Origin of the sequence: Shinella yambaruensis (assembly GCF_022899355.1) — a bacterium.
GTDB classification, from domain to species: domain Bacteria; phylum Pseudomonadota; class Alphaproteobacteria; order Rhizobiales; family Rhizobiaceae; genus Shinella; species Shinella yambaruensis.
Genome location: NZ_JALJCK010000007.1, coordinates 111,796 through 223,522, shown reverse-complemented (window position 1 = coordinate 223,522; position 111,727 = coordinate 111,796). Strand labels below are relative to the sequence as shown.

At 65.3% G+C, this 111,727-nt stretch carries 108 protein-coding genes and 3 pseudogenes (2 of these 111 running past the window's edge); 20 read left to right on the top strand and 91 right to left on the bottom strand.

Going from position 1 to position 111,727, the window contains the following annotated elements; all coding sequences use genetic code 11:
- From lpdA to MUU56_RS18240, 7 genes are all read right to left on the bottom strand, one after another.
- Positions 1–515, bottom strand: partial view of a dihydrolipoyl dehydrogenase gene (lpdA, locus tag MUU56_RS18270; protein WP_244768709.1) — the 5' portion only. The gene continues 874 nt to the left of window position 1, outside the view; 515 of the gene's 1,389 nt are visible here — the first part of the coding sequence; the start codon lies at positions 513–515; the stop codon falls past the left edge of the window.
- A 4-nt stretch (positions 516–519) separates the two neighbouring features.
- Positions 520–1,851, bottom strand: coding sequence for a dihydrolipoamide acetyltransferase family protein (locus tag MUU56_RS18265; RefSeq protein ID WP_244768708.1), 1,332 nt, complete (start codon positions 1,849–1,851; stop codon positions 520–522).
- 3 nt (positions 1,852–1,854) lie between these two features.
- The gene (locus MUU56_RS18260; RefSeq protein ID WP_244768707.1) at positions 1,855–2,868 is read right to left on the bottom strand and encodes an alpha-ketoacid dehydrogenase subunit beta; all 1,014 of its coding nucleotides are present in this window, start codon (positions 2,866–2,868) and stop codon (positions 1,855–1,857) included.
- A gap of 1 nt (position 2,869) precedes the next feature.
- Positions 2,870–4,102 (bottom strand): 3-methyl-2-oxobutanoate dehydrogenase (2-methylpropanoyl-transferring) subunit alpha, encoded by a 1,233-nt coding sequence (locus MUU56_RS18255; protein WP_244768706.1) that lies wholly within the window; start codon positions 4,100–4,102, stop codon positions 2,870–2,872.
- Positions 4,103–4,166: 64 nt separating this feature from the next.
- Entirely contained in the window at positions 4,167–5,294 is a 1,128-nt protein-coding gene (locus MUU56_RS18250; RefSeq protein WP_244768705.1) for an acyl-CoA dehydrogenase family protein, read from the bottom strand.
- A gap of 23 nt (positions 5,295–5,317) precedes the next feature.
- Positions 5,318–6,505, bottom strand: a complete 1,188-nt coding sequence (locus tag MUU56_RS18245; RefSeq protein WP_244768704.1) for an acetyl-CoA C-acyltransferase — start codon at positions 6,503–6,505, stop codon at positions 5,318–5,320.
- A 19-nt stretch (positions 6,506–6,524) separates the two neighbouring features.
- Positions 6,525–7,292, bottom strand: a complete 768-nt coding sequence (locus MUU56_RS18240; RefSeq protein ID WP_244768703.1) for a 3-hydroxyacyl-CoA dehydrogenase — start codon at positions 7,290–7,292, stop codon at positions 6,525–6,527.
- Positions 7,293–7,454: 162 nt separating this feature from the next.
- Here MUU56_RS18240 and MUU56_RS18235 point away from each other — a divergent pair, with 162 nt between their 5' ends.
- Positions 7,455–8,462, top strand: a complete 1,008-nt coding sequence (locus tag MUU56_RS18235) for an AraC family transcriptional regulator (protein WP_244768702.1) — start codon at positions 7,455–7,457, stop codon at positions 8,460–8,462.
- Positions 8,463–8,574: 112 nt separating this feature from the next.
- Here the strand turns inward: MUU56_RS18235 and MUU56_RS18230 are convergent, their stop codons facing one another.
- The 13 genes from MUU56_RS18230 to MUU56_RS18175 all read right to left on the bottom strand — a co-directional run bounded on the left by MUU56_RS18230 (position 8,575) and on the right by MUU56_RS18175 (position 22,056).
- Positions 8,575–10,422 (bottom strand): methyl-accepting chemotaxis protein, encoded by a 1,848-nt coding sequence (locus MUU56_RS18230; RefSeq protein WP_244768701.1) that lies wholly within the window; start codon positions 10,420–10,422, stop codon positions 8,575–8,577.
- A 160-nt stretch (positions 10,423–10,582) separates the two neighbouring features.
- Entirely contained in the window at positions 10,583–10,867 is a 285-nt protein-coding gene (locus MUU56_RS18225) for a DUF2218 domain-containing protein (RefSeq protein ID WP_244768700.1), read from the bottom strand.
- A gap of 59 nt (positions 10,868–10,926) precedes the next feature.
- The gene (locus MUU56_RS18220; RefSeq protein WP_244768699.1) at positions 10,927–11,877 is read right to left on the bottom strand and encodes a FecR family protein; all 951 of its coding nucleotides are present in this window, start codon (positions 11,875–11,877) and stop codon (positions 10,927–10,929) included.
- Positions 11,878–11,938: 61 nt separating this feature from the next.
- Positions 11,939–12,487, bottom strand: coding sequence for an RNA polymerase sigma factor (locus MUU56_RS18215; RefSeq protein ID WP_244768698.1), 549 nt, complete (start codon positions 12,485–12,487; stop codon positions 11,939–11,941).
- 268 nt (positions 12,488–12,755) lie between these two features.
- Positions 12,756–13,532: an ABC transporter ATP-binding protein gene (locus tag MUU56_RS18210; protein ID WP_244768697.1), complete on the bottom strand. Its 777-nt coding sequence runs from the start codon at positions 13,530–13,532 to the stop codon at positions 12,756–12,758.
- Positions 13,533–13,539: 7 nt separating this feature from the next.
- On the bottom strand, positions 13,540–14,526 hold the full coding sequence (locus tag MUU56_RS18205) for a FecCD family ABC transporter permease (protein ID WP_244768696.1): 987 nt from the start codon (positions 14,524–14,526) through the stop codon (positions 13,540–13,542).
- Complete coding sequence (locus MUU56_RS18200) at positions 14,523–15,551, bottom strand: FecCD family ABC transporter permease (protein ID WP_398431979.1); 1,029 nt, start codon at positions 15,549–15,551, stop codon at positions 14,523–14,525. The genes MUU56_RS18205 and MUU56_RS18200 overlap by 4 nt, the downstream gene beginning before the upstream one ends.
- A gap of 14 nt (positions 15,552–15,565) precedes the next feature.
- A complete protein-coding gene (locus tag MUU56_RS18195) occupies positions 15,566–16,501 on the bottom strand; it encodes an iron-siderophore ABC transporter substrate-binding protein (RefSeq protein ID WP_244768694.1) in 936 nt (311 codons plus the stop codon).
- 53 nt (positions 16,502–16,554) lie between these two features.
- Complete coding sequence (locus tag MUU56_RS18190; RefSeq protein ID WP_244768693.1) at positions 16,555–18,975, bottom strand: TonB-dependent receptor; 2,421 nt, start codon at positions 18,973–18,975, stop codon at positions 16,555–16,557.
- Positions 18,976–19,086: 111 nt separating this feature from the next.
- Positions 19,087–19,218: a hypothetical protein gene (locus MUU56_RS32710; RefSeq protein WP_263194133.1), complete on the bottom strand. Its 132-nt coding sequence runs from the start codon at positions 19,216–19,218 to the stop codon at positions 19,087–19,089.
- A gap of 5 nt (positions 19,219–19,223) precedes the next feature.
- On the bottom strand, positions 19,224–19,667 hold the full coding sequence (gene dtd / locus MUU56_RS18185) for a D-aminoacyl-tRNA deacylase (RefSeq protein ID WP_244768692.1): 444 nt from the start codon (positions 19,665–19,667) through the stop codon (positions 19,224–19,226).
- Positions 19,664–20,851 (bottom strand): amidohydrolase, encoded by a 1,188-nt coding sequence (locus MUU56_RS18180; RefSeq protein ID WP_244768691.1) that lies wholly within the window; start codon positions 20,849–20,851, stop codon positions 19,664–19,666. Before MUU56_RS18180 ends, dtd begins: the two co-directional genes overlap by 4 nt.
- Positions 20,848–22,056 carry a diaminopropionate ammonia-lyase gene (locus MUU56_RS18175; RefSeq protein ID WP_244768690.1) on the bottom strand — a complete coding sequence of 403 codons (1,209 nt, stop codon included), beginning with the start codon at positions 22,054–22,056 and terminating at the stop codon, positions 20,848–20,850. Before MUU56_RS18175 ends, MUU56_RS18180 begins: the two co-directional genes overlap by 4 nt.
- A 115-nt stretch (positions 22,057–22,171) precedes the next feature.
- On the opposite strand from MUU56_RS18175, the gene MUU56_RS18170 reads away from it, so the two are divergent.
- Positions 22,172–22,633 (top strand): Lrp/AsnC family transcriptional regulator, encoded by a 462-nt coding sequence (locus tag MUU56_RS18170; protein WP_244768689.1) that lies wholly within the window; start codon positions 22,172–22,174, stop codon positions 22,631–22,633.
- A gap of 152 nt (positions 22,634–22,785) precedes the next feature.
- On the opposite strand, the gene MUU56_RS18165 is transcribed toward MUU56_RS18170, so the two are convergent.
- Genes MUU56_RS18165 through MUU56_RS18150 form a run of 4 tightly spaced genes read right to left on the bottom strand, consistent with a single transcriptional unit; the run spans position 22,786 to position 26,425 of the window.
- Complete coding sequence (locus tag MUU56_RS18165) at positions 22,786–23,562, bottom strand: molybdate ABC transporter substrate-binding protein (RefSeq protein WP_263194147.1); 777 nt, start codon at positions 23,560–23,562, stop codon at positions 22,786–22,788.
- Positions 23,555–24,346, bottom strand: coding sequence for an ABC transporter ATP-binding protein (locus tag MUU56_RS18160; protein ID WP_244768687.1), 792 nt, complete (start codon positions 24,344–24,346; stop codon positions 23,555–23,557). The genes MUU56_RS18165 and MUU56_RS18160 overlap by 8 nt, the downstream gene beginning before the upstream one ends.
- Complete coding sequence (locus MUU56_RS18155) at positions 24,336–25,370, bottom strand: FecCD family ABC transporter permease (RefSeq protein ID WP_244768686.1); 1,035 nt, start codon at positions 25,368–25,370, stop codon at positions 24,336–24,338. The genes MUU56_RS18160 and MUU56_RS18155 overlap by 11 nt, the downstream gene beginning before the upstream one ends.
- Positions 25,367–26,425, bottom strand: a complete 1,059-nt coding sequence (locus MUU56_RS18150) for an ABC transporter substrate-binding protein (RefSeq protein ID WP_244768685.1) — start codon at positions 26,423–26,425, stop codon at positions 25,367–25,369. The genes MUU56_RS18155 and MUU56_RS18150 overlap by 4 nt, the downstream gene beginning before the upstream one ends.
- Before the next feature lie 221 nt (positions 26,426–26,646).
- On the opposite strand from MUU56_RS18150, the gene MUU56_RS18145 reads away from it, so the two are divergent.
- A complete protein-coding gene (locus tag MUU56_RS18145; protein WP_064330418.1) occupies positions 26,647–26,856 on the top strand; it encodes a TOBE domain-containing protein in 210 nt (69 codons plus the stop codon).
- Between the two features lie 53 nt (positions 26,857–26,909).
- Here MUU56_RS18145 and MUU56_RS18140 read toward each other — a convergent pair whose 3' ends face one another.
- The 4 genes and pseudogenes from MUU56_RS18140 to MUU56_RS18125 form a co-directional block, all read right to left on the bottom strand.
- Complete coding sequence (locus MUU56_RS18140; protein WP_244768684.1) at positions 26,910–27,926, bottom strand: FecCD family ABC transporter permease; 1,017 nt, start codon at positions 27,924–27,926, stop codon at positions 26,910–26,912.
- Positions 27,927–28,958: an iron ABC transporter substrate-binding protein gene (locus MUU56_RS18135; protein WP_244768683.1), complete on the bottom strand. Its 1,032-nt coding sequence runs from the start codon at positions 28,956–28,958 to the stop codon at positions 27,927–27,929.
- A 103-nt stretch (positions 28,959–29,061) separates the two neighbouring features.
- Complete coding sequence (locus MUU56_RS18130) at positions 29,062–30,273, bottom strand: molybdopterin molybdotransferase MoeA (protein WP_244768682.1); 1,212 nt, start codon at positions 30,271–30,273, stop codon at positions 29,062–29,064.
- A 322-nt stretch (positions 30,274–30,595) separates the two neighbouring features.
- A pseudogene (locus MUU56_RS18125) lies at positions 30,596–31,413 on the bottom strand (DctP family TRAP transporter solute-binding subunit).
- A gap of 77 nt (positions 31,414–31,490) precedes the next feature.
- Here MUU56_RS18125 and MUU56_RS18120 point away from each other — a divergent pair.
- The 3 genes and pseudogenes from MUU56_RS18120 to MUU56_RS18110 all read left to right on the top strand — a co-directional run.
- Positions 31,491–31,775, top strand: a pseudogene (locus tag MUU56_RS18120) (substrate-binding domain-containing protein); the annotation flags it as partial.
- Between the two features lie 180 nt (positions 31,776–31,955).
- Entirely contained in the window at positions 31,956–32,510 is a 555-nt protein-coding gene (locus MUU56_RS18115; RefSeq protein ID WP_244768852.1) for a gluconokinase, read from the top strand.
- A gap of 4 nt (positions 32,511–32,514) precedes the next feature.
- Complete coding sequence (locus tag MUU56_RS18110) at positions 32,515–32,847, top strand: YciI family protein (RefSeq protein ID WP_244768681.1); 333 nt, start codon at positions 32,515–32,517, stop codon at positions 32,845–32,847.
- A 144-nt stretch (positions 32,848–32,991) separates the two neighbouring features.
- Here MUU56_RS18110 and MUU56_RS18105 read toward each other — a convergent pair whose 3' ends face one another.
- From MUU56_RS18105 to MUU56_RS18015, 19 genes are all read right to left on the bottom strand, one after another.
- The gene (locus MUU56_RS18105; protein ID WP_244768680.1) at positions 32,992–33,660 is read right to left on the bottom strand and encodes a nucleoside triphosphate hydrolase; all 669 of its coding nucleotides are present in this window, start codon (positions 33,658–33,660) and stop codon (positions 32,992–32,994) included.
- Positions 33,661–33,779: 119 nt separating this feature from the next.
- A complete protein-coding gene (locus MUU56_RS18100) occupies positions 33,780–34,649 on the bottom strand; it encodes a D-psicose 3-epimerase (protein ID WP_244768679.1) in 870 nt (289 codons plus the stop codon).
- A 119-nt stretch (positions 34,650–34,768) separates the two neighbouring features.
- Positions 34,769–35,539, bottom strand: coding sequence for an SDR family NAD(P)-dependent oxidoreductase (locus MUU56_RS18095; RefSeq protein ID WP_244768678.1), 771 nt, complete (start codon positions 35,537–35,539; stop codon positions 34,769–34,771).
- A 28-nt stretch (positions 35,540–35,567) separates the two neighbouring features.
- Positions 35,568–36,686, bottom strand: coding sequence for an ABC transporter ATP-binding protein (locus MUU56_RS18090; RefSeq protein WP_244768677.1), 1,119 nt, complete (start codon positions 36,684–36,686; stop codon positions 35,568–35,570).
- Positions 36,687–36,744: 58 nt separating this feature from the next.
- Complete coding sequence (locus MUU56_RS18085; protein WP_244768676.1) at positions 36,745–37,509, bottom strand: SDR family NAD(P)-dependent oxidoreductase; 765 nt, start codon at positions 37,507–37,509, stop codon at positions 36,745–36,747.
- Between the two features lie 27 nt (positions 37,510–37,536).
- Positions 37,537–38,361 (bottom strand): carbohydrate ABC transporter permease, encoded by an 825-nt coding sequence (locus MUU56_RS18080; protein ID WP_244768675.1) that lies wholly within the window; start codon positions 38,359–38,361, stop codon positions 37,537–37,539.
- Positions 38,354–39,286 (bottom strand): carbohydrate ABC transporter permease, encoded by a 933-nt coding sequence (locus MUU56_RS18075; protein WP_244768674.1) that lies wholly within the window; start codon positions 39,284–39,286, stop codon positions 38,354–38,356. Before MUU56_RS18075 ends, MUU56_RS18080 begins: the two co-directional genes overlap by 8 nt.
- A 61-nt stretch (positions 39,287–39,347) precedes the next feature.
- Complete coding sequence (locus MUU56_RS18070; protein ID WP_244768673.1) at positions 39,348–40,682, bottom strand: extracellular solute-binding protein; 1,335 nt, start codon at positions 40,680–40,682, stop codon at positions 39,348–39,350.
- Between the two features lie 142 nt (positions 40,683–40,824).
- Positions 40,825–41,850 carry a LacI family DNA-binding transcriptional regulator gene (locus MUU56_RS18065; protein WP_244768672.1) on the bottom strand — a complete coding sequence of 342 codons (1,026 nt, stop codon included), beginning with the start codon at positions 41,848–41,850 and terminating at the stop codon, positions 40,825–40,827.
- A gap of 230 nt (positions 41,851–42,080) precedes the next feature.
- Positions 42,081–42,842 (bottom strand): ABC transporter ATP-binding protein, encoded by a 762-nt coding sequence (locus tag MUU56_RS18060; protein ID WP_244768671.1) that lies wholly within the window; start codon positions 42,840–42,842, stop codon positions 42,081–42,083.
- Entirely contained in the window at positions 42,839–43,879 is a 1,041-nt protein-coding gene (locus MUU56_RS18055; protein WP_398431953.1) for a FecCD family ABC transporter permease, read from the bottom strand. Before MUU56_RS18055 ends, MUU56_RS18060 begins: the two co-directional genes overlap by 4 nt.
- Positions 43,876–44,898, bottom strand: coding sequence for an ABC transporter substrate-binding protein (locus MUU56_RS18050; RefSeq protein ID WP_398431951.1), 1,023 nt, complete (start codon positions 44,896–44,898; stop codon positions 43,876–43,878). The genes MUU56_RS18055 and MUU56_RS18050 overlap by 4 nt, the downstream gene beginning before the upstream one ends.
- A 254-nt stretch (positions 44,899–45,152) precedes the next feature.
- Positions 45,153–45,803, bottom strand: coding sequence for a GntR family transcriptional regulator (locus MUU56_RS18045; protein ID WP_244768670.1), 651 nt, complete (start codon positions 45,801–45,803; stop codon positions 45,153–45,155).
- A gap of 295 nt (positions 45,804–46,098) precedes the next feature.
- Entirely contained in the window at positions 46,099–47,001 is a 903-nt protein-coding gene (locus MUU56_RS18040; RefSeq protein ID WP_244768669.1) for a DMT family transporter, read from the bottom strand.
- An 8-nt stretch (positions 47,002–47,009) separates the two neighbouring features.
- Positions 47,010–47,447 (bottom strand): VOC family protein, encoded by a 438-nt coding sequence (locus MUU56_RS18035; RefSeq protein WP_244768668.1) that lies wholly within the window; start codon positions 47,445–47,447, stop codon positions 47,010–47,012.
- Between the two features lie 110 nt (positions 47,448–47,557).
- Positions 47,558–48,316, bottom strand: a complete 759-nt coding sequence (locus MUU56_RS18030; protein WP_244768667.1) for an amino acid ABC transporter ATP-binding protein — start codon at positions 48,314–48,316, stop codon at positions 47,558–47,560.
- Positions 48,313–49,161, bottom strand: coding sequence for an amino acid ABC transporter permease (locus MUU56_RS18025; RefSeq protein ID WP_244768666.1), 849 nt, complete (start codon positions 49,159–49,161; stop codon positions 48,313–48,315). Before MUU56_RS18025 ends, MUU56_RS18030 begins: the two co-directional genes overlap by 4 nt.
- Positions 49,162–49,176: 15 nt before the next feature.
- Complete coding sequence (locus tag MUU56_RS18020) at positions 49,177–50,043, bottom strand: ABC transporter substrate-binding protein (RefSeq protein WP_244768665.1); 867 nt, start codon at positions 50,041–50,043, stop codon at positions 49,177–49,179.
- 81 nt (positions 50,044–50,124) lie between these two features.
- The gene (locus MUU56_RS18015) at positions 50,125–50,625 is read right to left on the bottom strand and encodes a gamma-glutamylcyclotransferase family protein (protein ID WP_244768664.1); all 501 of its coding nucleotides are present in this window, start codon (positions 50,623–50,625) and stop codon (positions 50,125–50,127) included.
- 156 nt (positions 50,626–50,781) lie between these two features.
- Here MUU56_RS18015 and MUU56_RS18010 point away from each other — a divergent pair, with 156 nt between their 5' ends.
- A complete protein-coding gene (locus MUU56_RS18010; RefSeq protein ID WP_244768663.1) occupies positions 50,782–51,048 on the top strand; it encodes a hypothetical protein in 267 nt (88 codons plus the stop codon).
- A gap of 7 nt (positions 51,049–51,055) precedes the next feature.
- Here the strand turns inward: MUU56_RS18010 and MUU56_RS18005 are convergent, their stop codons facing one another.
- From MUU56_RS18005 to MUU56_RS17985, 5 genes are read right to left on the bottom strand one after another with little or no spacing between them, the layout of a single operon-like run.
- The gene (locus MUU56_RS18005) at positions 51,056–51,892 is read right to left on the bottom strand and encodes an ABC transporter permease (protein WP_244768662.1); all 837 of its coding nucleotides are present in this window, start codon (positions 51,890–51,892) and stop codon (positions 51,056–51,058) included.
- Positions 51,882–52,922 carry an ABC transporter permease gene (locus MUU56_RS18000; protein ID WP_244768661.1) on the bottom strand — a complete coding sequence of 347 codons (1,041 nt, stop codon included), beginning with the start codon at positions 52,920–52,922 and terminating at the stop codon, positions 51,882–51,884. Before MUU56_RS18000 ends, MUU56_RS18005 begins: the two co-directional genes overlap by 11 nt.
- Positions 52,915–54,036: an ABC transporter substrate-binding protein gene (locus MUU56_RS17995; protein WP_244768660.1), complete on the bottom strand. Its 1,122-nt coding sequence runs from the start codon at positions 54,034–54,036 to the stop codon at positions 52,915–52,917. Before MUU56_RS17995 ends, MUU56_RS18000 begins: the two co-directional genes overlap by 8 nt.
- A gap of 36 nt (positions 54,037–54,072) precedes the next feature.
- A complete protein-coding gene (locus MUU56_RS17990) occupies positions 54,073–54,462 on the bottom strand; it encodes a cupin domain-containing protein (RefSeq protein ID WP_244768659.1) in 390 nt (129 codons plus the stop codon).
- 50 nt (positions 54,463–54,512) lie between these two features.
- Positions 54,513–55,562, bottom strand: a complete 1,050-nt coding sequence (locus MUU56_RS17985) for an ABC transporter ATP-binding protein (protein WP_244768658.1) — start codon at positions 55,560–55,562, stop codon at positions 54,513–54,515.
- A 118-nt stretch (positions 55,563–55,680) separates the two neighbouring features.
- Here MUU56_RS17985 and MUU56_RS17980 point away from each other — a divergent pair, with 118 nt between their 5' ends.
- Entirely contained in the window at positions 55,681–56,349 is a 669-nt protein-coding gene (locus MUU56_RS17980) for a GntR family transcriptional regulator (RefSeq protein ID WP_244768657.1), read from the top strand.
- A gap of 3 nt (positions 56,350–56,352) precedes the next feature.
- On the opposite strand, the pseudogene MUU56_RS17975 reads toward MUU56_RS17980, so the two are convergent.
- The 6 genes and pseudogenes from MUU56_RS17975 to MUU56_RS17950 form a co-directional block, all read right to left on the bottom strand.
- Positions 56,353–57,072: pseudogene (locus MUU56_RS17975) on the bottom strand (MBL fold metallo-hydrolase).
- Positions 57,073–57,155: 83 nt separating this feature from the next.
- The gene (locus MUU56_RS17970) at positions 57,156–58,715 is read right to left on the bottom strand and encodes an ABC transporter substrate-binding protein (protein WP_244768656.1); all 1,560 of its coding nucleotides are present in this window, start codon (positions 58,713–58,715) and stop codon (positions 57,156–57,158) included.
- Between the two features lie 27 nt (positions 58,716–58,742).
- Complete coding sequence (locus MUU56_RS17965; protein WP_244768655.1) at positions 58,743–59,600, bottom strand: 2OG-Fe(II) oxygenase; 858 nt, start codon at positions 59,598–59,600, stop codon at positions 58,743–58,745.
- A 24-nt stretch (positions 59,601–59,624) separates the two neighbouring features.
- Positions 59,625–61,436 (bottom strand): ABC transporter ATP-binding protein, encoded by a 1,812-nt coding sequence (locus MUU56_RS17960; protein ID WP_244768654.1) that lies wholly within the window; start codon positions 61,434–61,436, stop codon positions 59,625–59,627.
- Positions 61,436–62,338: an ABC transporter permease gene (locus MUU56_RS17955; RefSeq protein WP_244768653.1), complete on the bottom strand. Its 903-nt coding sequence runs from the start codon at positions 62,336–62,338 to the stop codon at positions 61,436–61,438. The genes MUU56_RS17960 and MUU56_RS17955 overlap by 1 nt, the downstream gene beginning before the upstream one ends.
- Positions 62,335–63,291 (bottom strand): ABC transporter permease, encoded by a 957-nt coding sequence (locus tag MUU56_RS17950; protein WP_244768652.1) that lies wholly within the window; start codon positions 63,289–63,291, stop codon positions 62,335–62,337. The genes MUU56_RS17955 and MUU56_RS17950 overlap by 4 nt, the downstream gene beginning before the upstream one ends.
- Positions 63,292–63,809: 518 nt before the next feature.
- Between MUU56_RS17950 and MUU56_RS17945 the strand changes: the two genes are divergently transcribed.
- Positions 63,810–64,868, top strand: a complete 1,059-nt coding sequence (locus MUU56_RS17945) for a LacI family DNA-binding transcriptional regulator (protein ID WP_244768651.1) — start codon at positions 63,810–63,812, stop codon at positions 64,866–64,868.
- A gap of 47 nt (positions 64,869–64,915) precedes the next feature.
- Here MUU56_RS17945 and MUU56_RS17940 read toward each other — a convergent pair whose 3' ends face one another.
- From MUU56_RS17940 to MUU56_RS17845, 20 genes are all read right to left on the bottom strand, one after another.
- Positions 64,916–65,680: an SDR family NAD(P)-dependent oxidoreductase gene (locus MUU56_RS17940; protein ID WP_244768650.1), complete on the bottom strand. Its 765-nt coding sequence runs from the start codon at positions 65,678–65,680 to the stop codon at positions 64,916–64,918.
- Between the two features lie 28 nt (positions 65,681–65,708).
- The gene (locus tag MUU56_RS17935; RefSeq protein WP_244768649.1) at positions 65,709–66,293 is read right to left on the bottom strand and encodes a helix-turn-helix domain-containing protein; all 585 of its coding nucleotides are present in this window, start codon (positions 66,291–66,293) and stop codon (positions 65,709–65,711) included.
- A gap of 114 nt (positions 66,294–66,407) precedes the next feature.
- Positions 66,408–67,175, bottom strand: a complete 768-nt coding sequence (locus MUU56_RS17930) for an SDR family NAD(P)-dependent oxidoreductase (protein ID WP_244768648.1) — start codon at positions 67,173–67,175, stop codon at positions 66,408–66,410.
- Between the two features lie 20 nt (positions 67,176–67,195).
- Positions 67,196–67,897 (bottom strand): ABC transporter ATP-binding protein, encoded by a 702-nt coding sequence (locus tag MUU56_RS17925; protein ID WP_244768647.1) that lies wholly within the window; start codon positions 67,895–67,897, stop codon positions 67,196–67,198.
- The gene (locus tag MUU56_RS17920) at positions 67,836–68,660 is read right to left on the bottom strand and encodes an ABC transporter ATP-binding protein (RefSeq protein ID WP_244768646.1); all 825 of its coding nucleotides are present in this window, start codon (positions 68,658–68,660) and stop codon (positions 67,836–67,838) included. Before MUU56_RS17920 ends, MUU56_RS17925 begins: the two co-directional genes overlap by 62 nt.
- A complete protein-coding gene (locus MUU56_RS17915) occupies positions 68,636–69,631 on the bottom strand; it encodes a branched-chain amino acid ABC transporter permease (RefSeq protein WP_244768645.1) in 996 nt (331 codons plus the stop codon). The genes MUU56_RS17920 and MUU56_RS17915 overlap by 25 nt, the downstream gene beginning before the upstream one ends.
- Positions 69,632–69,634: 3 nt before the next feature.
- Complete coding sequence (locus MUU56_RS17910; RefSeq protein ID WP_244768644.1) at positions 69,635–70,585, bottom strand: branched-chain amino acid ABC transporter permease; 951 nt, start codon at positions 70,583–70,585, stop codon at positions 69,635–69,637.
- Positions 70,586–70,650: 65 nt separating this feature from the next.
- The gene (locus MUU56_RS17905) at positions 70,651–71,766 is read right to left on the bottom strand and encodes a branched-chain amino acid ABC transporter substrate-binding protein (protein ID WP_244768643.1); all 1,116 of its coding nucleotides are present in this window, start codon (positions 71,764–71,766) and stop codon (positions 70,651–70,653) included.
- Positions 71,767–71,899: 133 nt separating this feature from the next.
- On the bottom strand, positions 71,900–72,688 hold the full coding sequence (locus tag MUU56_RS17900; RefSeq protein ID WP_244768642.1) for an SDR family NAD(P)-dependent oxidoreductase: 789 nt from the start codon (positions 72,686–72,688) through the stop codon (positions 71,900–71,902).
- Positions 72,689–72,714: 26 nt separating this feature from the next.
- Positions 72,715–73,410 carry an acetoacetate decarboxylase family protein gene (locus MUU56_RS17895; protein WP_244768641.1) on the bottom strand — a complete coding sequence of 232 codons (696 nt, stop codon included), beginning with the start codon at positions 73,408–73,410 and terminating at the stop codon, positions 72,715–72,717.
- Between the two features lie 87 nt (positions 73,411–73,497).
- On the bottom strand, positions 73,498–74,931 hold the full coding sequence (locus MUU56_RS17890; protein WP_244768640.1) for an NAD-dependent succinate-semialdehyde dehydrogenase: 1,434 nt from the start codon (positions 74,929–74,931) through the stop codon (positions 73,498–73,500).
- 24 nt (positions 74,932–74,955) lie between these two features.
- Positions 74,956–76,059 carry a Zn-dependent alcohol dehydrogenase gene (locus tag MUU56_RS17885; protein WP_244768639.1) on the bottom strand — a complete coding sequence of 368 codons (1,104 nt, stop codon included), beginning with the start codon at positions 76,057–76,059 and terminating at the stop codon, positions 74,956–74,958.
- On the bottom strand, positions 76,056–77,600 hold the full coding sequence (locus MUU56_RS17880) for an AMP-binding protein (protein WP_244768638.1): 1,545 nt from the start codon (positions 77,598–77,600) through the stop codon (positions 76,056–76,058). Before MUU56_RS17880 ends, MUU56_RS17885 begins: the two co-directional genes overlap by 4 nt.
- A 43-nt stretch (positions 77,601–77,643) precedes the next feature.
- Positions 77,644–78,417 (bottom strand): enoyl-CoA hydratase/isomerase family protein, encoded by a 774-nt coding sequence (locus tag MUU56_RS17875; RefSeq protein WP_244768637.1) that lies wholly within the window; start codon positions 78,415–78,417, stop codon positions 77,644–77,646.
- Positions 78,418–78,549: 132 nt separating this feature from the next.
- Positions 78,550–79,347 carry an IclR family transcriptional regulator gene (locus MUU56_RS17870; protein WP_244768636.1) on the bottom strand — a complete coding sequence of 266 codons (798 nt, stop codon included), beginning with the start codon at positions 79,345–79,347 and terminating at the stop codon, positions 78,550–78,552.
- 85 nt (positions 79,348–79,432) lie between these two features.
- Positions 79,433–80,128 carry a GntR family transcriptional regulator gene (locus MUU56_RS17865; protein WP_244768635.1) on the bottom strand — a complete coding sequence of 232 codons (696 nt, stop codon included), beginning with the start codon at positions 80,126–80,128 and terminating at the stop codon, positions 79,433–79,435.
- 50 nt (positions 80,129–80,178) lie between these two features.
- Positions 80,179–80,928, bottom strand: a complete 750-nt coding sequence (locus MUU56_RS17860) for an amino acid ABC transporter ATP-binding protein (protein WP_244768634.1) — start codon at positions 80,926–80,928, stop codon at positions 80,179–80,181.
- Position 80,929: 1 nt separating this feature from the next.
- A complete protein-coding gene (locus tag MUU56_RS17855) occupies positions 80,930–82,036 on the bottom strand; it encodes an amino acid ABC transporter permease (protein ID WP_244768633.1) in 1,107 nt (368 codons plus the stop codon).
- Positions 82,033–82,890, bottom strand: coding sequence for an ABC transporter substrate-binding protein (locus MUU56_RS17850; RefSeq protein WP_244768632.1), 858 nt, complete (start codon positions 82,888–82,890; stop codon positions 82,033–82,035). The genes MUU56_RS17855 and MUU56_RS17850 overlap by 4 nt, the downstream gene beginning before the upstream one ends.
- 80 nt (positions 82,891–82,970) lie before the next feature.
- Positions 82,971–83,711, bottom strand: a complete 741-nt coding sequence (locus tag MUU56_RS17845; RefSeq protein ID WP_244768631.1) for an acetoacetate decarboxylase family protein — start codon at positions 83,709–83,711, stop codon at positions 82,971–82,973.
- A gap of 276 nt (positions 83,712–83,987) precedes the next feature.
- Between MUU56_RS17845 and MUU56_RS17840 the strand changes: the two genes are divergently transcribed.
- Both MUU56_RS17840 and proC read left to right on the top strand, forming a co-directional pair.
- The gene (locus MUU56_RS17840) at positions 83,988–84,752 is read left to right on the top strand and encodes an acetoacetate decarboxylase family protein (protein WP_244768630.1); all 765 of its coding nucleotides are present in this window, start codon (positions 83,988–83,990) and stop codon (positions 84,750–84,752) included.
- Between the two features lie 16 nt (positions 84,753–84,768).
- Positions 84,769–85,590, top strand: a complete 822-nt coding sequence (gene proC, locus MUU56_RS17835; protein WP_244768849.1) for a pyrroline-5-carboxylate reductase — start codon at positions 84,769–84,771, stop codon at positions 85,588–85,590.
- A gap of 50 nt (positions 85,591–85,640) precedes the next feature.
- Here the strand turns inward: proC and MUU56_RS17830 are convergent, their stop codons facing one another.
- The 3 genes from MUU56_RS17830 to MUU56_RS17820 all read right to left on the bottom strand — a co-directional run bounded on the left by MUU56_RS17830 (position 85,641) and on the right by MUU56_RS17820 (position 88,893).
- Entirely contained in the window at positions 85,641–86,669 is a 1,029-nt protein-coding gene (locus MUU56_RS17830; RefSeq protein WP_398431937.1) for an amino acid ABC transporter substrate-binding protein, read from the bottom strand.
- Between the two features lie 190 nt (positions 86,670–86,859).
- Positions 86,860–87,648 carry an IclR family transcriptional regulator gene (locus MUU56_RS17825; protein WP_244768629.1) on the bottom strand — a complete coding sequence of 263 codons (789 nt, stop codon included), beginning with the start codon at positions 87,646–87,648 and terminating at the stop codon, positions 86,860–86,862.
- Positions 87,649–87,744: 96 nt separating this feature from the next.
- Positions 87,745–88,893 carry an alpha-hydroxy acid oxidase gene (locus MUU56_RS17820; protein ID WP_244768628.1) on the bottom strand — a complete coding sequence of 383 codons (1,149 nt, stop codon included), beginning with the start codon at positions 88,891–88,893 and terminating at the stop codon, positions 87,745–87,747.
- A 222-nt stretch (positions 88,894–89,115) separates the two neighbouring features.
- Between MUU56_RS17820 and MUU56_RS17815 the strand changes: the two genes are divergently transcribed.
- From MUU56_RS17815 to hemC, 7 genes are all read left to right on the top strand, one after another.
- Positions 89,116–90,546: an FAD-binding oxidoreductase gene (locus MUU56_RS17815; RefSeq protein ID WP_244768627.1), complete on the top strand. Its 1,431-nt coding sequence runs from the start codon at positions 89,116–89,118 to the stop codon at positions 90,544–90,546.
- Positions 90,547–90,617: 71 nt separating this feature from the next.
- Positions 90,618–91,700 (top strand): ABC transporter substrate-binding protein, encoded by a 1,083-nt coding sequence (locus tag MUU56_RS17810; protein WP_244768626.1) that lies wholly within the window; start codon positions 90,618–90,620, stop codon positions 91,698–91,700.
- Positions 91,701–91,774: 74 nt separating this feature from the next.
- Positions 91,775–92,875 (top strand): ABC transporter ATP-binding protein, encoded by a 1,101-nt coding sequence (locus MUU56_RS17805; RefSeq protein WP_244768625.1) that lies wholly within the window; start codon positions 91,775–91,777, stop codon positions 92,873–92,875.
- Positions 92,876–92,879: 4 nt separating this feature from the next.
- Positions 92,880–94,649: an ABC transporter permease subunit gene (locus MUU56_RS17800; RefSeq protein ID WP_244768624.1), complete on the top strand. Its 1,770-nt coding sequence runs from the start codon at positions 92,880–92,882 to the stop codon at positions 94,647–94,649.
- Positions 94,650–94,717: 68 nt separating this feature from the next.
- Positions 94,718–95,623, top strand: coding sequence for a 4-hydroxy-tetrahydrodipicolinate synthase (gene dapA / locus MUU56_RS17795; RefSeq protein ID WP_244768623.1), 906 nt, complete (start codon positions 94,718–94,720; stop codon positions 95,621–95,623).
- A gap of 95 nt (positions 95,624–95,718) precedes the next feature.
- Complete coding sequence (locus tag MUU56_RS17790; RefSeq protein ID WP_244768622.1) at positions 95,719–96,558, top strand: IclR family transcriptional regulator; 840 nt, start codon at positions 95,719–95,721, stop codon at positions 96,556–96,558.
- A 117-nt stretch (positions 96,559–96,675) separates the two neighbouring features.
- Positions 96,676–97,608 (top strand): hydroxymethylbilane synthase, encoded by a 933-nt coding sequence (gene hemC, locus MUU56_RS17785; RefSeq protein ID WP_244768621.1) that lies wholly within the window; start codon positions 96,676–96,678, stop codon positions 97,606–97,608.
- Positions 97,609–97,666: 58 nt separating this feature from the next.
- Here hemC and MUU56_RS17780 read toward each other — a convergent pair whose 3' ends face one another.
- The 10 genes from MUU56_RS17780 to acnA all read right to left on the bottom strand — a co-directional run bounded on the left by MUU56_RS17780 (position 97,667) and on the right by acnA (position 110,102).
- A complete protein-coding gene (locus MUU56_RS17780; protein ID WP_244768620.1) occupies positions 97,667–98,956 on the bottom strand; it encodes an aspartate aminotransferase family protein in 1,290 nt (429 codons plus the stop codon).
- 82 nt (positions 98,957–99,038) lie between these two features.
- The gene (locus tag MUU56_RS17775) at positions 99,039–99,809 is read right to left on the bottom strand and encodes an ABC transporter permease (protein WP_244768619.1); all 771 of its coding nucleotides are present in this window, start codon (positions 99,807–99,809) and stop codon (positions 99,039–99,041) included.
- Positions 99,810–99,821: 12 nt separating this feature from the next.
- Positions 99,822–100,598: an ABC transporter ATP-binding protein gene (locus tag MUU56_RS17770; RefSeq protein ID WP_244768618.1), complete on the bottom strand. Its 777-nt coding sequence runs from the start codon at positions 100,596–100,598 to the stop codon at positions 99,822–99,824.
- Between the two features lie 31 nt (positions 100,599–100,629).
- Complete coding sequence (locus tag MUU56_RS17765) at positions 100,630–101,685, bottom strand: ABC transporter substrate-binding protein (protein WP_244768617.1); 1,056 nt, start codon at positions 101,683–101,685, stop codon at positions 100,630–100,632.
- A gap of 81 nt (positions 101,686–101,766) precedes the next feature.
- The gene (locus MUU56_RS17760; protein ID WP_244768616.1) at positions 101,767–102,501 is read right to left on the bottom strand and encodes a maleate cis-trans isomerase family protein; all 735 of its coding nucleotides are present in this window, start codon (positions 102,499–102,501) and stop codon (positions 101,767–101,769) included.
- 22 nt (positions 102,502–102,523) lie between these two features.
- On the bottom strand, positions 102,524–103,687 hold the full coding sequence (locus MUU56_RS17755) for an FAD-dependent oxidoreductase (protein WP_244768615.1): 1,164 nt from the start codon (positions 103,685–103,687) through the stop codon (positions 102,524–102,526).
- Positions 103,688–103,708: 21 nt separating this feature from the next.
- The gene (locus tag MUU56_RS17750; RefSeq protein WP_244768847.1) at positions 103,709–105,172 is read right to left on the bottom strand and encodes an aldehyde dehydrogenase; all 1,464 of its coding nucleotides are present in this window, start codon (positions 105,170–105,172) and stop codon (positions 103,709–103,711) included.
- Between the two features lie 123 nt (positions 105,173–105,295).
- Positions 105,296–106,018, bottom strand: a complete 723-nt coding sequence (locus MUU56_RS17745) for an isochorismatase family protein (protein ID WP_244768614.1) — start codon at positions 106,016–106,018, stop codon at positions 105,296–105,298.
- A gap of 26 nt (positions 106,019–106,044) precedes the next feature.
- Positions 106,045–107,418, bottom strand: a complete 1,374-nt coding sequence (locus tag MUU56_RS17740; RefSeq protein ID WP_244768613.1) for a dihydroorotase — start codon at positions 107,416–107,418, stop codon at positions 106,045–106,047.
- Positions 107,418–110,102, bottom strand: coding sequence for an aconitate hydratase AcnA (gene acnA / locus MUU56_RS17735; protein WP_244768612.1), 2,685 nt, complete (start codon positions 110,100–110,102; stop codon positions 107,418–107,420). Before acnA ends, MUU56_RS17740 begins: the two co-directional genes overlap by 1 nt.
- Positions 110,103–110,303: 201 nt before the next feature.
- On the opposite strand from acnA, the gene MUU56_RS17730 reads away from it, so the two are divergent.
- Both MUU56_RS17730 and MUU56_RS17725 read left to right on the top strand, forming a co-directional pair.
- Positions 110,304–111,005, top strand: coding sequence for a GntR family transcriptional regulator (locus MUU56_RS17730; protein ID WP_244768611.1), 702 nt, complete (start codon positions 110,304–110,306; stop codon positions 111,003–111,005).
- Positions 111,006–111,034: 29 nt separating this feature from the next.
- On the top strand, positions 111,035–111,727 hold the 5' portion of the coding sequence (locus tag MUU56_RS17725) for an isocitrate lyase/PEP mutase family protein (protein ID WP_244768610.1). It continues 219 nt past the right edge of the window; 693 of the gene's 912 nt are visible here — the first part of the coding sequence; it begins with the start codon at positions 111,035–111,037; its stop codon lies beyond the right edge, outside the window.

Sequence of the window (111,727 nt, the reverse complement as noted above, 5' to 3'; positions counted from 1 at the left end):
TGCAGCGACAGCGCCTCGGTGGAGGAGAGGATCGCGCCGCCGAAGGGCAGCGCCGGCAGCTCTACCGGCTCCGAGCCGGTGGCGATCACCACCGTCTCAGCTCGGATGAGCTGGGTACCCGTCTCGGTCTCCACCTCGACGGTCTTGCCGTCGCGGAACCGCGCCTCGCCGTGCACGATCTTCACCTTGGCCTTGCGCAAGAGGCCGAGCACGCCGCTGTTCAGCCGGCCGACGATGCCATCCTTCCAACGCACGGTCTGGGCAAGGTCCAGCTTCGGCGCCTCGACCGTGATGCCGAGCGTGTTGGGACCTGTCATGTGGCGCACCGTGTCGAACTCCTCCGCCGCATGGATCAGCGCCTTGGAGGGAATGCAGCCGACATTGAGGCAGGTGCCGCCGGCCTTCGCCTTCTCGACGATCACCGTATCGACGCCGAGTTGGCCGGCGCGGATGGCGCATATGTACCCGCCCGGGCCGGCGCCGATGACGAGGAGCTTGCAGACGATCTCTTTCATGTCATCAGCCTTCGATGAAGATCAGGGCGGGGGTTTCGAGCAAAGCCTTGATGCGCTGGACGAAAACCGCCGCATCCCAGCCGTCGACGATCCGGTGGTCGAAGCTCGACGACAGGTTCATCATCTTGCGCGGGATGAACTGGCTGCCGTCCCAGACCGGCCGCGTCACGATCTTGTTGACGCCGACGATCGCCACTTCCGGATGATTGATGATCGGCGTCGTGACGATGCCGCCGAGCGCGCCGAGCGAGGTGATGGTGATGGTGGAGCCGGAAAGCTCCTCGCGCGCGGCGGTGCCGTTGCGGGCGGCGTCGGCAAGGCGCGTCAGCTCGGCGGCGCTGTCCCAGATCGACCGCGCCTCGGCGTGGCGCACGACCGGCACCGTCAGGCCGGCCGGCGTCTGCGTGGCGATGCCGATATGGACGGCGCTGTGGCGGGTGATGATACCGGCATCGTCGTCGAAGGTGGCGTTGACGCCGGGCTGCTCGCCCAGCGTCTTGACCAGCGCCCGCATCAGGAAGGGCAGGATGGTCAGCTTCGGCTGGTCGGGCTTGCGGCCGGCGTTCATCGTCGCGCGCAGGTCTTCGAGGTCGGTGACGTCCACCTCCTCGACATAGGTGATGTGGGGGATGCGGGCGCTGGCGAGACGCATCTTCTCCGCGATCCGGCGGCGCAGGCCCGTGACCTTGATCTCCTGCGTGCCGGTCTTGCGAGCAAGGCCGGCCGCAACGGCGACGGGCTGCGCGCCGCGCGCGACAAACTGGTCGAGATCGTCATGGGTGATGCGGCCGGCGGGGCCGGTGCCCGACACCTGCCTGAGGTCGACGCCGGCCTCCTGCGCACGCAGCCGCACGGCGGGCGAAGCGAGCGGTCTTGTCTCTGCCGTCGAGGCTTTCCCCTTCTCCCCAGCGGGGAGAAGGTGGCCCGAAGGGTCGGATGAGGGGGATGGCTCCTTCGGTGCAGACGGCTCATTCGGAGAGGGTAGAGACACCCCCTCATCCGCCCTTCGGGCACCTTCTCCCCGGTGGGGAGAAGGGAGAGGCTGCCGCTCCTCCTCCTTCACGCTTTCCGCCACGCTCTCACTTTCGCCCTCCCCGTCGACGGCGATGCGCAGCAATGGCGCTTTCACAGCCACCGTGTCGCCGATCTCGGCGCCGAGCCAGAGCACGGTGCCGTTGACCGGCGAGGGGATTTCCACCGTCGCCTTGTCGGTCATCACGGCGGCGAGGACCATGTCCTCGCGCACCGGATCGCCCGGCTTGACATGCCATTCGACCAGCTCGGCCTCGGCCACCCCCTCGCCCACATCGGGCATCTTGATGACGAACTCGCCCATCCCTCAGCCCTCCATCACTTCTTTCAGTGCCCTGCCGACGCGGGCCGGTCCCGGGAAATAGTCCCATTCCTGCGCGTGCGGATAGGGCGTGTCCCAGCCCGTGACGCGCACCACCGGCGCCTCCAGGCTGTAGAAGCAGTGCTCCTGAACCAGCGACACGACCTCCGCGCCGAAGCCGGAGGTCAGCGTCGCCTCGTGCACGACGACACAGCGGCCGGTCTTCTTCACCGATTGCACGATGGTGTCGAGATCGAGCGGCAGGAGGCTGCGCAGGTCGATCACCTCGGCGTCGATCCCCGTCTCCTCGGCCGCGGCGAGCGCCACATGCACCATCGTGCCATAGGCGACGACAGTGACGGCGCCGCCCGACCGGCGGATCTCGGCCTTGCCGATGGGGATGGTGTAATGCCCCTCGGGCACCTCGCCGAGGTCGTGCCTCGACCAGGGCGTGACAGGCTTTTCGTGATGGCCGTCGAAGGGGCCGTTGTAGAGGCGCTTCGGTTCGAGGAACATCACCGGGTCCGGGTCCTCGATGGCGGCGATCAGGAGGCCCTTGGCGTCATAGGGATTGGAAGGGACCACCACCTTCAGCCCGCAGACATGGGTGAACAGCGCCTCCGGGCTCTGGCTGTGCGTCTGCCCGCCGAAAATGCCGCCGCCGGTCGGCATGCGCACGACGATGGGGCAGGTGAAATCGCCGTTGGAGCGATAGCGGATGCGCGCCGCCTCCTGGGTGATCTGGTCGTAGGCGGGATACATGTAATCGGCGAACTGGATCTCGACACAGGGCTTCAGGCCATGGGCCGCCATGCCGATGGCGGTGCCGAGAATGCCGGATTCGTTGATCGGCGCGTCGAAGCAGCGCGTCTTGCCGTATTTCGCCTGCAACCCTTGCGTCGCGCGGAAAACGCCGCCGAAATAGCCGACATCCTCGCCGAACACGACCACATCCTCGTCGCGCCCCATCGAGACGTCCATGGCGCTGCGCACGGCCTCGATCATCGTCATTCTTGCCATGTCAGTATCCTGCCTTCTGCCGCTGGCGGCGGATATGGGCGGGCATTTCCGCATAGACGCCCTCGAAGATGTCGCGCACCGAGGGTTTTCCGCCGGCATGCAGCGTGCCGTGGCTCTCGGCCTGCTTCTGCGCCTGAATCACCTCGTCGAGGATTTCCGCCTCCGCCTGCGTATGGCGCTCCTCCGACCAGACGCCGCGCACGATCAGATGCTTCTTCAGCCGGAGCACGGGATCGCCGAGCGGCCAGGCTTCCGATTCGGTCTTCGGGCGGTAGGCGCTCGGATCGTCCGAGGTGGAATGGGCGCCGACGCGGTAGGTGACATATTCGATCAGCGTCGGGCCGAGATTGCGCCGCGCCCGCTCGGCCGCCCACTTCGCGACGGCGTAGACGGCGAGGTAATCGTTGCCGTCGACGCGCAGCGCCGGGATGCCGAAGCCGAGGCCGCGGGCGGCAAACGTGCCGGAGCCGCCGCGGGCGATGCCCTGGAAGGTCGAGATAGCCCACTGGTTGTTGACGATGTTGAGGATGACCGGGGCCTTGTAGGTGGAGGCAAAGACGAGGGCGGAGTGGAAATCGGATTCGGCCGTCGAGCCGTCGCCGATCCAGGCGGCCGCGATCTTCGTGTCCTTCTTGATGGCCGACGCCATGGCCCATCCGACGGCCTGCACATATTGCGTGGCGAGGTTGCCGGAGATGGTGAAGAAACCATGCGCCTTGGAGGAATACATGATCGGCAATTGCCGGCCGCGCAGCGGGTCCGCCTCGTTCGAGTAGATCTGGTTCATCATCTCGACCATCGGGTAATCGTCGGCGATGAGGAGGCCCGCCTGCCGGTAGGTCGGGAAGTTCATGTCGCCCTTTTGCAGCGCCTTGCGGAAGGCGGAGGCGACCGCCTCCTCCCCGAGATGCTGCATGTAGAAGGAGGTTTTCCCCTGCCGCTGCGCCATCAGCATGCGGGCGTCGAAGGCGCGCAGCTTCATCATGCTGCGCAGGCCCGTCAGCAGCTCCTCGTCGGAAAGCAGCCCGGCCCAGGGACCGACCGCCTCGCCGTCGCGGTTGAGCACGCGGATGATGGAATAGGCGAGATCGCGGATATCCTCCGGCGCCGCGTCGACCGGCGGACGCGGCACCGACCCGGCCTTGGCGATCTTGACGTTGGAGAAATCCGGCTCGCCGCCGGGCCGGACTGCCGGCTCGGGGACGTGCAGGCTCAGATGCGGAACCTCGGTCATGCCCTGTCATACCTCCCTATCGGCCACGCCCACCGCTCTCCCCGCGACGGGCATAGCCCAAACACTATAGATTGCGCGCAATGACGATGCGCTGGACGTCGCTCGTTCCCTCGTAGATCTGGCAGATGCGGACATCGCGGTAGATGCGCTCGACCGGGTAATCCGCCATGTAGCCGTAGCCGCCATGGATCTGGATCGCGTCGGAACAGACCTTCTCCGCCATTTCCGACGCGAACAGCTTTGCCATCGAGGCTTCCGTGAGGCAGGGCAGGCCCTCCTCCTTCAACTCAGCGGCGTGCAGCACCATCTGGCGCGCCACCTCGATCCGCGTCGCCATGTCGGCGAGGCGGAAGGCGACGGCCTGATGCTCGATGATCGGCGCGCCGAAGGCCGTGCGTTCGCGGGCATAGTCGCGCGCCGCCTCGAAAGCCGCCCGCGCCATGCCGACGGACTGCGATGCAATGCCGATGCGCCCGCCTTCGAGGTTGGAGAGCGCGATGCGGTAGCCCTCGCCCTCTCCGCCGAGCCTGTTCTCCACCGGGATGCGCATGGCGGAAAAGGCGATCTGGCAGGTGTCGGAGGAATGCAGGCCCAGCTTCTCCTCGACGCGCACGACCTCGTAGCCGGGCGTATCGGTCGGCACGAGGAAGGCGGAAATGCCCTTCTTGCCGGCATCGGGATCGGTGACGGCGAAAACGATGATGAGGTTGCCGTTCTTGCCCGAGGTGATGAACTGCTTGGCACCGTCGATGACGTAGTGATCGCCGTCGCGGCGGGCGCGGGATTTCAGGTTCGAGGCGTCGGAGCCGGCCTGCGGCTCGGTCAGGGCAAAGCCGCCGATCCATTCGCCGGAAGCCAATTTCGGCAGGAAGCGTTCTTTCTGCTCCTCCGTGCCGTATTTCAGGATGGGCACGCAGCCGACGGAGCTGTGCACGCTCATGATGGTCGAGCAGGGGCCGTCACCCGCGGCGATTTCTTCGAGCGCCACGGCATAGGCGACCGCGCCCGTCTCCGAGCCGCCATAGGCTTCCGGCACCAGCATGCCGAGGAAGCCGAGTTCGCCCATTTCCTTCAGTTCCTCGCGGGGAAAACGGCTTTCCTTGTCCCGCTCGGCCGCGCCCGGCGCCAGCCGCTCGCGGGCAAAATCGCGCGCCATGTCGCGGATCTGGGTCTGCTGTTCCGTCAGGATCATGTCCGGTCTCCTCCCCGAAACCGTCAGTGCCGCTCGATGGCCACCGCCGTCGCCTCGCCGCCGCCGATGCAGAGCGTCGCCATGCCGCGCCGCATGCCGTAGCGCTCCAGCGCGGAAAGCAATGTGACGAGCACGCGCGCGCCGGAAGCGCCGATGGGGTGGCCGAGCGCGCAGGCGCCGCCGTGGACATTCACCTTGTCGTGCGGCAGGTCGAGGTCGTGCATCGCCGCCATGGCGACGACGGCGAAGGCCTCGTTGACCTCGAACAGATCGACATCGCCGAGCTTCCAGCCGGTGCGTTCGCCGAGTTTCCGAAGTGCGCCGATCGGCGCGGTCGCGAAGAGATTGGGCGCCTGCGCATGCGTGGCATGGCCGACGATGGTGGCGAGCGGCTGGATGCCCTCGCGTTCCGCCTGCGAGCGCCGCATCAGCACCAGCGCCGCCGCGCCGTCCGAGATGGAGGAAGCATTCGCCGCCGTCACCGTACCGCCCTCGCGGAAAGCCGGCTTCAGCGTCGGTATCTTTTCAAGTTTCGCCTTGCCGGGCTGCTCGTCGCGGCCGACGACCGTTTCCGACCGTCCTGCCTTCACGGTCACCGGAACGATCTCGGCGTCGAAGGCGCCGCTCTCGATGGCATTTCGGGCGCGGGTGAGCGAGGTGACGGCGTAATCGTCCTGGGCGGGGCGGGTGAACTGGTAGGCCTCGGCGCAATCCTCGGCAAAGGTGCCCATCAGGCGGCCCTTGTCATAGGCGTCTTCCAGCCCGTCGAGGAACATGTGGTCGATGACCCGGCCATGGCCGAGCCGGTAGCCGCCGCGCGCCCGGTCGAGCAGGTAAGGCGCATTGGTCATGCTCTCCATGCCGCCGGCGACGGCGACCGAGGCGCTGCCGGCGGCGATGAGGTCGTGCGCCAGCATGACGGCCTTCATGCCCGAGCCGCACATCTTGTTGACGGTGGTGGCCCCGGCGGCAAACGGCAGGCCCGCGCCGATAGCCGCCTGCCGGGCGGGCGCCTGCCCCTGGCCGGCCGGCAGCACGCAGCCGAACACCGTCTCCTCGACGGCCTCGGGGCTGACACCACTGCGCTCGAGCGCCGCACGGATCGCGGCCGCGCCGAGTTGCGGCGCGGTGGCATCCTTGAGATCGCCCTGGAAGCCGCCCATCGGGGTACGGGCCGAGCCGACGATGACGATGGGATCCTGCAACATCATAAACCTCCCGAAACGAACTTCAGCGCGGCGCCATGCGCAGCGCGCCGTCGAGGCGGACGACCTCGCCATTCAGCATGACGTTCTCCAAGATGTGGCGCACCAAGGCCGCAAATTCCACCGGCTTGCCGAGGCGCGGCGGAAAGGGCACGCTGCGCCCCAGCGAATCCTGCACCTCCTGCGGCATGCCGGCCATCATCGGCGTCTCGAAGATGCCCGGCGCGACGGAGACCACCCGAATGCCGGAGCGGGCAAGCTCCCGGGCGATCGGCAAGGTCATGGCCGCAACGCCGCCCTTGGAGGCCGCATAGGCCGCCTGCCCGACCTGCCCGTCGAAGGCGGCGACCGAGGCCGTGTTGACGATGACGCCGCGCTCGCCGTCCGCCTCCGGCTCCTGTCGCGCGATGGCGGCGGCGGCGAGCCGGATCATGTTGAACGTGCCGATGAGATTGATGCCGACGGTGCGGGCAAAGCTGTCGAGCCGGTGCGGCCCGTCGCGGCCGATCACCTTCTCGCCGGGCGCGACGCCCGCGCAATTGACCAGCCCGTGCAGATGGCCGAAACGCTCCAGCGCGAGATCTATGGCGGCCTGACCGTCCTTCTCCTGCGTCACGTCCGTCCGGATGGAGGCTGCGGCGGTTCCAAGTTCGTGGGCGATAGCAGCACCGGCCTCGGCATTGACGTCAGCGATCACGACATGCGCGCCCTCGCCCGCCAGCATGCGCGCCACGGCCGCGCCAAGACCCGAACCGCCACCGGTGACGACAAAGGTCTTTCCGCTGATCAACATGGCTGCTCTCCTCCAGCGCATTCGATTTCCGTAAGGCCGGCGCCAAGCGCATTCCCCGCCAGGGACTGTCTTGCCTCACTCTACGATGGCGCGGTATTGCATGCGATGACCAAAGCGTCTCGAACTTTCGGCCAGTTTTACCACATCCCGCAGGGCATGACGATGACGGAAACCGGACGGCGGATGATATCACCCTTCTTCGTGGAAGAGGCGATAGACTGCCTGATACGACAGGGAAAAGCGCCCGGGCCAGTGTTGGCGGCCGTCGGCCTGCCCGGCCGGATCGACGCGCCGATCTCCGCCGAAAGCTACGGCGCCCTGTGGCTGGCGATCGCGGCCGAGATGGACGACGAGTTCTTCGGCATGGGCGGCAGGCCGATGCACAGCGGCAGCTTCACGCTGCTCTGCCATTGCATCCTGCATGCCAGGACCCTCGACCAGGCGCTGCGGCGCGCGTTGCGCTTCCTCAACGTCATGCTGGGGGACCCGCAAGGGCATCTCGAAATTTCCGACGGGCTGGCCAAGATCGTGCTCAAGGACCTGGCGGAGGCCCGCTCCGCCTTCGCCTACCGGACCTACTGGATCCTCCTGCACGGCATCACCTGCTGGCTCGTCGGGCGGCGCATTCCGCTGCGCATGGTCGATTTCCGCTGCGCCGAGCCGGACCACGGCGCAGACTACAGGCATTTCTTCGGCGCGCCCGTGCGCTTCCTGCAGCCGGTCAGCCGCCTCGCCTTCGATGCTTCGGTGCTGAAACTGCCCGTCGCGCGCAGCGAGCAGGCGCTCAAGCAATTCCTGCGCAACGCACCCGCCAACATCCTCGTGCGCTACCGTTATGATGCCGGCCTTGCCGCCAGCGTCCGCAAGCGCCTGCGGCAGGTTCCCCCCGCCTCGTGGAGCGCCTTCGACGACCTCGCCGCGCAGATGCGCATGTCGCCCTCCACCCTGAGGCATCGCCTGCATGCGGAAGGCCAGAACTACGCGACCATCCGCGACGAAATCCGCCGCGACCTCGCCATCGAGATGCTGCAGACGACGACGCTGGGTGTCGGCGAGATCGCCACGCGCCTCGGCTTTTCAGAACCCAGCGCGTTCCACCGCGCCTTCCGGAAATGGACGGCGAAGAGCCCGGCGGCCTTTCGCCGGGAGACGATGGCGAAAAGCCGGTAATCACGACAGCGTTTCTGTCGTTCATTCCCCATCGTCACGTCCATTGCCGTCCCTGCACGACCTCACGCTTGCCTGCCAGTGGACGCAGCCGCAGCCGAACCCTTGAACCGGCTCAAGCGGCGCGCGATGCGCGGGCCACGGAGCCACGTTCCTCCGCCTGGAAGCGGAACTGGGCGATGAGCGCCATGAGCTCGTCGGCCTGGCCTGCAAGATGCCGGCTGGCGCTCGTCGTCAGTTCCACCATGGAGGCATTCTGCTGGGTCATCTGGTCCATCTGATTGACGGAACTGTTGACCTCCTGCAGCGCCGCCGACTGATCGCGGCTCGCGGTCGCGATCAGCGCGACATGATCGCTGATCCCGACGATCTGCCGGCTGATCGAAGCGAGAACCGCCCCGGTTTCCTGCACGAGACGTGCCCCCGTGCTGACCTCCTGCGTCGACTTGTCGATCAACCCCTTGATCTCCTTGGCGGCATCCGCCGAACGTTGGGCCAGTTCGCGCACCTCCTGCGCGACGACCGCAAAGCCCTTGCCGGCGTCTCCGGCCCGTGCGGCCTCGATACCGGCGTTGAGCGCGAGCAGGTTGGTCTGGAAAGCGATGTCGTCGATCACCTCGATGATCTGCTCGATCTTGCGCGACGCGTCCTCGATCCGCTCCATCGCCTCGATGGCGCTGGTGACGACAGCACTGGAATTGTCGGCGCTTGCCTTGGTCTCGGCGACCCGGTTGTTGGCCTCCTGGGCGCGCTCGGCCGAGGAGCGGACGGTGACGGTGATCTCATCGACCGCGGCCGCCGTTTCCTCGAGGGAGGCGGCCTGCGATTCCGTCCGCCGCGACAGGTCGTCGGCGGAACGGCGCATGTCGGCGCCGCTCGACTGGATCGCCGTCGCATTCGCCCGGATGCTGCCCAGCGTATCTCGCAACCGCGACAAGGATGCGTTGAAGTCCTGGCGAAGCTGTTCGAGGCGACCGGAGAACGGTACGTCGATGGCTTGGGAGAGATTGCCCTGTGCAAGGCGGCCGAGGCCGGCCGCAAGCTGGTTGACGGCAAGTTCGATCTGCCGGTCGGTTTCACGCTTCTCCGCGTCCGTCAGCTCGCGCTCGGCCGCAGCCTCCTCGTTCTGGCGTTGCGCAATCCCCTCCATCTCGATTCTCCGCTGCGCATTCTCGCGGAAGACCTCCAGCGCGCGGGCGATCTGGCCGAATTCGTTGGCCTTCGCCCGGCAGGGGATGTCCGTGTCCAAACGCCCTTCCGCGATGGCGCCGACGGCGCCGATCAGGGAACGCAGCGGCTTCGTCGCCCGACGTACGGCGAAATAGGCAAGACAGCCGAAGAGCAGCATGGAAACGACACCGGCAACGATGGCGTGGAACTGCAGGTCGTGGATCTTCTGGAAGTAGACCTCCATCGGAATCCCGATGAACAGCAGTCCGATATTGGCGCCGGCCGTATTCTTCACCGGGAAATAACCGGTCATGAAATCGCGGCCGAAGAGCTTGGCCGGGCCGAAATAGGGCTCGCCTCTGGCAAGCACGGCCTGCGCGGGATGATCGGCGGCGAGTTTCGTGCCGACAGCGCGTGTTCCATCCTCTTTCTTTACATTGGTGGAGATGCGAACGTATTCAGGGCCCTGTTTGGCAAAGATCGTCGCCACGCCGGCAATCGAGCTGGCCGTGCGATCGACGAGATCGTGGCTCGCCAGCTCCGGCATCGTTTCGCCACGCACCGCGGCAAGGGCGCCATCCTTCAGCTCCATCGTGGCGTTCTCGATGGCGGCATCATAAAGCACGGCCATGGTGCGGGTGGCATCCCGGGCGTCGTTCGCCGCATCCCCAAGCACATAGCGCCCCAGATTATAGTACATGACGCCAACGATGACGGCAGCGCTGAGGAAAATGAAGGCGAAAGTCATCGCCGCATACTGATAGGCGATGGAAGATCGGAATACCTTGCTCATTGTCGGACTCCCCTGATCCGCCAATGGTAAGAATCAAATATATAAGAAAAACTGAAAATTCGTTGCAATATCCTGTGAAGTCAGGCCCTCGAATTCACAGCCTCCACCAGGTATCTTGCTCCTGGAACCTCATGGTTCCGCCGCTTCCGTGACGAATGCCTCAGCGCTGCCAGACAAGGCCTTCGAGATTTTCTCGGAAGGCGAAGCGCACCAGATGGCTTTCGATGGCTGCCTGGGCCCATGCGACGGCCTCCTCGGTCTGAGCCTTCACGACCAGACGCAGGCCCTCCGCATTTGCGTCAAAGGTGGCGATACCACCGTCAAAACGGCATTCGCCATGGGTATCCGTATATTCGACGTCCACCTTGTGGGCGAAGTGCTTGCACATCTGGACCAGATACTTGGCCGCGAATTCGGTCTTCACCAACGCGGTCGTTTCGATCATGCGATTGCTCCTGTCATTGGTTGCTGCGCCCTCGCAAAGGCCTGCTGCCTTGATCGGCATTAGCGGATGACGATCAGCGGGCCGATCCGTGTCACCTTCACACCGAGCGCCTGACGGATGAAGGAAAGAGCGGCAGTGGTGTCCGAAACGGTGATGGTGCCGCTCACCCGGCGATTGGCGAGCCCGCTGCCGGCAAGAACGATCCGGCCGGAGAAATGACGGCCGACCTCCTCGATGACATAGGACAGCGGCGCGTTTTCCACGGCGAGCTGGCCGCGCTGCCAGGCAAGCGCCACGATGCCGTCGACTGGCTGGACATCCGTCTTTCCGCTGGCCCGGTCATAGCTCGCCTGCTCGCCCTGCGAGACGCGCATGGACGACGAACCTGCGCCCCCCGGCTCGAGCAGAACGGTGTGCTCGGTGACCGTTACCTCCGTGTCGAGAGCGCCATAACGAACATCGAATGCGGTGCCGAGCGCCGTCACCCGCGTGTCCCCGGCCTCGACGGTGAAGGGCCGTTCGGGGACGGAGGCAACCCGGAAGAAGGCCTGTCCGCGCAGCAGGCGGATCGTGCGGCGCTCTTCATCGAAATCGACGGCGATCGCAGACGACGCATTCATCTGCACGACGGAACCGTCTTCCAGTGTGAGAACCGGCATTTCGCCTACGCCCGAGAGGGCATCGGCCTTGAGGCGCATGGGGCCGTCGAGGGCGAGAAACGTCGCCGTGGCGCAGGCCAGAAGCACAATGGCAGACAGAACCGGCTTGGCGCGACTGCGTGGCTCGGTCCTGATGTTGCGCAGCACCGGATCGGATTGGATGGCCGAACGGGCGTCACCCATCAGCGTCTCGGCGATCCGGTACGTTCTACAGTTTTCCGGATCGCTCAACCAATCTTCGAAATGCGCCTTCTCTTCCGCAGTTTGCGCAGGATCACGGTTGCGCAGAAGCCAGTCCGTCGCTTCCCTGTTGCGCTTTCGCTGGATTTGATTGGCACGGTTGCCCCGCATCGACTTCTCCCGGAGCCTCGGTCCTGCCTTGTAGACGATTGGCATCGCCCGTTCGGGACTCTTACTCGATCCGAAGAAGACGGTCGAGGCAATGCGCGAACGCCCGGCGCAGGTGTCGGTCGACCATGTTGCGGGAAATCTTGAGTTTTATGGAAATTTCGTCCGGCGAAAGATGGTTCAGCCGGTGAAGGATGAATACCATCCGGCGCCGCTCCGGCAGTTCCGCAATGGCCTCGCGGAGAATGGCGATGCGCGCCTCGATCTCAAGCGCCAGATCGGGTGCGGGCCCAGCGCTGGCAACGGCCAGCGCTTCCTTTTCCGTGCCGGAGAAAAGGTGCGCTTCCCTGTTTTCACGCCGCAACCGGTCGATACCCAGATTGATGGCGGAGCGGCAAAGGAAGGCCTTGATGGAGCGCTTTTTGCGCAGGACATCGGGCTGGGCCGCCAGCTTGATATAAAGGTCGTGGACGACATCCCTGGCGGTGGAAAGCGGATGCCCCTTGCGCCGCACGGCCCTCGTCATGTCGGCATAGTGAGCCTCCATGGCACGATTGAGCAAATCGTTGCTATTGAGGGCATCCCAACCGAGCGGAGAGGAGGAGTTAGACATCAGCACCCTGTTCCCAGTCGCATGACGAAAGCCTGCGTCGGCCACGCAAAGCACATTCCGGACCTTCAGAGAGAAGGGCTACCGATTCCGTAAAATGCCTGCAAGTGCAATAGGTTAGAATTCGGAAAGCTATCCGGTTAAATCAAGACAAAAAAACTCATCTTTATCCCTGATTTCGTTACCAGAATCCTTTTGCCCGTCGAACCGCCGGCTTTCGGCGCCTGCCCGGAAAACCGAGCACCGTGACATTCCCGCAACACCTCCAAGCCTATAACGGGATGCAAAGGGGCGTTCCAGCGACGGGATCGCGAATGACTATAGACCGCACTCCGAACACATCGGCGATCGCCTCTTGCGAAATCACATCCGATGGACGGCCCGCCGCACTGATCGTTCCACCTTTAAGCAGAACGATGTGTTCGGCATAGCGCGCCGCCTGATTGAGGTCGTGCAGGACGGCAACGACGGTCTTGCGGTGATCGCGCACGAGAACGGTGATCAGGTCCATCAGCTCGACTTGATGCGCGAGGTCGAGATAGGTCGTTGGCTCGTCAAGCAGCAAGACTTCGCCTTGCTGTGCCAATGTCATCGCAATCCACGCCCGCTGCCGCTGGCCACCGGAGAGCGTATCGAGAGGGGTGTCGGCCAAAGTCGTCATGCCGGTCAGCATCAGGGCTTCGTCACAGGCCGCCTGATCGGCCTCGGACCAGCGCCCGAAGAGAGAGCGATGCGGATAGCGGCCCTGCTGGACGAGATCGCGCACCGTCAACCCCTCCGGCGCCACCGGCCCCTGAAGAAGCACGCCGACGCGTCTTGCCATCTCCCGCGTGCCGAGCGTCGCGATACTCCTGCCATCCAGAAAGATCGAGCCGCAAGAGGGCGCCATGAGCCCGGCAAAGGTGCGCAGGATGGTGGATTTGCCGCTGCCGTTTGGCCCGACGAGCGCCGTGAAGCGGCGCTCCGGCACAAGAAGATCAAGGTTCTCGACGATCCGGCGGTCACCATAGGCGATGGAGACGTCCTGCCCGGCAAGTTTCGCGGACATGTGGCTTTCATCCCCGGACATGGCGGCGCTTCCATAAAAGAGAGGCGAAGAAGGGGGCCCCGATCAGCCCCGTCACAATCCCGGCCGGAAGCTGGATCGGCGCAATGATCAGGCGGCCGACGAGGTCGGCGGCCACCACGAGGATCGCCCCGCACAGGACGGCAACGGGAAGGATCCTTGCATGGGACGGGCCAACCAGGCGGCTTGCGACATGGGGAGCGACCAGTCCAACGAAGCCGATCAGCCCCGCTGCGGCGACGGCGGCTCCGCAGATGAGCGTGCAGAGCACGATCATCAGGCCGCGGATCCGATCCACCGGCTGACCGAAGCTTCTCGCCGCATCGTCTCCGAAACGGATCAAATCCAGCTCCCGGGACGCCATCCAGGCCAGGGCCAGTGGAATGATCAGCCAGAGGAACAGGAAGCGCACCTTGGAGATGTCGGCGTCATAGACGCTGCCTGCCAGCCAGATCATCGCGCGCTGGACATTGCCGATCTCGCCGAAAGCCGAAAGGAAGGTCGTCGCGGCGCTGGCCAGCGAACCAAGGCCGATCCCGATCAGGATGATGCGCAGCGACGAGGTCCCGGCGCGCCACGACAGGAGGAAGACGGCCGCCGCCATCGCCGAAGCGCCCAGGAAACCGGCGGCGGGGAGCAGGAGGACCGGTGGATCCCGCATGAGCACGATGACGGCGACCACCGCGGCCGCAGCGCCACTGTTGATGCCCAGAACACCCGGTTCGGCGAGAGGGTTGCGCATGACGGCGAGCGTGATCGTTCCGGCCGTCGCCAGCGCCGCACCGACGAGAACGGCAAGCAGAACGCGCGGCAGGCGCAGATCGAAGACGATCACGGCGTTCTGCGGGCTCACGTCCTGTGATCCGACGAGCGTTTCCCAAAGATCCCGCCATGACAGGGCGATGTCCCCCAAGGCAAGGCTGGCCATCACCATCCCGACGAGGAGGATGGCGAGAAGAACGAGCCAGCGCGTCATGTCGCGCTCCCTGCCCGGCTGCGCGCCAGCCAGAGGAAGAACGGTGCGCCGATCAAGGCGGTCGTCACGCCCACGGGAAAATCCTGGCTGCCGAAGATCATGCGCCCGGCGAGATCGGCGACGACGACAAGCAGGGCGCCCCCGACCGCGCTGAAGGGCACGATCCAGCGATAATCGACGCCGATCGTCAGCCGCGCGATATGGGGAACGACCAGCCCGACAAAACCGATGGGACCGGCGAGAGACACGGCGCTGCCGGCCAGCAGGATGACGACGCCGATGGAGATCGCCCGCCAGACCGCCGGGTTCTGCCCCAGCGAGCGCGCCGCCTCCGCCCCCAGGCTCAAGGTGACAAGATGCCGCCCGAGGAGAAGACCGACGGCAAGCCCCGCCACAATATAGGGCGCTACTCCGGCGTTTTGCGCCATCGTGCGGCCGGAGACGGACCCTGCTGTCCAAAGGCGAACGGCGTCCAGCGTGTTCTGGTCGAAGATGAGCACGGCACTCGTGAGTGCCGTCAGGAAGGTTGCGACGACGGCGCCGGCGATGACGAGCCCAATTGTCGAATGACCTGCCGGCCCGAAGGACCCCATTGCATAGACGAGCAGCGCGGCCGCGCCGGCACCGGCGAAGGCGAACCACATGTAGATGTCCCCGACGCCTGCTCCAAAGAGCGTCATGACCAGCACGACGGCAAAGGCCGCGCCGGCATTGATGCCGAGCAATCCCGGCGAGGCGAGAGGATTGTTCGTCACCGCCTGCATGATGGCCCCGGAGACGGCAAGCGCGCTGCCCGCGAGCACGGCCGCAAGCACGCGCGGCAGACGGATCGTCATGACCAGCAGGTGTTCGCGCGATCCATCGAGGTCGACAACCGCTGCCCATATCGTCGGGAGCGGGATGCGTGTCGCGCCCATCGCGACCGACCACGATGCAGCCGCGACAAGCAGACAGAGAAGCAGGAACAGGCCCAGAAGCCTGCTTCCGTCATGCGCCACGCGACCACGATGCCGAGCGATATCCATGCCGGCGCGGCGATTCATCGATCCGCCAGGATGTAGCGCTCGACGTCGTCAAGAATGCGGTGTGCGGAGGCGATGCCATGAAAGCTCTGCCAGGCTGCCCGGTCGACCCGGTGGGCCCGGCCGTTCCGCACAGCGGGCAGGAGCTGCCAGAGCGGGTTGCCGGTCACCTCCTTCTCGAGCGCATCGTCCGGACCGCTTTCAAAGCCGCTGGCGGATACATAGAGAAGAACGTCGCCGTCGAGATTGGCGAGTTCCTCCCAATCCGGCCGCTTGACGATCGTCCCGTCCGTCACCGTTTCATAGGCCGTCCGCTTCACGCCTGCCTCGTGCAGGACCGCGAAGGGCGCGTAGGCGGCAGGACCATCGAGGAAAACGACAAACCGGCCCGGCGCGAAGCGGACGGCGGACACGGTGATATCCCTGTCCTTCATGCGCTCGCGGATCGCGGCAACCCGCTTTTCATAGCCCGCAAGCGCCTCGTCAGCCATCCTTTCGCGGCCGGTGATTTCCGCGACGCGCTGGCGATATTGCTTCCAGTCCGTATGATCGAGGAGCACCGTCGGCGCGATCTTCGACACCGTCCCGTAAATCGCGGCATGCCCCTCCGTGCTGCCGATGATGAGGTCGGGTTTGAGGGCCGCGACACGCTCTAGGCTGGGCTCGCGCGGATTGCCCAGGTCCACCATGTTTGCCTGCTTGACGACATCCAGCACCTGCTCGTCCTGGATGGCCATGTAAGGGGTGGCGACAACGGGCGCCTTGAGCTCGATGAGAAGGCCGAGCGTCAGCAGCGGATCGAGCGTCACGATCCGCTTTGCTTCCAGCGGAACACAGAGCGGCGGATTGTAGACGCCTTCCGTTATTTCCCTTCCCTGGCAGGCGGCGCTTGCCAGAGAGAGGGAGGCGAGAAGAAACATGACGGTCAGGCAGAAGCGCAAGACGAACACCATTTCAGACGAATGCGGGCGGTGAGATCGCGGGGCTTACGCCCCGCAACCGGATTTCAGAACTTGGCGCGGAGATTCAGCCCGAACGACCGGCGCGCGCCGGCCTGGCCAAAGGCCAAAGCGGCATCCGGATCGACGATGGTGAAGTATTTCTCGTCGGTGAGGTTTTCCGCAAAGGCGGTGATCTCCCAGTTGTCCTTCTTGAACCCGGCCTGCGCGTTCACGAGGAAACGAGAATCGATCTTGTACATGCCTTTCGTGCCGAACCGGGAATTGTAGTCCGTGGTGTATTTGGCATCCGCTCCGACATAGACGCCGTTCTCGAACTCATATCGGCCACCGAAACCCACGGTCCATTCCGGCGCTTCGGGGAAGGCCTTTCCAGCCTGATCCCCGACACCGGCGTGGTTCCATTCCAGGAACTTGGTGTTGAGATAGCCGATCGACGCGAAGGCCGAGAACTGGTCGGTGACCTGATAGCTCGGCTCGATCTCGAAACCCCAGGCGCGGGAGGATGCGGCGTTTTCCGTCACGCGGTAGCCGGGCACGTCCGACCGCGGCCGGATTTCAACCTGCTGATCCGTGTACTTCGTGTAGAAGAGGTTGGCATTCAGCGTGAGCCGGTCATCCAGCAGCATCCCCTTGTAGGACAGCTCATAGCTCTGCGAATATTCCGGATCGTAGGTATCGATCGTGTAGACCGGGGCCTGGCTGCGGTTGACATAGGAACCGCCCGAGCGGAAGCCCTGCGAATAGGTGACGCCAACCTTGTGATTGTCGCCGAACTCTTTCACCAGGCCGAGTTTCGGCACGAAATTGATTTCGGTGAAGGACGACGTGCCATTCGGCGGCGACCACACCGGGTCCATGCCGTAGAGGACCATCGAGTTCAGCTCCGTGTTCTTTTCCCTGAGGTAATCCAGGCGTCCGCCGGCAGTCGCAAACCATGTGGGTGCGAACTCATAGGTCGCTTCGCCAAACACCGCGAGGTTCGTGGTGGTACGCCGCTGATCGTCATCGACCTGATAAATCGTGCCCGGCATGAAATCGGGATAAGGCTCGGCGATGAAGCGCGACGAGCCGTCGAAGACCTGATGGCTCCCGAAGACGCCGGCAACCCATTTCCAGCGGCCCTCCTCGTAGTTCAGGCGGAATTCCTGGGTGGCGATCCAATCGTTATCCGTGCCCCAGATGCCGGTTACATAACCGGGCGTGTCGCCGTCCACAGAGCGCCGGTTGTTGATGCCGTACTGGTAGCCGGTCTGCGAGGTGAAACGAAGCGCATCGGAAAAGTCGTGCGTCACTTCAAGGCCGAGATTGTGGACCTCGGTCCAGCGATATTCCGTATAAGTATCGGGATTGTTGTTGAAGTCGCCGCGCCCATTGTAGAGGCCAACCAGGCGATCGTTCGGGCGATCCTTCGAGTAGGAATAGGTCACGACCGCACGGGTCTCCGGCATCTCGGACGGCGTGATGAGCACCTTGGCCCGTATGGTGCCGCTGATATCCGTGGTCAGATCGTCATAGCCGGCATAGTGCTTGAAATTCGAATAGCTGACATCGGACCGCGAGCGTTCGAACGCACCGGCGATGCGCAACGCAATCTGATCCTCCACCAGCGGCGTGTTCATGACGAAGGCGCCCCCAACGAGATCGTTGCTGCCGACCGTGCTGGAAAGCTCCACTTCCTTGTCGAAAGTCGGGTCCTTCGACTTGATATAGACCGCTCCCGACATGGCGGCGCGGCCGGAAAGCGTTGACTGCGGGCCGCGATACACCTCGACCTGCTCGACGTCCCAGAGGTTTCTTGCGCCGAAGCGCGCATTGTAGCGGGTCTGGAGAATGCCATCCACGTAAAGCGAGCCGACAGGCGCGCCGCCTGGAACGAAGCCTTCCGAGCTCATGCCGCGGATGACGAAGCCGGAATTGACCGTTGCGCTGTCCAGCACGTTGGCAAGGCGGCGATAGACATCCTGCGTGTGCCGGATCTGGCCATCCCGGATTGCCTCGGCATTGACGATGCCGACGCTTGCGGTCGTGTCGTTGAGCGCCGTTGCCTCGCGCGCGCCGTAAAGCGTGATTGCTTCCAGAAGCGTCGCGCCCTCCTCCACCGCACCCGTCGTGACGTCGGTTCCCGCCGGGTCCAAGCTCAGCGTCACCTGGTTGCTTCCGGCAAACCGGGCGTCCAACCCCGTGCCGGCCAGCATCGCGGTCAGCGCCTGCTCCGGCGTCAGGTTGCCGCGCGCCCCGCCCGTCGATTTTCCGTTTGCCAGGGATGCGTCGTAGAAAATCTGGAGGCCGGTCTGCGCGGCAAGGCTGTTCAGCGCCGGCGTGAGCAGGCCCGCCGGCACGCTGATGGATCGCGCTGCGGAGTGCGATTGCGCCGGTGCCTGCGCATTTGCCGGCGCCGGCGCGCCGAGCACGAGCGCGGCAGCCCCGGCCGAGAGCATCGCCCTGACGGAAAAACTCATATTCATGAAACCCCCAATCCATACGGCGTTCAAGGCGCCGCAGTCCATCACAGGAGCGGAACACACCCGCTCATTGGCTTTGACGATCGGGTTTGTCGATTTGGGACTCTCGGGCGCTCAATGTTTTTTGAAGGCAATCAATTCCGGTCCGGCGCGGAACCAGTCGCAAGACCGGCCATTCCCGGCGCCGGGTGAAAACGCCATATGCTGAAATTCGTCGCGCCCCTCCGGATGATCGATGATCCGCACATCCATCATCCGGACGCCATGTCCAGCCAGATCGTCACGGGACCGTCATTGGCCAGCTCAACCCGCATGTCCGCGCCGAAGACGCCATTCGCAACGGCAACACCAAGGGCCGCAACCTTGGCGGAGAAGTCCTCATAGAGACGTTTTCCCTCGTCCGGCGGCGCGGCCGTGGAAAAGCCGGGCCGGTTGCCTTTCGTCTCGGCGGCGAGCGTGAACTGGCTGACGATGAGAGCGGAACCGCCCACATCGACAACCGAACGGTTCATGCGATCCGCATCGTCCCTGAAGATGCGAAGGTTGACGATCTTGCGCGCCAGCCATTCGCTTTCCTTCTCCGTGTCGCCCTTCATCGCGCACACGAAGACCAGCAGGCCATTGCCGATTTCCCCCGCTATCGTACCGTCGACGATGACACGGGCGGACGAAACCCGCTGGATGAGTGCTCTCATGGGAATGGTTTCCTGCTCTTATCGGCTCCGAGACGGTCGCGGACAAGCTCTACCCAAAACCGCGCACCGAGAGATAGGAGAGCATCGTTGAAATCGTAGTCGGACGCATGAAGCGGCCGGCCGTGCGCACCCGTTTCTCCATTTCCGAGAAGAAGAAAGCAACCGGGTACGGCCGCGCAAAAGTGGGCGAAGTCCTCCGAGAAACTCATCGGCGGCCGATCGGGGACGACCTCCAGTCCAACCGCCCTGCCGGCGCGGACGACAGCTTCGACGGGCTCCGGCGCATTGATCGTCTCGATGAATTCCGTCTTGCATGTCAAGGATGCCGAGACCTTGTGCGTGGCGGCGACGCCATCGACGATCTGCTGCATGAAGCCGACCGCGGCCTGCCTGTCCTCGGGCGTACGCGCCCGCATGTCCCCTTTCAACGTCGCATGACCGGGAAGCACGTTTCGCTGACCGTCTGTCAGGAACTCCGTGACAGAAACAACAACGCCGGCTCCGGGCGGAAGCTTTCGCGCCACGATGGTTTGCAGGGCAAGCACCATTTCCGAGCCAACCGTAATGGTATCGACGCCGACATGCGGCATCGACGCGTGACCGCCCTGGCCATCGATTTTGATTTCGAACAGGGTCTCGCTCGTGCAGATCTGCCCGATACGCGTGGAAAGCTGACCGACCGGAGCGCCGGGAAGATTGTGGATACCGTAGACCTCCTCGATCGAAAAACGCGACAGCACGCCCTCGTCGATCATCGCCTGCGCACCGAGGCCATGCTCTTCATTCGGCTGGAAGAGGAAGACGACCGTGCCGACGAAATCGGGGTTGCGGGCAAGGATCTCGGCCGCGGCCAACAACATGGTGGTGTGGCCGTCATGGCCGCAGGCATGCATGACGCCGACAGTCGTCGACAGGTGGTCGTGGCTGCCGGTTTCCTGGATCGGAAGCGCGTCCATGTCGGCGCGCAGGCCGATCACCCGGCCGCCGGTTCCAGCTTTCAGCACGCCGACCACACCGGCGCCCTCGTGAACCTCAATGCCGAGATCGCGCAGGAACGCGGCGACCGTTGCCTTCGTGCGGTGCTCCTGGAAACCGAGCTCGGGATGACGATGCAGGTCATGGCGAAGCGCCACCATGCGCCGGGTGAGATCGTGCATGTGGGCAGCATCGATTGCCATGGTCATGCCGCGTTCTCCTTCAGCACCGTCTCCGGGTCCTTGCCGACGATCTCCCGGTAAAGCGCAGGGTCCGTCGCGCCTTCGGTGTTGATCACCAGGGCTCGTGCCTCGGGGCCAAGCCCGATAGCGGCGGCCGCACCAGGGTCCTTCAGGACGGTAAGGAGGCCGGCGAGACCGGCGCCGCCGCTTTCGCCCGCGACCACCGCGGGATCGCCAGCCAGGGGATTGGCAAGCCGGCGCATGACCTCAACGGCGATATCCTCGTCCACCGTCATGAAGCCGTCTGCCACGCGTTCGAGGATGCGGAAGGCCACCAGCGACGGCTCGTAGCATTCGAGCATGGCCATGACCGTCGATTGCGATTCATCGACCTTCACGGGCCTGCCCTGCTTGGCGCTTTCATAGAGGCAGGCTGCGCGGGCAGGCTCAACCACCGTCACATGCGGCCGCCGGTCGCCCAGCACCATCGCCAGGTGGCCTGCGACCGCGGCGGCGAAGCCACCGACGCCGGCCTGGAGGAAGACGTGGGTCGGCGGTTCTTCCAGTACGGCGAGGATCTCGCGGACCATGGCGGTGTAGCCCTGTGCCACGAGGCCCGGAATATGCTCGTAGCCGGGCCAGGACGTATCGGAAAGAACCGTCCAGCCGCGCTCGGTGGAAACACGCGCGGCCTCGGCGACGGAATCGTCATAGTTTCCGGTGACGCGGACCATCTCCGCGCCAAACCGTGCGATCGCCTCTATCCGCCCCTCGCTGACGCCGGCATGGACGAAGATGACGGCGCGCGCGCCCATCAGTTGCGCGCCCTGCGCCACGGAGCGGCCGTGGTTGCCGTCGGTGGCACAGGCGAAGGTCATGCTTTCGGCGACCGCGCGCACCTCGGCAGACAACAGCTCCTCCACCTTGACGGCGCGGCCCAGGCGGCGGCTCGCCTCCTCCTGCACGAGGATCATCAGGGCATAGGCGCCACCAAGCGCCTTGAAGCTGCCGAGCCCGAGCCGGAACCCTTCATCCTTGAGGTGAAGCGACGTCAGTCCCAGTTCGCCGGCGAGCCCCGGCAGCGCGCGCAGCGGCGTCGCCGCGCTGTTTTCGCGCAGCGCCAGGACCTTCGCGACGCGGTCGGCGGCCTCGGGAGAAAGCGTCCCGGCATCCTGCGAGGTGAGAGGCTGGCCGTGCGTTTCAAGCGTGTTCGGGAGATAAGGGTTGGTCATCGCGTTACGCTCCAGATTGGCATTCACGCAAAGCTAGTGCAAAAGACATGAAAGTTCGGCTGTATTTTCGGCCTCGTTATGCAAGTATCTTTCATCTCGCACCGGTAAACAGGCCATGGCGCCCCTCGACAGCTTCGACCTCGCCATCCTGCGCATCCTGCAGAAGGACAACCGGACGCCGCAGCGCGAGATCGGCGAGGCGGTGAACCTGTCCGCCCCCTCGGTCCAGCGCCGCATCCGGCGCATGGAGGCGGATGGCGTCATCCGGGCGCAGGTCGCTCAGATCGCCCCGGAGGCCGTCGGCCTGCCGCTGACGATCATCGTCCAGGTCGAGCTGGTCAGCGAAACGCCCGATGCGATCGATGCCGCCAAGCAGCGCTTCCGCGACGCTCCGGAAGTCCAGCAATGCCACTATGTCACGGGCGAGGCGGATTTCATCCTGGTGGTCATCGTCGCCAGCATGTCGGCCTACGAGGATTTCACGCGCCGCATGTTCTTCGAAGGTGCCAATGTCAGGAAGTTCCGCACCATGGTCTCGATGGGCGAGGTCAAGACCGGCACGATGCTGAACATCTGACGCCCGCTCAAGGAGACGCACGGTTTTCGCCTGGAGCCATTTCTTGAAGACGCTCGGCCAAGCTGCCGCCGAGGCCGCAAAGGTCCATGCGGCACTTTGGATCCGGGTGACGGAAAACAAGCCGGACGCGGAGGTACGGCTGACGTCGGTGCCTACGAGCGCATGGGCTGATGATGGGCGCCATCATTGCCGATGGCAAGCGGGTCGCCGCTTTCTGGAAGAAAGCCGTTGGCGACCAGGATTGACGCCGCACGCTCCGTCAGCAGAAAGTCCTTGAGCAGCGTGGCGCTCTGCCCGGCAGCGGTCCGGACCGCGACGCCATATGAAATGCTCGGGGAAAGGCGGGCCGGCAGTTGCACAACGGTGAGCGCCGGGTCTTTCGCGTGCAGGCGCGCATTGGAGGCGTAGCTCAGGAAAAGATCGACGACGCCATCTGCGATCAGGCCGCTCGCGCTAAGCCCGGGTTGAGAATTGCGCCCGCCGACCAGTTGCAGGGCGCGGGATTTCAGGGCGTTGCCGAGCCCGGGGCGATCGGCCTCCAGGCGATCGAACATCTCAAACGCATAGTCTCCGGACGGATCGTCGCCCGGCGTCGAGGTGCCGATGCGGATCGAAGGGTTCGACAGCACGTCGGCGACATTCTCCGTCGTCAGCCCGAGATCGGCGCGCGCGATGATGGCGAGGCTGTTTCGGGCAAAGCAGAGGGCGTCCTTCGCCAATCCGATCGAAACGAGGCGCTGCGGATGGGCCATGTTGGCGGAGGCGAAAAGATCGAACGGCTCACCGGCCTCGATCCGCTCGCGCAGCAGCCCGGCCGGGCCAAGCGAGATGGAAACCGCGGCCCCGCCGGCTTTCTCGAAGGCGGCAGCGATTTCGGGCAAGGCGTGCCGCAGGCTGCCGGCGGCGAGGACACGGACCCTATCACGCATGGGGATCTCCCTCGCGCATCCGTCGGCGGAACAGCGGCACGAAGGCGCTCTCCTGTCCGGCGGCGCCATCCAGACGCACAGCGCGAACCGGAACGCCATAGAGCGCTTCAAGGCTCGATTCCATCATCACGGCCCCCGTCGGGCCGAACAAGGTCTGCGTATCGGGAAGCATCAGGAGAACCTTGTCCGCAATCGCCGAGGCATGGTTCGGCTGGTGCGTGGTGAAGGCGATCGCCAGTTTCTGGCTGTCGGCCAGCCTGCCGAGCAGGGAGAGCACGATGTCCTGGTTCTTCAGGTCGAGCGCGGAAGCCGGCTCGTCCAGCAGCAAGACGTCGTTCTCGCCGGCAAGCGCCCGGGCGATCAGCACCAGCTGGCGCTCGCCGCCGGAGAGAGAGCCGATGCTGCGTGCGGCATAGTCGGCCATGCCGGTGGCCTCCAGCGCCGCCATCGCCTTCTCGACGTCGATCACGCCCGGCGTGCCGAACAGCGCGATGTGCCGTGCCCGGCCCATCAGCACGATATCCAGCACGGAATAGGGAAAGGAGCCGGAAAATTCCTGCGGCACGAAACCGGTTCGCGGATTGCTTTCGACGACACCGGAGGCCGGCTTCAACAGACCGGCGAGCACGCGCAGCAGGGTGGATTTGCCGCGGCCGTTCGGGCCGAGGATGGCGGTGATCTCGCCGGCGCCGAGATCGAGATCGAGCGCGCGGAACTGCCAGCGTTCGCCGTCATAGGAATGGCCCGCCTTGCTAAGGCGGAGCCTGATGCGATCAGAAGCCATTCGTGCCTCGCTGGGTCTGCCGCAAGACCAACGCGAAGACCGGTGTGCCGATCAGCGCCGTGAGAATGCCGAGCGGTATCTCCGTTGACGTCGCCGTGCGGGCGACCGTGTCGATGACCAGCAGGTAGAGCGCGCCGATGATCAGCGAGGCCGGCATCATCACGCGATGATCCGGCCCGACCAGCAGACGCGCCATATGCGGCACGACGAGCCCGACCCAGCCGACGATCCCGCTGACCGCGACTTGCGCGGCGACGATGCACGAAACGAGCACGAGCACCAGCCAGCGTAGCGGCTCGACACGAACGCCGAGAGTCCGGGCGTCTTCGTCGCCCATCGACAGAAGGTTGATGCGCCAGCGCAGGCCAATGAGCAGCAGGCTGCCGGCAAGCACCGGCGCGGCGACGAGAACGAACTTGTCCCAGTTCCCGGTGGCGAAGCTGCCGAGCAGCCAGAACACCATGGCGGGAAGCTTGTCTTCGGTGTCGGCGAGATATTGCAGGAGGCTCACCAGCGCCCCGAAGAAGCCGGTGACGACGACCCCGGCGAGGACCAGCGCAAGTATGTTGCGGCGTGCGACGATGCCGTTCAGGGCATAGACAAGCACGAGGGCCGACAATCCGAACGCGAAGGCGGACGCAAGAAGCCCATAGCGCGGAAGGCTGAGCAGGATGGCGAGCGTGCCGCCGAAGGCCGCACCCGAGGAGACGCCGACCACCTGCGGCCCGACCAGCGGATTGCGGAACACACCCTGCAGCGCCGCCCCGGACAGGGCGAGCCCTGCCCCCGCCAGCACGGCCAGAAGAATGCGCGGCAGCCGCACCGTGAAGACGACATTCGCCTCCATCGGCGTGACCGCAATCTCCGGCGGACTGACGGGCGCCAGCAGAATGGCGATCACACGCGCAAAAGGAATGTCGTAGCGGCCGATACCGAGCGCGGCGATGGCGGTAACCGCCAGCGCGATCGTGAGGAGGGCCACCGTCGCCCGGGCCGGCCGCTGCGCGGCATCCTCACCGCTCATTGCCCGGCGCGGTAGTCGGTGCGGTAGAATTCCTTGTAGTAGGAATCCGCCTCCTTCTGCATGTCGATATCCGCAAAACGCTCGGGATAAAGCTCCTTCGCCATCCAGAGTTCGCCGAGCGCCATGGCTTCCGGCATCGGATAGCCCCAGGCCTTGGCATATTCCGGCATCAGGGAGATGCGGCCGTTCCTCACGGCATCGATCGTCTGCCAGGATGCCGTCGTCCTGATCTCGTCGACCACGGCCGGATAACGCTCCTGCACGAAGATGATGGAGGGGTTCCATTTGAGGACGTCCTCCATCGTCACCTGCTTGAAGCCGGCGATCTCGTTGGCGACGTTGCGGGCACCGGCACGCTCCATCATCAAGCCGGTATATTTGCCGCGGCCATAGGTCGAGAGATCAGGATTGGCCATGTAGACGGGAACGCGCTTGTCCTCGGGAATGTCGGCAAGGCGCTCGGCAACGAGTGCGCGGCTCTTCTTGGTGACAGCGATCATCGCTTCCCCCTGATCCTTGCGATCGAGGATGTCGGCGATCAGCCGCACGCCGGCCGCAAATCCGGCATCGATCGCCGCCGGCTCATCCTTGACGGCCGGATTCATCTTGACGGCCTCTTCCGGCGGCACGTCGAGCAGCGAGATGGCGACGACCGCAAGCCCGGCATCCTCGATCTGCTTGACCATGTCGGCCGGCGCATAGTTGGTGACGAACACCACGTCCGGCTTCAGCGTCAACAGCTCCTCGATGTTCACCCTGGTCAGGCCGCCGGGCATGGCGAGTTCCGGGAGCTTCGGGGCCAGTCGCACATATTTCGCGCCGAGCTGCTTCTTCCATTCGTCGAGCACGCCGACCACCTTGTCCATGGCATCGAGCTGCACGGCGATGTTGAGCGTCTGATGCTGCAGGATGACGACGCGGTTCACCTGGTCGGGCACATGGACCTCGCGGCCGATCTGGTCGGTTATCGTCCGGTCCGCCCAGGCGGGCGTGGCGAGCAGCAGGCCGGCTATGGCGAGCGCGGTCTTCGAGGCGGAGGCAAGGCGTGCGAGCATGGATGGGTTCTCCCTTTACGGTTCAGGGATAGCAGGTATCCCCGGCTGGCAACAACGTTATATTTAAAAGAATATTACGCCATATGGCGCGATGATAGGCTGCTCGGGCTTGCCGAACATGCCTTCGAAGCCGGAACTGTTCTCCCGGTTCGAACGGTAGTCGCCAGGCGGGCTGATGTGCTATGGCGGTGCCTTTGCATAGGCCAATACGGGAGAGTTCCATGAAGATCAGCGCGCGCAATCGTCTCAAGGGCAAGATCGTCGAAGTGACCAAGGGCGCGACCACCGCGCATGTCCGCATCGAAGTCGCCGGCGGCGCCATCGTCACCGCATCGATCACAAATGAATCCGTGGACGAACTGGGCCTTGCCGTCGGCGGCGAAGCCTATGCAGTCGTCAAGGCATCCGACGTGATGGTCGCGGTCGACTGAGACCCATCCCTTGGATCCCGCTTGCCGCGACATGGAGCGCGGGAAGGGTCGCGTCACGACCAGCCTCGCTTTCCGGCGATCAGCAGCCACAGGAAGAAGGGCGCGCCGACCGTGGCGGTGAGGATGCCGAGCGGCACTTCGATGTCGGCGATGGAGCGCGCCAGCATGTCGACGACGATGAGATAGGCCGCGCCCAGCATCATGGCGGCGGGCAGCAGGCGGCGGAAATCCGGGCCGACGAGCATCCGAGCGATATGGGGAATGACAAGGCCGATCCAGCCGACGATACCCGTCACGGAAACGGTCGCCGCCGTCACCAGCGTCGCGCCGGCGATCAGCACGATGCGAGTCTTCAGCGTATCGACGCCCAGCGTCTTCGCCTCCTCGTCACCAAGCGTCAGGATGTTCATGCGCCAGCGCAGAAGCACAAGCGGCACGAGACCGAGTATGACGGCCGGCAGGATGGAGAGCACGTCGAAGCGGGTGATCGCCGTCATGCTGCCGAGCAGCCAGTAGGTGATGGCGGGCAGCTGATCATAGGGATCGGCAAGCACCTTGATCAGCGAGATGCCCGCGCCAATCAGCGCCTGGATGGCGATGCCGGCAAGCACCAGCGTCAACACGGGATCGCGCTCGCGCACCAGCGCGCCGATGATCGTGACGACCAGCACCGCGAGAAGCCCGCCGGCAAAGGCGGCGAGCTGGATGGCGAACACCGGCAGCGAAAGAAAGATGCCGAGCACCGCCCCGAGGCTGGCGCCGACCGACACGCCGAGCAGGTCGGGCGAGACGAGCGGATTGCGGAACAAGCCCTGGTAGGTCGCCCCCGCCGCCGCAAGCCCTGCCCCGACGACGATGGCGGCGAGGACGCGCGGCAGGCGCACGTTCCATAGCACGGTGGCGAGCAGCGGGTCCGTCGTCTCACCCGTCACCAGCTGCCGCAGGGCGATCAGCAGCGGCTGCAACCCGCCGCCATATTTGCCGACCATCATGGAGGCGAGGGCCAGCATGCCAAGCCCCAGAAGGCCGACTGCGGCGAGCCGACCGGTCAGGGCGGCGGATGGCCGCATCTACTTCGCCGCGCCCTTGCCGAGCAGGGTTGCAAGCTGCGCGTCGCTGAGCTCGACCTGGTAGAACAGCTTGAAGAAAGTCCGGACCTCTTCATCGAGCGCAGTCGGCACCGTTTCCGGATAGAGCGTGTGCTCCAGCCAGGAAACGCCGACCAGGCGGTTGATGCCGGGCGGAGAATCGATCCAGCCGAACGGCAGGCTCGGCGTGACATGGACGCGGCCTGCCTTGACGGCATCGAGTTGCGCCCAGAGCGGATCATCCTTCACCGCCTCGGCGAATTTCGGCGAGGCGGCAAGGATGGTATCCGGCTTCCAGGACAGGATCTGTTCGAGCGAGACCTGCGTCAGGCCGCCCTTGCCCGCCGCGGCCGCGACGTTCCGCGCGCCGACCGCTTCGAGCAGCTCCATGTTGATCGAGCCGGCAAGGCCCGTTTCCAAACCTTCTCCGCCGCGGCCATAATAAACCGAGGGCCGCTTTTCCGTGGGAATATTGGCAAGGCCTTTTTCCAACGCAGCGAATTTCTCGTCAGCATAGGCGGCAAGCGTTTCGGCCCGCGCCTCGACGCCGAGCATGGCGCCGGTTTCACGCAGCATCGCGCCGCTCCTGGCAAAGGCACCATCGACGAGCACATAGGGAATGCCGGTCTGTGCCTGCACCTTGTCGGCCAGCGAGGCATAGGTGGGATTTACCGTGCCGACATCGATGATGATGTCGGGCTTTGCGGCCAGCACCGCCTCGATATTGGCCGTGCCGCCCTTGCCGGTCAGCTGGCCGAAGACCGGCAGGTCGCGGACGGACGGCAGCAGGAAAGCCTTTTCCTCCGGCTTCGGCTCGCGCACCCAGCCGGCAAGCTTGTCCGGCGCCAGCACATAGACGAGAACAGAGGCCGGCGGCCCGGCAGCGAGCACCCGCTCCACCTTGTCCGGAATCTCGACCATGCGCCCGGCGGCATCCGTGATCGTCCGCGCCATAGCGGGGAGGAACGACGCCAGCAGGGCAATGATGACCAGAACACAACGAAAAACCGGCATGTTTCTCTCCCACGATATATTGTAGCAAACATATCGCTGGTTTGCGACGGCATGGCAACATTCGCGCCATTCCCGTGTCCGCTGCTATGGAAGGATGCCGGCGTCAAACCGGCAGGACGTCGACAAGCTCGCCGGCCGCGATATTCCCTTGCTCTGGGGAAAGGACAAGCATGACATCCGCGAACGCGAGAGCACGAAGGCTGGCCGAGCCCTCATACGGCAGCGGTTCGACCGCCGTTGCATGGCCCGGCTCATGGCAAAGCCGCCCCGGAAGAACCTGCGTCCCGCTGCCCGATCTGGAGACCGGCCGGCTGACGGGAAGCCGCCAGGTGTTCCTCCCGGGTGCCTTTCCTTCCAGGCAGGCGATAATCGCGCGGCCGATAAGGTTGCATCCGACAGCGGCGGCAAACGGGCTTCCCGGAAGAAGCAGGATCGGGCAATCGTCGATATCGCCAAACCCGATCGGCTTGCCCGGCCGCAGGTCGAGCTTCCAGAATTCGAGGAAGCCGCGACGGGAAACGATCTGCGTCAGATGATCGGCGGAGCCGACGGAGGCGCCGCCGGACGAGATGAGGAGATCGTGACCGCTCGCGGCCTCGACGAGCCGCGCGAGGATCGCTTCGGGATCGTCCCCGGCAATGCCGAGATCCGTGACCTCCGCGCCGGCCGCCTGGAGCATCCGGGACAGCATCGGCCGGTTCGTATCGTATATCTGGCCGTTCTCCAGAAATCCGGGGCTGGCGACAAGCTCGTTGCCGGTGGAAAGCAGCGCCACCTTCGGCCGCGGCACGACCAGCACGGAGCCAAGGCCGAGCGCCGTCAGGAGCGCAAGCTGGCCCGGGCCGATGCGTGTCCCGGCCTTCAGCAGGACATCACCCATCGAGACGTCTTCGCCGACGCGGCGGATATGCGGTTTTCCCCCGGCCTGTGCCCGCAGGTGAACGGCATCGCCCTCCACCTGCGTCGCCTCCTGCACGACAACCCGGTCGGCGCCGGGCGGTACAAGCGCGCCGGTCATGATGCGCGCCGCCTCGCCCGGATGCAGCGCATGCACGATCCTTTCGCCGGCCGTGATCGTCTGCCCGATCCTGAGGTTTGCCGTTCCGTCCGGCCGGATGTCGCCGGAACAAACGGCAAAGCCATCCATCGCGGCATTGTCGAAGCGCGGCAGGGGGACCGGCGCGACGATATCTTCCGCCAGCACATGGCCGAACGCTGCAGACAGGGCCATCCGAACCGGCGGGATGGAGGTTTCGATATAGGCCTCGATGAACGCCAGGGCGTCCCGGAGCGATTTCGGCGTTCTTTTTTCCATGCGTCTTTTCCCGGGCGAAGCGGTGCCCATGCGGCACAGGCCCGTGCACGAAATCTATCACATGGACCTTGCCAGCAAAGCGGTGCGCGACGGCTGCGGCTCCTCCTCCAAACCGAATGACCGAGAATACCGAGCCGGCTACGACAATCCGCCAGCCATGCCTTCGTCTCGCCAGGCATTCCCGGCTGCCTTGGTTCAACGAAGACCACCAGGAAGGTGGATCGACTGGGGGCGAGAGCGACGTCCCCGACCACCGCAGGAAATTCGACGCGTTCGCCACGGCCCGGCCGCATTCGCGCTCTCGCGAATGCGGCCGTTTCCTTTACTTACCGCGCAGCTTGGCGAGTTCGGCCTGGGCTTCGTCCCAGAGGGGCTGGCCGATGCTGTCGATCACAGCTTTGGTGGCGGGCGCGGCGATCTCGCGCAACTTGGCGAGTTCGGCCTCGGGAAGCTCGCTGACCGTCATGCCCTTCGCCTTGAGCGCCTTCTGCGACTGCTCGCGCGTGTCCTTGCGCTCGAAATCACGGGAAGCGATGGCCGCGTCGGTCATGATCTTCTGCTCGTCGGCCGAAAGACCGTCCCACCACTTCTTGCTCACCAGCAGGATCCAGGGGCTGTAGACGTGGTTGGAGACGGTCAGGTACTTCTGCACCTCGTAGAATTTCGACGACAGGATCGTGGTGTAGGGATTCTCCTGCCCGTCGACGGCGCCCGTTTCCATGGCCGTGAAGAGTTCCGAGAAGGGCAGCGGCACGGCGTTGGCGCCGGCGTCGTTGAACATCTGGAGATAGACGGGGTTCTGCATGACGCGCAGCTTGACGCCCTTCAGGTCGTCGGCCTTCTCGATGGGAAGGCGGCTGTTCGTGAGGTTGCGGAAACCGTTTCCCAGTAGACCAGACCGACGAGACCTTGCGCCTGCAAGCTGTCGATCAGCTTTTGCCCGACCGGCCCGTCAAGCACGGCGTCAGCCTCCTGCGCGCTTGCGAAGAGGAAGGGCGCATCCCACAGGGCAAATTCCTTGACGGTGCCGACCAGTGTCGCGGTGGAGCCGACCATCATTTCCTGGGCACCGCCGACGAGCGCGTTCTGCATCTGCACGTCCGGGCCGAGCGATGCGTCGCCGAACCCGCGCACCTTCATCTTGCCGTCGCTGAGGCGCGGCCACCGTCCATCTGATCGAGAGCGGCTACCGGCGCATCGGCTTTCTCGGCGCGCGCATGGATCCGCGCACGCAGCGGCGCCTGGAAGGGTTTCGCGACGCGACGCGGGCCGCCGGCCTGCTGGAGGAACGCCTCCTCGTCACCACGCCGCAGGCGTCCACCGTTGGGCTCGGATGCGAGTTGCTCAGCGCGCTCCTGGCAGAGGCGCCCGATGCCGACGCCGTCTTCTGCAACAACGACGACCTGGCGCTGGGCGCCCTGTTCGAGTGCCAGCGGCGGCGGATCGCCGTTCCCCACCAGTTCGGCATCTGCGGCTTCAACGATCTGGAGCCTACAGGCGTCGCCTTTCCCGCCATCACCAGCGTCCGCACCTTTCGCGAGGAGATGGGTCCAACGGGCGGTCGAAATGCTGCTGGCGCGGATAAACGGCGAAACCGTGCCGGACAGCAGGATCGATATCGGTTTCGAACTGGTCAAGCGCGACAGCACGCGGCGTGCCGGCCATGCACAGGAGGTTCTACCATGACGACACAGGGCGGCGACATGCCGCGGCGCATGATCGTGATGGGGGTTGCGGGATCGGGCAAGTCGAGCGTGGGGGAGGCTTTCGCCACCTGCCTCGGCGCGACCTATCTCGATGGCGACGCCTTGCATCCACCGGGCAACATCGACAAGATGAGCCGGGGCGTCCCCTTGACGGACACCGACCGGATGCCTTGGCTGCGCGACATCGGCCGCAGGCTGGATGCGGCCGGCGACCGGATGATCATCGGCTGCTCGGCGCTCAAGCGAGCCTATCGGGAAACCATCGTCGCCGAAGCCCGCCATCCCGTGACCTTCATCTATCTGGCCGGCACCCGGCAGGTCATCGCCGCGCGGATGAGCGCAAGGAGCGGTCATTTCATGCCGACAAGCCTGCTGGACAGCCAGTTCGCGGCGCTGGAGGAACCGCAGGACGACGAGAATGCCATCCGCGTCGATATCGACCAGCCGCTCGACGCCCTCGTGCGGACAACCGTCGAACTGCTCGCCACGCCATCCGGTGCAACGCGGCTCGAAACCGCTGACAGGAGATAAAGCGATGCCCAAGTTTATCACGATTGGATATGGCGATCCGGCCGACTACGATCGCACGCCCAAGGCAGTCAGAGACGCCGCTCATGCCCAGGACGCAAAGCTTCGGTCCGAAGGCGCGCTGATGGGGATCGCGGGAACCCCGGTACAGGTCCGCAATCCAGAGGGCAGCGGAATAGACACGCGTGACGGACCGTTCATGTCGTCCACCTTGCCGGTCGCCGGGTTCGCCGTCATCGAGGCTGCCAATCTGGCCGAAGCCATCGAGAAGGTGTCAGCCGTCCCTTGCGCGGTGGCGCATGGTGTCGTTGAAGTCTGGCCACTGGAAGAGGCGCCCTGATCTGAGGCCGCGCCGTAGCGGGCGAGGCGGAAGCTGTCCGCCAGATCATCAAGGCGCACAACCAGCGCCTCTACCGGCTCGCGGCACTCGGAACAACAGGTGCTCGCTGACCTTGGGGAGAGTGGTGAAAAAGACGGCGGCCGGTCAGAGCGCCGGCTCGCCTTTCTCTGCGTTCTCCAGGCGAAGGTCCGGTTCGACGCTCGTAGACACAATGGACAGACCGTTAGGGAGGTCGTTCTCTTCGACCTTCCTGTTGACCTCCGCTTCGTCCAGGCCGTAGCCGCACCACCGTTGCTGGAGGCGCCGCCGCAGTTCCCCCTCATCGACATCGACAAAGATGGTGAAGTCGAAAATCGGCTTGAGACGATCCCAGGGCGCCTGTCGAGCAAGCAGATAGTTCCCTTCGCAGACGATGATGTCGGTGGATTGCGGGATGAGCCTGCCGCCGGCGCGGGCAATCTCGATCGAGCGGTCGAAAACCGGGATGGCGACGACGTCATCCTCGTTCGCCTTCAGGCGTTGCAACATGTGCCGCAGGCCGTGAGCATCGAAGGTATCGATCGCACCTTTGAACGCACGGCGCCCCATGGCCTCCAGCACCGCGTCATCATAGTGATATCCATCCATGGGGAAGAGCGCGGCCTTGACGGAGCGCTGTTCATTGATGAGGTCGACGGCGCGTTCCGCCAAGGTCGATTTTCCAGAACCGGGCGCCCCCGCGACGGCGATTAGAACTCGCCGGTTTCCGACATCGATAAACCGCTGCAAGGCAATGTCTGCGATCCGGCGTGCGTTGTCTTCTATGCTGCTCATGGAAGTTTCCCTCAGGTATTGCGGACGGGCCGCGGCGGCCGCAACGCCGCGGCTGAATTGACGGTCGGCGCGAGCGGATCAAGCTATGCCTGTGCCCGCACCTACAATTCCGTCGGCAGTCAACCTCCCAGCACGAAGCGAGAGAATGCGAGTGCGTTTTTCGCGTCCTCGTCCATTTTCGCTTCGTCTGCGCCTTCGCTGAGATCGCGCCAAACCCTGATGTCGGATCCGATGGTTCCGCCGGTCTTTACGAACGGCTCCATGACGACAGCACCGGTGTATTTGATATCGCGGAGGGCGAGACCGACCTCGTGCCAGGGAATCCTGCCTTTACCGGGTACACGGCGATTGCTTTCCCCCGTGTGGAAATGACCGAGCAGCGGGCCGGCGGTACGGATCGCCTCGCCAAAGCTATCTTCCTCGATGTTCATGTGGAACGTATCGAGCATGACTTTGACATTCGGCTTCCCGACATCCTTCACGAAGGCGACCCCTTCAGCGGCGGTGTTGACAACGTGGTTCTCGAAGCGGTTGAGCACCTCGATGCAGAGGTTGATGCCCAGATCGCTGGCGAAGTCCGCAATGTCATGGATCCCCTCGACACCACGCGCACGGTCACCCTCCTTGTCGACCGGCTTGGAATAGTCGACAGGCCAGTAGGAATGCAGCGCGCCACCGATCGTCTTGATATCGAGCTTGGCGACGTTTGTGAGCGTTTGCTCGAAGAATGCCCTGCCCGCCTGGCGCACCGCACTGTCAGGTGACGACAGGTTCCTCGTCTTGGAAGGGCCGATCCCGGCCGTGAGGATGATATTGTTATCCTTTGCGGTCTGCCTGATGATGGCGAGATCCGCATCGCTGTACTCGTTGATGTGGTGCGCAGCGACCTCGATAATATCGAAACCAAGTCTCGCAACCTTCTCGACATAAGGGCCGAACTTGGCGCTCCATTCTTTTTCCCAGTAAGAGTAGTAAATTCCATGCTTCATTGGAGCCTCTCTACGATCTTGGTTGTGTGTGTTCGTACCGGCCACTCGGCGGGCAACCGGGGGACGCGATCAGCGAATGAAATTTCGGTATCGGCTTCGAGCGTGGGCGCGCGCTGCGATCACCAGCAGGTGAACCCGCCGTCGACCGGGACGACTGCCCCCGTCATCAGGCTTGCGGCGTCGGAAGCGAGGAAATGCACGACGCTCGCCACCTCGTGCGCCTGGCCGAAACGGCCCATCGGCGTATCGGCGCGCCAGGCGGCCGCAAGGCCGCTTGCTTCGGCGTGGGCGATGAGCGGGGTTTCGATATAGGTCGGAGCGACCGCGTTGACGCGCACCCCGCGCCCCGCCCATTCGGCGGCGAGCGAATGGGTCAGGTGATGCACGGCCGCCTTGGAGGCGTTGTAGTGCGACTGCCCCTGCGGGCGGTTGACGATCAGGCCGGACATCGACCCGATGTTGACGATCGCGCCACGGCCCCTGACGAGCATGTGGCGGCCGAAGGCGCGGTTGCACCAGAAAACGCCGTTCAGGTTGACATCGTTGACAGCGAGCCAGTCGGCATCTTCAACATCCTCTGCGGCGACCGGCGGCCGTCCGATTCCGGCATTGGCGACGAGGATGTCGGCGACGCCGTGCTTTGCGGCGATCTCATCCGCGGCGCGTTGCACGGCGGCGGAGTCGGTGACATCGGCGGTATACGTTCCGGCATCGAAGCCCTTCGCCAGCAGGGCAGCCCGGCCCTCTTCAAGGGATGCCGTATCGCGATCAAGCAGGATGACGCGCGCGCCCGCCTCGGCCAGCGCCTCTGCAATGGCAAGGCCGATCCCTCGGCTGCCGCCGGTCACGACGGCAAGCTTTCCATCAAGTCTCAGTTTTTCCATATACATGGTCATTCCTCTTGGAACGTGAAGTTAATCAGGCGGTGCCCGTCTGCACCCGCGCTGCCGTCGAGCCGGAAGCCATAGTCGTTGGCCGCGTCAGCGCCCTGCCCTGCGCATCGAAGACATGCGAGCGATCCGGATCGGGTGTCAGGAAAATGGTGTCGCCGCGACGGTAGCCGCGTTCACCGACCGCGCGCACGGTCAGCGTACCGAGTGATTTCACATCGACCGTGAAATACGCATCGCTGCCGAGCTGCTCCTCCACGAGGATCGTGCCGCTCCATACGCCGACATGACGGTCGTAGCGCAGGTGCTCGGGACGGATGCCGAATGTGAGCCTGCCGTCAGGAAGCGGCTCCTTGAGGTTGGCGATATCGAGGCCGCCGGCCGACGTCTCGATGCGATTGGGACCGGCCGCGGTTGCATCGATGAAGTTCATCTTCGGCGAGCCGATGAAACCGGCGACGAAGCGGTTGGCGGGCGCATCATAGAGCGCGATCGGAGTGTCGAACTGCTCGACGCGGCCTGCGTTGAGGACGACGATACGGTCGGCCATGGTCATGGCCTCCACCTGGTCATGCGTCACGTAGATCATCGTCGTCTTCAGTTCGTCATGAAGGCGGATCAGCTCCAGACGCATCTGGACGCGCAGCGCGGCATCGAGGTTCGACAAAGGCTCGTCGAACAGGAATGCGGAGGGCGCGCGCACGATCGCCCGGCCGATGGCGACGCGCTGGCGCTGGCCGCCGGACAACTGGCGCGGAAACCGGTCGAGATAGGGTTCGAGCTCCAGCGCACGCGCTGCCGTCAAAACCCGTTCGCGGATCTCCTTCTTCGGCCGGCCGGATACACGCAGGCCAAATCCGATATTGTCGGCCACCGTCAGGTGCGGGAACAGTGCATAGGACTGGAACACCATGGCAAGCTGCCGTTCGGACGGTGCCAGCTTCGTCACGTCGCGGCCGTCAATGAGAACCTGACCGTCCGACACGTCCTCCAGGCCGGTGATCAGCCGCAGCAGGGAGGATTTGCCGCAACCGGACGGGCCGACGAACACGACGAACTCGCCATCCTTCACCGTAAGGCTGATGTTGCGGATGACATCGAGTTCGCCGAAGCGCTTGACGATATTCTGGAGCGCTATTTCGCCCATGATAGTTCCTCCTCTTGTGTGCGGCGACAAGGCGGCCGCGCATTGTCCGGGCGGCGGCTCAATGGAAGATGATTCCGCCGTCGACGTTCAGCGACTGGCCGGTGATGAAGGCAGCATCGTCGGACCCGAAAAATGCGACCGATCCGACGACATCCTGCGGATAGCCCACGCGGCCCATCGCGGTTTTCTCGAGAACCTTTCTCAAGGTTTCCGGATCTTGGAGATGGGACCGGCCCATATCGGTATCGATGACACCGGGGCATACGGCGTTGACAGTGATCCCCTCCTTGGCGACCTCGACAGCGAGAGCCTGCGTGAAGTTGATTACCGCGGCCTTGGACGCGCAGTAGTGGGACTCGCCCGGTCCGCCGCGCTTTCCGCCGATGGATGCGATGTTGACGATGCGGCCAGATCCCTTTGCCCGAAAATGCGGAAGGAAGGCCTTGGTCACGAGGAACGTGCCCTTGGTGTTGACGGCGAACATCCGGTCCCATTCGTCGGGCTCGATTTCGCCCGTCTGGTGGACGGAACGTACACCGGCATTGTTGACCAAGAGATCGAGACGACCGCCTGCTGCCAGAAGGTCCCGCGCCATCGTCTCGACCGAGACCGGATCGCTGACGTCACAATAGATGACTTCGCAGAGTCCGCCGGCATTCCGCACTTCGGCAGCAAGGTCCGAAAGGTCGGCCTCGCGCGCCTTCAGGTCGTTCGCGAAGACCCTGTATCCTTCGGCAGCCAACCGCTCGGCGATCGCCCGTCCGATACCACGGGACGCTCCGGTGACGAGCGCTGTCTTGTTTTCTCCACGTCGAGGTATCATTGCAATCTCCCTTGAATGCGTTTGCGTTCAGTCCTTCACGGCGCCCATCGTGACGCCGGAGACGATGTGTTTCTGCATGAAGAAGGTGAAGAGCACCGGCGGCAGGCACTGAATGATCGAGGCTGCCGCGATGTATTCCCAATAGACGCGGCCCGTGCCGACGAAGGACGAAATGACGACAGGGAAGGTCTTGGCCTCGCGGGTCGTCAGGAACAGCGCGAGCATGAATTCGTTCCAGGCGAAGATGAAGACGAAGGTCGCAACCGCCGCCAGACCGCTTTTGCTGAGCGGAAGGACGACATCCTTCAGCACCTGCCACCAGGTGCAGCCTTCCAGGCGCGCGGCCTCGATGAGCTCCTTCGGCACGCGGCGAACGAAGGACATGGTCATCCAGACCGCAAACGGCAGGTTGAAGCCGGCATAGGCGATGATGAGGCCCGGCAGCGAGTCGAGCAGGCCGACGCCGCGGAAGATCACGAAGAGCGGCACGGCTGCGGCGATCGGCGGCATCATGCGGGTGGAAAGGATCCAGTCGGCCAGCGCCTCCCTGCCCTTGAACCGATGGTTGACCAGCGCGAAGGCGGTCGGCACGGCGAGAACCAGCGCCAAGATGGTCGCGCCTATGGTTGCCACCAGCGAGTTGACGATGAAGGGCCAGAATTGCGTCAGCACGTCCCGGAAATTCTGGAGATAAGTAAAGTCGGGGATCCACACCGGCGGAATCGCGATGATGTCGGCCGTCGGCTTGAAAGCACCGAGCGTCAGCCAGAGGATCGGAGCGACCGAGATAAAGACGAAGCCGAGGACCAGCACCAGTGGGCCGACGTCGCGAAGCCGAAAGGTACTATTCATCTTCGATTCTCCTGAGGAGCTTCACGGCGAAGGTGGTGATGACGATGGAGATGACGAGGATGATGACCGCGGCGGCAGAGCCGACGCCCGCCTGGAAGAACTGGAAGTTCTGCTGATAGGCGTAGAGGGTCAGCACCATGGTGGAATCGCCGGGACCGCCTCGGGTGGTGACATAGACGACATCGAAGAAGCGCAGCGTATCGATGATGCGCAGGATGACGCCGAGCAGCACGATGCCCTTGATCGACGGGATTTCCAGGAAGCGCATCACATGGTGCCACTTCGCCCCGTCGACACGCGCCGCCTCGTAAAGATCGGCGCGGATCGATAGGAGACCGGCCATGATCAGCAGCATCATGAACGGCGTCCACTGCCAGATATTGATCAGCAGGATCGAGATCATCGCCGCGGTCGATCCCCCGAACCACGGGACCGGCCCGAGGCCGACGCCGCCCAGCAGGTAGTTGGCGATGCCGAGCACCGGGTTGAACACGTAGGAGAAGATCATGCCGACGATCAGCGGCGTCACCATCATGGGGATCATGAACAGCGACCGCAGGCCGTTCACCCATTTGAGATGGCTGAGACTGACGAAAGCCTTCGCGATCACGAAGGCAATGACGATCTCGCAGGTGATCGACGTGACCGCGAGCATGCCGGTGTTCAGCATGGCGCGCAGGAACAGCGGGTCCGTCAGAAGATTGATGTAGTTGTCGAGACCGATGAAGACCGCCCGCTGCATCGCCGTCAGCTTCACTGCATGCAGGCTGAGATAGACCGAATAGATGAAGGGCCAGATGGTCAAAAGCGCGAGGAAGATGCAGGTCGGCGCGATGAACACCATCATCTGGAATCGATCATCGTGCAGGAAGGAGCGCCTGGTCGCCTCCTTGGGCGCGCGCGTCATCGAAACGGCATAGGCCATCGAGAGATCCTCCGTGAAACGGGAAGTCGAGGGAGCCAAATACCTCCCCCGACAGAGAGCGTTAGAGCAGACCGTTCTGCTTCAGCAGTTTCGTCACGTCTTCCTGGGCGCCGTCCATGGCTTCCTTGGCGCTCTTCTCGCCGATGATGGCCTTGTTGACCTGCGCGCCGACGGTATCGATGAGCTGGAAGGCCAGCGGATGACGCGGGCGTACCTCGACCCAGGCGTCCTTCTGGGCTTCGAAGAGCACTTCGGTCCACGGGAACTTCGCCTGGACGTCCTTGTCCTGCATGGCGGAAAGCCGGCTCGGCGGGCCGCCCGCGAGAACGAAGTCACGGTGGACCGGCTTGCTGGCGAACCACTTCAGATAATCCCAGGCTGCATCCTTCTGAGCGCCGTGCGTGTTGACGCAGGCGATCCAGCCGCCGACCGGCGAGACGGTCCTGCCGCCGTCCTTGTGCGGCATCAGCGCCGCCTTGAACTTGCCGGCGATCTGGCTCTGCTTGGGATCGTTGGCGATCTGGGCACGCACCGACCAGTCGTTGATCATCGCGAGCTTGCCGGCTGCGAACGCATTGGCGCGCTCGTCCCAGGCGAAGGATTCGACGCCCGGCGGGCCATAGGCGACCATGTCGCGGAAGAACTGCACGAGGTCGACCGATTCCTGCGAGTTCAGCGTCGGCGTCTGGTCTTTGTACGGCTCGGCGGAGCCGATATCATTCGACGCCCACGGCTTGCCGCCGGCGCTGTAAATCCACTCAAACCATTGCTGGCCTGCCGCCGCTCCGCGCTTGTTGTTCATGGCGTAGCCATAGACGCCGGGGAACTCCGGATTGTTGGTGAAGGTGGCGGCCGCCTTCTTCAGCTCCTCGAAGGTTTCCGGCACCTTGATGCCCGCCTTCTCGAAAAGGTCCGTGCGGTAGTACATCAGCTCGTAATAGATGCCGACCGGCAGGCACATGCGCTGGCCTTCCCAGCTCGCCTGCCCGGCGGCCGACGGCGTGAAATCATCCCATGCGAAGGTATCGGGATTTTCGGAGATCTTGTCCTCGGCGCTGTCGAGGCAACCCGCCTCTGCGAATTCGCCGATCCAGATGCCGTCGATCAGCAGGACGTCATAGCTGCCGTCGTTCTGGGAGCACGCGAGAAGCTCCTTTTCGTGCAGCGCGTCGTAGCCGTAGCCGTCGATCTCGACATTGGCACCGGTAAGATTCGTGAAACCGTCCTTGACGGCCTTCATCGAGTCGATGAACGGATCCGTGATGGTCATGACGCGCAGCGTCTTGCCGCTGTGGTCGCCGAGCTGGCTCTTCCAATCGATCTCCTGTGCCATGGCGGTCGATGCCGCGAGCAGCGCCATGACGGAAATCGAGCTGATCATTTTTGCGGTTTGCATGCCATTCTCCTCCATTTTAGGCGCGTCTTCACATCCCCTGCCGACGGCGCCTGAACGCCGGCAAAGGTTTTCCCGTGCGGTGAAGAGGCCTCACCGCATCGATTTGTCGCTGTTCGCAGCCGCTTATCTGTTCGCGTCTATCTCACGCGATACGGAGCGTATCTCCGAGCGAGGAAGGCGCCGCTGTCGAAGCCCTCACCACCAGCTCACATGTCAGCTTTTCGCGCGAGGCAGGTTCTGAACGCCCATCGAGATGGCCGCGCAGGCGGGTCCAGATTGCCTGTCCCATCTGCTTCACCGGCTGGCGGATGGCCGTCATCGGCGGCGATACCGCATGCATCCAGGAATAATCGTCGAAGCCGACCACCGAGATGTCGCGCGGAACCGAGAGACCGGTCTGGTGCGCACAAGCGAGAATGCCGAGCGTCGCGAAATTGGTGAGCGCGATGAAGGCGCTGGCCTGCTGCTCCCCTTCCATGAAGACGCCGAGACGCTCCGTCGCCGTGTCGAAATCGAGACCGACCTCGATCAGGGTAGGCGGGGCAAGGCCTTCCTTCGCCAGAACCGCCTCGATGCCGGCGCATCGCTCCCGGATGTTCTGAAGCTTCAATGTGGAAGCAGCCACAACGAAACGGCGATGTCCAAGGGCGACGAGATGTTCCGCTGCCTTGGTGCCGGCATCGATGTTGTCCATCGTCACCGCATCCCCCTGGAACAATGAAGGGACGCGGTCGGCGACCACGAACGGAACCTGAGTATCGGCAAGGATATTGCGGCTGGCAAACTCGTCGCTGCAGGGGATGATCACGATCCCAGCCGGTCGCCAGGCCAGCAAAGCAGAAAGGCGCCTTGCTTCCTCGTCGGCATCCCCATGCGAACTGGCAACGATAATGTCGAAACCCTCGTCACGGACCTGCGCCTCGATCGATGCGATAAGGCTCGTGAAGAAGGGGTTGTTGAGGTCGGGAACGAGAGCAGCCACCACGCGGGCCTTTCCAGCCCGCAGCTGGGAAGCGGCCCGATCGGTTTCATATCCGAGCTCGGCGGCAGCGCTGCGAACGCGCTCGATCAGCTCAGCCTTGACCGCGCGATTTCCGCTAAAAACGTTGGAGACGGTTCCAGGAGAGACACCGGCTCTCTTGGCGACGTCCTTGATTGAAACGGGCATCTCGCCTGCCTCCTCCAGCAGAGCAATTTACGTAAAACGATTTACGTAAATCGTTTTACAGGATTCCGGCGCGGAGACAAGCGGAAAATCGCCTCGACCAAACAAGAAATCGCGCGCTCACCTGTGCGATTTTGTTTTTCTCAATTTTTACAATGGTTAATGTTTATCATGGGGCCACTTGGGCGCGCCGCCTACCGTTGAACTTCGGTCCGCGTCGAGAGGGCAGACGCCTACCGCAGATACTGAATATGCGGGCGCGCATGATAGGCCGAGCTTTCGACCCGGGCCTCCACCGAGAACACCTCCTTCAGGAGATGTTCGGTCAAGACCTCGTGCGGCGCCCCGCAAGCGACGATCCTGCCTTTCTGGAGGACGATCAGGCGATCGCAGAACATCGCTGCGTGATTCAAATCGTGCAGGGCGATGATACTGGTGATCGGCAGGCCGGAGACCAGCCGCATCAAGCCGATCTGGTGCTGTATGTCGAGGTGGTTCGTCGGCTCGTCGAGGATCAGTTCCGATGGCGACTGGGCCAGCGCCCGGGCAATATGGGCGCGCTGCTTTTCCCCGCCCGACAGACTCTGCCAGCGGTCGTTGCGCTTTTCGAGAATGCCGGCGCGGTCGAGCGCATCTTCCACGGCCTCCTCATCGGCCGGCGTCCAGCCGGAGAATATCGACCGGTGCGGAAACCGGCCCAGCTTGACGACATCGACGACCCGGAGATTGGCGTTTGTCGTGGCATGCTGTTCGACAAACGCCATGCGCCGGGCGACGGACCGGCGGCCGATGGTCCCGATATCCTGCGCATCCAGTGTCACCTTTCCGGAATGCGGCCGCTTCAGCCCGGCAATCAGGCGCAGAAGCGAGGTCTTGCCGGAGCCGTTCGGGCCGAGCAGGCCCAGCATCTTGCCCTTAGGCGCCTCGAAGGAAATGCCGTCGATGATCGTCTTCTTGCCGATCTTCCAAACGATGTCGTGGACCTCAATGCTCATGATGCGCGCTGGAACCGGTACAGAATGACGGAAAAGAAGGGGACGCCCACAAGCGCCGTCACGACGCCGATCGGCAGGACCTGCTGCGGGACCAGGGTGCGGGAGGCGACATCGGCGAGCACCATGAAGATCGCCCCGGCCACGGCGCAGGCCGGAAGCAGGCGGATATGCACCGGGCCGACGACGAACCGTGCCGCATGCGGAACGACAAGCCCGACAAAGCCGATCGAGCCGACCATGCTGACGATCGTCGCCGTCATCATGGCGGTCAAGGCGAAAAGCACGATCCTTGCCTGGCCGACATTGGCCCCGAGCGCAGAGGCCGCCTCGTCCCCGAAGGCGAAGGCGTCCAGCACGCGGGCGTAAAACAGACAGGCGATCAGCCCGAGGCTGATGATGACGGACACCAGCGCGAATTCCGGCCAGCGAACACCGCCGAAGCTTCCGAGAAGCCAGAACATCACGTCGCGCGCCTGCTGTGCGTTGCCCGACGTCGTGACGATATAGGCTGTCGCGGCATTGAACATCTGCGATGCGGCGACCCCCGCAAGGATGGTTCGATCCGCCCCGCCCCGCGTGCCGTTCGAAAGCAGCGCCACGAAGAAGAAGGCCGCAAAAGCACCGGCAAAGGCACCGGCCGACAGGGACACGGCCCCCGCGCCGATGCCGAGGATGACGACAGCAACCGCCCCCGTGGATGCGCCGGCCGAGATGCCGAGCACATAGGGCTCGGCAAGCGGATTGCGCAGCAGCGACTGCATGATCGCGCCCGAGAGGGCAAGCCCCGCCCCACAGAAGGCCGCGACCAGTGCCCGGCTGAGGCGATAATCCCAGATCACCGTCTCGTGGATGCGATTGAGTTCCACCGCCGTCCATCCCAGCCGGTTGGTTACGGCAGAGAAGGTCGTGGAAAGCGGAATCGGCAGATCGCCGATTCCTACGCTCACCCCGACGACCAGCGCGATAGCCGCCAGCGAGGCCAGCAGCAGCACGCCGAAGACGACATGCTGCCGCCGAGGATGGTGCGAAGCGATCACTTCAACAGACCGAGCGCCTTGAGCTGCCCGGCCACCTGCTCGGCGCCGTAAACCGTGCGGATGGTCGGGTTCATGGCCTGGCCGTCCATCACGACGATCGCCTTGTTCTGGACCGCCGGCATCTGGCTGACGGCCGGATCGCTGTTCAGGAACGCGATCTTGGCCTCGGGCTTGTCGAGTTCCCAGCGATTGCGGTCGAGACTGGCGACGACGATGACGTCCGGGTTGGCGGCAATGATGCTTTCCCAGCCGAGCGTCGGCCATTCGGCCTCCGCCGTGATGGCGTTCCTGCCGCCGAGCAGGTCGGCGATGTAACCCGATGCGCTGTTCTTGCCGCCAAGATAGGCATCGGCGGAAGGCGACTGGCTGGAGAACCAGAAGACGTAGGAGAGCGGCTTGCCGTCCTTCGACACGCCGGAGCGGAGTGCAGCCTCGCGCTTCTTGAAGTCGGCGATCAGCGCCTGGCCACGATCGGCAACATCGAAGATCTGCGAAAGCTCGTCGATCTCCCTGTAGAGCAGGTCCATGTTCCACAGCTGGTCGCGGCTGCCATACTCGTTCTTGACCTTTTCGGTGCTGAGGCAGGTGCTGGGCGAAACGTAGGACGGCACGCCGACCTTCTCGAAATCCTCGCGCTTGGCGACCTTGCTGCTCGGGCCGATCAGGGTCGGCAACGCGGCAGCGACGAAATCCGGGTTCTCGGCCAGGATCGCCTCGAATGTCGGGAACTCGACCGTCAACAACTTGACCTTGGCGTTGGCCTCGGCGAGCTGCGGCAGCACCTTGCTCGGCCAGAACGCCGTGCCGACCATCTTGTCTTCAAGGCCGAGCAGCAGCAGGATTTCCGCGCTGTTCTGGCCAAGACCGATCGCCCGCTCGGGCGCCTTGGCAAAGGTCACCGTCGCACCGCAGTTTTCGATGGTCAGCGGATAGGTGGTGGATGCGAATCCCGGCTGCACCGCAAAGGCGAGCGTGGAAGAAAGGCCGAACACGGCCAGAAATCTGTTGAGTGCTTTCACCGTCGATGTCCTGATGGGGAGTGGATCAAAATGAGCGTATATGCCCTGCCCCTCATTAAAACAAGACTTTTATACTCATGTTTCTGTGTGCCGACATACGGAACTTCCGGCCGTCTTCGGGGCGCGGCAACATTACCGCGTCGCACTTTCTGAAGGCCGGCGCGCTGATCCGTCCCTTCACCCATTCGGCGCGGACCGCCAACTCGCTGTTCATCATCCGAGCGATCGTCACTGCAGCCGGCCAATCCTCCTTGTCAAAGATCGATCGCCGGTTCGACGATCGCCATCGTCGCCTCGACGTGATGCCGCGCGGCACGTTCAGCTTCGTCTTCGTTTCGATCGACGAGCGCTTCGAGAATGCGTCGATGCTGGAGATTTGTCTCCCGAACCTCGGATTCGGAAAACAGGATCGGCACCCGCAGCATCCAGTAGTGAAACTGTGTCCGCTCATGGAACTGAGCAAGAAAGGGGTTCTTCGATGCGGAGACAATCTGCTTGTGAAACCGCGTATTGAGGCTGTTCAATTCGCTGCGCGTCAATGTTTCACCAGGCTCCATCGCCTCGATCAGCTGGGCAAGCGTATCCAGCTCGTTTTGCTCGGCGTGACGCGCAGCCAGCCTTGCCGTGGCCGATTCGATTGCGGCGCGGCTTTCGAAAATGGCACGCACCTGGCTGCGATCGATCGTTTCGACGACCCAGCCCCGTTCACGGCTGAGAAAGCCTTCCCCCTGAAGCAGCAGCAGTGCTTCGCGCACGGGCGTCCGCCCGACGCTCAGCCGCTCACAGAGATCGTCTTCGACGAGCCTTTGCCCGGGCTTCAATTCCGCGCCGAGAATCATGCTGCGCAGGCGATTGCGTACATCCGATGCGATGAATTCGCCGGCGGAGGCCTTTCTTGATGCCATGAATACTGTTCCTTTCCCGGTGGCTCTCTGCCCGCTCCGGTGGAGATGGATATATCTCTTCGTGTATGGAGCAATGGCTTCCGGCATTCAAGGGCTGCGGCAACACAAGAAGGGCTCAAGCCGTTCCCTGCCTATGCGCCCAACTCCTGCGAGCGTCGCCGCGCCGCCTCGACGCCGTGCGCCCTCATGCGCAAAGCCTCGTGCATGTCGATGGCCGAGAAACGGTGGCGAACCCCATATCGCCCGCCCCGATCAAAGCACGTCCGTCATGGCGAAACTCGCTTTCCGCTCGATTTCACGCCGGTTGCTTCCCTCCCTTGCGGGCAACCAGCCCGCTTGCGATGATCAGCGCCGCGCCGGCGACCGTCATCGCGTCCGGTATCGTGCCGAACACGAGGTAGCCGAAGCCTGTGGCCCAGAGCAGATGCGTATAGGAAATCGGCGCGAGGCGGGAAACCTGCGCCTCGGGCCGGCGATAGGCGAAGGCGATGGCGACATGCGCTGCCAGCCATAACACGGCCGTCGCCAAAGACAGCGCCAGATCGGCGATGCTCAACCCCCGGAAGACGAGAGGCAGCGCCGCGGTCAAGAGCACGAAGCCCGTCAGGGAGGAATAGGCGAGCGTCGTCGCCAGGCTGTCGGCCACCACCGCCCGCCGCGTCATCACGAGCGCCGTCGCCCAGCACGCGGCCGACGCGATCGAAAAGAGAGCGGCGGGATTGTAGCCGGCAAATCCCGGACGCAGGATGACCAATACCCCAAGCAGGCCACCGAAGACGCCCACCCAACGCCACGCGGGCACGCGTTCCTTGAGGACCAGCACGCACAGCAGCGTGACGAGGCAAGGGGAGATGAAGACGAGTGCGGTCGCCTCCGCCACCGGCTGGAGGCTGAGGGCGGCCACCAGCAGGATCGTCGCTCCGGCCATGCCGACGCCGCGGATGATCTGCGTCGCCGAAGCCGCGCTGGGAGCCGGCCTGCCGAAGCGCAGACAGACGGCCGCCAGCAGGATCGAAGCCACGAGGTAGCGAAACCAGGCGATCTGCAGGGGGTGGAACGTCACCGACAGATGTTTGGCGACGATGTCCGACGCGGCGAACAACACCATGGCGGCAAGGCACAGCAGGACGCTTTCACGCCCCCGCACGGCCGCGCCGAGATCCGGCCCGGCCTCCCCGCCGGAAAAGATGCGCATCATCCCGAGGCTCAGGACTTGCGGACTTCGAGCACGATGCCAGCCTTGTCCCGCGTGTCGAAGTAGCAGAAGCCCGAACCGTCCATGCGCCTGCCGCGGGCCACGACCCCGAGGCCGAGCGCGCGGCCATGGGCTTCGGCCGCATCGCGATCGGCCACCTCGAAGCCGAGGTGATAGACACCCTCGCCCCGTTCGTCGAGGAATCGCTTCTGAGGCGAATCCAGTTCGCCCGGATCGCAGAGCTGGATCTGCACGTTGTCGAGATCGCAGCACTTGTAGCGCATGGCGTCCGAGGCTGCCTTGTTGGGCACGTCGAATTCGAGATAGGTGCCCTTCTTGGGGTAGTCGAACCAGGGGCCGACCCCGAGGCTCTCATAATAGGCGACGGTCTTTTCGAGATCGCGGACCACGATGCAGACGTGATGCAGGTTGTTGAAGAGCGGGGGCATGTTTCCTCCTTCGGAATGCGCAAGGCTTCGATGGTCCGCCTGTGAGCGAACCGCCGGGCTCACAAAGAGAATCTGGTAAGCTAGTGGGCCGGTAGCAGCCGGGCGAGAAACTACCGGGCGCGGTCGCTCTTCGGCGCGGTGAAGAAGTCCTTCGAGCGCGCATCCTCGGCGATCCGGCCTCCCTCCATGAAGATCACCCGGTCGGCGACATCGCGGGCGATGCCCATGTCGTGGGTGGCGATCAGCATGGTCTGGCCTTCCTCGGCGAGCTTGCGGATCGTCTCGACCACCTCCTGCGCCAGTTCCGGATCGAGCGCCGAGGTCGGCTCGTCGAGCAGGAGGACGCGCGGCTGCATGGCGAGAGCCCGGGCGATGGCGACGCGCTGCTGCTGGCCACCGGAGAGTTCCGACGGATAGGCGTCTGCCTTGGCCTTGAGGCCTACCTTGTCGAGCAGGTCCATCGCCAGCGCCGTGGCTTGCGCCTTCGGCCTTTGCAAGACATGCACCGGGCCGCTCATCACGTTCTGCAAAGCCGTCATGTGCTTGAACAGGTTGAAGTGCTGAAAGACCATGCCGATCTTCTGCCGCTGGCGGCTGATCTCCGCGTCGGACAGTTCGTAGAGCGCCTGGTCGCCCAGCCGGTAGCCGATCAGGTCGCCGTGCACATAGATGCGGCCGGCCGAGATGGTCTCGAGATGATTGACGCAGCGCAGGAGCGTGGACTTGCCGGCGCCCGAGGGCCCGAGCAGCGCCACGACCTCGCCCTGCGGCACGTCGAAACTGACATCGGTGAAGGCCGAGACGGCGGCCCATTTCTTGGAGACGCCGACCACGGAGACGGCGGGGGTCTGTTCGGGTGCGGTGCTCATCTTTGCGGGAAAACCTTTTCGAGGACGGTCTGGATCGCTGTCGCGAAGGCGGTCATGACGAGATACCAGAAGGCGGCGACGGCCAGCAGTTCGACGACCTGGAAGTTCGAGGAATAGATGTCGGTCGCAACGCGCAGGAGTTCGAGATAGCCGATGGCCGAAGCCAGCGAGGAGGATTTCAGCAGCATGATGTACTGGTTGCCCGCCGCCGGGATGATGATGCGGCCGGCCTGCGGGATGACGACCTGCGCCAGCACCTGGCGCTGGGTCATGCCGAGCGCCGTCGCCGCCGCCCGCTGGCCCTTGTCGACCGCGAGGATGCCGGCGCGGATGATCTCGCTCATATAGGCCCCTTCCGCAAGGCTGAGGCCGGCGAGCGCGGCAAGGAACGGCGTGACGAGCGAGGTGGTGGGCGTGGAGACCAGCGGCTCGGCCATGAAGGGCAGGCTGATGGTGATCGACGGGAACATGATCGGCACCGCGTTGAACCAGAAGATGAGCTGGATCAGCATCGGCGTGCCGCGGAAGAGATAGACATAGGTTGCGGAGATGGCGACCAGGATGGGGTTGCCGCTGACCCGCATCAGGGCGGCGATGAAGCCGATGATCGTGGCGATGAACAGCGCCAGCGTGCCGAGCATGAGGGCGTTGACCGCCCCCATGACGATAAGCGGATCGAAGATGTAATCGGCGAAGACGCCGAGATTGACGATCCGCGCGCGAATGGCCGCGTGGACGATCGTCACCACCACGACGAGGGCGACGGCGCCGAGGAGCCAGGCTCCCCAGCGGCGTCGATGCACGATCGGAAGTTCCGGGGCGGAAAGACGGTCCGTCATGGCCATGGCCCTTCCTCCCCGTCAGCGCTTGCTGGCCGGCAGGTTGACGGTAATCTCGGGCAGCACGGCGCCGCCGACGCCCCACTTGTCCATGATCGTCTTGTAGGCGCCGTCATCCAGCATTTCCTGCAGCGTCACCTTCACCGCATCGCGAAGCGCGGTGTTGTCCTTGGAAAAGCCCCAGGAGGTGATGTAGGGCGTCAGCATGTAGTTGCCGCCGACGATGGAATATTTGCCGGGGAACTGCGTGCCCATGTAGACGAGCGCCGGGAAGTCGCCGAGATAGGCGTCGACGCGCTTGAGGTCGAGCTGCATGCGGGCATCCGGTGCGGAGGGAAGCTGCTCGGCGCGGATTTCCGCCTCGCCCTTGCCCGTGCAGGCGGCGGACGCCTCCTCCACCTTGGCCATGATGACGCGGCTGCCGAGCAGGGTCGCGACCGACTTGCCGCAGAAATCCGCAATGGTCTTGTACTTGTCCGCATCCTCGGCGCGCACCATGGCCGAGCCGCCGGAGAGCATGTAGTTGACGAAATCGAGCTTCTGCTCGCGCTCCTCCGTGTCGCTGATGCCGCCGGAGGCGACGTCGAAGCGTTTCGCCTCGATGCCGGGAATGAGCGCGGCATATTCGGCCTGGACATATTCGAGCTTCAGTTCCAGCCGCTTGGCGATCTCGGCGAGGAGATCGGCGCTGGCGCCGGTCACCACGCTTAAGCCCGGCTCGCGGAATTCGATGGGCGGAAAGGTCTGCTGCGAGCCCACCGTGATCTTGCCCGCCTGGCGGACGGGCTCGGGCACGAGCTTGGCGCCCTCCCCGGCCTGGACGGCGCCGGCGAAGACGGCGGTCGCCGCGGCAGCCAGCATGAAGGTTCGGATGATCCCATGTTTCATTGCATTACCCCTGTCGTTATTGATCTTGCATGCAGTCGGCATGGAGACGGCGGCGCCGGCGGGCCGGCACCGCCGGTCGGGTCAGCGCGTGTCGGCGCCCTTGCCCGGGATGGCCGACGGGTTCGGGCGGTCGGCGCGCGGGCACTCGGCGGCCTTGTCGAAGACCGCCTGCACCTTGGCGATATATTCCGGCGAGAAGTTCCACTGCTTCAGGCCGGTCGGGATATGCTCCCAGTAGAAGTTCGGCGGACGCATGGCGATGCCGGGGCGGATCAGGCGATAGGTCCAGCAATCGTACTGCTTGCCGTCCTCGCCGTGAACCGTCACGCAGCAGCGCTCGAAATCGTCGTAATCCTCGGAAAAATGCGTGTCGTCATGCTCGAAGACAACGCCTTCGGCGCGTTCGCCCCAGACATCCGCCGTGCCGAGGAAATGGCACCAGCCGCGATCCGTACGGTCGCCCGCCGCATGGAAGCGCAGCGCGTGGTTGGCGGCATAGGCCTTGGTCACCGGCTTTGCCTCCGGCATGAAGCGGGCGATCTCGATGTCATGCAGCCATGTGCAATAGGCGAAGTAATACATGAAAACCTCTTCCAGGGGCGGCGGCAACCGCATCCCTCGTTGTTGCGTTGCAATGGAGATTGCCGTTCGTCACAACTCCATATATGATTTCGTATATGAAGAAATATGTACGGTCAAGCGTTCCCCGGCTGCGACCTTTCGGAAAGGAGAAGGACAATGATCAGGATGATGGACAGCCATGCCTATCCGGGATGCCCGGCCGTGGCGGACGAGCCCCCGCAGGAAGGGCCGGTGCATGTGGAATTCAGCGACGGCGCGGTGGCCGGCGGGCGCGTCGAGCGCCTCGACGACGACCGGATCACGCTGACGATCGACGCCTACAGAACCGGCAAGGGAACGGCGATCGTGGAAAAATCCTGGCTGCTGGAGAACCGGGGCGAGGATCGCTGGCGCGTCAGCCGCCGGCTCGACCGGGAAGAATGAGGGGACGTCAGGCCGGCTGCCGTCCCGAGAGTTTTGCCGAAAGCGCCACGAGGCCGAGCGAGACGAGGAAGATCAGCGTGCCGACCACGGCGATCTGCGGCGGCAGCTCGCGGCGCATCAGGCCGTAGAGCCAGGTCGGGAACATGGTCGTTCCGCCGGCGGTGAAGTTGGTCAGCACGAAATCGTCGAGCGAGATGGCGAATGTGAGCAGCGCGCCGGAGAGGATGCCCGGCAGGATGATCGGCAGCCAGATCGTGCGGAACGCGGTGAAGCCGGACGCGCCGAGATCGCGCGCGGCCTGTTCCAGCGTCACGCCGGCGCCGATGACGCGGGCGCGCACGTTGATGATGACGAAGCTGAGGCCGAGCGTCGTATGGGCGGCGATGACGCTGGGAAAGCCGAGCGGATAGAACAGGCCGCCCGTCAGCGTCTTCAACACAGGGATCGTCGCCGTCGCCACGAAGAGGATCAGCATGCCCGCGCCGAGCACCACTTCCGGCGTCGCCAGCGGAATGAAGGTGAGGCCCGAGACCGCACCACGACCGATGAACTTGCGCCGCCCTAGTGCAAAGCCGACCGGCGTGCCGAGCAGGGCCGCCAGCAGCGCCGAAGCCGCCGCGACGATGAGGCTGTTGCGGATCGCCACGCCAAGCTGCGGCACGGCGAAGGGCGCGCGCCAGGCATCCAGCGAGAAGGTGCCGAGTTCGTAGTTGAAGCGGCCGCCGGGATCGTTGAAGGAGAAGACGATCATGGTGAGGACGGGCGCGAACATGAAGACGAGCGCCAGCCCGATCATGGCGCGGACCGCCAAGCCTTCCCGTTTTGTGCGGGTGCTAGACGACATCGAGAAGCTCCGTGCCGCGGATGAGACGCAGGAGAAGGGTGAGCAGCAGCATGGCGGCGACCAGCAGCGACGCCGATAGCGCGGCCGCCCCGGCATAGTCCAGCTCCACCAGGAACTTCGCCTGGATGACGTTGCCGAGCATCTGCGTACGGATATCGCCGAGCAGCGCGGCGTTGACGTAATCGCCGAGCGCCGGGATGAAGGAGAGCACGGCGGCGGCGATGAAGCCGTTGCGCGAAAGCGGGAAGACGATCAGCGCGAACCGCTCCGTCATCGTGCCGCCGACCATCGCGCCGGCAAGCGCCGCCGCCAGCACGAAGAGCATCGGCCCCGGCGCGGCAAGGCCGCCCGCGCCGAAGAACACCGCGGCGAGCAGCAGCCCGATGGCAAGGCCGGCGGCCCCGCCGATCATCGCCCCGCGCGCGCCGCAGCGGCCGGAATAGAGATCGTCCGCCGCGGCGCAGAGCGTGCGGTCGATGCGGTTGAAGGCGGTGTAGAGCGGCAGGAGCACGAAGGGTACCAGCTGGTAGGTAAGGCCCGCCACCACCGCGAAGGGCGTTCCGAGCACCCGCACCTCAAGCCCCGTCGCCGCATGGAGCGGGGCGAAGAGCGGACCGTTGGCGCCGAGCAGCGTCTGCCAGGCGACGATGCGGATGAGATAACTGGTCAGGAACGGCGCGAAGAAGGCGAAGAGCAGCACGGCCTTCCAGCGGCCGCCGTAGAAGGAGATGCCGTAGGCGACCGGCATTGCGATGGCGAAGGCGAGGATGGTCGCCGACAGGCCGATCAGCACCGAATTGAGCAGGTTGTTCCAGTAGAAGGGGATCGAATCCGCGTAATTGGCAAGCGACCAGCCGGTCGCCGTCAGCGCGAAGGGATCGGCGCTGAACGACATGCGCAGGATATAGACGAGCGGCAGGACGAGGAGGGCGACGAGCCAGGCCAGCGTCGGCAGCATTTCCGGCCAGCCGGCCCGCGCCCCGGAGGAGCGCGCGCCAGCTGTCTTTGTGAGCGAGACCATCTCAGCCACTGATCATCTGCGTCCAGGTCCGGGCGATCTGGGCGCGTTCGCGCTGGTCCCAGGGCGCCGGATAGGGGTAGAGCCGGTCGAGCACGTCGGCGGGCGGGAAGATCAGCGGATTGGCGGCGAGCGCCGGGGCGATCTTCTCCAGCGCCTCCTTGACGCCGACCGCATAGGGATATTGCAGCGTGTAGCGGCAGAAGCTCGCGGCATTCTCCGGCCGGAACCACCAGTCGATGAAGGCGAGCGCGGCCTTCGGATCGGCCGCCCCCTTCGGAATGCCGAGGCGGTCGACATAGGCGGGCGCGCCCTCCTTCGGCACGGCGAAGCCGACCTTCTGCGGATCGAGCTGCGAGATGTTGACGGGCGGGGCCATGGCGGCGATGAGGTCGCCGTTCGACAGTTTCTGGCCGGCATTCTCACCCTGCGCCGGCAGCAACTGCCCGCTTTCGATATACGGTTTCAGGAAGGCCAGCACTTCCATCGCCTCGTCGAGGGTCATTTCGGCGGGTACGTTGTCGATCTTGCCTTGCGCCTTGAGATAGAGCCCCCAGGCGGCGACGTTGACGATGGGCGTCGCATAGAGCCCGACCTTGCCCTTCACCGCCGGGTCGAGCAGCTGCCCCCAGGATTCCAGCCCGTCCTTGAAATGCGCGCGGTTGAAGGCAAGGCCCACCGGCGCGAAGTCGAAGGGGATGGCGATATCGGCATGTTTGACCGATTTCAGCGAGGGCAGCAGGTTCTTCTGCACATTCGGCAGCGCGGCGGGATCGAGCGGTTCGAGCCAGCCGTTCTCCGCATAAAAGGAGGTGTACTGACTGGAGATGCAGATCACGTCATAGCCGATGGGCAGGCCGGCGGTAAATTGCGGGCGGACACTGGCGAAGAACTGGTCGGCGTCCGAGATGACCTCGCGGTAATCCACCGTGATGCCCGTCTCCTCCTTGAAGCGGGCGATATCGGCCGGGTCGCACTCGCCGGAATTGGCGGCCCAGACGATGGTGCTCTCCGCGGCATGGGCCGCGGAGAACGGGATGGCGAAGCGGCCGCCCATGACGCCCGCTCCGGCGAGGAGCAGCTTGAGGGCCTGCCGGCGATTGGCCGTGAAGCGATAACTATGCATGGACGTTCCCCTTTTTGCTTGATGGTTGATGATCGATCAGTCGCGCACGTGGATGAAGATCTTGCGGATCGGGCCGGGCTGCTCCCAGCTGCCCTCGTCCTTTTCGTTGTAGATCAGGAGGTCGCCGGAATTGGCGACGTGGCTGACGCCATGCTGGTCGGTCACGGTGACATCGCCCTCGATGACGAAATCGAAGCACTGGCCGGTGCCGAGCAGGTCGCCGAAATCGGCGTCGCGCCGCCACAGGCCGACCGTCACGCGGCCATCGGCCGACTTCCAGACGGAGGCGTGCTGGCCGATCGGATTGCCCGGCGTGCGGTCGCCCGGCATGTCGCCGTAGTCGTGCCATTCATTGGCCGGATCGCCGAACTTGATGACCTGGACGCCGCTCTTTGCGGCGGATTCGGTGCTGTTGTCCTTGGGCATGGTTTCCTCTTTCACGATGCTTGGGCCGCGGGGGCGGCTCGGGTTGCCTGCTAGGATGCAGGGATGACGTGGGCCTTCGTCTCGTCGAAGGCGATGCGGCAGGGCGCGCCCGGATCGAGCGCCGGCCGCGCCTGCTGCCGGAGCGTGACCGTGCCGCCATCGGCGAGCGTGGCCGAGATCTCGTGGTGGTCGCCGACATAGGTGCATTTGGCGAATGTCGCGGCGAGGCCGCCGGCCTCCGCCAGCCGCATGTGCTCCGGCCGCACCATCAGGAGGCAGCGCGACCCCTCCGGCGCCGGCGCATCGGCAAGGCGCACCGTCGTCCCGGCATCGAGGACGATGGAGCCGCCGTCCGCGATCCGGCCCGGCAGCAGGTTGGCGCTGCCGATGAATTCCGCGACGAAACGGGTCTGCGGCCGCTCGTAGATCTCGTCCGGCGTGCCGATCTGCTCGATCCGCCCGGCATTCATCACCGCGATGCGATCCGACATGCTGAGCGCTTCCGACTGGTCGTGCGTGACGAAGACCGTGGTGGTGCCGACATCGCGCTGGATCGCCTTCAGCTCCTCGCGCAGCTGCTTGCGCATCAGGAAATCGAGCGCCGACAGCGGCTCGTCGAGCAGCAGCACGGCGGGCCGGTTGACCAACGCGCGGGCGAGCGCCACGCGCTGCTGCTGGCCGCCGGAAAGCTGGGCGGGCCGGCGGGCGGCGAAATCCTGCATGCCGACGCGCCGCAATTCGGCCGAAACGCGCGCGCGCCGCTCCGCCGCCGGCACCTTGCGGCGCTTCAGGCCGTATTCGACATTCTCCGCCACGCTCATATGCGGAAAGAGCGCGTAGTTCTGGAAGACGTAGTTGGTCGGCCGGCGGGCCGGCGGCAGGTGGGTGATGTCTTCGCCGCCGACGAGAATGCGCCCGCCGGAGGGCGGCGCGAAGCCGCCGATCGCCTGCAGCGTCGTCGACTTGCCGCAGCCACTCGGGCCGAGAAGCGTGAAGAATTCCCCCGGCGCGATCGCAAGGTTCATGGAGCGAACGGCCTCCACCGCGCCGTAGCGGCATACCAAGGAACGCAATTCCACGCCCGTCTGCGATGGGGACATCGGCTCACCCTCACGTCTAAAGTTTTTTTCATTTCTAAACTGAAATTTCAGTCAGCCTATCTTTTCCTCGGCGCTTGTCAACGCTATTTTCCGGGAAAACCGACCGGGACAGCGACGGATGCGATCTGAAATTTTGGAAGTGCAGGGCAAGGGCCGGCGCGAGGGCGCGGGCTCCGCCGTCGGCCTTGCCTATGAGAGCATCCGCGACCGGATCATCTCGCTTGCGCTTCCCCCCGGCGCACCGCTCAACGAGGCGGAACTGGCAAGCGCTCTCGGCGTCGGGCTGACGCCGGTGCGCGATGCGATCAAGCGCCTGGCGCTCGAACATCTCATCGTCGTCTATCCGCGCCGCGGCACCTTCGTCAGCGAGATCAACCTTGCCGACGAGCGCTGGCTGACCGAAGCGCGCGTGGAGATGGAGGGGCTGGCGGCGGAGCTTGCCGCCGCGCGCGCCAGCGTGGAGGAGCGGCGGGCGATCACGGCCTGCGTCGAGGCCCTGCTCGGCGAGGCGCATCAACTCCGCATCAACGCGCTCGACACGGAGTTCCATCGCCTGCTCTACCGCGCCGCGCACAACCCCTTCCTGGAAGCCTCGCTGAACCAGTATCTCAATCTCAGCGTCCGGCTCTGGTACTATTGCCGCGACCGCCTGCGCGCCAAAACCTCCGAGGGCGACTTCCACAAGCAGGTCGCCGACGCCATCATGGCCGGCGATCCGCAGGCCGCCCGGGCCGGCATCGTCGCGCATCTGCGCCAGTCCTCGGCCGATCTGCGCGAGGTAATGTGACGCTCAGCCCTTGTAGGCCGCAACCAGCTGCCTCAGCCGGGTCGGTCCGAAACTCTGGAAATGACCGCCGTGGACGATGCGCACGGGGAGCGTCGCGAGACGGTCGAGCGAGGCGCGATAGGCATCCCTGTCCGAATGGAACGTGTCGTCGATGAGATCGCCGTCATAGACGATGTCGCCGGCGATCAGCGTGCCGGTCGCCCGCTCGAAGAGCGCGATGCCGCCGGGGGAATGGCCGGGCGTGTGGATGACCTCGAAGCGCCGGTCGCCGAGGTCCACGACGTCGCCGTCCTCCAGGAAACCGGTCGCCGGACAGGGTTCGACGCGGTAGGCGGCACTGTCCCAGCCTTCCGGCGGGGCGATGAACATCTCCTCGTTGGCATAGCCGGCGGCGAGCGTCCATTCCGGGCGCGGGTCGGCGAAAATCTCCGCTTCGGCCGGATGGGCGAGATGCAGGTCGAATTCGTGCGTGCTGCCGATATGGTCGAAATGGGCATGGCTCGACACGCAGACGACCGGCCGCTCGCCGAGCATCGGCACATGCGCCCGCAGGCTGAAATGACCGAGGCCGGCATCGACCAGCAGGTCCCGCTGCTTCCCGCGCACGAACTACATGTTGCAGCGGAAGAAGGGATGGATCCAGGGTTCGTGGATGAGGAACACGCCGTCGGCGAAGGGCACGACCTCGTACCAGTCGCCGGCAGGGATCGAAGGGTTTTGCATTGCCGGCCTCCATGGCGGAACGGATTGCGCACCGCCCACAAATTTGGGCGGTGCGCTGAGCGGGGAGGAAATCGGCCGGATGCCTAAAGCACCCAGACGCCGGACAGATCATGCATGTTGACGCCGCGCAGCGACGGCTCCAGCCCGCCGAACTTGCCGCTGACGGCCTGCAGGCTGTCGCGGAAGCCCCAGACGATCCAGCCGGCCTTGTCGTGCACGAGCTGCTGGAAATCGTTGAGATACTGGCGCGCCTTGTCGGCATCGCCGGTGGAAGAGGCCAGCTTGAACAGCTCGGCCGCCTTCTCGTCCTTCCAGTGGGATTCGTTGTAGGGCGAATCCGGCAGCAGCGAATAGCCGGCCGTCACCGACAGCGGGTTGGGGCCGAACATGTCCTGGCTGAACTCGACCTTGAGGTATTTCTGGTCGTAGAAGCTGGAAAGGTCGGCCGAGGCCACCAGCTTGATATTGACCCCGACCTTCTTGGCCTGCTGGGCGAGGACCTGCGCGGCGGCCGAATTCCACGGCGCTTCCGGGCTCGGATGAAGCTCGATCACCAGGTTCTCCTGGCCGGCCTCCTTCAGCAGGAATTTCGCCTTGTCCGGATCATAGGCGCGCTGGGGGATGTCGGCATTGTAATAGGGGTCCTGCGCCCAGCCGAGATCGTTGCCGATGCGGCCGCGGCCGGCATAGACGTTGCGCACCAACTGCTCGCGGTCGACCATCAGCTTGAAGGCTTCCAGCACGCGCGGATCGTTGAAGGGCGGCTGGTCGACGCGCATGGTGAAGGGCTCGAAGGAGGCGCCGGCGGCCGACAGCAGCTTCAGATCCGGCCGCGCCTCGATGGTGCGCGCCTGCGTGAAGGCGACGTTCGGCATGGCGTCGATCTGGCCGCTCATCAGCGCGTTGAGCCGCGCCGTCGTCGGATCGGCGAAACCGATCACCTCGATCCGGTCGAGATAGGGTTTTCCGTCCAGCCAGTAGTTCGGGTTGCGCTCGGCGACGAATGTCTGGTCCTCGAAGCTGACGAACTTGAACGGCCCCGAGCCGACCGGCTTCTTCGCGTCGAAATCGGTCGGGATGATCGACAGGCAGGGGTGGAAGAACGCCTGCTTGAAGAAGGAATAGGGATATTTCAGGCGCAGGCGCGCCGTCAGCTTGCCGTCCTTCTCGATGCCCTTGGGGTCCAGCGCCTCCAGGCTGCGCGCGGCGAGCGAGCCGGTCGTCGCCATGGCGCGGGTGATGGAGAAGACGACGTCGTCGATGGTCAGCGCCCTGCCGTCATGGAAGGTCACGCCGTCGCGGATGCGGATGGTCCAGACCTGCGCGGTCGCATCCGGCTCGAAGATCTCGGCGAGCGAATCGTAGGGTTTTCCCGTCGCGTCCTCCTTGACGAGGGAATCGTACATCGCCCGGCACATCATGGCGGCGAAGCCGGAGAAGGCGAGCGCCGGGTCCAGATTGTCCTTGGCGCTCGCATCCTCCGCGCCGACGCGGAAGGTGCCGCCCCGTTTCGGGGCGGCATTGTCGCTGGCCCGGGCACCGGTCAGCCAGGAGGGGCCGGCGATCGCCGCGGCGGCAGCGCCCGCACCGAGGAGAACGCTGCGTCGTGTCACCATTGCGGGCATGAGCAAAGTAGGTTTCATCACCGGCTCCTTCTGGCCTTGGAGTGATCAGTTCGTGGCGGCGGTCGCGCTGAGGCGCGGCGAGACGTAGAGCGGCGTCGTGCGGCCCGAGGCGTTCATATGGACCTTCTCGTTGAAGACGAAGCCCGGCGCGTTGTCGTAGGAGAAGGCCGCGACCATGCGGTCCCGCTCGCCATAGGAGGGGGCGACGCGGTGGACGGACTGGTCGCCATAGAACAGCACCAGCGTGCCGGCCTCCTGCGACACGGAGATGACCTCATCCGACGTGCCGCGCAGCACGGCTTCGACGCGGTCGAGGCCCGGATTGTTCTTGTCGCGCGTATGCGGAATGAACTCGAACTCGCCGCCCTTTTCCGGGCGCTGCAACAGGAGCGTCACCACCCAGTCGTTACCGTCGAAGTGCCAGTCGTGGGTCTGGCCGTTGTTCATCATGATCACGGCGAGCGACAGGAACGGGTCGGCGATCTGGTAGACGCTCTGGCCGAGGATTTCCGCCAGGAACGGTGGCAGGCCGCCCCATTCGTAGATCTTGCGCAATTCGCTCTCGCCGTCGAACACGTCGGCCGACAGCATGCGCTGCACCAGCGGCTGTGGCTTGCGAAACGGATGATCGGCCGGCAGCGACGGATCGAGCGTTTCCTGCGGATAGATGAAGCGCTGGAGATTGCGGGCGTAAGCCTTGCTCTTCAGGCTCTCCACCTCGGCGACGCAGGTTGCCAGCCCCTTCTCGGTCAGGAAGCCGGGGAAGGATGCAAGGCCGTTTTCGCGCAGCGAAGCCTTGGCGTTCTCGATGATCTCGCGCCGCTTCGGGCTTTCGAGATCGTCGATCGGGTAGCGGTCGAGATCGACCAGGTGGCGGACATCGGGGGCCTTGGTTGCATTCATCGTCTGTCTCCTCGTTTTGGATGGTCAGCTCCACCAGAGCCGTGGCGTGCTCTGGAGTAGGTTGCGGGTGTAGGGGTCCTGCGGGGCATCGAGCACGGCGTCGCTCTCCCCCTCCTCGACGAGCGCGCCGGATTTGACGACCGCGACCCGGTCGGCGATGGCACGCACCACCGCGAGGTTGTGGGTGATGAAGATGATCGTCGTGCCGGATTGCCGGTGCAGCGTCTTCAGGAGCTGCACGATCGATGCCTGGACGGAGACGTCGAGCGCGCTGGTAATCTCGTCGCAGATCAGGATTTCGGGATCCGCCGCGATGGCGCGGGCGATCGCCACGCGCTGGCGCTCGCCGCCGGAAAGCTGCTGCGGATAGCGGTCGTGGAGGCGCGGATTGAGCGCCACCATCGACAGGAGGTCGGCCACCGAATGGCGCGGCGCCCTGCCCTTTTCCGTGAAGGCGGCGATGGATTGCGCGACCAGCTCGTGCACCGTGCGGCGCGGATTCAGCGAACTGTAGGGGTTCTGGAAGATGTATTGCACCGCGCGCCGCTGCCCGGGGCTGCGCCGGCGGGCGCCGAAGGGCAGCGGCTCCCCGCGCAGCTGGACGCTGCCCGTGGCATCGGCGTGAAGGCCGCCGAGGCACTTGGCGAGCGTCGTCTTGCCGCTGCCGGATTCGCCGACGATGGCCGTGCAGCTGCCCTCGCGTATGGCAAGGTCGACGCCCTTCAGGATGCGGACGCTGCCATAACCCGCATCGAGGCCCGAGACACGCAACAGCACGGGCTTTTCCATCTTCTCCGGCGCGGGCTCGATGTCCGGCACGCGGAACGGCACGGTGGCTTCCGCCCCCTGCCGTCGCAGGCAGGCGACCTTGTGCTCCTCGGCATGGAGCCGCAGCAGCGGCGGCTCCGCGCGGCGACAGTCGTCGAGCACGTCCGGACAGCGCGAGGCAAAGACGCAGCCGCCGTCGCGGTTCATGACGGAGGGCGCGTGGCCGGCAATGCCGCGCAGCTTGCGGCGCACCGTCGGATCGGGGATCGCCGAGATGAGGAGCCGCGTATAGGGATGCTCCGGCGAGCGCAGCGTGATGCCGGTCGGGCCGGATTCGACGATGCGGCCGAGATACATGACCGACACGCTGTCGGCGAGATCGTTGACGACGGCAAGGTCATGGCTGACATAGACTGCCGCCGTGCCGTAGCGTGCGCACAAGTCCCGGACGGTCGCCAGCACATGGGCCTGCGTCGTGACGTCGAGGCCGGTCGTCGGCTCGTCGAGGACGACGACGGCCGGCCGGCCGATGAAGGCCATGGCAAGGCCGATGCGCTGCTGCTGGCCGCCGGAAAGCTGGTGCGGGAAACGGCTGAGGAAGTCCGGCGTCGCCGGCAGGGCGACATCCGCCAGCGCCTCTGCCACCCGCTCGGAAGCCCCGGCCTCACGGCCGTCCTTGTTCAGGGCTTCCAGCATCTGCGCGCCGATCCGCATGGCGGGGTTCAGCGAGGCGCCGGGGTCCTGCGGCACGTAGGAGATCAGGCGGCCGCGCTGGCGGCGGATCTCCTTCCAGGGCAGCGTCAGGATATCGACGCCGCGGACGCGGACCGAGCCGGCGGTGATGGCGGTGCCGAGCTTGGCATAGCCGAGCAGCGCCAGCGCCGCCGTGGTTTTTCCCGAGCCGGACTCGCCGACAAGGCCCATGATCTCGCCTGCCTTGAGGCTGAAGGCGACGCCGGCGACGATGTTGGTCTTCGAGCCGGCGACATCGACCCGCAGCCCCTCGACCTGAAGGGCGGCCTGCGTCTCGCCCGCCGGCATGCGGAGGTGTTTCGGCGCGACGTTCATCATTCGCTCCCGGAGGTGATGGTACGGCTCACACCGGCCGTCTTCTGGCTGAAGGCGTCGGTGAAGAGGTTCGCGCCGATGGTCGCGATGCAGATCGCCGCGACCGGCAGGAGGACCGGCCAGGGCTGGAAGAGGAGGCCCGGCTGGTTCTCGTTGATCATCAGCCCCCAGTCGGCGGCCGGCGGCTGCACGCCGAGGCCGATGAAGCTGAGCGAGGCGACGATGCCGATCGACCAGGTTGCCCGGAGCCCGAGTTCGAGCGCGACGAGGCCGGCAAGGTTCGGCAGCAGTTCGCGCAGCATGACGGCGAAGCGGCTCGCCCCGATCATCTCCGCATAGACGACGAATTCGCGCTCGGAGAGCTGCAAGGCCGAGGCATAGATGACGCGCGCCGTGCGCGGCACATGCGACAGCGCTACGACGATGCAGACGAGCGGTAGCGATGTACCGATCATCGAGGCGACGAGCAGCGTCAGCACGAGGGCGGGAAAGCACAGGAGCACGTCGAGCGCCCGCATGACGATCGCGCCGACCGTTCCCTTCACATAGGCCGCGATGAGCCCGAACGCCGTGCCGAGGCCGACGCCGAGAAGCGCGGAGACGGCCGCCAGCACCATGATGACGCGCCCGCCGTGCAGGAAGCGGCTCAGCGTATCGTGGCCGAGATAATCGGTGCCGAACAGGCGGCCGTCCGTGCCGGGCGGATCGAAGGGGATGCCGACCAGCTCCTCCGGATCGACCGAGGTGAGGTAAGGGCCGAGGATCGCCAGCAGCACGACAAATCCGAGCAGGATGGCGCCGACGCGGCCTTTCGGCGTGCGGAGGGTCGAAAGGAGGATGCCGGCCGGCTTCTTCCTGGTGACGGGTGCGGGATGGTCTTCGTGGGCTTGAAGGACTGTCATGCCATCACCTTTGTGCGAAGACGCGGCGTGAGGGCGACGACGACGAGGTCGGCCAGGATGTTCACGCCGATATAGACGATTGCGAGGACCAGCGTCGTCGCCTGCACCACGACGAGATCGCGGTTGCGCACGGCCTCCACCAGGGCGCTTCCGAGGCCCGGGAACTGGAACACGGTCTCGACGATGATGGCCCCGCCCGCCATGTAGACCAGCGTGACGGCAAAGACCTGGATGAGCGGACCCGCCGCATTGGCGAGCGCATGGCGCAGCACCACGCGCCCCTCCGGCACGCCCTTCAGCCGCGCCATGGCCACGAAATCGCTGTCAAGGATTTCGATCATCGAGGCGCGGATGGTGAGCGCGATATAGGGCAGGATCGTCAGCAGGAGCGTCAGGATCGGCAGCACGAGCACGTCGAACTGCGCGAAGATCGGCTGGTCCGCATTGTAGATCGACACGGCCGGGAAGAGCTGGAAGACCGTGGTGCTGAGCAGCAGCACGGTCAGCACGGCGAGCGCGAATTCCGGTATGCCGGTGATCACCAGCATGATGAGCGAGACCGCGTGATCGACCGTGCTGTTGCGCCGCACGGCCGCGAAGACGCCGATCGCCGTTCCGAGCGGAAAGCCGATAACGACGGCGAAGGCCATCAGAGTCAGCGTCCTGAGACCCCGGCTGACCAAAAGGTCGCCCGCCGGCTCGCCGCTGACGACTGACGTGCCGAAATCGCCCGTCGCCAGATCGCCGATCCAGGCGAGATAGCGCAGCGCTGCCGGCTGATCGAGATGATGCTCGGCGCGGAAGGCGGCGAGCGATTCCGGCGTCGCGGTCTTGCCGAGCACGGCTACGGCGGCATCACCCGGCAGCGCGATCGTGGCGATGTAGATGATGAGGGAAACGAGCGCGAGCGTCACCGCGCCGCTGCCGAGACGTCCCGCCAGCAATCTGAGCATCTCAAAACCCTCCCATCAGGCCGTCGCCGACGAAGCCGCGCCGGGTGCAGCCTCCACATGGCCGGCCGCAAGCTGCCGATGCCCCATCGTGAGGGCACGGAGCCGGCTTGACGATCAACAGCATCGAGGCTGCGCCGAGCGTCCTGTCGGCTGCGCTGCGGGCGGGTTGGCTGCACTGTGTCGAAATTTGCCTATCGTCATCCATGGCGCGCGTTCCCCTGCTTATTCGCCACTTCGTATACGAAACCATATATTAAAGTTTCATGGGGTCAAGAGATAGTCGAATGGCTTGCCGCAAAAACTTTAACGATATAAACATTAGAGCCACGAAATTGAAAATACGCAAGGGCGGCCGGTCGGAAAAATCAATCGACCGCTGCGTGGAGCACCCGAATGCGCGAGGAGGTTTCAGACGACAATCCCGCGCAATTCTTGGCTGACGCGGTCGCAAGGCCGTTGTTCTGGTGAGGGCTCGCGTACTAACGTCGCACTGGCCGAACGCAGGGTGAGGAGCGCAGGTGGACAAGAAGACGAAGCCCCCGACGATCGCGGATGTCGCGGCTCTGGCCGGCGTTTCCGCGCAGACCGTGTCCAACTTTCTGACCGGCCGCTTCAAACCGCGCGGCCAGAATCTCCAGCGCCTCGAGGCTGCCATCAGCCAGCTCGGATACCGCCCGAGCGCGGCCGCGCGTGCCCTGCGGCTGAAGCAGTCGGGCATTATCGCCATGCTGCTCGAAGATGGCGCGGATCACTCGCAGATGCGGCTGCGGGAGGGGTGGGAACCGCTGCACGGCATGTTCCTCTACGGTGCCACCACCAGGGCGCGCGAGCTCGGCTTCTATGTCACGCCCATCCTCACACGGCAGGGCACGGCGGAGGAGGAAGCCATACGGCTGGTTCGCGAAGGCCGCGCCGACGCACTGATCTGCAGCACCGAGCTGATGCCGGAAACCCAGCTGGAGCGCCTGCAAAGGATTGCCCGCACCGAAAGGGTCCCCATCGCGATGCTTCAGGAAAACCGCGAACGCGAGTTCATCTGCAGCGTCGCTGCGGCGGACGAGGATGGCGGCGAACAGGCCGCCCGGCACCTCGCCGAGCTCGGCCACGAACGCGTTGCCGTCATGACCGTGAAGCCGAGCTGGCCGGGCCCGGTTCGCCGGCGCATCGGTTTTGAAGTGGCGGCGGCGAAGCTTGGCCTTCACACCGAGGTCTGGGAGGCCGAGCACTATACCGTCGAAGCGGTCCGCCGCCGGGCGGCGCCGGAACTGGCGCGCGAGGACCGGCCGACGGCCGTGTTCGCGGTGAACGACGTGATCGCGGTTGCCTTGATCCAGCAGGCGATCGAGTTGAAGCTGGATGTGCCGCGAAATCTCTCCGTCCTCGGCTTCAACGACCTTGATGTGGCAGCCTATGTCCGGCCCGCCCTCACCACCCTGCGCACGCCCGGAGCGGCGATGGGCGCGCGGGCAGTGGAGGTTCTGGTCGATGCGATTTCCGGCAAGCCGCTCGTTTCAACGGCTTTGCTGCCGATTGAGTTCGTTTCCCGTCAAAGCACCGGCGCGGCGCCTGGGAAGTAGCCGGCCGCATCGCCTGCATCATCGAGCGCGTCGGACCACCGCGGCGATTACCTTGCCAGATAGCCGCCATCGACCTCGTAGCACGCACCGGTGACGAAGGAGGCCGCGTCCGACAGCAGGAAGAGGATGACGCTCGTGATTTCGTCCGGCTGGCCGAGGCGCGCCACCGGATGAAGCATCGCAGCCTCCTGCTTCTTCTCCTCGCTGAGATGGGCAAGCAGCGGCGTCTCGATGAAGCCCGGCGCGACAGCGTTGATACGCACGCCCTGCGCCGCGTGATCGAGCGCGGCCGCCTTCGTAAGGCCGATGACGCCGTGTTTGGCGGCCGTGTAGGCGGGCTGGCCGGCAAAGGCGCGAAAGCCCATGATGGACGAGACGTTGACGATCGAGCCGCCGCCGCGCGCGAGCATGGCCGGTATCTGGTTGCGCACCGCATTGAACACCCCGGTCAGGTTGACCGCGATGACCTTGTCCCAATCCTCCGCCGGATAGTGCGCCGTCGCGCAGCGCGGCAGGTCGATGCCGGCGGAGTTGACCGCGAGGTCGAGCCCGCCGAAATGGGCAATGCCTGCGGCAATCGCCTGCTCGACGCTCGCCATGGACGTCACGTCGACATTGAGGGCGAGCACGTCCTGCGTCGCCAGCTGCGCCGCAAAGGCAGCAAGCCGCTCAGCGTCGCGATCGGCCAGGACGAGCCGTGCGCCGAGACGGGCGAGCCTGCCCGCGGTCGCGGCCCCGATCCCCGAGGCGGCGCCCGAGATGAAGGCGACCTTGCCGACGAAAGCCGCGGGGTCCGGAAACGATGTCGTCATGGCGGTGGCCTGCTGCTTCGGCCGGCGGCTATTTATAGACGCCGACCCAGATGATGATGGTCGGTTCGGTCTTCGATGGATTGCGCGAGTGATAGGTCGAGGAGCGGTTGAAGCGGTAGCTGTCCCCTTCCAGGAGATCGAACTTCTCCTCGTCCACCCACAATTCCAGCCGCCCCTTCAGGATGTAGCCGTATTCGGCGCCGGCCGTCGGCACGTTCTTCAGCTCCGTCTCGAGCCCCGGTTCGAAGGTGGACATCATGAATTCGACGTCGGAATCAAGCTGCGGCGTCAGGAGTTCGGTGCGTGCGCCCCGATGCAGCATGAAACGGCGCTGGCCGGCACGCACGACGATATCCTTCTCGCGCTCCGCTTCCGGCTGTTTCTCTTCCAGGTCGACGAACCAGCTCATCGGCACGCCGAAGATGGTACAGGCAGCGTAAAGGTCCTTCAGCGTCGGCTGGGATAGGCCGCGTTCGAGCTGGCTGACATAGCCTGTCGACCGGTTGAGGCCATCGGCAAGCTGTTGAATGGTGATGCGGCGGGAGCGGCGCAGTTCACGCAGCGTCTTGCCGACATGGTCCGGCGTCCGCGCCTCGGAAGTGGATTTTGGCATTGAGCATAACCTAACGAATTCACTTGCATGATGAAATCGAACAAACACTTCATGAAGTCAATGTCATGCGCTTTCCGCCGCTGCTGGCGGCGCGATTGTCCCCACCTGAGGACCTCATCCAAAGGTGCCGGCGGTGGTGCCGCCGTCGAGCACATAGACCATGCCATTGGCATAACTTGCCTGGGGCGAAAGAAGATGGAGCACGGCATCGGCAACCTCCTGCGGCCGGGCAAAGCGGCCGAGCGGCACGCGCCGTTCGTAGAATGCGCGGTCGTAGGTCCCGCCCCCTTCCCGCAGCAGGCCGTCTGCCATGGGCGTATCGACGAAGGAAGGGCAGACGACATTGCTGCGCAGGCCCTGCGGGCCGTGATCGAGCGCCATGCAGCGGATCAGGCCGACGACGCCGTGCTTGGACGCGCAATAGGCGGCATAGCCGCGCGAGCCGCGCACGCCGGAATCCGAGCTGATCGCAACGAATGCGGAAGCCTCGTTGCATAGAAGATACGGCACGCTGTGGCGCGCGAGAAGGAAGGGTCCCGTCAGGTTGACCGCCAGCGTCGCCTGCCATGTTTCGTCAGAAAGCGTCGTGACATCGCCCTTGCGGGCGATCCCGGCGGCCGCCACCGCGCCTGACAGGAAGCCGTGCCCCTCCACGGCCTGCCGCACGGCGGACGCCATATCGGCATCCGACGATGCGTCTCCCGCAACGTCCACGACCGCGGCACCTGCCGCGCGGCAGGCATCGGCCACCGCGCGCAAGGCCGGGGCGTCCCGGTCGAACAGCGTCAGCGCCGCGTCCTGCGCGGCGAGCGCAAGCGCGATGGCGCGCCCGATGCCGGACGCCGCTCCGGTGACCAGGATGGAACTTTCCCGTTTTTGCATCCGTCCTCTCCTCTCCGGCCTCAAGCGCCGAGATAGGCCGCCTTGAGGTCGGGATCGTTGAGCACGTTGTGCGCCCCGCCCTCCACCGAGCACCGGCCCGCATCTATCACATAGGCATAGTCGGCGATCTCCAGCGCCACGGCCGCGTTCTGCTCCACCACGATAAGGCTGATGCCGGACTTGGAAAGGCCGATGATGATCTCGAAGATCTGGTTGATGATCTTCGGCGCAAGGCCGAGCGAGGGCTCGTCCAGCATGAGGAGCTCGGGCGTCGCCATCAGCGAGCGGCCGATCGCCAGCATCTGCTGCTGCCCGCCGCTCATCCGGCTCGCCAGCGAATGGCGCCGCTCCCTGAGGATCGGGAACATGTCGTAGACCTCAGTGCGGATTTCGTCGAAGCTGCGCCCTCGGCCGGGAAGATAGCCGGCGAGCAGGTTCTCTTCGACCGTCAGCCGCTGGAGGATCTGGCGCCCCTCCGGGCAATGGGCAAGGCCGAGGCGGGTGATCTCCTCCGGCGGCAGCCCCCTGATCGGCCGTCCCTTGAATTCGATCTCGCCGGCATAGACCTGCGTCAGGCCGGAAATGGAGCGCAGCGTCGAGGTCTTGCCGGCACCGTTCGCGCCGATGATCGTGACGATCTCGCCGGCGCGGACCTCCAGGTCAATGCCGAACAATACCTGCGTTCGACCGTAGCCCGCCTTGAGCCCGGCGACCTTGAGCAAGCTTGCGGATGTCGTCGAGTTCTTCCGTGGTTCCAAGATAGGCCTCCTGCACCCTTTCATTCGCGCGCACCACATCCGGCGTGCCGGAGCAAAGCAGCTCGCCGTAGTTCAACACGTCGATCCGGTCCGAAATCGACATGACCATGTCCATGTCGTGCTCGACGAGGATGATCGCCCGGTCTGCGCGCTTCAGGCCGGCGATCATCGCCGCCATGTCCTTCGTCTCGGTATGGTTGAGACCCGCCGCCGGCTCGTCCAGCAGCACGATCGGCGCCTGCGTGACGAAGGCGCGCGCCAGTTCGAGGATCTTCTGCCGCCCGTACGGCAGGTCGCCGGCGAGCACGTCCGCCACATCCGACAGATGGAACTCGGCGAGGCAGGCATGGCAGATGTCGAGGCGCTCGGCCTTGCCGAGGCGTTTCGTCCCGCTCAGAAAGCTTATCCAGGACTGCGGGAAGAAACACACCTCCAGGTTTTCCAGAACCGTCATGCCGTCGAAGAGGCGCAGGTTCTGGTAGGTGCGTGCGACGCCGAGCTGGGCGATGCGATGCTTCGGCAGCCTGCTGAGCTCGGTCGTGCCGAGCCGGATCGCGCCCGAGGTGACGGAATAGGAGCCGGCGATCATGTTGACGACGGTCGACTTGCCCGCCCCGTTCGGCCCGATGATCGAGTAGATCGAGCCGACGTCGAAGGATAGCGTGAGGTTCCTGATCGCCACCAGCGAACCGAAATGCTTGCTTACGTTTTCGAGGGCGAGAGCCATAGCGACCGAACCTTCCGAACGATGAAGCCGAGGTTGAAGCGGGGCGAGACGAGGCCGCCCGGGCGAAGCACGATGACCGCCACGAGCACGATCCCGTAGATCAGCAGGCGGTATTGCGCGGCGAAATGCAGGACTTCCGGCAGGATGACGAGCACCACGGCCCCGGCGATGACGCCGACGATGTTGCCGACGCCGCCGATGATGATGATCAGCACGACGAGCAGCGATTCCTGGAAGGTGAAGCTTTCCGGGCTGACGAAACGCTGGAACGAGCCGAAGATTACGCCGCCGGCACCGCCGATCGCCGCGCTCAGCGCGAAGGCGAGCAGCTTCAGCGTCGTCGTGTTGATGCCGAGGCCCCGCACGACGTCCTGGTCCTCGCGCATCGCCCGCCACGCCTTGCCGAGGATCGAGCGCTCCATGTAGTAGACACCTGCGCAGACGATGATCGCCAGCGCCAGCAGCAGCCAGTAGAAATGCACCGGGCTCGTCAGCGGCAGGCCGAAGAGGCTTGCCCGGTCGAGGCCGGCAATGCCCTGCGGGCCGTTGGTCAGGTCGTCGGCATTGTTGATGGCGATGCGGATGATCTCGCCGAAGCTCAAGGTGACGATGGCGAGATAGTCGCCGCGCAGCTTCAGCACGGGAAAGCCGAGCAGGATGCCGGCAAGCGCCCCGACGGCGGCGCCGATGAAGAGGATCACGATGAACGGCAGGTGGATGTCGAACTGGCCGCTGGCAAGGAAGGCATAGGCATAGGCGCCCACCGCGTAGAAGGCGATGAAGCCGAGATCGAGCAGGCCCGCATAGCCGACCACGAGATTGAGCCCGACGGCGAGGATGATGTAGATCAGGATGCTGTCCACGACACGGACATAGTAGGGCGGAAGCTTGGGCACGAGCGCCAGCAGGACCACGCAAAGCGCCAGTGCTGCCAGAAGGCCGATCCGACGGACGATCACCGGGTTGCCCATGACTCAGTAATCCTTCTTTGCGACGGTCGTTTCTTCCGAGACGGTCTCGCCGAGCAGGCCGGCAGGCTTGAACAGAAGAACGAGGATGAGGACGGCGAAGGCGAAGACGTCCCTATATTCCGTGCCGATGAGGCCGCCGGAGAGGATCGGCAGGAAGGCCGTGCCGAAGGTCTCGATCGCGCCGAGCAGGAAACCGCCCAGCATGGCCCCCGGAATGGAACCGATGCCACCGAGAATGGCCGCGGTGAAGGCCTTGAGGCCGATGACCGAGCCCATGGTCGGCTGCATGATGCCGTAATAGGAGGCGTACATGATGCCCGCCATCGCGCCGAGGCCGGGGCCGATGAAGAAGACGAGGCTGACGGCACGGTTGACGCGGATGCCGAGCAGGCTGGAAGTCGTCCAGCTCTCGGAGGCCGCGCGGATCCAGATGCCGAGGCGCGTGCCGTTGACGAAGAGCGTGAGCCCGACCATCAGCAGGACCGCGGCGGCAAGGATGCCGAGCTGCACCGTCGTCACCATGCCGCCGAGCGCCGCGACCGGCGTGCTCGGCACGATCGCCGGGAAATGCACCGGCTGCGGGCCGACCGTCACGCGCACCGCACTCTGCAGCACGATGGACATGCCGAGCGCGCTCAGCATCGGCGCCAGCCGGCCATAGGCACGCAGCGGCCGATAGGCGAAGCGCTCGATCGCCACGCCCAGAAGGCCGATGATCACGAAGCTCGCGACGATGGCGATGGCCGAATCCAGCACCGGCGCAAGCCCACCGAGACCGACGAGGCCGCTGAAGATGAAGGTGTAGACATACGGCCCGAGCATGAAGAACTCGCCGTGCGCGAAATTGATCAGGCGCATCACGCCGTAGACCATCGTATAGCCGAGGGCGATCAGTCCGTAGATCGCGCCGATCGCGAGCGCGAAGATCAGTTGCTGGAGAAAATAGTCGAACAAGGGGATCGCCTCTCTGCGACGGGCCGGCGCGGCAGCGCCGGCCCCATTGACGATGCGTCCGGCCGTTATTGCTTGATCAGCTCGAACTTGCCGTCCTTGACGACATAGAGATACATCGGCGCGGTGGTGTTCTCGCCGTTCTCGTCGAAGGCGACCGGGCCGAGCAGCGTGTCGACCGTCACGCCGTGTAACTGGGCAAGCACGCCCTCGCGGTCCAGCATCTCGGCCTTCTCGACGGCGGCGGCCATGACCTGGGCATTCGCGAAGCCGAGCGAGGCATAGGGGCCGGGCGCCCGGCCGAACCGGGCCTGGTGGCGTTCGGAAAAGTCCTTCAGCTCCGGCGAGGAGTCGTAGGGCGGCAGCTGGAACGTCATCAGCGCGCCTTCGGCGGAGGCCGCCCCAACCTGCGTGATGAAATCGACGGTGAAGCCGATATCCGGGCCGATGAACTGCGCCTTCAGGCCCTGCTCGCGCATCTGCTTGAGGAACAGGGCAAGCTGCGGCATGCCGGCGCCCATATAGACGACATCGGGGTTTTCCAGCTTGATCGATGCGATCAGGGCGGAAAAGTCGACATCCTCAGGATTCGTGCCGTGGGTGCCGGAGACCTTGCCGCCGCCAGCTTCGAAATTGTCCTTGAACACGCCGGCGATGCCCTGGCCGAAGACGGTCTTGTCATGCACCAGAACGGCGGTCTTCAGGCCGAGCTTCTCCGTCACGTACTTCGCCGGCAGCGCGCCCTGCACGAAATCGTTGGCCACGGGGCGCACGACGGTCTTGAAGCCCATGCGCATCAGTTCCGGATTGGTGGCGGGCACGACCTGCGGCATGCCGCATTCGGAATAGATGTCGAGCGCGGGCATGGTGACGCCGCTGTTCATGTGGCCGATCACGCCGATCACGGCGCTGTCGTCGCAGAACTGCTGGGCGACGAGCGTGCCCTGGCGCGGGTCGGCGCGGTCGTCGAGCGGGCGGAACACCACCTTGTTGCCCTTGATGCCGCCCTTCTCGTTGAGCTGGTCGAAATAAAGCTGGGCGCCGTCGATCTGCGACTGGCCGAACTCGGCCTGCGCACCCGACATGGGGGCGCTGCCACCCAGCACGATATCGTCCGCCATGGCCGGCAGCACGCTCGATGCCAACAGCAGGGCGGCGGAAAGAAGTACACGGTTTCTGGTCATAAGGTTCCCCTTTCGTTTGGTGCGATTGGTTGCACGGAACTCCCATCCGGGCAACGCATGCGTGAAATTATTATATGCATTCTTCACGACAGTGACCGGGCATGCGACTACTTGACGTTTTCGTCCGACCTCCTCATTTCGCGAGATAACCGCCGTCGACCGCCAGCACATGGCCGGTGGTCATCGCCGATGCAGGCCCGGCCAGGAAGACCATGGCCGCAGCCACTTCGTCCGGCTCGGCAAGACGGCCGAGCGGCGTCAGGCTGCGGATCTTCTCCATCTGTGCCGCATCCGCGGTCAGATGGTCGATCAGCGGCGTGCGGACCCAGGTGGGCGCGACCGCGTTGACGCGAATACCGCTGCCGGCCCATTCGACCGCAAGCGTGCGGGTAAGGTTCACCACGCCGGCCTTGGTCGACTGGTAGGAGACGTTCGGGTGCAGGCCGCCGCCCGAATAGCTCATGATCGACGCGGTGTTGATCACCACGCCCGGAACGCCGCGGCCGATCCAGGAGCGCGCCGCCGTCCGCGAGCAAAGGAACATGCCCGTCAGGTTGACCGAGACGACGCTGTTCCAGTCCTCCAGGGCAAGCTCCGTCGATGGACGGCGGATCGAAATGCCCGCATTGTTGACGAGGATGTCGAGGCCGCCAGCCTGCCGTTCCGCAGCGGCGAACACGCCGAGGACGTCCGCCTCGTCCGTGACATCGAGGGCGGCGGCCGTGGCCGCGCCGCCGGTCTCCGTCACGTCCCGGCAGACGGCTTCCGCCGCCGCCGCATCCCGGTCGAGAACCACGACATGTGCCCCGAAGGCCGCGAACATCCGCGCCGCCGCGCGGCCGATGCCGCCGCCGCCACCGGTGATGAAGACCCGCTTTTCATCGAGCCTGAACATCTTTTCGGGCGCTTTTGCACACATCATGTGTACGGTTCCCTGTAGCGGTCCCTTCAGCCGACGATCTTGCCGAAGGCGAGCACGAAATTTGCGACGATCATTTCCGCGCCGACGATCTCGCGGATCTGGAAATCGGAGAACGGATCGCCGGCATTGCCGCCGATCTTGAGGTCGACCGTGCCGAAGGCATGGCGAAGCATTTCGGACTGGCCCAGCGAATTCTCGATGATCTGGGTCTCGACGGCGGCGCTTTCCGGCGACGGGATGATGCGGGTCTGGAAGCGCGGCTGCAGGACGGGCTTGTCGAAGGCAGGGCCGCCGGCCTTGAAGTCGATCTCGATCAGCGAGGTGCCTCGGCGCGACAGCTTCGCGGTGACCGCCGCCTCGCTCGCCTTCCAGTCCACTTCGCCCATCTTCTTCGGATAGCCCCAGACCTCGCGTCCGACGGCCATCGAGTCGTCATTGGTGACGATCTCGTAGAGCACATGGCCGCCCGGGCGCCCCTTGTAGCTCATCGGTACGACGATGCCGCCCTCGGCATAGGTGCCGAGCGAACCGCCCGCGGGGACGTCCATGATGAAGAACTCGATCACGTCGCCCCTGACATCGAACGGCGCGGGCAGCGCCGCGCGGATCGCCGCCTCGTCGACACGGCAGAACACGCTGACCTTGCTGAAGGCTTTGTAGTCGAACGGCGGCGCCTGGTAGAGGGGCGCACGCTGCGGGAGGGAATAGGCCTGCTGAGACATCGGAGATCGGGTCTTTCCTGTATGTTCATGTCAAGCAGAAGTTCACACCAATGAAAAAATGAAGTCAAGATTTCATTTGAATGATTTCTATAGATTCGTCTGCGAAACGAACTTTATGGACTGGAAGGTTTCCAGCGCCTCCGGCCCGCCCTCGGAGCCGTAACCGGAATCCTTCACGCCGTTGAACGGGACCTCGGCATAGGCAAGACCATAGTCGTTGATCGAGAGCATGCCCGTCTCGATGTCCTCGGCGAAGCGTTGCGCGTTCTTCTGGGACCGCGTGAAGGCATAGGCGGCAAGGCCGAAGGGCAGCCGGTTCGCTTCAGTAATCGCCGCGTCGACCGTCGCGAAACGGTTGACGACCACCACCGGCCCGAACGGCTCCTCGTTCATGATCGCCGCATCCTGCGGCACGTCGGCGAGCACCGTCGGCTCGAAGAAGAAGCCGGCATTGCCGATGCGGCTGCCGCCCGTCAGGAGGCGGCCACCCCGCGCGACGGCGTCGCCGATCAGGCGGTCCATGGCGTCGAGCCGGCGCGCATTCGCCATCGGCCCCATGTCGACGTCTTGCGAGAGCCCGTCCCCCACCTTCACGGCCTTCGCTGCGGCGACGAAACCGTCGAGCACAGTTTCATAGACGGGTTCTTCCGCCAGCACGCGCGTCGGCGCGATGCAGACCTGGCCGGCATTGTGGAACTTGTGGCCGGCGAGCATCGAGACGGCGGAGGAGAGGTCCGCATCCGCGCAGACGATGCAGGGCGCGTGCCCGCCGAGTTCCATCGTCACCCGTTTCATATGCGCGCCGGCAAGTGCCGTCAGGTGCTTGCCGACCGGCGTCGAGCCCGTGAAGGAGACCTTGCGGATGGTCGGGTGCGGAATGAGATATTCGGAGATTTCCGAGGGGACGCCGTAGAGAAGGTTGACCGTCCCGTCCGGAAAGCCCGCATCGGCGAAGGCGCGGATCATCGCGGCGCAGGATGCGGGCGCCTCCTCTGCGGCCTTCAGGATGACGGTGCAACCTGCCGCAAGGGCTGCGCAGATCTTCCGGATGGCCTGGGCGACCGGATAGTTCCATGGCGTGAAGGCCGCGACGACGCCGACCGGCTCCTTCATGACCATCTGCTGCATACCGGGCCTGCGCGCCGGAATGATGCGGCCATAGGAGCGGATCGCCTCCTCCGCGAACCAGCGGATCACATCATCGGCATTGCGCAGTTCGGAGCGGGCTTCGGCAAGCGGCTTGCCCTGCTCCATGGTCAGGATCGGCGCGATCTCCTCGATACGGGCGCGCAGATTGTCGGCAGCGGCATGCAGCAGCTTTGCGCGCTCACGCGCGGTCGTCCTGCGCCATATGGCGAAAGCCGCATCGGCGGCGGCAAGCGCACGATCCATGTCGGCCGTCGCCGCCTTTGCGACGCGGCCGATCTCGCCGCCGGTCGCCGGGTTGAGGACGGGCAGCGTCTCGCCGTCCGCGCCATTGATCCATTTGCCGGCGATGAAGAGTTGGGTATCGGGATACATGTCTTCCTCGTTCGATAGGATGGGTCAGCGGTCGAAGCACACGAGCGTGCGGGCAAGAACGCCCTGCTCCAGCCAGCCGAAGGCCTCGTTGATCCGCTCCAGCGGCACGCGCTCGCCGACCTGGCGGTCGAGGTCGAAGCGTCCGGCCCGGTAGAGGCCAAGGATGCGCTCGAAATCACGCTCGGGAACCCCGCCGCCGTAGTTGCTGCCGATGATGCGCTTCTGGGTGTTCGGCAGCGTCGAGGCCGGCAGGGAAACCATCTCGCCCTTCGCCGCGATGCCGACGGAAATCACCGCGCCGCCAAGCCGGACGCCGTCATAGGCAAGTGCGATGGCCGCCGGCCGGCCGGTGCAGTCGATCATGCTGTCCGGGCCGCGGCCGCGGCTCAGCGCCTTGAGTTCCGCAGTGACGTCCTGCGTCGCGGAATTGAGGAAGTGCGTCGCCCCGAACGAGCGGGCGACCGCTTCCTTTTCCGGGTTGATGTCGATCGCCACGACCGCTTCCGCGCCGGCCAACGACGCCGCATGGATGGCGTTGATGCCGACGCCGCCGACGCCGATCACGCCGACGACCTCGCCGGGCTCGACGCGCGCATCGTTGACGACGGCGCCGAAGCCGGTCGTCACCGCGCAGCCGACGAGCGCAGCCACCTCGAAGGGAATGTCCTTCTCGATCCGCGCGCAACCCGATTCCGGCACGACGGCGAATTCGGCGAAGCTCGACACGCAGGTGAAGTGATGGACTGGCTTTTCGGCGCTGCCGAGCCTTTGCGCGCCGTTCCAGAGCGTTCCGCCGCCGGCGGCCTCGCCATAGGTGTCGCACATGGTCGGCAGGCGCTTGTGGCAATAGAAGCATTCGCCGCAGTTCGGCGCCCAGGAGAGGATGACATGGTCGCCCTTCCGGACCTTGGATACGGCCGAGCCGGTGCGCTCGACGATGCCGGCCGCCTCGTGCCCAAGGATGATCGGCAGCTTCGGCCGCGACTTGCCCCTGGCGGCGCTGAGGTCACTGTGGCAGACGCCGGTGGCGATGATCCGCACGAGGACTTCGCGGTCGCCCGGCTCGCCGATCGCCACATCCTCGATCACCAGGTCCTCGTTGTAGCCATAGAGAACGGCGGCCTTCATTCTGCGTTTCCCCTCTCGAGGCCTTGAGCCTGCCGCCTGTCCCAGCTTCCTTCGACGGAGGCGGGCAGCCGGTGCTTCATGATGCGCTGGCTCGGCGTGCGCTCGAAATCGTCGACCACGGCAAGGTAGCGGGGGTTCTGGAACGGGGCGAGCCGCTGGCCGAGCCAGGCGGAGAAGGCCGGCAAATCGATGGCGGCTCCCGCCTTCGGCTTGATGAAGAGCTTGATCTCCTGCTCGCCGACCTCGGCCGCAACGCCGATCAGCGCACAATCCTCCACCATCGGATGGCTGCCGGCGACGTGCTCCACCTCGAAGGCCGAGACGTTCTCGCCCTTCACCCGCACGCTGTCCGTCAGGCGGCCGAGGAAATAAAGGTTGCCGTCGGCGTCGATGCTGCCGAGGTCGCCGGTATGGAAGCCATCCGGGCGCAGCGCCCTCGCCGTCGCCTCCTCGTTGCGGAAATAGCCGGCGAAGACCGCGCCTTCCCGACGCGGATGGACGACGATCTCGCCCGGCACGCCAGCCGCCACGGGCGCTCCCTGCTCATCGCGGATTTCCACCGAAAGCCACGGCACCGGCGTGCCGACCGACCCGACGATGCCGGCGGCGTTGAACGTGGTGATGCTGGAGGATTCCGTCATGCCGTAGCATTCACGCAGTGGTGTGCCGAAGCGCGCCTCGAAGGCGCGCCAGATGTCGCGCGGGCAACCGCCGCCCCAGGCAACGCGCACTTTGTGGTCGCGGTCCCGATCACTTTCCGGCTGCTTGAGGAGAATCTGCAGGACGCCGCCGAGATAGTGGATCTGCGTCGCGCCGCAGGCGCGCACCTGATCCCAGAAGCGGCTGGCGCTGAAGCGCTGCACCATGGCGAGCGTGACCTCGCGCAGCAGCGGGATCGGGATGAGCTGCGCGCCGCCGATATGGTAGAGAGGCTCCCAGACGAAGAAGACGTCGCCGTCCCGGGCATCCGAGCAGAGCATCGCCCCTTCGGCGGCGTAGCGCAGCATGCGGTGGGTGACGCGCACCCCCTTCGGCCGGCCGGTGGTGCCGGACGTATAGTTCAGCGCAAAGAGGTCGTCCGCCGCGGGCAGCGGTTCGGAAAAGACATGGCCGCGGCCGGCGAGCCCATCGAGGCTATCCGCCTCTCCCGCCTCGGCGACGAGCCGGAAGGCGCGCATGTCGGCGCCACATGCCAGGAGATCCGGGAAGAGATCGCGGTCGGCGAAGACGACGCGCGGATCGCAATGGTCCAGGATGTATTTCAGGCCGTCGCCGCGCAGCTGCACGTTGACGGGCACCCAGACGGCGCCGCATTTGGCGATGGCGAACAGCACGGCAAGGCTGTCGGGGCTGTTGCGCAGCATGAGCGCCACGCGATCGTCCTTCGCAACACCCAGGCGGCGCAGCTCGACCGCCACGCTGTCCGACTTGCGGTGCAGATCCGCGAAGGTGATCGGCTCGCCATCGAAGGTCGCATAGATGGCCTCGGGCGAGGCGGCGGCGCGGGCCGGCAGGCGGGAAACGAAACCTTGGTCTTGCACGCTGAGGTCCTGGAACGTCGTTGATATCGAAAGCGGACGCGGATCAGCCGGATTTGGCCCCGGACTTCGCGGCGAGGAACTTTTCCATCATCCGGTTGGGCTCGCCGTCGCCATAGGCGATGCGCTGGTTGCGCACGCCGGCGGCGAGCGCATCGCGGAAGCGCGCCTCGGTGACTTCGCGGAACCGCTGCTTGTTGAGCTTCATGGCGAGCCGCGGCTTGGCGGCAAGCGCCTCGCCCAGCGCCAATGCTGCCGCAAGCACCTCTTCGCGCGGCACGATCCGGTTGATCAGGCCGATCGCGGCGCATTCCGCCGCCTCCATCATCCGCCCGCTCAGCGTGAGGTCGGTCGTGCGCGCAAGGCCGATCATCTCCATCATGATCCACGGGCCGGTGGTGCTGGCGATGCCGGAATTGATCTCCGGCTGCCCCATCTTCACGCCGTCGTGGCCGATGCGGAAATCGCCGAGCAGCGCGACCTGGAAGGCCGAGCCGGCGGCAAGGCCGTTCAACGCCATGATCAGCGGCTTGGACAGGCCGCGGATGCAGTCGTAGAGCCGTTCCCATTCGCCGATCCACAGTTCCGCGCGGTCGGGATCGAAGGTCTTGGTCTCGTTGAGGTCCTGCCCGGCGCCGAAGGCACGCTCCCCCGACCCGGTCATGACGATCGCTCCGACGGACGCATCCTCTTCGGCAGCTTCCAGCGCCTCTACGAGATCGGCACGCATTTGCGCGTGCCAGGCATTGAGAACCTCGGGACGGTTCAGCGTGATGACACGGCATGCGCCATGCTGCTGCGTCAGGATGAAATCTGCCATGTCGATCACCGTATTTCTATTTAATACGATGTATTGTATTTCGATGCATGAAATTGTCAACGGGATTCTTCATGACGTGCAGGATCGGCCGCCGGCTGGCGGAGATGCGCGAAAAGACCTTGTGTCAGGATTTCAGAACGCCGGGGACGCCTGCGAGATCGAGCGCGCGGCGGCGGTGACGAGCGGCGCAAAAAGCTCCTCGGCTTTCTCCGGCGTGTAGCGCGCGTTGGAGACGCCGATATTCACTGCCGCCACGGGCCGGCCGGCCTGGTCGAGCACGGCGGCCGCGACCGAGAGATCGCCGGGGAAGAATTCGCCCCAGGTCGTGGCATAGCCGGCATGGCGGGCCATATTAAGCTGCGCGACAAGGGCCTCGACCGTGTGCACCGTTTGCGGTGTGAAGGCCTGCAGGGGCGAACGCCCGAGCAGCGAGATAGCCTGCTCGGCCGGCAGGCGGGAAAGGATCGCCCGGCCCGGCGCCGTGCAGAAGGCGGGCATGCGCGTGCCCACCACCACATCGGTGTTGAGCATGTGCCGGCTCATGAAGCGGGCGGCGAAGACGATGTCCACGCCGTCCGGCAGGGTCAGGTTCACCGTCTCCTCCGTCTCGCGGCTGAGATGGAGGAGATAGGGCATCGCCTGGTTGACGATCGGGTTGGCGGTGATGAAATGGCGCGCCATCTCCAGGCTGCGCAGGCTGAGCTCGAAACGCTTCGTTACCGGGTCCTTCCGGAGGTAGCCCAGCCGGTTCAGCGTGTGGGTGAAGCGTTGCGCCGCGCTCTTGTCGAGCCCGACACTGGCGCCGATCTGCGCCAGGCTGAGGCTGCGGTTCGTGCCGTCGAATGCCTCGAGCACGCGGAACGCCTTTTCCACCGACCGCACCATCAGCGGATCGGCGTCGTCCGGACCCTTCGTGTTGTCAGCAGCCAAACTCGTTACCCCGGCAATCGCGTCGATGCCCTGTGGCCCCGTGTAACCCGGCCTCCCGGCAACGGCAAGCCCGCCCGGGCCGCGATCAGCCGGCGCTCTTGAACAGGAGATCGCGCACGCGGTCGGAATCATGGGCGACGTGCGCGCGCATCAGGCCGCGCGCCGCCTCGCTGTCGCCGCCGAGGATGGCGACGGCGAGCGGCCGGTGATCGACCGCCTCGGGGCTTTGCGATGGGGCGCTCTGGTTGCAGAAATACCAGAGGCGGAGAGCGAGATTGAAGTTCTGCGTCAGCATCGCGGCAAGATAGTCGTTGCGCGCCATGCGGTAGATGCGGCGATGGAACTCGGCGTCCCCGGCGATCTGGAGCGAGATGTCGCGCTCCTCCACCAGCTTTTCGGCGAATTTCATCAGCGATTGACGCTCCTGCGTCGTCGCGCGCACGGCCGCGAGCGAGGCCGCCAGCCCCTCGATCTCCAGCCGGATCTCCTTGATCGACTGCTGGTCGCGCAGGCCGATATCGGCGGCGAAGATGCCGCGCCGGGGGTAGATCACCACAAGACGCTCGCCCTCCAGCCGCCGCAGCGCCTCGCGGATCGGGGCAAGCCCGATATCCAGCTCCGTTGTCAGCTCGCGCTCGTTGAGCGGCTGCAGCGGCTGGTAATGCAGGCGCACCAGCCGGTCGAGCAGGATGCCGTATACCTTGTCACTGAAGCGCTCCTCCGATTTGGCCGCCTTGTCGCTGTCCGGCAGCATGGCCGCGCCCGCCGCGATGGTCGTCATGACATGTCCTTCACTGCCTGCCCGGCAGGCGCCCCGCGCCCGCCTTCACCTCATAGCCTTCCTGCGGCCGTCACCCGGCGCAGGAAGGATTGCGTCGCCGCCTCGCGCGGCGCGCCGAACACCTGCTCCGGCGGGCCTTCCTCCAGGATCCGGCCCTTGTAGAGAAAGCACACTTTATCCGAGATTTCCCGCGCAAAACTCATCTCGTGCGTCGTGAGTAGCATCGTCATGCCCTGCTGCGCCAGATCGCGCACCAGATCGAGCACTTCCATCACCAGTTCGGGATCGAGCGCCGAGGTGATCTCGTCGAGCAGCAGCACCTCCGGCTGCATGATCATGGTGCGGGCGATGGCGACGCGCTGCTGCTGGCCGCCGGAAAGCTGGTCGGGAAAGGCCTTGGCCTTGTCGCGCATGCCGACGCGCTCCAGCATGGCGAGCGCCCGCGCCTCCGCCTCCTCCCGGCCGCAGGCGCCGGTGATGACGGGCGCGACCGTGCAGTTGCCGAGCACCGACATGTGCGGAAAGAGGTTGTAGCTCTGGAACACCATGCCGACGCGTCGGCGCAGCGCCACGTGGTCGATGCCGAGGCCGGAGATCACCTCGCCGTCCAGGCGGATCTCGCCCTGCTGGATATCCTCCAGCCCGTTGAGGCAGCGCAGCAGCGTCGACTTGCCCGAGCCCGACGCGCCGATCAGCGAGACGACCGAATGGCGCGGGATATCGAGGTCGATGCCGTCGATGACGCGGAAGGTGCCGTAGGACTTGCCGATGCCCTCAAGTTCGATCAGCGGCCTTGCCATCTCAGCGGCCCTCCTTGGTGTCGGCGCGGGCGACGAGGTAGTCGACCAGCCGGGTCTGCGGAATGGTGATGGCGATGAAGAGGATGCAGACCACCGTGACAGACGAGAGATTGTAGTAGTTGGCGGAATAGATCTTGGCCTGGGTGAAGGCATCGACGATGCCGACGATGTTCACCAGCGCGGTATCCTTCTGCAGCGCGATGAAATTGCCGAGCATGGGGCCGGCGATGCGGCGCATGGCCTGCGGCAGCACGATGAGGCGCAGCACCGCGCCGGGCGGGATGCCGAGCGACTGGGCGGCGGAGATCTGGCTGTGATGGATGCCCTTGAGGCCGGCGCGGAACTGCTCGCCGTTATAGGCGGCATAGGTCAGGGACAACGCGACGATGGCATAGAGCATCGGATCGCCGTCGCTGAGCACGGGAATGCCCATCAGCGGCACGCCGAAGCAGACGAGGTAGATGATGACGATGGCCGGCAGGCTGCGGAAGATATCGACATAGAAGATGCAGACGCCGCGCACCAGCGCGAAGCTCGATCCCTGCAACGAACGGCCGATGGCGAGCAGCAGGCCGAGCAGCATGGAGAGGACCTGCGCGGCGACGGCGATCGTGAGGTTCGCGCCGAAGGCCTTGGTGACGTCGACAAGGCTCGCCAGGATGACGTCGCCGCGCAGGAAGGTCTTGTAGACCACCGCATCGTTGATCGTCAGGAAGGTCGCGACCGCGAGCACGGGCAAAAGGAAGAGGCCGAGCCCCATCGCCGTGAAGGCATGGTGGCGGGCATGGGCCGCCTCGACACGCGCGGCGACGGGAACGCCCCCGCGCCAGGCCTCGGCCGAAAGGCGCCGCGCCCGCAACGCGCGGCTCATGGGGATGCCGAGCGCGAAGGCGACGGCGAGCGCGGCCGCAATCGCGCCGACGAGCCGCATGCTCTCGCCAGCGAGTATCGCGACGCTGCCTCCGGCAAGAAAGCCGATGCCGACGGAAGCGACGGCCAGCGCCGCGGCGAAGGCAAGGGGCCAGCCGGTCGGCAGCGGAGGCGTCTGCCGCGCCCCCTCGCCCATCCCCGGCGAGACCGCCGCGTCGAGGATCTTCGCCGCCGTCATTCGGTGGTCCACTCTTCGATGCTCGACACCGGCGCGCCGAGGATCGGCGCCAGCCACTTGACCTCGATCGCCTGAAGCGAGCCGTCGGCGCGCATGTCAGCCAGGATCGCATCGGTGGGCGCGACATTGGCGGAGCCCTTGGGGAAGAGGATCGCGACGTCCCCGCCGATCGGATAGCGGCCGAACACCTTCAGCGCGCCGTTCGAGGCGGTGGCGCGCGGCAGCGCCGTTTCCGTATCGGCCAGCGCCGCGTCGATCTGGTTGGCCATCAGCGCCGCCCACATATCGTCATTCGACTGGAAGATGCGCAGGTCCCCGGTCGGCTTCAGCTTCTCGCGCACGAATTTCTCCTGCACCGAGCCGAGCAGCACGCCGATGCGCTTGGCGCCCAGCGTCTTCGCCGTCACGTCGCTGCCGGCCTTGGCGATCACGCCGGTATCGGTGAAGCGGTAGCTGCCGGAGAAATCGACCGACTTCTTGCGTTCGTCGGTGGGGAAGAGATCCCAGATCGACATGTCGAAATCGGACGCCTTGCCCGTCACGAGGGACTCGAACGAGGCGTTCTTGACGACGATCTTGCCGATGCCGCCACGGCTGGCGATCTCCGCGCCGAGGCAATAGAGATAGCCGCCGTCGATGGTTTCCGGCGTGTTGCCCTGGTAGGCCTGCGGCGAGGGCAGCGGCACGGCGATGGTCAGCACGCCCTCATGGGCCGGGCTCAACGCGTGCTTGGCGGCGCCCTCCTTCAATTCGCAGCGGCCGAACGCCGCCGTTTCGGCCTTTGCCGGCAGCGCTGCCGCCAGCACGGCGAAGACGGCCGAGGCCAGGAGTGTCTTGATGGATACCTTGCTCATGTCGTGATTCCCCTTTTTGGTCGAGCTTTATCGGGTATCGGTGCCGGATCCGCAAAACCGGATCCGGCGCCGCAAATGCGTCAAACGAGCGACGCGACGACGGTCGGCACGCCATTTTCCGGCGTCGAGGCGAAATCGCCCACCGTATATTCGGCGCCGAGCACCTCGGCGATCCGCAGCCGTTCCTCGCCGACCGAAATCGTCGGGCCGAGGGAAACGCGGCCGCGACCGACCTTGCGCTCCGTCAGCTTGTAATCCTTGATGGTGTTGCGGCTGATGATGTCGAAGGTCTGGAAACCCGGCCCGTTGACCTCAGGTACGGCACGCACCTGGTAGTGCGGGAAGAGGCGCAGGTCCGCCCAGGCCTCGCGGCTCACCGACGGGTCGAAATCCACCGCGATCTCGAACATGACGTCGTCGTAGAGCGAGGTCCTGCCGCGCATGCCGGTCGCCGTCTCTTCCAGTTCGATCCGGGCGAAATGCTTGGGATACCCCCACAGCTCCCGCCCGCCGGCGACGGTCGTGTGCTTGTCCTCGTATTCGAAATAATAGGTGCCGCCGACATGCTCGCCGTAGCGGACCGGCAGGATGACCGCGGCGTCGAAATAGGTGCGGCCGGAATTGTTGCCGAAATCGGCGATGGAGACGACGAAGCGGTCATCCGCCAGTTCGAAGGGCAGCGGGTCCAGAAGGCGCTCCATCTGCGCGCGCGCGCCCCGGCAATAGACCGAGAGCGTCTTCAGGCCGGGGCAGGCATAGGTGACATTGCCCGGGCCGAAGCGCAGGAAATTCCAGAATTGCAGGGGGTCGTACGGTTTCATGTCGCTCACAGCCGTTCAAAATTTCATTGCACTAACATTTCAGATCAATTTTGAAATTCTGTCAAGCAGGCTTTCCGCCAAGCCGCTCGAACTCTTCATATCCAACTGATCAGAATACATTATTTCGATTCCCGGCAGGAAATAAGGCTTGGGATTTACGCTCTTCCAAGTGCTGGCAGCCGCGGAAATCGCTTGACGATACGAAAGTCCCCTATATCAATTTCACAGAAATGAATTTTCTAAAATATTCCTTCACGCACTACCGAGAGGACCGCCATGAATCGCATCCCCCTTCAGAACGGCAACAACATGCCGCTCCAGGCTCCCCTGATTCCCGATCCGTTCGTACCCTACGAATGCCCCGGCAACCGCAGCCTCAACGCGATCTGCCAAGGCGATCCGGCCATCCTCAGCCAGTATCTGGAAAACACGCCCTTCACGCTGAACGGCGACCGGTTCCTCGTCTACGTTTCCGACTTCACCAACTGCCGCAAGGCGCCCTTCATGGATGCGGGCATCGTCATTCCCGTTCGTTTCGGCGAGCGCGAGGGTGGCTATTTCCTGTTCGAATACGAGGACAACGACGCCGCCATCGCCGCCGGCCGCGACCTCTGGGGCTATCCGAAAAAATTCGGCACGATCACGCTGGAGGAGAAGGACGGCGGCGCGAGCGCGCGCGTCGTGCGCCACGGCGTGCCGCTCATCGCCATCGACTGCCGTTTCGACGGGACGGAGACGGAGCCGCTGAAGACCACGCCGCATCTCAACATCCACATCCAGCCCGCGCCGGACGGCATGATCCTCAACAAGCGGGTGATCGCCCGCGACACCTCGCCGGATTTCCGCCTGACCTCCTGCCGCTGGGGCTCGGCGGCGGTGTCGCTCGGTTCGCTTCCCACCGATCCGATCGGCCCGCTCGGCCCCGTGACGGTGCTGGCCGCCAGCTATGTCGTCGGCGATTTCTTCGCCACGGAAGAGAACGGCTGGGGCAAGACCATTGCCGATCTTGTGGTCAACGGCGTTCCGGCGACGGAGACCTGATATGGACGACAATACCATGAGCGGCCCGCTGCTGCTGGTCGGATGCGGCAATATGGGCCGCGCGATGCTGCGGGGCTGGCTGGACGCGGGCTTCATCTGCGCCGACGCGGTCCATGTCGTCGAGCCGGCCGTTTCGCTGCGCGAGGAGGCCGGCGCGCTCGGGGTCAGGACCCATGTCTCGACGGAAACGCTCGAACCCGGCTTCAAGGCCGCGCTCGCGATATTCGCCGTCAAGCCGCAGGTCATGGCCGCGGCGCTGCCGGCCTATCGGCCGCATGTGGCCGAGGGTGTCACCGTCAGCATCGCCGCCGGCATTCCGCTGGCCTCCATCGCGGCCGGCCTCGGCGAGGTTGCGATCGTCCGGGCCATGCCGAACACGCCTGCGGCCATCGGCAAGGGATCCATCGTCCTTTGCGCGAACGAACGGGCGAGCGCGGCGCAGATCGCGAGTGTGACGGGGCTTTTGTCGGCGAACGGGACGGTGCACCGGGTGGAAAGCGAAGCGGCGATAGACGCGGCGACCGCCATTTCCGGCTCCGGTCCCGCCTATGTCTTCCATTTCATCGAATGCCTCGCCGACGCCGGCGTAAACCTGGGTCTTCCCGCCCCCCTCGCCCTGGCCCTGGCCAGGGAAACGGTCGAGGGAGCCGGCGCCCTGGCCATGGCAACGGGCACGCCGCCGTCCGACCTGCGCCGGCAGGTCACCAGCCCCGGCGGCACGACGGAGGCGGCTTTGACCGTCCTGATGGGGGACGAGGGGCTGCGGGACGTGATGCGCAAGGCGGCGGTGGCAGCGCATCGGCGCGCGGTCGAGCTTGCCGGAAATATATCCGCCTGAAAGCCGGACGCTGCCGGAGGCGGTCGCCCGCCTCCGGCGATCATAGGCGTTCAGCGCACGGGCATGGCGTATTGCAGGCCGTGGTCGGTCCACAGCCCGTTCAGGCCGCGGGCGATCTTGAGCGGGCTGCCCGAGCCGATATTGCGGTCGAACACCTCGCCGTAATTGCCGACGGCCTTGACGATGCGCACCACCCAGTCCTCGGTCAGGCCGAGGTCGGTGCCCAGCTTCGCGTCGGCTTCCATGCCGAGCAGGCGCTTGACCTCCGGATTGGGCGAGGTCTTCATCTCCTCGACATTGGCCTGGGTGATGCCGAACTCCTCGGCCTGCACCATGGCGAAATGCGTCCACTTCACGATGTTGAACCAGCGGTCGTCGCCCTGGCGCACGACGGGGCCGAGCGGCTCCTTCGAGATGATCTCCGGCAGGACCGCATGCTCGGCCGGGGCCGACAGCGACAGGCGGGCGCTGTAGAGGTTCGACTGGTCGTCGGAATAGACGTCGCAGCGGCCGCTGTCATAGGCGGACTTGGCCTCCTCGATCTTCTCGAAGACCAGCGGCGAATATTCCAGGTTGTTCGCCTTGAAATAGTCGGCAAGGTTCAGTTCCGTCGTCGTACCGGCCAGCAGGCAGATCGTCGCGCCGGAAAGGCCGAGCGCGGAGGTCACGTCGGGCATCTTCTTGCTGTTGATGAGAAAGCCCTGGCCGTCGTAATAGGTCACCGCCCCGAAGAGGAAGCCGAGGCTCGCCTCGCGGCTCAGCACCCAGGTCGTCTGGCGCGACAGGATGTCGATCTCGCCGGATTGAAGCGCCGGAAAGCGGTCCTTCGCCGAAAGCGGCGTGAACTGCACCTTCGTCGGATCGCCCAGCACGGCGGCGGCGACAGCCCGGCAGAGGTCGACGTCGAAGCCTTCCCACTCGCCCTTCTCGTCCGGCGCGGAGAAACCGGCATTGCCGGTGGTCACACCGCATTTGAGAATACCATTGGTTTTGACGTCCTCCAGCGTGCCCGCCGAGGCAACACCCGCCACAGCCAGCACCGCCCAGCAGGCAGCGCCCCACATCGCGATTTTCTTCACAGCGCAGTTCCCTTGTTGTCCTGGATTTTCGGTTCATGGGCGCTTTCGCACGCCCTCTCCCCACACGCTGATCGTATAACAAATCGGATAAATTACAATCCATTTCTTGATAATTACATTGTAATTAATAACGCGCGACAGAATCCTTCCTTCTTGAGCCATTCATCGCAAAAAAAGAGAAAAAGCGCCGTCAGTTTCCGGCGAGTTCGCCGGCAAGATTGTCGACCACGCTAACGAGCAGGTCGCGCGCCTGGGCATGCACCTCCTCGACGCTCGTCGTGCCGCTGAAATAGGAAAGGCCGATCGCCGCGACGTCGCCGGTCGCGGGATCGGTGAAGCCGCAGGCGAGCGTGATGTCGCTCGCCATGTCCTCCTCCACGCCAAAGGCGTAGCGTTGCGCGCGAGTCTCGCCGATGCGCTCCAGGATCCTGTCGGTCTGCCAGACCGTGTTCGGCATGACCGGCCTGAGGTCGCTGCGTGCCAGCACGTCCCGCACCTCGTCGTCCGGCAACCGGGCGAGCATGGCGATGCCCGTCGCCGTGCAATAGGCGGGCAGGCGCGCGCGCACGCCGAGCTTGTTGCCGAGCATGTCCACGGTCGTGTGGCGCTGCACGAAGACCGTCTCCGTGCCGTCGAGCATGGTGAGATTGACGGAGGCCTGCGTCTTGCGGCGCAGGAGCGAGATATAGGGCGCGACCGCCTCGACGATGCGGTTCGTCTCGGCAAAGCGCATGCCGATGTCCTGACAGCGCAGCGACAGCCGGTATTCGCCGGAGCCGGGCGTCTTTTCGAGATAGCCGAGACGCCACAGCGTATGGGCGGCGCGCTGCGCGGCGCTCTTCTCAAGGCCCGTCACCCGGGAGATCTCGGAAAAACCCATGCTGCGGTGCGGACGGTCGAACGCCTCCAGCACGCGGAACGCCTTGACGACGCTGCCCACCAGCAGGTGATCGTCCGTATCCTTCTTCTCTTCCGCCATGCGCCCATCCACTCCCGTTCCGTCCGGCCGCCGACAATGCCCGCCCGCCGGCACCGCGTCGAGGGGACGAGGCCAGATAGGTGTGAACGACGGATATTATGGCCGCCAGATCGCGTCGCGCGTGATCTCCGACAGGCGCGAGCGTCCCGTGAAGGCCATGCAATGGTCGAGTTCCTCGGCGAGGATGTCGATCACGCCCTTCGCGCCCTTTTCGCCGCCCACCGCCGTTCCATAGAGGGTCGCGCGGCCGACGAGCACGGCGTCGGCGCCCGAGGCGATGTATTTGACGATGTCGCTGCCGCGGCGGATGCCGCTGTCGGCAAGGATCGTCATGCGCCCTCCGACCGCATCGGCGATCTTCGGCAGGGCGTCGAGCGCCATCGGGGCGGAATCGAGATTGCGTCCGCCATGGCACGAGACGACGACGCCATCGGCCCCGAGCGACAGCGCGCGTTCGGCATCGGCCGGGGAGAGCACGCCCTTGAGGATGAGGTTGCCGTCCCATTCCCGGCGCACCTCGGCGAAATCGTCCCAGGTCAGCCGTCGCGCCAGCTTCACATTGTCCCAGACGGCGGCGCGCGTGATGCTGGTGCGGTATTCCGGCGGATAATGCGCATAGGTCGGCACGCCCGTCGTCAGCACGTAGCGCGCCATCACGGCGAGCGACCAGCGCGGATGGGTGAGAAGATCGAGCCCGCCGGCCAGCGACGGCTTGATCGGGATGCCGAAGCCGTTGCGGGTGTTCCACTCCTTCTTCGGCGAGCGGGGCGTATCGGCGGTGAAGAGCAGGTTGCGGATGCCGAGGGCCTTGGCGCGCCGCAGGAGGTCACGCGTCAGCCCGCGATCCTCGAAGACATAGAGCTGGAACCAGAGATTGGCGCCTTCAGCGCCGGCCGCGATGTCCTCCATGGAGGTCATCGACTGCGTCGCCACGCAGAAGGGAATGCCCGCCGCCCGCGCGGCGCGGGCAAGCTGCACCTCGCCGTCGTGCCAGACGAGACCCGCGACGGCCGTCGGCGAGATGATGACCGGCAGCGGCAGCGTCTCCCCGAAGATCACCGTCGAGGTATCGGGCGCGGAGACGTCGTTGAGAACGTGCTGATTGAGCCGGGTCGCGTCGAGGGCGCTGCGGATGCCCCTGAGGCCGACCTCATCCTCCGTTCCGCGGTCGATATATTCGAACATGCCGCGGGGAAGCCGCCTTTTTGCGGCCAGGCGGTAATCGGCGACGTTGAGCGGCTTCATGGTTCACCAGGATTTCTGGGCTGCATCAAATATAATCACAATGCAATTCATATGGATTTCAATACGATTTCTTGCGCGTACCTGTCAACGCAAAATCGACTCGCGCCACGATCGTTTTCCGCCTCGTTTTCGGAAAGCCGAGTCGGCGTCTTGTCAGGCCGGCAATTATCGTCTATCGTATTTCAATTACTATAATCGAAATGCGATCACTTGGGAAGACCAATGACCAAGACCCTGATTGAAGAGCTCACGGACCTCATCGGCGCCGACGCGGTGTTGACCGACGAGGCGGCGATGGCCTTCGCGACGGAGGACTGGCGCGGCCGGTATCGTGGCAAGGCGCTGTGCGTCGCCCGCCCGGCCGATGCCGCAGAGGTCGCCGGCATCGTCGCCTGCTGCGCGCGGCATGGGGTGCCGGTTCTCCCCCAGGCCGGCAATACGGGCCTCGTCGGCGGCTCGGTCCCGGCGGCCGAAGGCCCCGCGCCGGTAATCGTCGCGCTGGAGCGCCTGCGCCGCATCCGCAAGGTCGATCCGGTCAACAACACGATGGAAGTGGAAGCGGGCTGCGTGCTCGCCAATGTGCAGGAGGCGGCGCGCGCGGCGGGCCGCTACTATCCCGTCAGCCTCGGCGCGGAAGGTTCCTGCCAGATCGGCGGCACCATCGCCACCAATGCCGGCGGCACCTCGGTGCTGCGCTATGGCAATACGCGCGAAAACGTGCTCGGCCTCGAAGCCGTGCTGCCGGACGGCACCGTCTGGTCGAACCTGACCGCGCTGCGCAAGAACAATACCGGCTACGACCTGAAGCAGCTTTTCATCGGCTCGGAAGGCACGCTCGGCATTGTCACCGCCGCCGTTCTGAAGCTGCATCCGCTGCCGACACGCCACGCCGTCGCCTGGGCCGGCCTTGCCGAGCCCGAGGCCGCCGTGCGGCTGCTGACGCGGGTGCAGGAGCAGGGCGGCGCAAAACTCTCCGGCTTCGAGCTGATGAACCGCAAGCAGCTCGACCTCGTGGTGCGCCATGTGCCGCAGCGCCGCTCGCCGCTGGAGGCCGCGCACGACTGGCACCTCCTGATCGAGCTTTCCGACACCGGTGGCGAAGACGACCTTGACGCCGCCCTTGAAGGTCTTCTCGCCCGGGCGTTCGAAGACGGTCTGGTGACGGATGCCGTGATCGCCGCAAGCGAAAGCCAGCGTGCAGCCATGTGGGAACTGCGCCACAGCGTTTCGGAAGCCAACAAGAAGGGCGGCGTCGGCCTCACCACCGATTGCGCCGTGCCCGTTTCCGCCACAGCCGACTTCATCCGCGAGGCCGGCGCCGCCGTGAAGGCACTCGCGCCGGAGGCCGAACTGGTCATCGTCGGCCATATGGGCGACGGCAACGTCCACTTCATTCCCTTCTTCACCTTCGACCAGTGGGATAAACTGGAGGATCGCGACGCGCTGGCCGAGACGATCCGCCATGCGGTCAACGATGCCGCCCATGCGCTCGGCGGCACGTTCAGCGCCGAACACGGCGTCGGACAGGTCTCGCTGAAGGAAATGGCCCGCTACAAGAGCCCCGCGGACCTTGCGCTCATGCGCGCCGTCAAAGCCGCCCTGGACCCCAAGGGGTTGTTCAATCCGGGCCGCCTCATTCCGCCGGACGCCTGATCCAGCGGCGACAATGCCACACCGGCGGCCATGCCGGTTCCGACAATCAACAGCGAAAGAGGAGAACTGAAATGAGCATTCTCAACCAGGGCTGGTCGCGCCGCCGGCTTCTCAAGACCACCGCCATCGCGGGTGCGGCGCTGGCCGCCCCGGCCATCTGGACGCCCTCGCGCGCTGAGGGCAAGCGTATCGTCGTGCGCGACGACGGCGGCATCTATACCAAGGCCTACGGCGCCGTCTTCTATGGTCCGTTCCAGGAGGCGACGGGCATCGAGGTCGTCGGCGTGCAGGCCAATGCCGAGCCGACCGCGCAGATCCGCTCGATGGTCGATGCCGGCGCCTATACCTGGGACATGGCCAAGATCAGCCAGCCGGCCATCCTGATGCTGACCTCCGGCGACAAGAAATACCTGGAGCCGCACGGCCTCGAAAGCGACCCGGTCATCGCCACCATGCCCAAGCAGTACATGTCGGAATACGGCGTCGGCAACAATGTCTATACCACCGTCCTCGCCTATCGCTCGGATGCCTTCGAGGGCCGCGAGGCGCCGAAATCCTGGGCCGATTTCTTCAATGTCGAAGGTTTCGAGGGCCGCCGGGCGCTGCGCAAACATCCCTTCGACACGATCGAGCAGGCGCTATTGGCCGATGGCGTCGCCACCAAGGACGTCTATCCCTGCGACATCGACCGCGCCTTCAAGAAGCTCGACACGATCAAGCAGAACATCGACGTCTTCTGGACCAGCGGCGCGCAGGTGGAGCAGATGCTGACTTCCGGCGAGGTCGACCTCATCCCGACCTGGGTCTCGCGCGCCCAGTCCGCCCGCGCCGGCGGCGCGCCTGTCGAGATCGTCTGGGACCAGAACATCTGGGGCCTCGACAGCTGGTCGATCCTCGCCGGCACGCCGAACGCGGATGCCTGCCGCGAGTTCATCAAGTTCGCCTCCGACGCCAAGCGTCAGGCCGCGCTGATGGAATATTTTGCCGCCGGCGTCACCCAGCCGGCCGCCTTCGACCTGATCGACCCGAAGGTCGCACAGGATTCGCCGACCTTCCCGAAGAACATCGAGAGCGGGGTGCAGATCGACGCCAAGTACTGGCTCGACAACCAGGCCGCCGTTATCGAGCGCTACAACAGCTGGCTGCTCACCTGATCCGCTGATCCGTATCCGGGGGCCCGCGCACGGCGCGGGCCCCGCCCCTCTCTCTCTTTTCAGCAGGGCACCCCATGTCGTCATCCAGCCTGACCGTGCAGAAACTCTCCAAACGCTACGGGGATTTCGTCGCACTCGCCGAGACGGACCTCGTCGTCGCAGAGGGCGAATTCCTCACCTTGCTCGGGCCGTCCGGCTCGGGAAAAACGACACTCCTCAGCCTCGTCGCGGGCCTGGCGCGGCCCGATGGCGGCGCGGTGCTGATCGGCAGCGACGACGTGACCTACAGCGCGCCGCACCTGCGCGACATCGGCGTCGTCTTCCAGAACTATGCGCTCTTCCCGCACATGACGATCCTGGAGAACATCGCCTTCCCGCTGAAGATGCGCAAGATCGAGGCCGGCGAGGCCAGGCGCCGCGCGCAGGAGGCGCTGGAGATGATCCGCCTGCCGCATATCGCGCAGCGCTATCCCAAGGAGCTTTCGGGCGGCCAGCAGCAGCGCGTGGCTCTGGCCCGCTGCATGGTCTACCGGCCCTCGATCATCCTGATGGACGAGCCGCTCGGCGCGCTCGACAAGAAGCTGCGCGAGCACATGCAGCTCGAGATCAAGCGCATCCACCGCGAACTCGGCGCAACGATCATCTACGTCACCCACGACCAGGAAGAGGCGATGACCATGTCGGATCGCATCTGCCTGATGAATTCCGGCAGGATCGAGCAGCTCGGCACGCCGGGCGACCTCTATTTCCGCCCCGAGACCCTCTTCGTCGCCGACTTCCTCGGCGAATCGAACCTGCTGCCGGCGAAGGTCGAGGCGGTCGAGGGCGGGGAGATCTCCGTGGCTATCGGCGCCAAGGGCATCAAGGGGCGTGCGCTCGCCGACGGCCGGCTTGCGCCGGGCGCGGCCGTGCACATCATGATCCGGCCGCAGAACCTTTCCATCGCCCCGGCGGGCGAGGTGGATGGTGCAAAGCTGCAGGCCACCGTCACCGACGTCATGGTGACGGGCAGCCTCACCAAGGTCTACATGAAGGCCGCCGAAGAGGAACTTCCCGATCTCGTCGCCGCCTTCCCGACCCGTGCGAGCGGCGAGACCTTCCGCATGGGCGACCGCGTGGCGCTCGCCTGGCACGGCACGGACGCCGTGGCGATCCCGGAAAGCGCGAGGAACTGAGCCGATGAGCGCCGTTTCCAACCGCACCCGCTCCGCGCCCATGCCGGGCTGGCTCAAGAACTGGCTGATGATCGCGCCGCTCCTGCTGCTGCTCGTCGGCTTCCTGGTCTATCCTGTCGGCAAGCTCCTCTCGCTCAGCTTCGTCGATGCGGAGGGCTTTTCGCTCGCCGCCTACAAGCAGCTCTTCGCCTCCGATCTCTATCTCCGGGTCCTCTGGATCACGCTGAAGATCTCGCTGATTACCACGCTGCTTTCCGTGGCGCTCGCCTATCCGGTCGCCTACCTGATCTCGACGGCCAGCCCGCGCATGAAGGGCCGGCTGATCTTCCTGGTGCTCCTCTCCTTCTGGACGAGCTTCCTGGTGCGCGCCTTCGCCTGGGTGGTGATCCTCGGCCGTAACGGCGTCGTCAACCAGTTCCTGCTGTCGATCGGCGTCATCGACCGGCCGGCCAACCTCATCTACAGCCTCGGCGCGGTCCTCGTCGGCATGGTCCACGCCATGCTGCCGCTCGCCGTCATGACCATGCTCGCCGTGATGGAGAACATCGACCGCAACCTGCCGCGCGCCGCCTCGACGCTCGGCGCCCGCCCCGGCGCAGCCTTCTGGACGATCTATTTCCCACTGTCGATGCCGGGCGTCGCCGCCGCCGCCATCATGGTCTTCGTCACCGCCATCGGCTTCTTCATCGTACCGGCCCTGCTCGGCAGCCGGTTCGAGACGATGATCACCCAGCTCATCATCGACCAGGTGCAGCAGACGCTGAACTGGGGCCTTGCCGGCGCCATCTCCGTGCTGCTTCTCGTCGTGGTGCTGATCGTCTTCATCCTCTACGACCGGGTGTTCGGCTTCGCGACGCTGACGGGCGAAAGCCCCGCCGGCACCACCAACCGCGACACGGCAGCCCGCCGCGCCGGGGCGAAGATACTGACCATGGTGGGCGATGCCAGCGATGGGCTGATCGGCCTCTTTCCCGGCAGCGGCAAGAGCACCGACGCCGGCAAGACGCCTTGGCCTTTGACCGTCTTCGTCTGGACGATCCTCGTCCTCATCAGCGTTCCCGCCTTCCTGATGGTGCCGATCTCGTTCAGCCAGGCCGGCCTCAACTGGCCGCCGTCGGGCTTCACCACGGAATGGTATGCGCAGATGTGGAACACGCCGGTCTGGACGCAGGCGCTCTGGCGCTCGCTGACGGTGGCGCTCGGCACCGGCATCCTGTCGATGCTGATCGGCGTTCCGGCCGCCTTCCTCCTTGCCCGCGCCAATATCCGCGGCAAGGCGGCGCTGCTCGCCTTCGTGCTGTCGCCCATCGTCGCCCCGCGCATCATCATCGCCGTCGGCCTGTTCTACGTCTTCGCGGAACTGAACCTCGTCGGCACCTCGCTCGGCCTCATCATCGGCCATACGGTCGTCTGCGTTCCCTATGTGGTGATGACCATGGTGGCCGTGCTGCGCAACTACGACACGCGGCTCGACCTTGCGGCCCAGAGCCTCGGCGCAAGCCCGGCGAAGAGCCTCTACTACGTGACCTTCCCGATCCTCGCGGCGGGCATGTTCTCGGCCTTCCTCTTCGCCTTCGCCACCTCCTTCGACGAGCTGACCATCGCGCTCTTCTCGTCCGGCGGCCTCAGCGCCACGCTGCCCAAGCAGTTCTGGGACGAGGTGACCTTGCAGGTCTCGCCGGTCATCGCGGCGGTCTCCACCTGCCTGCTCGTCTTCATCTCGGTGCTGATCTTCACCGCCGACCGCATGCGCCAGCGCAGCCTCGCCCGCTGATCTCGTTGCAGGGCGGCTCGCAGCCGGGCCGCCTTCACCCTCCCGCCGTTTGAAAGAAAGGAATTTCCATGCTCGACTCCACAGGCCTTCACGGCATCCTTCCGGCGATCGTCACGCCGGTCGAGGCCGACGATACGATCGACGTCAAGGCGACCGACGCGCTGTTTGCCTGGCTGAAGCAGCAGGGCATCGACGGCGTCGTGCCGCTCGGCGGCACCGGCGAATACGGGGCCGTGTCGCGCCGCGAGCGCAACCGCTTCGTGGAAATGAGCGCCAAGGCCATGGCCGGTGCGGGTCCGGTCATCCCCGGCGTGCTCGACACCGGCTTCCACGACGCGCTCGATGCCGGCAAGGATTTCGCCGGCGCCGGCGCGGACGCCCTCCTCGTCATCACGCCCTATTATACCAACCCGACGCAGGCCGGCATCCGCGACTATTTCCTGCGCTATGCCGACAATTCTCCGCTGCCGATCCTGATCTACGAGATCCCCTACCGCACCCGCATCGCCATCGATCCCGAAGTGTTGCACGAGCTGTCGCGCCATGAGCGCATCATCGGCATGAAGGCCTGCAACACGGACATGTACCATTACCTGCGCGTCGTCGCTGGCGTCGATCCGTCCTTCACGGTGCTGAGCGGCGAGGATTCGCTGTTCCCGCTGCATGTCACGGCCGGCGCAAAGGGCGGCATCGTGGTGACCGCCAACCTGCTGCCCCGCACCTGGCGGCGTCTGTTCGATCTCGCCTCCTCCGGCAAGACGCAGGAAGCGCTGGCGCTGCACCGCGAGCTGATCCCGCTGATGAACCTCGCCTTCGCCGAGACCAATCCCGGCCCGATGAAATCAGTGATGGACATGATCGGCATCGACGCGCCGCGCATGCTGATGCCATTGCGCCAGCCGAAGGACGAACTGCGCAACGCCTTGCGCGCGGAATATGCCCGCCTGCTCGAACGCCTCGAAAAGGCCGCGTGACAGGTTTTCCGCGCCGGTGGACAACGGATATGGCTGGGTTTACAGCCATATCCGAAACGGAAGGTCCGACAGGACGGCGAGAACGGAAGACCAGCATGTCACGCAAGGCCGACATCCCGGCGACACAGGACGAGACGAAGGACGACGGCGGCGATCCGAAGCGGTCCTCGCTGTTCGTGGGCTCGTCGGAGAAGATGTTCCGCATCCTGCACGCCTTCGACGGCCCGGCCCGGCAGATGCCGCTTTCCGACATCGCCAAGGCGGCGGGGCTCGACCGCAGCGCCGCCCAGCGGCTGGTCTACACGCTCGAAACGCTCGGCTACCTGCGCCGGGCGCACAACAGCCGCAACTATACCCTGACCTCGCGGGTCCTGCAATTCGCCTACAACTACCTGCATGCCCATGAGGTGCTGCACAAGGCAGCCCCCTATCTCCTGCAGATCAGCCGCGGCGTCGGCGAGACCGCCAACCTGCAGGAACTCGACGGGCCCGAGATCGTCTATGTCGGCCGTTTTCCCGGCCAGCATCTCGTCAATGTCGACATCATGGTGGGAAGCCGCCTGCCGGCACTCTTCACGGCGTCGGGAACCGTCATCCTGTCCCGTCGCACCGCTGCCGAGCGGGACGAGGTCTTCGCCCAGACGGACCTGCGTCCGCTGACGCCCGCCACGGTGACCGACGAGGGCCTGTTACGCGCGCGCATCCAGGAGGCGGCCGAAAAAGGCTACGCCATCGTCGCCAACGAGACGGTGATGGGGGACATTTCCGTCGCCGCCGCCATCACCGACGACCATGGCCAGGCCGTCGCCGCCGTCAATATCGCCGCGCCCACCACCCGCTGGACCGTCGAGCGCGTCGAGGCCGAGCTTGCCCACCACGTCCAGGTGGCGGCGACCTCCATCTCCATGACGAAATTCACCCTCTTCACGCCGTGACCGACCGCGCGGTATAGGCCGCAGGTTGGCAGGAACGGCGGTCGTAAGGGATCGAGATCAGCCCTTCGAGATCGGCGGTGCGTTGCACGCAAAATTCAGCAATGATAATCAAGCGACATGACACAGAACGCGTCCTTGAAGATCGGCACCCGGGGTTCGCCTCTGGCACTTACGCAGGCCATCGAAACCCGGTCGCTGCTCATGGCCGCCCACGGCCTGCCCGAAGAAGCGTTCGAGATCGTCGTCATCAAGACCACCGCCGACCGGATCCAGGATCGCGCCCTGCGCGACGTCGGCGGAAAGGGTCTTTTCACCCGGGAAATCGAGGACGCGCTGCTCGACGGCACCATCGACATGGCCGTGCACTGCGTCAAGGACGTGCCGGTCGAGCGGCCGGAGGGCCTGGCGCTCGGCTGTCACCTGGTCCGCGAGGACCCGCGCGACGCCTTCGTTTCCACCCGCTGGGAAAGCCTGTGGGACCTGCCCGAGGGCGCGGTCGTCGGCACGTCGAGCGTCCGGCGGCGCGCCCAGCTTCTCCATCGCCGGCCCGACCTGGCGATCGTCGATTTCCGCGGCAATGTCGAGACCCGACTGAAGAAGCTGGAGGATGGCGTCGCCGTGGCGACGCTTCTCGCCGTGGCCGGCCTCAACCGGCTGCACATGTCCGGCGCCGTCGGACGGCCGATCGATACGGCCGACATGTTGCCGGCCGTCGGTCAGGGCGCGCTGATGATCGAGCGGCGCGCGGACGACGCCCATGTCGGCGAATTGCTTGCGCCGCTCGACGATGCGGCGACGGGCTGTCGGATGGCCGCCGAGCGCGCCTTCCTCGCCGTGCTCGACGGTTCGTGCCAGACGCCGATCGCCGGCCTCTCCGAGATCGTCGGAGAGCGGATTCACCTGCGCGGCGAGATCCTTCGCCTCGACGGCTCCGAGGTGATCTCGGCCTCCGGCGAGGCGGATGTCGCCGACGCTGCCGAACTTGGTCGCAGGCTGGCCCGGCAATTGCTCGACCAGGCCCCGAGCGACTTCCTGGTAAAGACCCTCTGAATGACGAAAGGCCACGCCCGGCGGGCGCGGCCTTTCCATAGGGATCACCCCGGGCGGTTCAGAGCGTGGCGTAGGCGTGTAGCCCCTTCGAAAGGGCGTGCATCGTGGCTTCGATATCGCCATCCGTATGGGCCGCCGAGAGATACATGAGACCGCGCGGCAGCGGCATCAGCCCGTTCATCATCAGCATCTCGGTCAGCCGGACGATCCTGCTCCTGTCCGCCTTGGCAAGATCGGCGATGTTCGCCATCTGCCGGACGCCGGTGAAGATCTGCACCGCCGAGCCGACGCCGTTGGCGCAGACGTCGAGATCGAGAGCCGCCGCTTCCGCATTGATATGCGCCTGTATGGCCGCAGCCTGCGCCGTCATGCGCGGATAGATCTCCGCGCCGTCCCGCTGCAGCCGTTCCACGCAGGCAATGGCCGCGCTGACCGAGAGGGGATTGCCATTGAACGTGCCGCGATGCATCACGCGGCCATCAACCAGCGCCTCCATGACCGCCCTGCTGCCGGTCACCGCGCTGATCGGCATGCCGGCGCCGATGGCCTTGCCGAGGACGGCGATATCGGGAGTGACGCCGAACATCTCCTGTGCGCCGCCGAGCGCCAGCCGGTAGCCGGTGATGACCTCGTCGAAGATCAGGACGACGCCGTGCTTGCGCGTCAGGTCGCGGACGGCCTGCAGAAAACCTTCCGGCGGCGCGAAGCAGCCGGCATTGACCGCGGCCGCTTCGAGGATGACGGCGGCATAGTCGCTCGATATCACCTTTTCGAGGGCGGCGGCGTCGCCCCAGTCGACGACCGTGATGTTTTCCGACGCCTTGGGGTCCTGTCCCCCCGAGCCCGGGCCGTCGTTGCCGGGTGCATTGGCGACATGAACGCTGTCGAACCAGCCGTGATAGTTGGCGCGAAACTTGATGATGCGGGTGCGTCCGGTCGCGGCGCGGGCGATGCGCAGGGCGAGCTGCACGGCCTCGGTCCCGGTGCTGACGAAGGAGGAGATCTCGCCGCAGGGCACGGTCTCGGCGATCAGCTCGGCCAGCCGCCCCTCCCCCCGGTGAACGCTCGCCGTGCGAAAACCCTTGTCGATCTCCGCCTTCAGCGCCGCGACCACCTCCGGCGGATTGTGGCCGAGGATCAGCGGGCCGTAGCCCATCGTGTAGTCGATGTAGTCGTTGCCGTCGACATCGGTGAGGATCGCGTCGAGGGCACGGTCCATGGCGACCGGCACCGGAAGCTGCGCGGTGCGCGGCGTCGAGGAGACGCCGTTGGCGAGATGCCGCACGGCATACTCCCTGTATTGTCTGGAGTTGGTGAAGCCGGGCGTTTCGCGCTGCGTGGTCTGCATGGGTCTCTTCCTTGCTGGACGGTCGTCCCGCCCTTGTTTTCAGTCCCTCGCGCGGCGGACGGCGCCGCCGCGCGAAAAAGTCTCAGTGATCGCCCGCCCAGAAGACGACGCGGCGCTTGGCCATGCCGACGATGGAGTGCATCGTCATGCCGATGGCGGCGAGCACGATGAGGATGGCGAACATGCCGGCGATGTTGAACTGCTCGTTGAATTGCAGGATCATCTTGCCGAGCCCCTTCTGCGCGCCGACGAATTCGGCGACGATGGCGCCGACCAGCGCGAAGACCACGCCGAGGCCGAGGCCCGCGAAGACGTAAGGCAGCGAATTCGGCACGCGCACCTTGAGGAGGATCTGGAGGCGGCTCGCGCCGAAGGCTTTCAGCATCTGCACCTCGTCGCGGCCGGAGGCTTGCAGGCCGGCGATGACGTTGACCAGCATCGGGAAGAAGGCGATCAGCGCCGCCATGACGATCTTCGAGGCGAGGCCGTAGCCGAACCATTGCAGGAAGATCGGCGCGAGCGCGACACTCGGGATGGTCTGGAAGGCGACGATATAGGGCATCAGGCTGAGATCGAGCAGGCGGATCTGCGAGATCAGGACGCCTAGCACCACGGCGATGAGGATGCCGAGCACGTAGCCCATCAGCACCTCGTACATGGTGACCCAGAAATTATCCCAGAACATGGCGTTGCCGAGCAGCGAGAAGAGCTGCTTGCCGACGACGCTCGGCGCGGGCAGCACAAAGGCCGGCGTTTCGCTGACCCAGACATAGAATTCCCAGCCTCCGGTGACGATGAAGAAGACCAGGACGACCAGGGCGGCCTGAAGCAGCTTGGAATTATCGCGATACATGGGACGGTCTCCTCAGTCGATCATCGAGCTGTCGGCGAAATGGCCGCGGATGCGGGCAAGCTCGTCGCCGGCATGGGCGAGGTCGCCGAGCTTGCGCTCGCGCGGCAGGCCGATGGGCACGATCTCGCTGATGCGGCCGGGGCGCGGGCTCATCACCACCACCCGGTCGGCGAGGAACACGGCTTCCGGAATGGAGTGGGTGACGAAGACCACCGTCTTGCCGGCGCGCATCCAGATCCGCTGCAATTCCGCATTGAGGAATTCGCGCGTCATGGCGTCGAGCGCGCCGAAGGGCTCGTCCATCAAAAGAACTTTCGGATCGCGCACCAGCGCCCGGCAGATGCCGGCACGCTGGCGCATACCCCCGGAAAGCTCCCGGGGATACTTGTTCTCGAAGCCCTTGAGGCCGATCATCTCCATCAGCTCGAGGGCGCGTTTGGTGTAAGTCTTGGTGTCCATGCGCACCAGTTCGACCGGCAGCATGATGTTTTCCAGGATCGTGCGCCACGGCAGCAGCGTCGGCTCCTGAAAGACCACCCCGACTTCCAGGGACGGCTTGGTGATGGCGACATTGCCGAGCCGCGCCTCCCCGGAAAACCCGCCTTCGAGCCCGGCGAGGATTTTCAGGAGGGTGGTCTTGCCGCATCCGGAGGGACCGACGAGGGCGATGAACTCGCCGTCGCCGATGTCCAGGTTCACCTTGTCGAGAGCCACCGTGTCGCCGCTGCGCGTCGGGTAGGTCTTGCACAGGTTGTTGATGCGGATCAGCGGTTGGGAAATGCTATCCATCGTCGTCTCTTTCCATCGGGGAGCCGTACGCTCACTTCTTCTCGGTGATCGCCTTCACGTCGAACTTGTAGATCTCGGGCATCAGGGAGGCGTCCCAGACCTGCGCGACGTCGAGCTTCTTCTCGGTCTGGCCGGTTTCGTGGGCGAAGGTCAGCAGGGCTTCCCAGCGCTCGGCCGGCAGGTTCAGCCACTCGCCCCACTTGGCGGGGTCCTGCTCGTCCGGGATCGAGTCGCCGAGCGCGATCTTCATGGCCTCGGCGGTGTTCTTGGCGTCCTGGCCGGCCGGATCGGCGGCGCCCGCAAGCTGCGGGAACTCGGCGAAGGCGAGCGCCAGCGCGCTGTCAGGATAAAGCTGCGTGTAGACGATGCCCTTGTAGGCGGCGCGCGCGAAGCCGGCGAGCTCCTTGCCGCGGGTCTCCAGCGTCTTCGCGCTGGTGACCATGGTCACGCTGAACAGCTTTTCCATCTCCGCCGGACGCTCCAGCAGCGTCAGGTCGACGTCGTTCTGGCGCATGACGGTAAAACTGTCGGAATAGCTGTCGATGGCGTCGACCTCATCGGCCTTGAGAGCGGCGGCAGCGCGCGCGCCGGCGCCGACCGGGATGATCGTCACGTCGGCTTCGGTGAGGCCGGCGATCTTCAGGTTGGCGCGAAGGTCGGCATAGGAGGCCGAGGCGAGGCTGATGACGCCGACGCGCTTGCCCTTGAGGTCGGCGATCGTCTTGATCGGCGAATCCTTCGGCACGCCGATGAAATAGGGCCACTTCACGGTGATGCCGGCGAACGCCTTCAGGCCGACGCCCTTGTCGATGGCGGCCGCGATCGCTGCCGAAGAGGCATAGCCGACGTCGGCGGAGCCGGAGGCGACGGCCTGCAGCGCGGCGGTGGAGCCGTCGGTCTGGAGGATCGTCGGGCTCAGGCCCTCCTCGGTGAAGTAGCCGAGCTGCTTCGGGATGGCGTAGGTGAAGGTTTCCTCGGCGGCCGTCAGCGTGTTGCGCGCGAGCGCCAGCGTGAAGTTGTCCTCCGCCTGTGCGGAGGCGGCAAGGGCGAGGCACAGCGCCAGGGCGGTCAGAAGTTTGCGTTTCATGCATATCCCCTATGGTTGCAGGTTTGATCGGTTGTGCTTTGCCGCTTGCGCGGCCGGGGCTTCATGCCCTTCTCGTTGGTGTTATGCTTTGAGGCCCGCCGGCAGGACCGCGCCCATCCAGGGCGAAGACGCTCCCCAGTTCCGGGTCAGGCTCCAGATCGAGCAGATGTTGGAGGCGAGCACCGGCGCGGGGATCTCCGCGGCGGTCGTCGCCAGCATGTCGATGGTGCGCATGCCGGTGCCGCTGAGGATGATCGCCCCGCCTTCCGCCACGTCCATGCGCTTCAGCGCCTTGCCGATCTCCTCCGGCGTCACGCGATAGGCGACCAGATCGTCCTCGAACTGGCTGACGGAATGGACCTGGTAGCCCGCCTCCTTCCAGTAGGCGATGGCGAGCTGGGTCTGGATGTTCGGATAGGGCGACATCAGGCTCACCGTGTCGATGCCGAGCGCCTTCAGCATGCGGTCGATGGCGATGGTGCCGGTCTCGACCAGAATGCCGGCCTGGTCGGACAGCCGGTCGCAAAGCTCCCGGTCGCCCTTCGGCGTCAGGCGGTATTGCGAGCCGGTGAGCGCGATGGCGATGGCGTCGAGCTTCAGCGAGCCGAAGCCCTTGATCATCTGCGGGAAGCTCTCGACATAGCCGCGGTTGCGGTCGTCGAGCGTTCCCGGCAGCACCGGCAGGCGCATGGTGTGCAACGCCACGTCGGCCGGCAGCAGCACCGGATATTCGATCTCGACGGTCGGATTGGCCGGCGGCACCAGCGCGCCGAAGCGGTATTTCGGGGCCGGCAAGGGCGGAAGGTGAGCGGTCATCGAAAAATCCCCTTGAATTCGGTCAGCGGGCTGGAAGCTCCACCATGTCGAGCATGGCGGTCTGGGCGAGATAGGCGGCGGCCTTCTCCCTGTCGGAGAGGAGGCCGTTGACCTTCTCGATCCACGCCTTTTCCTGCGAGACCATGGTGTCGGTGCGCGGAAGCAGCATGTCCCTGGCCACCCGGTGGCGCTCGACGGCGGCTTCCTTCAGCGCCGTGTCGTCGCCGGAGGAGAGCGCCGCGACCATGGCATTGGCGATGACGAAACCGTCATGGATGCCGCAGTTCATGTTCATGCCGCCGCGCGTGTTGGTGAGGTGGAGCGCGTCGCCCGCCAGATAGATGTTGCCGCTGCGGCCGTCCGAGGCGAGGCACTTGCGCGCCTTGTAGCAATCCTTGTCGACGACGCGCGGCATGGTGAAGCCGGGGAGCAGCGCGGCAAGCCGCTCGACCGCCCATTCGTCCGTCAGCGCGGTCTCCTCCGAAATGCCCTCCGGCACGCGCAGGATCACCCGCCAGTTGTCCGGCATGTGCAGGAAGCTGACCGAATGGGTTTTTCCGACGAGATAGGTGACCGGCCCGAGATCCGGCACCACGTCGCGGATGCTGTCGTCGGTGCGGATGCGGAGCTGGAAGCCGGGATAGGCCGCGCCGTCGAAGGTCATGCCGGCGGCCTGCCGCACGGCGCTGTGCGCCCCGTCCGCGCCGAGGATCAGCCGCGCGGTGACGCTCTCGCGCCCGCCGTCACGCTCGATGGTGGCGGTGACGCCATCGCCGTGGTCCTCGGCCTCGACATAGCCGGCGTCGAAGCGGAAGGCGACGTTCGGATAGGTCTTCAGCCGCTCCAGCAGCATCGGCGTCAGGAGCGACTGTTCCAGATGCTTGCGGAACGGGAACTGCGTGCGCTCCTTCAGCAGATCGAAGGTCAGTTCGCCGAGGATGCCGCCCTCGACCGTGCGGTATTGCAGCCGGTCGATATGCAGCGCCTGCCGGCTGAATTCCTCGTAGACGCCGACGCGGTCGAGGATATCGAGCGTCGGGGCGTGAAAGGTGGAAGCCTTCGACACCTGGTTGAGCCGGTCGCGCTTTTCGAAGACGGCGACCTTCAGTCCGGCTTTCGCGAGGACCAGCGCGGCGACCAGGCCGACCGGCCCGGCTCCCGCGACGATGACGTCATGATCGTGCATGTTCCTGCCCCTCCCGGCGGTTCAGCGGCGAACGAAGGGGTTCGGGATGTTCGTCTCGGTGGAGATCCACACGCTCTTCACTTCCATATATTCCTTCATGCCGGCGATGCCGCATTCGCGCCCGATGCCGCTCATCTTGAAGCCGCCGAAGGGCGAGGTGACGGAGGTGGAGCGGTAGTTGTTGATCCAGATCGTGCCGGCGCGCACGCGGTTCGACATGTTGATGGCGCGGCCGATGGACTGGGTCCAGATGCCGGCGGCAAGGCCGAACTCGATGTCGTTGGCGATACGCACCGCATCGTCCTCGTCCTTGAAGCGGATGATCGAGAGGATCGGGCCGAAGACCTCCTCCTGCGCGATGCGCATGGAGTTGTCGACATCGACGAACACGGTCGGCTCGAAGAACAGGCCGTTCGGGCAGCCTTCGACATTGGCCGGCTTGCCGCCGAGCGCCAGCTTCGCCCCGCCGGCGAGCGCCACCTCGACATAGGACTTCACCTTCTCGAACTGCGGGCGCGTCGAGATCGGCGCGATCTGCGAGTCCGGGTCGGCCGGGTGGCCGAACTTCGCCTGCTTCACCATCTCAAGGAGGCGCTCGACGAACGCATCGTGGATGCTCTCCTGAACCAGCAGGCGGGAGCCCGCCACGCAGGTCTGGCCGGAGGCGGCGAAGATGCCGGCAATCGCACCCTTCAGCGCATTGTCCATGTCGGCATCCTCGAAGATGATGTTCGGCGACTTGCCGCCAAGCTCCAGCGTCACGCGCTTCATGTGCTTGGCCGCCTTCTCGTTGATCATCTGGCCGGCGATGGGTCCGCCGGTGAAGGCGATGCGCTCGACATGGCGATGACTGACCAGCGCATCGCCGACTTCCGCGCCGAGACCGGTGATGACGTTGACGACGCCCTTCGGCACGCCGGCGCGCTCCATGATCTTCATCAGCTCGACCAGCGAGGCGGAGGTGAATTCGGACGGCTTCAGCACCACCGTGTTGCCGGCGGCGAGCGCCGGGGCGATCTTCATGCTGGCGAGCGGCAGCGGCGAGTTCCACGGCGTGATGCAGGCGACGACGCCGAGCGGCTCGTATTTGGTGTAGTTGAGGACGCCCGGCTTGTCGGTCGGGATGACGGAGCCCTCGATCTTGTCGGCGAGGCCGCCGTAATAATAGTAGTAGTTCGCCATGTAGCGCATCTGCATCGACAGTTCGGCGATCAGCTTGCCGTTGTCGCGCTGCTCGATATAGGCGAGCCAGTCGGCATTCTCCGAGACGAGATCGCCGATCCGGCGCAGCAGCGCGCCGCGCTGGCTGGGATTGAGCTTCGGCCATTCGCCCTCGGTGAAGGCGCGGTGCGCGGCGTTGGCGGCGCGGTCCACGTCCTCGGCGGTGCCGCGCGTGATGCGCGCCCAGACCTCGCCCGAGACGGGATCGACGGTATCGATCATGTCGCGCCCGTCCGTCGCGGTGAATTCACCGTCGATATACATGCCGTAAAGGCGCACGCCCTCGGCATCGGCCGGGGTCTGCGGCAGGGTGGTTTCGGGGGCCTTGGGCGTGAGGGTCGTGCTCATCGGATCGGTTCTTCCAGTGACGGGATGGTAAGGGGCGGCTTACTTGCGCGGCTCGCGCACCGGCTGGGCGCTGAGATATTCAGCGACCTCGGCCTGCGGGATGACGTCCGCATATTTGCAGTTGAGATCGAACAGGTTGATCGCGTGGCTCGCCTCGAAACGGTCGAAGGCGGCTTCCTCCGGTATGATGACCTTGAAGTTGAAGGAATAGGCGTCGACGGTCGTTGCGCGCAGGCACCCGGAGGTGGTGCAGCCGACGAGGATCAGCGTGTCGACGTCGAGGAAGTTCAACTGGCTCATGAAGGTCGTGCCGAAGAAGCAGGACGGCTTCTGCTTGGAGATCAGCATGTCCTGCGGGCGCGGGGCGATGGGCTCGACGGTGCGGGTGTCGTGGGTGCCGGCGACAACGGTCTTCTCGCCGCCGCGATGGTTCTTGCCGACCTGCACGCCGGAATCGAGGAGGTCCGGACGGCGGCCGCTCTCGGTGTAGAAGATCGGCAGGTTCTTTTCGCGTGCCAGTTCCACGAGCGGGATGATCTGCTCCACCGCCGCCCAGGCTTCGCGGCCGCAATGGGTGCGGTACTGCTTCAAGCCTTCCAGGATGTCCTCCGGCTTGTCGCCGCAGAAATTGTACTGCACGTCGATGATGAAGAGCGCCGGGCGCGTGCCGAAGCCGCCGCGCTTGCCGTAACCCGCGGCCTTGTAGACCTGCTGGTCGCGCTCGGTCAGAAATCGGTCCCAGATTCTCGTGTTTTCGGTCATGTCAAAATCCGTATCGTTCCAGAGTGTCAGCGTGGCATGCGTTCGAGATAGCGGCCCCAGGGATTGGCGCGGGCCTCGTCGGTGATGCGGCCGTCCTGCATGACCGTGCGGCCGCGCACCAGCGTGCGCACCGGCCAGCCCTTGAGCCGCATGCCCTGATAGGGCGAATAGTCCGAGTAGGACTCCGAGACGGCGTGGTCGACGGTGCGTTCGAGATCGGGATCGACCACCAAGAGGTCCGCATCCTTGCCGACCGCGATCGCGCCCTTCGACGGCATGTTGTAGATGCGCGCGGCATTGGCCGAAGTCAGCTCCACGATCCGCGAAAGCGGCAGGCCGCGGCGGTGAAAACCCTCGTGCAGCATCAGCGGCAGGAGGAGGCCGGAGCCCGGGAAGCCGGCGCTGGCGCCCCAGATGTCCTTGTCCTTGGTCTCGCGCTTGCGGGCGACATGATCGGAGCCGATGGTCGTCACCGACCCATCGAAGACGCCTTCCCACAGGGCCTCGATATCGGCCCGGCCGCGCACCGGCGGATTGACCTTGGCGAGCACGCCCGCCGGCCATTCGTCATCGACGACGAGGTAATGCGGGCAGGTCTCGACATGGATCGGCGGGCCGGACCTGCCGCGCATCTTGCGCTGCTGGCGCACGATTTCCAAGGAGTCGCCGGCGCTCATATGGACGATGTTGACCGGCGTGCCGGTCTGGGCGGCGAAATAGCAGACGCGGAAGACGTTCTCCGCTTCGAGGAAGCCGGGGCTCTGCTCGTTCCATGCCTTGAGGTCGTTGCGCCCGGCCGCCTTCAGCGGCGGGCGCAGGACCGGGATCACCTCGACGTTCTCGCAGTGCACGCCCATCACCGCGCCGGGAATGGCCGCCGTCGCACGCAGCGCCGTATAGAGCAGCGCGTCGTCGATCTCGGTAAAACCCTTCGCCGCGCCGGCCGCGCCCTTGTACATCATGTAGAGCTTGAAGGAGGTGACGCCGAAGCGGCGGGAAATCTCCTCCAGCGTCTCGACATGAAGCTGACTGGTCAGGCCGAAATGCAGGCCGAAATCGATGCAGCTCTGCCGCTCCGCCCGCTCCTTGACGACCGGGAAGCTGTCGCGGATGTCCTTCGAGCGGTGGAAGGAGAGGATCGACGTGGTGCCGCCGAGCGCGGCGGCGCGCGATTCCGTCTCGAAATCGGTTTCCGGATTGCCGAAGTCGAAATGCACATGCGGATCGACGACGCCGGGCAGCAGCAGGAGGCCGCCGCAATCGATTGTCTCGCGGGCGGCAAGATCGTCCGCGGCTTCAGCGATGACGGCGATGCGGCCGTCCTTCACGCCCACGGCACCGAAGGAAAGGTCGCCGCCCGGCAGGGCGATCTGCGCATTCTTGAGAACCAGGTCCAGCATCATTCTTCCATTCCATTGCTGCCGGAAGCCGGCGAGAACGCATCGAGGACATGCATCAGGATGCCGCCGGACGCGATCAGCGCCCGCTCGGCCTCGGTGAGGAGCTGCGGCACGGCCTCGAATTCGACGGTCCCGCCCTCGCCTTTTGCGGTGACGCGCACCGGCGCGCCCGTCCGCACAGCCTCTTCGATGCCGGCGAAGGAGAAGAGTTCGCCGCCGGTGAGGCCGAGCTGACGCCAGCCCTCCCCCGCCCGGAAGGCGAGCGGCAGCACGCCCATGCCGACGAGGTTGGCGCGGTGGATGCGCTCGTAGCTTTCGGTGATGACGGCGCGGATGCCGAGCAGCGCGGTGCCCTTGGCCGCCCAGTCGCGGCTGGAGCCGGTGCCGTATTCCTTGCCGCCGAGGATGATGGCGGCAGCGCCTTCAGCGCGGTAGGCCCGCGCGGCATCGAAGATCGTCACGGTCTCGCCGTCCGGGAAATGGCGGGTGAAGCCGCCTTCGACATCCGGCAGCAGGGCGTTCTTGATGCGGATATTGGCGAAGGTGGCGCGGGTCATCACCTCGAAATTGCCGCGCCGGCCGACATAGGTGTTGAAATCCTTCTGCGCGATGCCCGCATCGGCGAGATAGAGGCCGGCGGGCGTATCGAGCGGGATTTCGCCGCTTGGGGAAATATGGTCGGTGGTCAGCGAATCCCCGAAGGCGGCGAGCACGCGGGCTTTGGAAAGCCCCTCGGCAAGATCGGCGACCGGATCGCGCCCGGCGGCCCCTTCGAAAAAGGGCGGCTCGACGAGATAATGCGAGCTGCGATCCCACGGGAACAGCGCGCCGGCCGGTGCTTCCAGCGCCTCCCAGGCCGCCGCGCCGGCGGCTTCGCGGCCGTAGACGGCGGAGAACAGGTCCCGGTCGCGCGCCTGCGGCAGCAGCGCCTCGATCTCCTCCGGCGTCGGCCAGAGGTCGCGCGCGTGAATCGGCGTGCCGTCCGCGCTGAGGCCGACCGGCTCGCGGTCGAAATCGATATCGACACGGCCGGCGAGCGCATAGAGCACGACGAGCGGCGGCGCGCCGATATAGTTGGCGCGGATGAGCTTGTGGATGCGGCCTTCGAAATTGCGGTTGCCGGAGAGGACCGCCGCCGCGACCAGCCCGCGCCGCTCGATGGCGTTCGCGACATCCTGCGGCAGCGGTCCGGACTTGCCGCCGCAGGTGGTGCAGCCGTAGCCGATGATGTTGAAGCCGAGCGTTTCGAGGAAGGGCAGCAGCCCCGCCTTCTCCAGATAGCGCGTGACGACGCGCGAGCCCGGGGCCATCGAGGTCTTGACCCAGGCGGGGACCGTCAGGCCGCGTTCCACCGCCCGGCGCGCGACGAGGCCGGCGGCCATCATGACGGCGGGGTTGGAGGTGTTGGTGCATGAGGTGATCGCGGCGAGCGCGATGCTGCCATGGCCGGGCAGCGCCTCGGCCGGATCGGCCTCCACGGCCTCAGCGCCGAAACCGCCCTGCGACAGCGGCAAGGTGAGCTTCTCTCGAAAGTCCTCGGCGATGCCGGCGAGCGTCATGCGGTCCTGCGGGCGGCGCGGGCCGGCAAGGCTCGGCTCGGCCTCCGAAAGGTCGATCTCGACGATACGGTCGTAGGCCGGGCATTCCTCCGCATCGGCGCGCCAGAGATGGTTGACCTTGCAGTAGGCTTCAACGAGGCTGATGTGGTCTTCCTCACGGCCGGTCTGGCGCAGATAGGCAAGGCTCTGCTCGTCCACCGGGAAAAAGCCGCAGGTCGCGCCGTATTCCGGGGCCATGTTGGCGATGGTGGCGCGCTCAGCGACCGTCAGATGCGGGATGGCCGGGCCGAAATATTCCACCATGCAGCCGGTGACGCCCGCCGCGCGCAGTTTCTGCGTGACGAGAAGCGCGGCGTCCGTCGTCATGGCCGGCGGGCGGATGCGGCCGGAAAGCCGGACGCCGACCACCTGCGGACGTGGGAAGATATAGGCTTGACCGAGCATCGCCGCCTCGGCATCGATGCCGCCGACGCCCCAGCCGAGCACGCCGAGGCCATTCACCATCGGCGTGTGGGAATCGCCGCCGATGACGAAATCCGGGAAAGCCCATTCCTTGCCGTCCAGCGTTTCCAGCACCACGACGGAGGCGATGCTCTCGATATTCACCTGATGGATGATGCCGGTGCCCGGCGGATGGATGCGAAGACGGCGGAACGCCTGCTGCGCCCATTTCAGGAAGCGGTAGCGCTCGGCATTGCGCTCCAGCTCGCGGGCAAGGTTACGCTCCTCGGCGGCCGCATCGCCCCAGAAATCGACTTGCAGGGAATGATCCACCACGAGATCCACCGGCACGAGGGCATCGACCGCGGTGACGTTTCCGCCCACCCGGTCCACCGCGCTGCGCAGCGCCGCGAGATCCTGCAGGGCCGGCAGGCCGGAGGAATCCGGCAGGATGACGCGGGAGACGAAAAGCGGAAGCTCGGCCGCATCGCCCTTTTCGAGAAGGGCGGCGATGTCGCGCTCCCCCACCGGGCGGCCGGCGCGCTGGCTGCGACGGAGGTTTTCAAGGAGGATGCGGTGGACGTAGGGCAGGCTGGAGACGGACCGGCCCGCCGCCTGCGCAGCTTTTGCCACGCCGGCATAGCGGATCGTGCGACCCATCCATTGGAATTCCTGCTGCGTCATCGTGCGTTCCCAGCGGCTTTTGTCCGTCCTTGCGGCAATTAAGCGGTCATCACTTCTAAATGTCAACACTTTAAAGCCAAAAAATCACAATATCGCTTATATCGCCAAAAACTGTTGACATTTTAGCTTCAGATGCCTAAAAAGTTGACACTTCTCCCTGCCCAACCGATGGTGGATGAGCCGAAAAGGGAGACAGAGGACATGACGGTGGACGCTCAGTTCGAAACGATCGAGGCAACGGGCAGCGAGGCGGGAACGCCGCGCTCCGACATGATCTACCAGGCGATCCTCGACGCGATCTACCAGGGCCGCCTGCCGCCGGGCAGCGTGGTCAACGAGGCGGCGCTGGCGCTGGAATTCGGCGTCAGCCGCGGCCCCGTGCGCGAGGCGATCCGCCGGCTTCAGGGCATCCAGCTCATCACGCGCGAGCCCTATATCAAGTCGCGCGTCGTCACGCTCGACGCCACCACCGCCCGCGAGCTCTTCGAGCTGCGCATGGCGCTGGAGGGCATGGCCTGCAACATCGACGCGCGCCGCATGAGCGATGCGGAGATCGACGGGCTGATCTCCGAGCTGGAGCGCAGCCGCCATAACTATTCGGCGGATGTGCCGGGCGACGGCAGCGTCTTCGACTTTCACGAGCGCATCGCACGCGCCTGCGGCAATGCCCGCATCATCAACCTTCTGTGCGGCGACCTCTACCACCTGCTGCGCATCTACCGCCGGCATTCCGGCGCCATCATCGAGCGCAAGGAAGAGGCGTACGACGAGCACTGGCAGATCCTGCGCGCCATCAAGGCGCGCGATCCGCAGCTTGCCGAATCCCTGATGCGCTCGCATGTGCGCCGCGCCGCGCGCAATCTCTTCGATCACCTCGACGGTGAGAACCTTCCCGATATCTGACCCATCGCTAGCCTTGGAGTGCAGCCTTCATGACCACAGGTGCCAAGAAATTCCGTGAAATCCTGGGATCGGGCGAGTTCATCGTCTCGCCCGGCGTCTATGATGGCTATACGATCCGCCTCGTCGAGGATGCCGGCTTCAAGACTGCCTGCACCAGCGGCGCGGCGATCTCCAACGCGCTGCTCGGCATCGCCGATATCGGCGTGATGGGCCTGACGGAGAACGTCAACCACTGCCGCAACCTCGCCCGCTCGGTCTCCATCCCGCTGACGGCGGATGCCGACAACGGCTACGGCAACCCGGTCAACGTCTACCACACCGTGCGGATGTTCGAGGAGGCCGGCGTCGCCGGCATCAACCTCGAGGACCAGGTGAGCCCGAAGCGCTGCGGCCACATGCCCGGCAAGGCGGTGGTGAAGCCGGCCGAGATGGTCAAGAAGATCGAGGCCGCCTGCATGGCCCGCCGCGACGACGACTTCGTCATCATCGCCCGCACCGATTCCCTCGCCATGGAAGGCATCGAGGGCGCGGTGAAACGCGCGCGCGCCTATGCGAAAGCGGGCGCCGACATGATCTTCCCCGACGCGGTGCGCAACGAGGACGACATCAAGCGCATCGTGGACGCCGCCGGCATTCCGGTGACGATCAACATGGGCTTCGGCATCCGCCACCGCCCGACCACCCCGCTCATCCCGCTGCCGCGGCTGAAGGAAATCGGCGTC

What these genes read in the sequence shown, in the direction of transcription:
- MUU56_RS17730 (WP_244768611.1), top strand. Translation starts at nt 110,304, where the DNA reads ATGACGGTGGACGCTCAGTTCGAAACGATCGAGGCAACGGGCAGCGAG.
- MUU56_RS18255 (WP_244768706.1), bottom strand. Translation starts at nt 4,102, where the DNA reads ATGACCGAGGTTCCGCATCTGAGCCTGCACGTCCCCGAGCCGGCAGTC.
- MUU56_RS18145 (WP_064330418.1), top strand. Translation starts at nt 26,647, where the DNA reads ATGAAGATCAGCGCGCGCAATCGTCTCAAGGGCAAGATCGTCGAAGTG.
- MUU56_RS18005 (WP_244768662.1), bottom strand. Translation starts at nt 51,892, where the DNA reads ATGTCGTCTAGCACCCGCACAAAACGGGAAGGCTTGGCGGTCCGCGCC.
- MUU56_RS17745 (WP_244768614.1), bottom strand. Translation starts at nt 106,018, where the DNA reads ATGACCGAAAACACGAGAATCTGGGACCGATTTCTGACCGAGCGCGAC.
- MUU56_RS18240 (WP_244768703.1), bottom strand. Translation starts at nt 7,292, where the DNA reads ATGTTGATCAGCGGAAAGACCTTTGTCGTCACCGGTGGCGGTTCGGGT.
- MUU56_RS18200 (WP_398431979.1), bottom strand. Translation starts at nt 15,551, where the DNA reads ATGGATATCGCTCGGCATCGTGGTCGCGTGGCGCATGACGGAAGCAGG.
- MUU56_RS18215 (WP_244768698.1), bottom strand. Translation starts at nt 12,487, where the DNA reads ATGTCTAACTCCTCCTCTCCGCTCGGTTGGGATGCCCTCAATAGCAAC.
- MUU56_RS18070 (WP_244768673.1), bottom strand. Translation starts at nt 40,682, where the DNA reads ATGCAAACCGCAAAAATGATCAGCTCGATTTCCGTCATGGCGCTGCTC.
- MUU56_RS17760 (WP_244768616.1), bottom strand. Translation starts at nt 102,501, where the DNA reads ATGACCGCTCACCTTCCGCCCTTGCCGGCCCCGAAATACCGCTTCGGC.
- MUU56_RS18030 (WP_244768667.1), bottom strand. Translation starts at nt 48,316, where the DNA reads ATGAGCACCGCACCCGAACAGACCCCCGCCGTCTCCGTGGTCGGCGTC.
- MUU56_RS18210 (WP_244768697.1), bottom strand. Translation starts at nt 13,532, where the DNA reads ATGTCCGCGAAACTTGCCGGGCAGGACGTCTCCATCGCCTATGGTGAC.
- MUU56_RS18170 (WP_244768689.1), top strand. Translation starts at nt 22,172, where the DNA reads ATGGCGCCCCTCGACAGCTTCGACCTCGCCATCCTGCGCATCCTGCAG.
- MUU56_RS17755 (WP_244768615.1), bottom strand. Translation starts at nt 103,687, where the DNA reads ATGCACGATCATGACGTCATCGTCGCGGGAGCCGGGCCGGTCGGCCTG.
- MUU56_RS18020 (WP_244768665.1), bottom strand. Translation starts at nt 50,043, where the DNA reads ATGAAACATGGGATCATCCGAACCTTCATGCTGGCTGCCGCGGCGACC.
- MUU56_RS17955 (WP_244768653.1), bottom strand. Translation starts at nt 62,338, where the DNA reads ATGACAGTCCTTCAAGCCCACGAAGACCATCCCGCACCCGTCACCAGG.
- MUU56_RS18090 (WP_244768677.1), bottom strand. Translation starts at nt 36,686, where the DNA reads ATGGGCGAAATAGCGCTCCAGAATATCGTCAAGCGCTTCGGCGAACTC.
- MUU56_RS17865 (WP_244768635.1), bottom strand. Translation starts at nt 80,128, where the DNA reads ATGACGACCATCGCGGCGGGCGCGGCCATGCTGCCGGACAGCGACAAG.
- MUU56_RS17875 (WP_244768637.1), bottom strand. Translation starts at nt 78,417, where the DNA reads ATGGCAGATTTCATCCTGACGCAGCAGCATGGCGCATGCCGTGTCATC.
- MUU56_RS17860 (WP_244768634.1), bottom strand. Translation starts at nt 80,928, where the DNA reads ATGGCAAGGCCGCTGATCGAACTTGAGGGCATCGGCAAGTCCTACGGC.
- MUU56_RS17990 (WP_244768659.1), bottom strand. Translation starts at nt 54,462, where the DNA reads ATGCCCAAGGACAACAGCACCGAATCCGCCGCAAAGAGCGGCGTCCAG.
- MUU56_RS18220 (WP_244768699.1), bottom strand. Translation starts at nt 11,877, where the DNA reads ATGCGGGGCAACCGTGCCAATCAAATCCAGCGAAAGCGCAACAGGGAA.
- MUU56_RS17920 (WP_244768646.1), bottom strand. Translation starts at nt 68,660, where the DNA reads ATGGCTCTCGCCCTCGAAAACGTAAGCAAGCATTTCGGTTCGCTGGTG.
- MUU56_RS18245 (WP_244768704.1), bottom strand. Translation starts at nt 6,505, where the DNA reads ATGATGTTGCAGGATCCCATCGTCATCGTCGGCTCGGCCCGTACCCCG.
- MUU56_RS18010 (WP_244768663.1), top strand. Translation starts at nt 50,782, where the DNA reads ATGATCAGGATGATGGACAGCCATGCCTATCCGGGATGCCCGGCCGTG.
- MUU56_RS17845 (WP_244768631.1), bottom strand. Translation starts at nt 83,711, where the DNA reads ATGAAACCGTACGACCCCCTGCAATTCTGGAATTTCCTGCGCTTCGGC.
- MUU56_RS17970 (WP_244768656.1), bottom strand. Translation starts at nt 58,715, where the DNA reads ATGAAACCTACTTTGCTCATGCCCGCAATGGTGACACGACGCAGCGTT.
- MUU56_RS18040 (WP_244768669.1), bottom strand. Translation starts at nt 47,001, where the DNA reads ATGATGCGCATCTTTTCCGGCGGGGAGGCCGGGCCGGATCTCGGCGCG.
- MUU56_RS18060 (WP_244768671.1), bottom strand. Translation starts at nt 42,842, where the DNA reads ATGAGCATTGAGGTCCACGACATCGTTTGGAAGATCGGCAAGAAGACG.
- MUU56_RS17855 (WP_244768633.1), bottom strand. Translation starts at nt 82,036, where the DNA reads ATGACGGCGGCGAAGATCCTCGACGCGGCGGTCTCGCCGGGGATGGGC.
- MUU56_RS17780 (WP_244768620.1), bottom strand. Translation starts at nt 98,956, where the DNA reads ATGCAGACCACGCAGCGCGAAACGCCCGGCTTCACCAACTCCAGACAA.
- MUU56_RS18095 (WP_244768678.1), bottom strand. Translation starts at nt 35,539, where the DNA reads ATGTATATGGAAAAACTGAGACTTGATGGAAAGCTTGCCGTCGTGACC.
- MUU56_RS17815 (WP_244768627.1), top strand. Translation starts at nt 89,116, where the DNA reads ATGACCAAGACCCTGATTGAAGAGCTCACGGACCTCATCGGCGCCGAC.
- MUU56_RS18035 (WP_244768668.1), bottom strand. Translation starts at nt 47,447, where the DNA reads ATGCCCCCGCTCTTCAACAACCTGCATCACGTCTGCATCGTGGTCCGC.
- MUU56_RS17805 (WP_244768625.1), top strand. Translation starts at nt 91,775, where the DNA reads ATGTCGTCATCCAGCCTGACCGTGCAGAAACTCTCCAAACGCTACGGG.
- MUU56_RS18150 (WP_244768685.1), bottom strand. Translation starts at nt 26,425, where the DNA reads ATGCTCGCACGCCTTGCCTCCGCCTCGAAGACCGCGCTCGCCATAGCC.
- MUU56_RS18115 (WP_244768852.1), top strand. Translation starts at nt 31,956, where the DNA reads ATGACGACACAGGGCGGCGACATGCCGCGGCGCATGATCGTGATGGGG.
- MUU56_RS17770 (WP_244768618.1), bottom strand. Translation starts at nt 100,598, where the DNA reads ATGGATAGCATTTCCCAACCGCTGATCCGCATCAACAACCTGTGCAAG.
- MUU56_RS17935 (WP_244768649.1), bottom strand. Translation starts at nt 66,293, where the DNA reads ATGCCAAAATCCACTTCCGAGGCGCGGACGCCGGACCATGTCGGCAAG.
- MUU56_RS18235 (WP_244768702.1), top strand. Translation starts at nt 7,455, where the DNA reads ATGACGGAAACCGGACGGCGGATGATATCACCCTTCTTCGTGGAAGAG.
- MUU56_RS17885 (WP_244768639.1), bottom strand. Translation starts at nt 76,059, where the DNA reads ATGAAGGCCGCCGTTCTCTATGGCTACAACGAGGACCTGGTGATCGAG.
- MUU56_RS18205 (WP_244768696.1), bottom strand. Translation starts at nt 14,526, where the DNA reads ATGACGCGCTGGCTCGTTCTTCTCGCCATCCTCCTCGTCGGGATGGTG.
- MUU56_RS18165 (WP_263194147.1), bottom strand. Translation starts at nt 23,562, where the DNA reads ATGCGTGATAGGGTCCGTGTCCTCGCCGCCGGCAGCCTGCGGCACGCC.
- MUU56_RS17905 (WP_244768643.1), bottom strand. Translation starts at nt 71,766, where the DNA reads ATGACCAGAAACCGTGTACTTCTTTCCGCCGCCCTGCTGTTGGCATCG.
- MUU56_RS18075 (WP_244768674.1), bottom strand. Translation starts at nt 39,286, where the DNA reads ATGGCCTATGCCGTTTCGATGACGCGCGCGCCCAAGGAGGCGACCAGG.
- MUU56_RS18260 (WP_244768707.1), bottom strand. Translation starts at nt 2,868, where the DNA reads ATGGCAAGAATGACGATGATCGAGGCCGTGCGCAGCGCCATGGACGTC.
- MUU56_RS18230 (WP_244768701.1), bottom strand. Translation starts at nt 10,422, where the DNA reads ATGAGCAAGGTATTCCGATCTTCCATCGCCTATCAGTATGCGGCGATG.
- MUU56_RS18045 (WP_244768670.1), bottom strand. Translation starts at nt 45,803, where the DNA reads ATGGCATCAAGAAAGGCCTCCGCCGGCGAATTCATCGCATCGGATGTA.
- MUU56_RS18080 (WP_244768675.1), bottom strand. Translation starts at nt 38,361, where the DNA reads ATGAATAGTACCTTTCGGCTTCGCGACGTCGGCCCACTGGTGCTGGTC.
- MUU56_RS17740 (WP_244768613.1), bottom strand. Translation starts at nt 107,418, where the DNA reads ATGCTGGACCTGGTTCTCAAGAATGCGCAGATCGCCCTGCCGGGCGGC.
- MUU56_RS17985 (WP_244768658.1), bottom strand. Translation starts at nt 55,562, where the DNA reads ATGTCCCCATCGCAGACGGGCGTGGAATTGCGTTCCTTGGTATGCCGC.
- MUU56_RS17810 (WP_244768626.1), top strand. Translation starts at nt 90,618, where the DNA reads ATGAGCATTCTCAACCAGGGCTGGTCGCGCCGCCGGCTTCTCAAGACC.
- dapA (WP_244768623.1), top strand. Translation starts at nt 94,718, where the DNA reads ATGCTCGACTCCACAGGCCTTCACGGCATCCTTCCGGCGATCGTCACG.
- MUU56_RS17900 (WP_244768642.1), bottom strand. Translation starts at nt 72,688, where the DNA reads ATGATGTGTGCAAAAGCGCCCGAAAAGATGTTCAGGCTCGATGAAAAG.
- MUU56_RS17790 (WP_244768622.1), top strand. Translation starts at nt 95,719, where the DNA reads ATGTCACGCAAGGCCGACATCCCGGCGACACAGGACGAGACGAAGGAC.
- MUU56_RS17930 (WP_244768648.1), bottom strand. Translation starts at nt 67,175, where the DNA reads ATGCAAAAACGGGAAAGTTCCATCCTGGTCACCGGAGCGGCGTCCGGC.
- MUU56_RS18140 (WP_244768684.1), bottom strand. Translation starts at nt 27,926, where the DNA reads ATGCGGCCATCCGCCGCCCTGACCGGTCGGCTCGCCGCAGTCGGCCTT.
- MUU56_RS18155 (WP_244768686.1), bottom strand. Translation starts at nt 25,370, where the DNA reads ATGAGCGGTGAGGATGCCGCGCAGCGGCCGGCCCGGGCGACGGTGGCC.
- MUU56_RS17765 (WP_244768617.1), bottom strand. Translation starts at nt 101,685, where the DNA reads ATGAAACGCAAACTTCTGACCGCCCTGGCGCTGTGCCTCGCCCTTGCC.
- MUU56_RS18250 (WP_244768705.1), bottom strand. Translation starts at nt 5,294, where the DNA reads ATGATCCTGACGGAACAGCAGACCCAGATCCGCGACATGGCGCGCGAT.
- MUU56_RS17840 (WP_244768630.1), top strand. Translation starts at nt 83,988, where the DNA reads ATGAATCGCATCCCCCTTCAGAACGGCAACAACATGCCGCTCCAGGCT.
- MUU56_RS17820 (WP_244768628.1), bottom strand. Translation starts at nt 88,893, where the DNA reads ATGAAGCCGCTCAACGTCGCCGATTACCGCCTGGCCGCAAAAAGGCGG.
- dtd (WP_244768692.1), bottom strand. Translation starts at nt 19,667, where the DNA reads ATGAGAGCACTCATCCAGCGGGTTTCGTCCGCCCGTGTCATCGTCGAC.
- MUU56_RS18195 (WP_244768694.1), bottom strand. Translation starts at nt 16,501, where the DNA reads ATGGTGTTCGTCTTGCGCTTCTGCCTGACCGTCATGTTTCTTCTCGCC.
- MUU56_RS17995 (WP_244768660.1), bottom strand. Translation starts at nt 54,036, where the DNA reads ATGCATAGTTATCGCTTCACGGCCAATCGCCGGCAGGCCCTCAAGCTG.
- MUU56_RS17890 (WP_244768640.1), bottom strand. Translation starts at nt 74,931, where the DNA reads ATGTATCCCGATACCCAACTCTTCATCGCCGGCAAATGGATCAATGGC.
- hemC (WP_244768621.1), top strand. Translation starts at nt 96,676, where the DNA reads ATGACACAGAACGCGTCCTTGAAGATCGGCACCCGGGGTTCGCCTCTG.
- MUU56_RS17775 (WP_244768619.1), bottom strand. Translation starts at nt 99,809, where the DNA reads ATGTATCGCGATAATTCCAAGCTGCTTCAGGCCGCCCTGGTCGTCCTG.
- proC (WP_244768849.1), top strand. Translation starts at nt 84,769, where the DNA reads ATGAGCGGCCCGCTGCTGCTGGTCGGATGCGGCAATATGGGCCGCGCG.
- MUU56_RS17825 (WP_244768629.1), bottom strand. Translation starts at nt 87,648, where the DNA reads ATGGCGGAAGAGAAGAAGGATACGGACGATCACCTGCTGGTGGGCAGC.
- MUU56_RS18225 (WP_244768700.1), bottom strand. Translation starts at nt 10,867, where the DNA reads ATGATCGAAACGACCGCGTTGGTGAAGACCGAATTCGCGGCCAAGTAT.
- MUU56_RS18135 (WP_244768683.1), bottom strand. Translation starts at nt 28,958, where the DNA reads ATGCCGGTTTTTCGTTGTGTTCTGGTCATCATTGCCCTGCTGGCGTCG.
- MUU56_RS18065 (WP_244768672.1), bottom strand. Translation starts at nt 41,850, where the DNA reads ATGCCCGTTTCAATCAAGGACGTCGCCAAGAGAGCCGGTGTCTCTCCT.
- MUU56_RS17950 (WP_244768652.1), bottom strand. Translation starts at nt 63,291, where the DNA reads ATGCTCAGATTGCTGGCGGGACGTCTCGGCAGCGGCGCGGTGACGCTC.
- MUU56_RS18100 (WP_244768679.1), bottom strand. Translation starts at nt 34,649, where the DNA reads ATGAAGCATGGAATTTACTACTCTTACTGGGAAAAAGAATGGAGCGCC.
- MUU56_RS18085 (WP_244768676.1), bottom strand. Translation starts at nt 37,509, where the DNA reads ATGATACCTCGACGTGGAGAAAACAAGACAGCGCTCGTCACCGGAGCG.
- MUU56_RS18105 (WP_244768680.1), bottom strand. Translation starts at nt 33,660, where the DNA reads ATGAGCAGCATAGAAGACAACGCACGCCGGATCGCAGACATTGCCTTG.
- MUU56_RS18110 (WP_244768681.1), top strand. Translation starts at nt 32,515, where the DNA reads ATGCCCAAGTTTATCACGATTGGATATGGCGATCCGGCCGACTACGAT.
- MUU56_RS17850 (WP_244768632.1), bottom strand. Translation starts at nt 82,890, where the DNA reads ATGAGCAAGGTATCCATCAAGACACTCCTGGCCTCGGCCGTCTTCGCC.
- MUU56_RS17980 (WP_244768657.1), top strand. Translation starts at nt 55,681, where the DNA reads ATGCGATCTGAAATTTTGGAAGTGCAGGGCAAGGGCCGGCGCGAGGGC.
- MUU56_RS17800 (WP_244768624.1), top strand. Translation starts at nt 92,880, where the DNA reads ATGAGCGCCGTTTCCAACCGCACCCGCTCCGCGCCCATGCCGGGCTGG.
- MUU56_RS18130 (WP_244768682.1), bottom strand. Translation starts at nt 30,273, where the DNA reads ATGGAAAAAAGAACGCCGAAATCGCTCCGGGACGCCCTGGCGTTCATC.
- MUU56_RS18175 (WP_244768690.1), bottom strand. Translation starts at nt 22,056, where the DNA reads ATGACCAACCCTTATCTCCCGAACACGCTTGAAACGCACGGCCAGCCT.
- MUU56_RS17895 (WP_244768641.1), bottom strand. Translation starts at nt 73,410, where the DNA reads ATGTCTCAGCAGGCCTATTCCCTCCCGCAGCGTGCGCCCCTCTACCAG.
- MUU56_RS18025 (WP_244768666.1), bottom strand. Translation starts at nt 49,161, where the DNA reads ATGGCCATGACGGACCGTCTTTCCGCCCCGGAACTTCCGATCGTGCAT.
- MUU56_RS17915 (WP_244768645.1), bottom strand. Translation starts at nt 69,631, where the DNA reads ATGGGCAACCCGGTGATCGTCCGTCGGATCGGCCTTCTGGCAGCACTG.
- MUU56_RS17965 (WP_244768655.1), bottom strand. Translation starts at nt 59,600, where the DNA reads ATGAATGCAACCAAGGCCCCCGATGTCCGCCACCTGGTCGATCTCGAC.
- MUU56_RS17960 (WP_244768654.1), bottom strand. Translation starts at nt 61,436, where the DNA reads ATGAACGTCGCGCCGAAACACCTCCGCATGCCGGCGGGCGAGACGCAG.
- MUU56_RS18180 (WP_244768691.1), bottom strand. Translation starts at nt 20,851, where the DNA reads ATGACCATGGCAATCGATGCTGCCCACATGCACGATCTCACCCGGCGC.
- MUU56_RS18015 (WP_244768664.1), bottom strand. Translation starts at nt 50,625, where the DNA reads ATGTATTACTTCGCCTATTGCACATGGCTGCATGACATCGAGATCGCC.
- MUU56_RS17940 (WP_244768650.1), bottom strand. Translation starts at nt 65,680, where the DNA reads ATGACGACATCGTTTCCGGACCCCGCGGCTTTCGTCGGCAAGGTCGCC.
- MUU56_RS18190 (WP_244768693.1), bottom strand. Translation starts at nt 18,975, where the DNA reads ATGAATATGAGTTTTTCCGTCAGGGCGATGCTCTCGGCCGGGGCTGCC.
- MUU56_RS17750 (WP_244768847.1), bottom strand. Translation starts at nt 105,172, where the DNA reads ATGTATATCGACGGTGAATTCACCGCGACGGACGGGCGCGACATGATC.
- MUU56_RS18265 (WP_244768708.1), bottom strand. Translation starts at nt 1,851, where the DNA reads ATGGGCGAGTTCGTCATCAAGATGCCCGATGTGGGCGAGGGGGTGGCC.
- acnA (WP_244768612.1), bottom strand. Translation starts at nt 110,102, where the DNA reads ATGACGCAGCAGGAATTCCAATGGATGGGTCGCACGATCCGCTATGCC.
- MUU56_RS18160 (WP_244768687.1), bottom strand. Translation starts at nt 24,346, where the DNA reads ATGGCTTCTGATCGCATCAGGCTCCGCCTTAGCAAGGCGGGCCATTCC.